Raw genomic sequence first — 113,695 nt, forward strand, 5'->3', positions numbered from 1 at the left:
GCTGACCACCGTGCTGGCCATCGACGTGCAGGTCGGTCGTACGGGCAAGCTCACGCCCGTGGCCAAGCTGGCGCCGGTGTTCGTCGGCAACGTGACTGTGACCAACGCCACCCTCCACAACGAAAACGAGGCCCGCCGCAAGGACGTGCGCGTGGGCGACACGGTGATCGTGCGCCGTGCGGGCGACGTGATCCCCGAGGTGGTGGCCGTGCTGCCCGAAAAACGCCCCGAGGGTGCGCTGGTGTTCACCATGCCGCAGGTCTGCCCGGTCTGCGGGAGCGCCGCCGTGCGGGAAGAGGGCGAGGTCGACCACCGCTGCACCGGCGGCCTGTTCTGCGGTGCCCAGCGCAAGCAGGCCATCCTGCACTACGCGCAGCGTCGCGCGGTGGACATCGAGGGCCTGGGCGACAAACTGGTGGAGCAGCTGGTGGACGCCGATGTGGTCAAGACCCTGCCGGACCTCTACCGCATGGGCCTGATGGCGCTGGCCAACCTGGACCGCATGGCCGAAAAGTCGGCGCAGAACGTGCTGGACGCGCTGGAAAAGTCCAAGCACACCACGCTGCCGCGCTTCCTGTTCGGCCTGGGCATTCGCCACGTGGGCGAGGCGACGGCCAAGGACCTGGCGCGCCACTTCGGCAGCCTGGACGCGATCATGGACGCCTCTCTTGAGCAGCTGCTGGAAGTCAACGACGTCGGACCCACCGTGGCGCAGAGCCTGCGGACCTTTTTCGACCAGCCGCACAACCGCGAGGTGGTGGAGCAGCTGCGCGCCTGCGGCGTCCACTGGGATGAGGGCGCCCCGGCCGAGCGCGCGGCCCAGCCGTTGGCGGGCAAAACCTTCGTGCTGACCGGGACCTTCCCCACGCTCAAGCGCGAAGAGGCCAAGGAAATGCTCGAAGCGGCGGGCGCCAAGGTGGCCGGCTCGGTGAGCAAGAAGACCGACTACGTGGTGGCCGGCGAAGAGGCGGGCAGCAAGCTGGACAAGGCGCGTGAGCTGGGTGTGGCTGTGCTTGATGAGGCCGGCATGCTTGCACTGCTTTCAGCAGCCTGAGAGCGAGGGTGCTTGGATGTGGGTCGCACTGGGTTTTGTGACTCTGGTTGCCAGCGTGGGGTACCAGTGGTGGATGCGGTGGCACTACAGTTGGGCAGGCGTTGAGGACAACCTCGCAGGCATCCTATGCAAAACCAAGGTGCGTTCGCGCCAAGGCTTGGACTATGGCCTTTTGGTCGGCATAGACGCGCCAGAGACCTTTCGATTCCAACTCAAGCGAGAAGGGGGCTGGGACCGGTTCTTCAAGTGGGCTGGGCTGACTCATGAGCACCAGTTCGGTTATTCGGGCTTTGATTCGCTTGTCTACGTTGAGTCCGACGATCAGCATCTGTTCAACAGCTTGGCGGGAAACAGTCAGTTTCTCCATGCCGCCCAACATATGTTTGCCGCACAGTGCGAGGATCGGTGGCTCAAGAGGATCGTGTGTGCCAGAGGGCGTCTGTGGATGGTGATCGGTTGTGGCGATGGGTACACAAAGACTTCTCGGGAACGCAATCGAGACTTCGCTGCGAACCTGCTTCCCCATTTGCAGCACATGCAGAAAGAGCTTGATGCTTGCATGCCCGACGCCAGTGCTGTTGAGCGGGATCGGTATTTGGTACCGGCCGTTGTCGTGTTGGCTTTGAGCTCTGGGCTTGCGCTCGCCGGAGTGATTTCATGGGCCCGATCCCTGCTTTCACCAGAGTTCATTCTGGACATTGAGGCTCTGAAATACAGTGCTTGGGTGGTCACCGCGTGTGTTGTAGGTTCGCTTGCGCTTGCCGCCTTGCTCTCCTTGAAGGGCAGTTCCCGTTTGCACCTAGTGTTGACAGAGCTCGCGCTGGTGGGGACATTCGGCGCTTGGTCCACGTCCTCAAGTGTGTTGCGAGACATCAATGTCGAATTCGACCTGTCCCCTGCGTCCCATGTGCAGCGAACGCTGGTTGGAAAGTCCGTCCACAAGAGCAAGCGGTTCTTCAGGCCGACCAGCACCACCTACCTGTTGCAGCATCAAGGGTGGCCTGGGGATACCAGAAAACGCTCGGTGGCTGTTTCTGCTGCCACCTACGAAAAAGCGTCCATAGGCGATACGCTTGAATTCGAGGAACACCAAGGGTACTTTGGTTGGCGCTGGGCCAAATTCAAAGCCTGGAAACCAGCTGCAGCAGTCGAGCCTGCTACTTGAACTTGTAGTGGTCGCGGTTGAGCACCGCCGCCACCGCCGTCACTTCTTCGGGAAACAGGCCCAGGTTCATCTGGGTGTTGCACATTTCGACCATGCCCCGCAGCAGGCCGGCATTGTTGAACTTGCCCTGCGGCTTGTAGATCGCGCTGCCATCGCCGCCCACCTTGCTGGCGTGACACTGCGCGCACTTGTGTTCGGCGATCAGCTTCTCGCCCAGCGCGAGGTCGGCGCCTTTGAAAATTTCGGCGCCCTGGGCGAAGACGGCGCCTGAGAACGCCAGCGTGGCCAAAGCGGTGCCAATCGGCGCAAATTGCATGGGTCCTCCTGACAGCGTGGTGGCAGCAATTACGGGGGCGGGTATCTCCACCCACTCTAGCTGCGCCACAATCGCGCGCCATCCGGGCAAAACCCCTATACCGCCGCTTTCTCATGGCCATTTACACGATCCTCAAGATGGGCGACCCCAGGCTGCTGCGGATCGCGCAGCCCGTGCAGACGTTCGACACGCCCGAGCTGTACCAGCTGGTTGCCGACATGGAGGAGACCATGGCCGCGGCGAACGGTGCCGGCCTGGCGGCGCCGCAGATCGGTGTGGACCTGCAGGTGGTGATTTTTGGCACCGGTGCGCCCAATCCGCGCTATCCGGATGCGCCTGTCGTGCCGCGCACCGTGCTGATCAACCCGGTCATCACTCCGCTGGGCGGTGAAGAAGAGGAGGGCTGGGAGGGCTGCCTCTCGGTGCCTGGGCTGCGGGCCGTGGTGCCGCGCTGGCGGCGCATCCGCTACCAGGGCTTTGCCGCCGACGGCAGCCGGCTGGATCGTGAGGTGGAAGGCTTTCACGCCCGGGTGGTGCAGCACGAATGTGATCACCTGATGGGCACGCTGTATCCGATGCGCGTGCGCGACTTCACCCGCTTCGGTTTCACCGAAGTGGTGGCACCGGGTGTGGCGGAAAACGAAAAAAACTGAAACAAAAAGTCTTCGGAAACGGGCTGCGGCTTCGCTATGCTCGATTCCTTTGTTGCGCTGCAACGCGGCGCGTCGTCTGAATGCAAATGAAACCACTTCTTATTCTGTTGAGCGCGCTGGGCCTGAGCGCCTGTGCGGGCATGGGGCCGCCGCCCGAGCGCGGTGTGCAGATGGTGGAGTCCAGCCTGCCCAAGGCCTGGTTCGCACCCGCCGTGCCTCACCAGGGCCAGACCACCTCGCTGGTCGACTGGTGGTCGCGCCTCGGCGATCCCCGGCTGCCAGAGCTGATCGGGCAGGCCCAGCAGGGCAGCGCCAGCATCATGGCGGCCCGGGCCCAGGTGTTTGCAGCGCGCGCGGCACTGGCCGGCGCCGACAGCGCCACGCTGCCCCAGGTGGGTCTGACCGCCGGCGCCTACCGCGGCGTGGACGCCAGCGCCCCGCTCGGCACGGGCATGAACGTGGGCCTGCAGGCCTCGTGGGCAATCGACCTGTGGGGTCAGAACGCCTCGTCGGTTCGCCAGGCCTCGGCCGAGGCGAGTGCTGCGCAGGCCGGCTGGCACGAGGCGCGCGTGCTGATGGCGGCCGAAACGGCGCGCCTGTACCTGGGCTGGCGCTCCTGCCTGGCACAGAAAGCCGTGATCGACAGCGACCGCGCCTCGCGCACCATCACGGCTCAGAGCGCCGCGGACACCGAGCGTGCCGGCTTGCTGGCGCCGGCCACTGCGGCCCTGGCGCGCGCCGGACAGGCCGACGCCGAAGCGCGCCTGGCGCAACAGCAGCGCCAGTGCGAGCAGCAGTTCAAGGCCATCGTGGCGCTGGTGGGTGCTGATGAGCCCGCCCTGCGCGAACGCCTGGGGCCCAGCGGCGCCTTGCCCGACCCGACCGCTGCGGGTTCGGCGCTGGCGGTGTCGGCCGTGCCGCTGGAGGTGATCCGCCAGCGGCCCGACGTGGCCCGCGCGCAGCAGGAGCTGGTGGCCGCCGCCGAGGGTGTGGGCGTGGCCCGCGCGGCGCTCTGGCCCAGCCTGAGCCTGAGCAGCAGCGTGCTGCGCAACCGATTCACCACCGGCGGTGAGAGCACGACGTTCAACACCTGGTCGGTTGGCCCCTTGGTGCTGAACCTGCCGTTGATCGGCCGCGGCGGCTTGAACGCCTCGGCCGAGGCCGCTGCCGCGCGTTACGAATCGGCGGCGATCGGGTACGCCAATGTGCTGCGCCGCGCCATCGCAGAGGTGGAGCAGTCGCTGGTGGCGCTGGACACGCTGCGCACCCAGCTGGTCGCCAGCCAGCAGGCCGTCGCGGGCTACACCCGTTCGTTCGAGGCCACCGAGGCGCGCTACCGCGTCGGCCTGGCCAACCTCAACGAGCTGGAGGAGGCCCGCCGGCTCAAGCTCAATGCCGACAGCGGCGCCGTGGCGCTGCAGCTGGACCACCTGAACACCTGGATCGCCCTGTACGTCGCCCTGGGCGGCGGTTTTGACCCCCAGATCGCGCCGCAACCGGTGCGCCAAGCCTCATGAAGAAGACCATGCGCCATTTGTCCGTTGATTCCTCGGGCCGCCTCGCGGCCGTGCTGCTGCTGTCCTCGGTTCTCGCGGTGGCCTGCGGCGGCAGCGACAAGCCCGCCGAAGGGGCTACGGCCAGTCCGGCGGCGCCCACCGCCGAAGGCGCGGTGCCCGCGGCGCCCAAGCCCGCGATGACGGTGAGCACCGCGAAGCCCGAAACCGCCAGTCTGGCGCTGCAGCTGCAGGCCAACGGCAACATCGCCGCCTGGCAGGAGGCCAGCGTCGGCGCCGAGGTGCCGGGCCTGCGCTTGGCCACGGTGAACGTGAACATTGGCGACGTGGTGAAGAAGGGCCAGGTGCTGGCCACCTTCGCCCGCGAGACCTCCGAGGCCGAGAGTCTGCAGGGCAAGGCGGCGCTGATGCAGGCCGAGGCCGCGGCCGAGAGCGCCAAGGCCGACGCCGACCGGGCGCGCTCGATCGAAAACACCGGGGCGCTGTCCAAATCGCAGATTGCCCAGTACCTGACGCAGGAAAAGGTGACGCGGGCGCAGTTCGAAGCCGCCAAAGCCGCCTACGCCGCCAGCCGGGTGCGCCTGGGCAACACCCAGGTGCGTGCGCCGGACGATGGCGTGATCTCTGCCCGGTCGGCCACGGTCGGTGCGGTCGCTGGTGCCGGACAGGAGCTGTTCCGCCTGGTGCGCCAGAGCCGCATGGAGTGGCGCGCCGAGGTCACGCCGGCCGAGGTCGGCCAGGTCAAGGTGGGTCAGAAGGTCGAGGTCACGGCCGCGAGCGGCCTGAAAGTGGCGGGCACGGTGCGGGCCATCGCGCCCACGGCCGATCCGCAGACCCGCAACGTGCTGGTGTTCGCCGACCTGCCGAAGCACACCGAGCTCAAGGCCGGCACCTTCGCGCGCGGCCAGTTCCAGATCGGCAGCAGCCAGGCGCTGACGGTGCCGGCACAGGCCATCGTGGTGCGCGACGGTCACAACTACGTGTTCGTGATCGGTGCCGACAGCAAGGCCGGGCAGCGCAAGGTGGAGACCGGGCGCCGCTCGGGGGACCGGGTCGAGGTGCTGCAGGGCCTGAAGGCCGACGAGACGGTGGCGGTGCAGGGCGCCGGCTTCCTGAACGAGGGCGACCTCGTGAAGATCGCGCAGTGAAGGGCCGGCCATGAACGTTTCCGCGTGGTCCATCAAAAACCCGATCCCGGCGGCGATGCTGTTCGTCATGCTCACGCTCGCCGGTCTGTTCTCGTTCCAGGCGATGAAGGTGCAGAACTTCCCCGACCTGGACGTGCCCAACATCACCATCGTTGCCAGCCTGCCGGGCGCCGCGCCCAACCAGCTGGAAAACGACGTCGCGCGCAAGATCGAGAACAGCCTGGCCTCGCTGCAGGGTCTCAAGCACATTTACACCAAGGTGCAGGACGGCACGGTCTCGATCACGGCCGAGTTCCGCATTGAAAAGAGTACCCAGGAAGCGCTGGACGACGTGCGCTCGGCCGTGGCCAAGGTGCGCGGCGACCTACCCACCGACCTGCGCGAGCCCATCGTCAACAAGCTGGAGCTGGCCGGTGGTGCGGTGCTGGCCTACACAGTGCGCTCGGACAAGATGGACGACGAGGCCATCTCGTGGTTCGTCGACAACGACGTGGCCAAGCTGCTGCTGTCCGTGCGCGGCGTGGGCGCGATCAACCGCGTGGGCGGCGTCAACCGCGAGGTGCAGATCCTGCTGGACCCGCTCAAGCTGCAGTCGCTGGGTGCGACGGCGGCCGACATCTCGCGCCAGCTGGCCCGTGTTCAGATCGAGAGCGCGGGTGGCCGCGCCGACATCGGCGGCAGCCAGCAACCGCTGCGCACGCTCTCGTCGATGAAGTCGGCCGAAGAGCTGGCGGCACTCGAGTTGTCGCTCTCCGATGGCCGCAGCATCCGGCTGGACCAGATCGCCACCGTCAAGGACACCATCGCCGAGCCGACCGCCGCTGCCTTCCTCGATGGCAAGCCAGTGGTCGGTTTTGAGGTCGCGCGCAGCAAGGGCGCCAGCGAAGTCGAAGTGGGCCATGGGGTGCGCGCCAGGCTCAAGGAGCTGCAGGCGGCCCGTCCGGACCTGCAGATCACAGAATCCTTCGACTTCGTGACGCCGGTGGAGGAGGAGTTCAACGCCTCCATGACCCTGCTGTACGAGGGCGCCATCCTGGCCGTGCTGGTGGTCTGGCTGTTCCTGCGCGACTTCCGTGCGACGGTGGTCTCGGCCGTGGCGCTGCCGCTGTCGGCCATTCCGGCCTTCATCGGCATGCACTACATGGGCTTCACCATCAACGTGGTCACGCTGCTGGCCATGTCGCTGGTGATCGGCATCCTGGTGGACGACGCCATCGTGGAAGTGGAAAACATCGTGCGCCACATGCGCATGGGCAAGACGCCTTATCAGGCGGCCATGGAGGCGGCGGACGAGATCGGCATGGCCGTGATCGCGACCACCTTCACCCTGATCGCGGTGTTCCTGCCCACGGCCTTCATGGCCGGTATTCCGGGCAAGTTCTTCAAGCAGTTCGGCTGGACGGCCGCGCTGGCGGTGTTTGCCTCGCTGGTGGTGGCGCGCGCGCTCACGCCCATGATGGCGGCCTACATCCTCAAGCCCGTGGTGACCGCCAAGGACCAGCCGGCCTGGGCGCGCAGCAACCGTGTGTTCGGTGGCCTCTGGGCCTGGATGACCAATCAGAACGAGCCCGGCTGGCTCAACACCTACCAGCGCTGGGCCGCGGCCTGCATCCGCCACCGCTGGCTGACGCTGATCGGCGCGGTCGCCTTCTTCATTGGCTCGCTGGCGCTGATCCCGCTGCTGCCGCAGGGCTTCATCCCGCCGGACGACAACTCGCAGACCCAGGTCTACCTGGAGCTGCCGCCCGGCGCGACGCTGTCGCAGACCGTGGCCACCGCCGAGCGGGCGCGGGTGCTGGTGAATGGCGTGCAGCATGTCAAGTCGGTCTACACCACCATCGGTTCCGGCTCGGCCGGCAGCGACCCGTTCGCCCCGCAGGGCGCGCAGGAGTCGCGCAAGGCGGCGCTGACGATCCAGCTTGATCCGCGTGGCGAGCGCCCGCGCAAGCAGGTGATCGAGAACCAGATCCGCGAGGTGATGTCCGGCCTGCCGGGCGTGCGCTACAAGGTGGGTCTGGGCGGATCCGGCGAAAAATACATCCTCACGCTCACCGGCAGCGACGCCAACGCGCTGTCGACCGCGGCCCGCGCCATCGAACGCGACCTGCGCACCATCAACGGCGTGGGCAGCATCCAGTCGTCGGCCGCGCTGGTGCGCACGGAGATCATCGTCACGCCCGACCTGCAACGCGCCGCCGATCTGGGCGTGACCAGTTCGGCCATCGCCGAGACGCTGCGCATCGCCACGGTGGGCGACTACGACAGCGCCCTGCCCAAGCTGAACCTGCCGCAGCGCCAGGTGCCGATCGTCGTCAAGCTCGACAGCGCGGCGCGCGAGAACCTGGACGTGCTGGGCCGCCTGTCGGTGCCCGGGGCCAAGGGCCCGGTGATGCTCAGCCAGGTCGCCACGCTCAGCTTCGGCGGCGGCCCGGCCGTGATCGACCGCTACGACCGCTCGCGCAACATCAACTTCGAGGTCGAACTGGCCGGCATCCCGCTGGGCGACATGAAGACCGCGGTGGACGCCCTGCCCAGCATCCAGAACCTGCCGCCGGGCGTGCAGGTGCTGGAGATCGGTGACGCCGAGGTGCAGGGCGAGCTGTTCGCCAGCTTCGGTCTGGCCATGCTGACCGGCGTGCTGTGCATCTACATCGTGCTGGTGCTGCTGTTCAAGGCCTTCCTGATGCCGCTGACCATCCTGCCGGCGCTGCTGATGTCCTTCGGGGGCGCGTTTGTGGCGCTGCTGCTGACCAACAAAAGCTTCTCCATGCCCTCGCTGATCGGCCTGGTGATGCTGATGGGCGTTGCATCTAAGAACTCCATCCTGCTGGTCGAATACGCCATCGAGGCGCGCCGCCAGCGCGGCCTGCCGCGGCTGGAGGCGATTCTGGACGCCTGCCACAAGCGGGCGCGACCCATCGTCATGACCACCATCGCCATGGTGGCGGGCATGCTGCCGGTGGCGGTCGGTTCGGGGGCGGCGGACGGCAGCTTCCGTTCGCCGATGGCGGTGGCGGTGATCGGTGGCCTGGTCACTTCGACCCTGCTGAGCCTGCTGGTCGTGCCGGCGGTGTTCACCATGGTCGACGACCTGAGCATCTTCTTCGCCCGCCTGTTCGGCCGTCAGGTGCGCAACGAGCGGGCCCATGAGCGCGACCCGAACGCGCTGAGCCACCCCGCCTGAAGATCCTGGAGGGCGTTCAGCCCTCCAGCGTTTCCAGCAGCTCGGTCTCGATCTGGATCTGGCGCTTGTTGACCTGCAGCTCGGGGCCACTGATCAGGAAGGTGTCCTCGACCCGCTCGCCCAGGGTGCTGACCTTGGCCAGCTGCACGCTGATCTGGTGCTGGGCGAGCACGCGCGAAATGCAGTAGAGCAGGCCGGCACGGTCGCTGGCCGAGATGCTCAACAGCCAGCGCTGGGCCTTTTCGTCGGGCCGCAGGTCCACCCGCGGTGTGATCGGGAAGCTCTTGACCCGGCGTGAGAGCCGGCCCTTGCTGGGTGGCGGCAGCGGACCGCGCCCGTCAATGGTGCTGGCCAGCTTGTTCTCCACCATGGCGATCAGCTCGCGGTAGTGGTCCGACAGCGTGGGCGCCACCACCTGGAAGGTGTCCAGCGCATGTCCCGTCATGGTGGTGTGGATGCGGGCATCCAGGATCGAGAACCCGGCGTTGTCGAAGTAGCCGCAGATGCGGGCGAAGAGGTCGTTCTGGTCGGGTGCATAGACCAGCACCTGCAGGCCCTCGCCCTCGGGTGAAAGGCGGGCACGCACGATCGCGGCGTCGGGAGCGCTGGCTTCACCGGCCGGTGCGGGTGCCACACCTTTTTCGCCGCGGGCGTTGATGGCGAGCTGGCGTGTCAGCACCCGCGTGTGCCAGGCGATCTCGTCGGCCTGGTGGCGCATAAAGTAGCCCACGTCCAGCGTGTCCCACAGGGTCTTGTGTGCCTGGTGGGGCAGGGCGTGCAGAGCCAGCATCGACAGGGCCTCGCGCTTGCGCGCCTCGACCACGGCGTCGGGATCGGGCGCGCGGCCGCCCAGGGCGCGCAGTGTGTAGCGGTACAGGTCTTCCAGCAGCTTGCCCTTCCAGGCGTTCCACACCTTGGGGCTGGTGCCGCGGATGTCGGCCACCGTGAGCAGGTAGAGCGCGGTGAGGTAGCGCTCGTTGCCCACCCGCTGGGCGAAGGCGCCGATCACGTCCGGGTCGCTCAGGTCTTCCTTCTGGGCGATGCGGCTCATGGTCAGGTGTTCGGACACCAGGAACTCGATCAACTTGGTGTCTTCGCGCGCAATGCCGTGCTGGCGGCAGAAGCTACGCACATCGCGGGCGCCCAGCTCGGAATGGTCGCCGCCACGGCCCTTGGCGATGTCGTGGAACAGCGCCGCCACATAGAAGATCCAGGGCTTGTCCCAGCCGGCGGCCAGCTGCGAGCAGAACGGGTACTCGTGCGAGTGCTCAGCGATGAAGAAGCGGCGCACGTTGCGCAGCACCATCAGGATGTGCTGGTCCACGGTGTAGACGTGGAACAGGTCGTGCTGCATCTGGCCCACGATGTGGCGGAACACCCAGAGGTAGCGCCCCAGCACCGAGGTCTGGTTCATCAGCCGCATGGCGTGCGTGATGCCCTCGGGCTGCTGCAGGATCTGGAGGAAAGTGGCTCGGTTGACCGGGTCGGTGCGGAAGGCGCCGTTCATGATCGGGCGCGCGTTGTAGAGCGCGCGCAGCGTGCGCGCCGACAGGCCCTTGATGCCCACCGTGGTCTGGTACAGCAGGAAGGTTTCGAGGATCGCGTGGGGCTGCTGGATGTAGAGGTGGTCGCTCGCCACCTCCAGCATGCCGGCCTTGTCGAAGAAGCGCTCGTTGATAGGGCGCATCTGGTCGGCACCGTGTTCGTCGCTGTTCAGGCGCTCCTCGATGTTGAGCAGCAGGATCTGGTTGAGCTGGGTCACGGCCTTGGCGGCCCAGTAGTAGCGCCGCATCAGCTCCTCGCTGGCGCGGCGGGCCAGGCGGGCGGTGGGCGCTGGCGGCTGCTCGTCCGGGCCGGCGGGGGCGGGCGCCTGCGCCTTGTAGCCGAACGATTCGGCCACCGCGGTCTGCAGGTCGAACACCAGCCGGTCCTCGCGCCGGTGGGCCAGCAGGTGCAGGCGCGCGCGGATCAGGCTCAGCAGGGACTCGTTGGCCTTGATCTGGCGCACCTCCAGCGGAGTGGCCAGGCCTCTTCTCGCCAGCTCGTCCCAGCTGCGGCCCAGGCCGGCCGCCTTGGCCACCCACAGAATCACCTGCAGATCGCGCAGGCCGCCAGGTGACTCCTTGCAGTTGGGCTCCAGGGAGTACGGTGTGTTCTCGTACTTGGTGTGGCGCTGGCGCATCTCCAGCGTCTTGGCCACAAAGAAGGCCTTGGGGTCCATGACCTCGCCCAGACGCCGCACCAGGCCGGTGAACTGCGCCCGCGAGCCCACGATCAGGCGGCATTCGAGCAGCGAGGTCTGCACCGTCACATCGCGTTCGGCTTCTTCCACGCACTCGGCGGCGGAGCGCACGCTGGAGCCGATCTCCAGGCCCACGTCCCAGCAAGCGCCGATGAAGGACTCCAGACGCGTCTTCAGCGCCTCGTCGCCGTCGGGCGTCGCCCCGTCGGGCAGCAGCACCAGCACGTCCACGTCCGAGTTCGGGAACAACTCGCCGCGGCCATAGCCTCCGACGGCCAGCAGAGAAAACCCGGCACCAAACCCGGCGTTGGTCCAGAGCTGTCGCAGCGTGTCGTCGGTCAGCCGGGCCAGTTGTTGGAGGGTGCGGCGCACGCCGCGGGTTGAGGAGCCTTGTTCGCCCAGCTGGGTGAACAGGGTGGTCTTGTCCTGACGGTAGCGCTGGCGCAGCGCGCCGAGATCGCCTGCGGCTTCAGCCATGGGAGCGCTCCGGAATCAGCAGGCGGTGGTGGTGACGAAGGACGGCAGGGGCGGGCTGCCGGCCGAGAGCGTGAGCACGTCGTAGCCCGTGGGCGTGACCAGCACGGTGTGTTCCCACTGCGCGGACAGCGAGCGGTCGCGCGTGACGATGGTCCAGCCGTCGCCCATTTCCTTGATGTCGCGCTTGCCGGCATTGATCATGGGTTCGATGGTGAAGGTCATGCCGGGCTTGAGCTCTTCGAGCGTGCCGGGGCGGCCGTAGTGCAGCACCTGCGGCTCTTCGTGGAAGCGCTGGCCGATGCCGTGGCCGCAGAACTCGCGCACCACCGAATAGCCGTTGCCTTCGGCATAGGTCTGGATCGCGTGGCCGATGTCGCCCAGGCGCACGCCGGGCTTGACCATCACGATGCCCTTCCACATGGCCTCGAAGGTGACCTGGGTCAGGCGCCGGGCCTGCACGCTGCAGGCGGCCTCGCCACCGATGAGGAACATGCGGCTGTTGTCGCCGTACCAGCCTTCTGGGGTGATCACGGTGACGTCGACGTTGAGGATGTCGCCCTTCTTGAGCGGCTTGTCGTTGGGGATGCCGTGGCAGACGACGTGGTTGATCGAGGTGCAGAGGTGGCCAGGGTAGGGCGGGTAGCCCGGGGGCTGGTAACCGATGGTGGCCGAGCGCGTGCCCTGCTGCTTCATGTACTCGGCCGAGAGGCGGTCGATCTCCAGCGTGGTCACGCCGGGCTGGATGTGCGGGGTCAGGAAGTCCAGGACCTCCGAGGCCAGGCGGCAGGCGGTGCGCATGCCTGCGATGCCAGCCTCGTCTTTGTAGGTGATGCTCATGGGGCGCAATTATCCCGTGGCGGGCAACGGTTTGAAACGAAGGGTGAAATAGCCACCCGGGCGCTGTCGTCACTCCTATACTCGCCCGCTCCCCAACACCCCCATAGAGAGGCGCTTGCATGAAGAAACTTCTGATCACCGGTTTGTCCCTGATGGCCCTGTCTGGCGCCGCAATGGCGCAAGGCGTTGGCGTGTACGGCGTCGTCGGCACGGGTGGCCTGGGCGTGGGCCTGAACCTGCCAGTGGGACCGGCCCTGGGCATTCGCGGCGAACTGGCCAGCCTGACCGAATCGGACACCTACACCGAGGACCAGATCACTTACAAGGGCGACCTCAAGCTCAAGGGCAACGGCGTGTTCGTCGACTTCCGCCCCTTCCTGGGCACGTTCCGCATGGTTGGCGGCGCCACGTTCGGCGGCACCTCGGCCGCACTGAACGCCCAAGCCACGAACGGCTCCGTCACCATCGACGGCCAGCGTTTCGATGCCACGGGCAACTCGCTGCGCGCCGACATCAAGTACCCGAGCACCATGCCCTACATCGGCGTGGGCTGGGGCCATGGCCGGCACAACGAGCCAGGCTGGACCTTTGGTCTGGACCTGGGTGTGTCCATCGGCAAGCCCAAGGTCAAGCTGACCGGCTCGGGTGGCCTGCTGGCCCAGCCTGGCGCCCAGGCAGCCATTGCCGCCGAGGAGCGCAAGGTGCAGGACGACCTGAACAGCGCCAAGGTGCTGCCGGTCGTCAAGGTGAGCGTCGGCTACCAGTTCTAACCCCCCCGCGCCGCTTCGCGTCACCCCCCAGGGGGCGCCAGCTGCGGCCCGGCGGAGCCGGTTCCGCGCTGGCCTCAACGGTAAAATCTTGGGTTTTCACCGACCCCTGCGGTCATCCAGCCCCAAGGCCACCCACCGTGACCCTGCACCTGCGCTTTTTTGACGGCGGCAACGCCATCAGTGACTTCAAAGTCCAGCAACTCCTGCCCCGTCTGCAGGGCATTTCCGACAAGATCACCGGCCTCAGTGCCCGCTTCGTGCACCTGGCGTCCTTCGACGCCGAGCCCGACGCTGCCACGGTCGAGCGCCTGGGCCAGTTGCTGACCTACGGCGAGCCGACCGCCGAAGCCTTTGTCGCTGCTGAAAAGGCCGGCGCCCCCGCTCTCTACGTGCTGCCTCGCCTGGGCACGGTCTCACCCTGGGCCTCCAAGGCCACCGACATCGCGCACAACTGCGGCCTGGCGCTGCACCGCGTTGAGCGTCTGGTGGAATTCCGCATCGGTCTGAAGAGCGGTCTGCTGGGCAAGGCCAGCCTGAGCGAAGACCAGTTGCGCGCCGTGGCCGACATGCTGCACGACCGCATGACCGAGGCCGTGACCACCGAACGCAGCCAGGCCGAGGCCCTGTTCACCGAGCTGCACCCCGCGCCCATGGAGCACGTGGACGTGCTGGGCGGTGGTCGCGCGGCGCTTGAGAAGGCCAACACTGACTGGGGCCTGGCCCTGGCCGACGACGAGATCGACTACCTGGTCAACGCTTTCAAAGGCCTCAAGCGCAACCCGACCGACGTCGAGCTGATGATGTTCGCGCAGGCCAACAGCGAACACTGCCGCCACAAGATCTTCAACGCGCAGTTCACCATCGACGGCGTGGCACAGGACAAGAGCCTGTTCGGCATGATCCGCCACACGCACCAGACCAGCCCGCAACACACCATCGTCGCGTACTCGGACAACGCGTCCATCATGGAAGGCCACCAGCTGGAGCGCTTCGTGGCCCGCGCCGATGTGAACGCATCGCCCGCCTATCAAGCGGAAGCCGCCACCCACCACATCCTGATGAAGGTGGAAACCCACAACCACCCGACCGCGATTTCCCCGTTCCCCGGCGCCTCCACCGGCGCGGGCGGCGAGATCCGCGACGAGGGCGCGACCGGCCGCGGTTCCAAGCCCAAGGCCGGCCTGACCGGCTTCACCGTCTCCAAACTCTGGGGCGGCATGAGCGACCAGCCAGGCGGCAAACCCGAACACATCGCCAGCCCGCTGCAGATCATGACCGAGGGTCCGCTGGGCGGTGCCGCGTTCAACAACGAGTTCGGCCGTCCCAACCTGCTGGGCTACTTCCGCGAATACGAGCAGGACGTGGGCGGCGTGACCCGCGGCTACCACAAGCCCATCATGATCGCGGGCGGCCTGGGCCAGATCGATGCCACGCAAACGAAGAAGATCGATTTCCCTGCCGGCACGCTGCTGATCCAGCTCGGCGGCCCGGGCATGAAGATCGGCATGGGCGGCGGCGCCGCCAGCTCCATGGCGACCGGCACCAACGCCGCCTCGCTGGACTTTGACAGCGTGCAGCGCGGCAACCCGGAGATCGAGCGCCGGGCGCAGGAAGTCATCAACCACTGCTGGGCGCAGGGCGAGAAGAACCCGGTGCTGTTCATTCACGACGTGGGCGCGGGCGGCCTGTCCAATGCCTTCCCCGAACTGGTGAACGACGCCGGCCGCGGCGCCCGCTTCGACCTGCGCGCCGTGCCGCTGGAAGAGAGCGGTCTGGCGCCCAAGGAAATCTGGTGCAACGAGAGCCAGGAACGCTACGTGCTGGCCATCGCGCCCGAGTCACTGGAGCAGTTCAAGGCCTTCTGCGAACGCGAGCGCTGCCCGTTCTCGGTGGTGGGCGTGGCGACCGAAGAGCGACATTTGTCGCTGGTCGATCAAGGCAACGAATCCCCCGTGGATATGCCGATGGATGTTCTCTTGGGCAAGCCGCCCAAGATGCACCGGGACGTGAAGACGGTCCAACGCCAGTTCCAGCCGATGGACCTGACCGGCGTGTCGCTGGAAAAAGCGGTCATCGACGTGCTGAGCCACCCGACCGTGGCGTCCAAGCGCTTCCTGGTCACCATCGGTGACCGCACCGTGGGCGGCCTCAGCCACCGCGACCAGATGGTCGGCCCCTGGCAGGTGCCGGTGGCCGACTGCGCCGTGACCCTGGCCGACTACGCCGGGTTCGCTGGCGAGGCCATGAGCATGGGCGAGCGCACACCGCTGGCGTCCATCAACGCCGCCGCTTCCGGCCGCATGGCGGTGGCCGAGGCCATCACCAACCTGCTGGCCGCGCCCATCGAGCTGCCTCGCGTGAAACTGTCGGCCAACTGGATGGCGGCCTGCGGCGAGCCCGGTGAGGACGCCGACCTGTACGCCACCGTCAAGGCCATCGGCATGGAACTGTGCCCGGCGCTGGACGTGTCGGTGCCGGTGGGCAAGGACAGCCTGTCCATGCGCACGCAGTGGACCGCCGATGGCGAAAAGAAAAAAGTCACCTCGCCGGTCAGCCTGATCGTCAGCGCCTTCGCCACGCTGGCCGACGTGCGCGGCACCCTAACGCCCCAGCTCAACCGCGACCTGGACGACACCACCCTGGTGCTGATCGACCTGGGCAAGGGCCGCAACCGTCTGGGCGGCAGCGTGCTGGGCCTGACGCTGGGTCAGCCGGGCAATGAGGTACCCGATCTGGACAGCCCGCAGGACCTGATCAACCTGGTCAACGCGGTCAACGCGCTGCGCGCGAAGGGCCAGATCCTGGCCTACCACGACCGTTCGGACGGCGGCCTGCTGGCGGCTGCGGCCGAAATGGCCTTCGCGGGCCAGGTGGGCGTGTCGCTGAACGTGGACATGCTGGTCACCGAGGGCGACGGTATTTCCGACAGTCGCATGGATATGGGCGACGCCAAGAACTGGGCGTCGCAGGTCAGCGCCCGCCGCGAGGAACTCACGCTCAAGGCCCTGTTCAGCGAAGAGCTCGGCGTCGTCCTGCAGGTGAAGACCGAAGACCGCAACGCCGTGATGCAGACCCTGCGCGAGCACGGCCTGTCCAAACACAGCCACTTCGTCGGCAAGACCCGCCCGTTGTCTTCGTCCATCGACGTGGGCAAGGGCCAGCTGCAGGTCTGGCGGGACACCAAGGCCGTGTTCAGCGCGAGCCTGTTCGACCTGCACCAGGTCTGGGACAGCGTGAGCTGGAAGATCAACCAGCAGCGCGACAACCCGGCCTGCGCCGACAGCGAACACGCTGCCGCCGGCCAGCCCGCCGACCCGGGCATGCACGTGGCCCTGACGTTCGATCCGCTCGACAACGTGGCCGCGCCGTTCCTGAACCTGAGCCGTCCCAAGGTCGCGATCCTGCGCGAGCAGGGCGTGAATTCGCACGTGGAAATGGCCTACGCCTTCACCCAGGCGGGCTTTGAGGCCTACGACGTGCACATGACGGACCTGCAGAGCGGCCGCGCGAAGCTGGCCGACTTCAAGGGCGTGGTCGCCTGTGGCGGCTTCAGCTACGGCGACACGCTGGGCGCCGGCATCGGCTGGGCGCGCAGCATCACCTTCAACCCGCTGCTGTCCGAACAGTTCCAGGGCTTCTTTGCGCGCAAGGACACCTTTGGCCTCGGCGTGTGCAACGGCTGCCAGATGTTTGCCGAACTGGCCGACATCATCCCCGGCGCCGAGGCCTGGCCGCGCTTCACCACCAATCAGAGCGAGCGCTTCGAGGCGCGCCTGTCGATGGTCGAGGTGCTCGAATCGCCCAGCCTGTTCCTGCAGGGCATGGCCGGCAGCCGCCTGCCGATCGCCGTGGCGCACGGGGAGGGTTTCGCCAACTTCAAGCACCGCGGCAACCCGGCCAAGGCCATCGCCGCCATGCGCTTCGTGGACAACACCGGCGCCGCCACCGAGCAGTACCCGTTCAACCCGAACGGCAGCCCAGGTGGCCTCACCGCCGTGACCACGGCCGACGGTCGCTTCACGGCCATGATGCCGCACCCCGAGCGCGTGTTCCGCAACATCCAGATGAGCTGGACCAGCGGCGACGCCAGCGAACTCAGTCCGTGGATGCGCATCTGGCGCAACGCGCGCAAGTGGGTGGGCTGATCCCGCGATGAGTCGCTCGCACCCGCTGCCCGCCGACACGGTCGAGGCCTACGCCCGCGACGGCGCGGTGGTGCTGCGGGGCGTGTTCAACGCCGACGAACTACGCACACTCGAAGCCGGCATCGAACACAACCTGGCGCACCTGAGCCCGCTGGCGCTGGTGGCGAGCGAGCCCGACGACCCGGGCCGCTTCGTCGAGGACTTCTGCACCTGGCCAACCAACCCGGACTACCAGCGCATCCTCAAGGACTCGGCGCTGCCGCATCTGGCCGCTCAGCTGATGCAGAGCCGCACGGCGCGCCTGTACCACGACCACCTGCTGGTCAAGGAAGCCCGTACCCGCCAGCCCACGCCCTGGCACCAGGACCAGCCGTATTACAACGTCGGCGGCATGCAGAACGTGAGCTTCTGGATCCCGGTGGACCCGGTGCCGCTGGCGAGCACGCTGCGTTTCGTCGCCGGTTCGCACGACGGCACCTGGTACATGCCGCGCACATTCCGCGACCAGCAGGCCAAGTGGTTCCCGGAGGGCTCCCTGGCCGAACTGCCGCCCATCGACGCGGAGCCCGACACCTATCGGCAGCTGGGCTGGGCGCTGGCGCCGGGCGACTGCGTGGCCTTCCACATGCTCAGCCTGCACGCCAGCAGCGGGACCGGTCCTGGCGCGCGGCGGCGCGTGTTTTCTGCCCGTTATCTGGGCGACGACGCGGTCCACGCGCCTCGTCGCTGGCGCACCTCCCCTCCGTTCCCCGGCCTCGAATCGCGCCTGCCCGACGGCGCACCGATGGACGATCCGCTGTTTCCCCTTGTCTGGTCCTGAAAGTTAAAACTCCGCCATGGCCTCCAGCCTCCTTGCACTGCTCGATGACATCGCCACCATCCTCGACGACGTGGCCACCATGACCAAGGTCGCCGCGCGACAGAGTGTCTCGGCCGCCGACGACGTGGCTGCCATGACGCAGATGGCGGCGAAGAAAACCGCCGGCGTGTTGGGTGACGACCTGGCGCTCAACGCGCAGCAGGTCACCGGCGTCAACGCCGACCGGGAGCTGCCGGTGGTCTGGGCGGTGGCCAAGGGCTCGCTGCTGAACAAAGCCATCCTGGTGCCGGCCGCTTTGGCGATCAGTGCCGTAGCGCCCTGGGCCATCACGCCACTGCTCATGCTCGGCGGCCTGTTCCTGTGCTTTGAAGGTGCCGAGAAGCTGATGCACAAGTTCTTCCACGCCAAGGAAGCGGACGACGCCCACCACGCCGAACTCGTGAAGGCCGTGAGCGACGAGAAAGTGGACCTGGTCGCGTTCGAGAAGGAGAAGATCAAGGGCGCCGTGCGCACCGACTTCATCCTCTCGGCCGAGATCATCGTGATCACCCTGGGTGCGGTGGCCACCGCACCGTTCGCCCAGCAACTCGCCGTGTTGGTCGGCATCTCGCTGATCATGACCGTGGGCGTGTACGGCCTGGTTGGTGGCATCGTCAAGCTCGACGACGCGGGTCTGCACCTGAGCCGCAGCGGCTCATCCGCTGCTCAGGCGTTCGGCCGAGGCCTGCTGGCCTTCGCACCCTGGCTGATGAAAGCCCTGTCGGTCCTGGGCACGGCCGCCATGTTCCTGGTGGGTGGGGGCATCCTGCTACACGGCGTGCCGGCGCTGGGACATGCGGTCGAGCACTGGGCACAAGGCCTGGGCGCCATGGGCGGCGTGGTCAACAGCCTGGCGGGTGGTATGGCTGGCCTGATCGCCGGTATCGTGTGCGTGCTGCTGTTCAACGCGTTCAACAAGATGCGCGGTCGGTCCGCACACTGAATGAACAGGGGAGGCCTTGACTTGTGTCAAGGCCCCAAAAACGCCGCGGGCCCAGACTGGCATCCAGATCGTGAGTGTGCTGAAGACCAGCTTCGGCGCACACCCACCGAGAGGAGCTGCCATGAACACCGCCGTCAACACCGACAACCCGATCAGCAACTTCACCAACTGCCACAGCGGCATCGTCAAGCGCCTGAGCGCGCTGGACGAATTGCCTGCGCTGCTGGAGCCGGCCGCCCGCGCCCGCCAGATCGCCGAGCAGTCGCTGGAGTTTTTCCGCGAAGCGATCTTTGAACACCACCTGGAAGAAGAGCGCGAACTGTTTCCGGCCGTGCTCGCCAGCGCTCAGCCCGGTGAAGAGTTCGAGCGCGTCAAGGCCATGACCAAGCGCCTGACCGAAGAGCACCGCATGGTCGAAGCACTGTGGAAGCGCCTTGAAAAAGGCCTCAAGCTGGTCGCCAAAGGCCAGAGCACCGACCTGGACATCGCCGAGGTGCAGCGGCTGGTGACCGAATACACCGCCCATGCCGCCTACGAAGAGGCCGAGTTCCTGCCGCTGGCGGAAGTGATCCTGGGTCGCAACAGCAACCACATGGCCGCGCTGGGCATGAGCCTGCACATGCGCCACGCCAAGCCGGTGGCGGCGTACATCTGACCCAGGTCTATCAGGACGCCGCTGCCATCTGCGGGGCTTCAGTCGGCGTTCTCGGTGGCGGTCGCTGGGCGGAGCGCGTCCAGCAAGGCACTGAACGGGAGTTGTCTTGTTGCCATGGCTGTCGCTCCACAGCGGCGGCTTGACCGAATTCCAGCGGACCGACGATCTTGCCGGCGAACTCGGCGGGCTGGTTGACCGCCAGGCCGGCAGAACCGGTGCTGGCGGCGCAGGCGGTCAGGGCCACCGCCAGGGCGGACACCGACACAGTGAATGCAAAAGGACGGGCGATCAGACGCATCAGCTTCTCCCTGAAGTAGAAAGAAAATCCAGTATAGAAAGCGAATGCAAGGGTTTTGGGAGCGCTGCATATGCTTCCAGACGACCGCATGCCCTACAGTCCGGGCGCATGAAGAACCGGTCCACCCAACCTTCCCAACCCACCCCGGAACACTGGCGCGTCGACGGTGGAGACAACGTGGCGATCCTGAACATTCCCGGTCTCAACGCTCGGGCACGGCTGTTCGATGTAGATGTCGCGCTGCTGGTGAACGTGCCGGCCGACCCGCCGGGAGACGCCTGGCTGGAACTGACGGTGGAGTTCGATGGCCAGCGCCAGTGGTCGCGCCGCATTCCGGCCCACAACCCCGGGCAGACCGACGGGCTGGACTACCACCAGCGCTGGCGGCTCGAAGCGGAGCAGGGCGTGCGGGTGCGGGCGGTGGCCAAGGTCAAGGGAGTGAGCGTGCGGCAGCTGTTGCTCGAAGCGCGGGAATCGGACTGAGAATCGCAGCTCCGGCTTGGACAATGGCCGGAGGAATCGACGAAATGCCCTTGTACGCTTGTCCTCACTGTCACTGCCCATCCATTCGAGGCACCTCAAAGTGGCTGTCGTCGGTGGCTTTTCCCGCTGAGTGCCCTGACTGCCTCGGCCACGGTTTCTCCCCGGGCTCTCGTGGTGGAGTGGTCATGGTGCTCAACACCTTGCTGCTGACGGCAGCCTTTTTCGCGACCATTTCCTGGCGGTCGGGACTTCCGTTGGTCATGGGAGCCGCTATCGCATTGGCTCTCTTGCTGTTACAGCGGCATGTTCAGCCACTGTTGGCGTTGTCGGCAGAACAAACGGCTAGGGCGCGCAAGGCCCACGGGTGGGAGCTACTGCTTACAGTTCTGTTTGTCTTTTGGCAATGACCCATTGCGGCATGGTCAACCTAAGGCGCCTGAGACAGGCCGCGTCTTGTAGAACCTCAACGGGCTCGCCGGCACCGCGTTCAGCACGCTGCGCTTGATCTTGCCGACCACGTGCATCTCGCAGGGTTTGCAGTCGAAGCGAAGGGTCAGCTTTTCTTTCCCGTTGATCAGTTGCATGGGCTCGGCCTTCACCGTGCCCTGCACGCCGGTCACACCCTTGGCCTGTTTGGGGCACAGGCTCAGGCTGAAGCGCACGCAGTGTTTGGTGATCATCAGGCTGACTTCGCCTTCTTCCTCGTGGCTTTCGTACGCGGCGGCGATGACCTTGACACCGTGTTTCGCGTAGAAATCGCGTGCCTTGTGGTTGAACACGTTGGCCAGGTAGGTCAGCGTGTCTTCCGGGTAGGCCACCGGCGGCTCGACCGGCTTCGCACGCGGCAGGCGGTGCCAGGCGGCGGCGCGGGCCACTTCCAGTTGTTCCACCGCCTCGCGGCGCAGGGCGTTGAGCTGGGAGGCGGGCACGAAGCGCGGGCCGTTCAGGTTCAGCGTCACGTCGAGCGGCTGGAACAGGGTGTCGCCCAGGCGCGAGAGGTTCTCGCGCAGCTTGGCCTCGGCCTGGCTTGGGTCCTTGGCGTCCTGCAGCGGGCCGGCCAGGGCGGACGTGCCGCTGTGGCCGTCCTCGTCGGTGATGGTGAGTTTTAGGCGATCTGCGGATTCGTTCAGCGTGAGCCAGGCGCCGATGCGCCGTTCGGCCGACTTCTTCTCCAGCCCGCGCACCCAGTCCATGTCCCGGTTGCGGTTGACCTGCACGCCCTTGCGCAGGTCCTTGAAGCCCTCCATCGGATCCTTGGGGAACACCCGCCAGAGTCCCTTCTTGTTCACCGCCTCGGCTCGGTTGATCTGCAGGCCCACCAGTTCTTTCTGCAGGTCCAGGTAACACAGTCCGTCGCCGTTGTGGATGACGGTGTCCTTGTCGTCGGTCTGCAACTCGACGAAGTTGGGGCCGGTGGCGGTCACGTGTCCGATGGGCCGGCCGGGGTTCTTGGGTGTGTCGAAGGCGCCGATGTCTTCCTTGCGGCCGTTGACGAAGTAGTCGGTGAACTCGCGGTTGAAGTTCTGGTCGGGGTCGGGCTGGAAATGGAAGGTGCACTCGCCGCTGCTGGCGCGGGCCAGCTCGGGGCGTTCTTCCAGGATCTCGTCGAGCAGCACGCGGTAGTGCGCGGTGATGTTCTTCACGTAGGCCATGTCCTTGTAGCGGCCTTCGATCTTGAAGCTGCGCACGCCGGCGTCGATGATCTGGCGCAGGTTCTCGCTCTGGTTGTTGTCCTTCATCGAGAGCACGTGTTTGTCGTGCGCCACGATGCGGCCCTGGCTGTCCTTGACCTCATACGGCAGGCGGCAGGCCTGCGAGCAGTCGCCGCGGTTGGCGCTGCGACCGGTGTGGGCGTGGCTGATGAAGCACTGGCCGCTGTAGGCCACGCACAGCGCGCCGTGCACGAAAAATTCGAGGATGGCGCGGCCAGGCGCGTCCTTCGGGCCGAGCGCAGCGTCGATGGCGGCGATCTGCGGCAGCGTCAGCTCGCGCGCCAGCACGATTTGCGAGAGCCCGACATCCTGCAGGAAGCGCGCCTTTTCGGGTGTGCGGATGTCCGTCTGGGTGCTGGCGTGCAGCTGGATGGGCGGCAGGTCGATCTCCAGCAGGCCCATGTCCTGAATGATGAGCGTGTCCACGCCCGCGTCGTACAGCTGCCAGGCCAGCTTGCGGGCCGATTCCAGCTCGTCGTCGCGCAGGATGGTGTTCATCGTCACGAAGATGCGACTGTTGTAGCGGTGCGCGTATGTCGCCAGCCGGGCGATGTCCTGCACCGAGTTGTCGGCGCTGGTGCGGGCGCCGAAGGACGGGCCGCCGATGTAGACCGCGTCGGCTCCGTGGTTCACGGCCTCGATGCCGATGTCGGCGTCGCGGGCGGGGGCAAGCAGTTCGAGCTGGTGGGGCAACATGGTGACGCGAAAAAAGAGGACGGTGCAGGCAGAATCGGGGCCACCGACGGCCCCGCAAATCAACCCGATATTGTCCCGGAGATCGCCCATGCCTGCTTCCCAAGACCCTTCGAGCACCGCCATCGTCCTCGTCCACGGTTCCTGGCACGGCGCCTGGTGCTGGAAGCGGGTGCTGCCCCTGCTGCGAGGTGCTGGTGTGGACGCCCACGCCGTCACGCTCACCGGCGTCGGAGAGCGGGCGCACCTGCTGAGCCCGACGGTGGGTATCAACACCCACATCCAGGACGTCATCGGGCTGATCGAGGCCGAAGAACTGGAGCGCGTGGTGCTGGTCGGCCACAGCTACGCGGGCAACCTGATCACTTGCGTGGCCGACCGCCTGCAGCGCTCGCACCCTGGCCTGCTGCGTCACCTGGTCTATCTGGATGCGGGTGTTCCCGATCCCGGCAACAGCTGGAGCACCCCGCACGCGCCCGAGACCGTGGCCAGGCGCGCGGCCGAGGCGCAGGAGACCAGCGGCGGACTGAGTTTTCCGCCACCGGATGCCAGCGTGTTCGGCCTTGAAGGCGCCGACCGCGACTGGGTCAACCGCCGCCAGACGCCGCAGCCCTACCGCCTCTACCACGAGACCCTGCTGTTCGACCCGGCGCTGGTCTGGTCCGTCCCCCACAGCTTCATCGACTGCACCAACCCGCCGCTGGCCACCATCGACGCGGCCCGCAAGCGGGTGCGCAGCGAGCCGGGCTGGACGGTCTACGAGCTGGCCACCGGGCACGACCCGATGGTCAGTGCGCCGCGGGAACTGGCGCAACTCCTGCTGAAAGTGCATTCGAGTTGTCGGTGAAGGCGATGCCCCAGCGTCTGGACCGCATCGACATCCTGCGCGCGGTCGCCATGCTGTGGATGACCGCCTTCCATTTCTGCTTCGACCTCAACCACTTCGGCTTCATCAGGCAGGATTTCTACGACGACCCGTTCTGGACCTGGCAGCGCACGATGATCGTGAGCCTGTTCCTGTTCACCGCCGGGCTGTCGCAGGCGGTGGCGATGCAGCAGGGGCAGGGCTGGCCGAGGTTCTGGAAGCGGTGGGCACAGGTGGCCGGCGGGGCGCTGCTGGTATCGGCCGGCTCCTGGCTGATGTTCCCGGACACCTTCATCTACTTCGGCATCCTGCACGGCATCGCGGCCATGCTGATCCTGGTCCGCCTCACCGCCGGCTGGGGCGCCTGGCTCTGGCCGCTGGGCGCGCTGGCGCTCTCGATGAAATGGGCGGCGCCGGTGGTGATCGGCGCGCTGCCGTCGCTGGCCTTCCTGAACCAGCCGGGCTGGAACGCGCTGGGCTTCATCAGCGAGCTGCCGGTGACGGAGGACTACGCGCCGGTGCTGCCCTGGCTGGGCGTGATGTGGTGGGGCGTGGCGGCGGGGCGCTGGTTGCTGGCAAACAGGCCGCAGTGGCTGGGCGCGGGCGATGTGCCGGCGACCGGACTGCGGCGCGGGCTGGTGCTGCTGGGGCGCTGGAGCCTGTCGTACTACCTGCTGCACCAGCCGGTGATGATCGGTTTGCTCGCGGCCCTGGTCTGGTGGCGCGGCTGAGCCGGTTCAGGCGCAGAACGGCCGGAGAAACTGCGCCGCCACAAACAGATCCTTCTCGATCGCGCGCCGTACACCGGCGCTGTCACGCAGGCGCAGCGCCATCACCGCGTCGCCGTGGGCATCGTTGATCACTCGCTGCGAGGCGTCCACCTCGAACAGCTTGTTGGACAGCGGCCCGACCTTGAGCCAGACGGTCTCGATCAGGGAGAGCAGGGTGGGGGAGGCGGCGGCCTGGTACAGGCGGAGGTGGAACAGCTCGTTGGCATCGAGGTAGCCCTTGGCGTCGTTGGCCTTGAGCGCGTCGCGCATCTTCTGTTCGAGGGCCAGCAGTTCAGCGAGCCCGGCCGCGTCCAGCCGGTGCGCGCCGCGCTGGGCGGCCTCGCCTTCGAGCAGCAGCCGGGTCTGCAGCACGTCGTCGAATTCGGCCAGCGAGAGTTTAGGCACCTGCATGCCGGCGTGTGGCACGTTGACCAGCGCCCCCTCGGCCGCCAGCCGCTGCAGCGCGGCGCGCACCGGCATCACGCCCACACCCAGTTTCTCGGCGATGGCGTGGATCTTCAGCCGCTCGCCAGGCAGGAACTGGCCCACGGTGACCCACTGGCGCAACCGCGAGTAGGTTTCGTCCTGCTGCGTCGGGGCGGGAGACTTCATCTCGCCGGGGCCTCGGTGATTTGTGACAGCACCCCGTCGAGCGCGCCGATCAGCTGCGCAACGTGCTCGTCAGTGGTCTGCGGGCAGACCAGCATCATGTTGTGGAAGGGCGTGATCATGACGCCGCGGTTGAGCAGGCCCAGGTGGATCAGGTGCTCCAGCTCGCCGTCGAGGATGCGGTCGGCCTCGGTGCCGTTGCGGGGTGGCGTGGGGCAGAACTGGAACTCGGTGCGCGCGCCGACCTGGGTCACGCACCAGGGCAGTCGGTGCTGGGCGATCACCCGGCGCAGCCCGTCTGCCAGCCGCTCCGCCAGCGCCAGCATGTGCTCGTAGGCGGCCGGGGTCATGACCTCGTTGAGCGCCGCGCGCATCGCGGCCATGGCCAGCATGTTGCCGGTCAGTGTGGTGCCGATGCCGCTGTGGCCGGGCGGGGCTTCTCGCTTGGCCTGTTCGGCGCGCGCGGCCAGCTCGGCGCTCATGCCATAGACCGCGCAGGGCACGCCACCGCCCACGGGTTTGCCGAGCACCAGCGCGTCGGCAGCGATGCCGTGGGCGCGTGCATAGCCGCCGGGGCCGGTGCTGATGGTGTGGGTCTCGTCCATCACCAGCAGCGTGCCGTGGCGGCGGATGATCCGCTGGGCCTCTTCCCAGAAGCCGGGTTCGGGCAGCACCATGCCGATGTTGGTCATCACCGGTTCGGCCAGCACGCAGGCCACGTCACCGGCCTTCAAGGCGGTTTCGAGCGCGGCCAGGTCGTTGAACTCGACCACCACGGTGTGTTCGGTGAGGTCGTGCACCTGCCCCAGCAGGCTGTCGCGCTGCACCGGTCGGCCTTCCACCAGGTCGACGAACACGTCTTCGATGGTGCCGTGGTAGCAGCCGTTGAACACCAGGATCTTCTTGCGGCCGGTGGCGGCGCGGATCCAGCGAACGATGTAGCGGTTGGCGTCGGTTGCGCTCATGGCGAACTGCCAGACCGGCAGACCGAAGCGCTGCGCCAGCTGTTCGCCGACCACCGCGGCGTCCTCGGTGGCGAGCATGGTGGTATAGCCGCGCGAGGCCTGGCGAGCGAGGGCAGCAGCGACCGGCGAGGGGGAGTGGCCGAACATGGCGCCTGTGTCGCCCAGGCAGAAATCGACCAGGGTGTGGCCGTCGACGTCGGTGACTGTGGCACCGCTGGCCTGTTCAACGTGCAGCGCAAACGGCGTGCCCCAATCGTTCATCCAGTGCAGCGGCACACCGAACAGCAGGTGTTCGCGGGCGCGGTCGGCCAGTGCGGCCGAGCGCGGGTGGGCGTCGGTGAAGCGGGCGCGCTCCTGCGCGAGGAAGGCTTGCGCGCGCTGCCAGTCCAGGCCGGTGCGGGTGGGTCGTTGTGCTTGCGTCATGCCCCGTACCTCCTCAGACCAGCAGCAGCAGGTGCTCGCGCTCCCAGGAGCTGATCACGCGGTTGTAGGTGGCGTACTCGAGTTCCTTGACCGCGAGGAAGGCGTCGATGAAGGCCCCGCCGAAGACATCGCGCAAAGCCTCGCACTCGCGCATGCGGCGGATCGAGTCCTCCATGTGGCTCGGCAGGTCTTGGTCGCTGTCCCAGGCGCTGGTTTTCATGGGCTCGCTGGGCTGGCGCTTTTCCGACAGGCCCAGGTAACCGGCGCCCAGGGTCGCGGCCATGGCCAGGTAGGGGTTCACGTCGACGCCCGGCACGCGGTTCTCCACCCGGCGGTTGGCGGCGTCGGACTCGGGCACGCGGATGCCGCAGGTGCGGTTGTCGTAGCCCCACTGCACATTGATCGGCGCCGACATGTAGCGCGAGAGGCGCCGGTAGGAGTTCACATAGGGCGCCAGCATCGGCATCACCTGGGGCACGTAGCGCTGCAGGCCGGCAATGAAATGGCGGAAATGCGGTGTCACAGCGCCATCGTCGTCGCTGAAGATGTTGCGGCCAGTCGCGCGGTCCAGGATGCTCTGGTGGATGTGCATCGCGCTGCCCGGCTCGGCCTCCATCGGTTTGGCCATGAAGGTGGCGAAGATGCCGTGACGCAGCGCCGTTTCCCGCACCGTGCGTTTGAACAGGAACACCCGGTCCGCCAGGTCCATGGCGTCGCCATGGGTGAAGTTGATCTCCATCTGGCCCGCACCAGCTTCGTGGATCAGGGTCTCGACGCCCAGGCGGTGCACCTCGCAGAAGCGCGAGAGCTCCAGAAAGAAGGGGTCGAAGTCGTTGACAGCGTCGATCGAGTACGACTGCCGGCCGGCCTCGGGCTTGCCGGTGCGGCCCAGGGGCGGTTGCAGCGGTTCGTGCGGGTTCTGCTGGCGGGCCACCAGGTAGAACTCCATCTCGGGCGCGACCACCGGCTGCCAGCCCTGCGCGTCGTACAGCGCCAGTACCCGGCGCAGCACGCTGCGGGGCGACAGCGCCACCGGCGCGCCGTCGAACTCTTCGCAGTCGTGGATGATCACCGCGACCTGTTCGGCCGCCCAGGGCACCATGCGTGCGGTCGAAAGGTCGGGCACGCAGACCATGTCGGGGTCGGTGTCACCGACGAACTCGGCGTTGTCGGGCTGCTGGCCGTTGACGGTGTTGAGCAGCACGCTCTTGGGCAGGCGCATGTGCCCGGAGCTGAGGAACAGGTCCTTGGGCAGGATCTTGCCGCGGGCGATCCCGGTCATGTCGGGGATGACGCACTCCACCTCGTGGATGCGGTGCTCGGTCAGGAAGTTGTGGATGTCGGTAGGTGGAGCATTCATAACTGAATTTGATCAAAAATTCAGCCGAATTATGGCCACACAACCATCAAATTCCAATATTTGATCAAATCCAATCCGGCGCCAGCAGGTAGATCCACTGTCCTCAGGATGAAAAAAAAGCGCGGACAAGCCGCGCCTTGATGTGGGGTGTACCAGCCCTTACTGGATCTTGGCCTTCTCGCGCAGCGTGCGCTGGAAGTCGCCCAGTTTCTGCTGCTGCATCTGCTGCGCGATCTGCGGCTTGAGTTCTTCGAAGGTCGGCAGCTTGGCCTGGCGCACGTCGTCGACACGGATGATGTGGTAACCGAACTGGCTCTTGACCGGCTCCTGGGTCATCTGGCCCTTGTCGAGCTTGATCATGGCCTCAGAGAACTCGGTCACGTAGCTGGCGGCGTTGGCCCAGTCCAGGTCGCCACCGTTGGCGCCGGAGCCCGGGTCCTTGGACTTGGCCTTGGCCTGGTCCTCGAACTTGGCGCCACCCTTGATGGCAGCGATGATGGCCTTGGCCTCGTCTTCCTTCTCGACCAGGATGTGGCGTGCGCGGTATTCCTTGCCGCCGTTGGCCGCTGCGAACTTGTCGTACTCGGCCTTGAGGTCGGCGTCGGACACCGGGTTCTTCTTCTGGTAGTCGGCGAACAGCGCGCGGATCATGATGGTCTGGCGGGCCAGCTCCATCTGTTCCTTGTATTCCGGGGTGGCGGCGATGCCGCGCTTCTGGGCTTCCTGCATGAACACTTCGCGCAGGATGACTTCTTCCTTGATCTGGGCGCGGGTGGCCTCATCGATCGGGCGGCCGGAAGCCGCGATCTGTTGCTCCAGCGCGGTGACGCGGCTGCTGGGCACGGCCTTGCCGTTGACGATGGCGACGTTCTGGGCCATGGCCAGGGGAGCGGCAACGATCAGGGCCGCGGCGGTCAGGGCCGACAGGGAGAATTTCATGGTGTGGATCAGGTGAGGATTTCGATGGCCAGCGCATGCAGGCCGGCGTCGGTGAAATTGCGCAGCGCATCATACACAAGGCGATGCTGTGCCACGCGGCTCTTGCCGGTGAAGGCGGGAGAGGCGATGCGCACCCTGAAGTGGGTGCCGTAGCCCAGGCCGTTGGCCCCCGCGTGCCCGGCGTGGGCCGCGCTTTCGTCGATGACTTCCAGCCGGGTCGGGCTGAGGGCGGTCACCAAAGCGGCCTGCAGCGCGGCCGCGGTAGGGACGAACAGCTGGTCGGGGATCATGAGCCGGTCCCCGCTTCGGTGTCGCTTTTGAGGTAGCGGGCGATGTACAGGCCCTGTCCGATGATGAACACCACCGGGAAAACATACCCCCAGAGCTTGAAGTTGACCCAGTCCTCGGTGGAATAGTAGGCCGCCACGTAGCCGTTGATGGCGGCCATGAACAGGAAGTAGGCGATCCAGATCACGGTCAGGCGCGACCACACCGGCGCCGGCAGGTTGAGCTGGCTGCCCAGCAGGATCTGCAGGAAGTTCTTCTTCCAGACCCACAACGCCGCGGCCAGCACGATGGCCATGCTCGCGTACAGCACCGTGGGCTTCCACTTGATGAAGCGTTCGTCGTGCAGCAGGAGCGTGAGGGCGCCAAACACCAGCACCAGCAGCAGCGTGACCTTTTGCAAGGTCTGGAGCCGTTTGTCGATGCCGTAGATGATGCCGGTTTGCACCACGGTGGCGGCCATGAGCACGCCGGTGGCGGTGTAGATGTCGCCAAACTTGTAGGCAGCCACAAACAGCGCAATGGGGAAAAAGTCGATCAGAAAACGCATGCAAAGAATTATCGGTGTTGTCGCGCCGATGGTCTGAGACCGGCTGGCGGTCAAGGTTCCCTGGCCATCTGCCGATAAGCCTTACACCCCTCAAGCACCAAAAAGGCATGCGGCCAGCCGGGGCTTTTTCTGTACTTCCTTAACAGGTGAACCCATGAGCGACGACGAACAGTTCGAAAGTTTCAAAGTGTCTCTGGCCGATTTCATGGAACAAACGAGTGCCCTGGTGGACCGGGTGCTGTCCGACGAAACCAACAAGTCTCATCTGGCTCCTCTGGTGCCCTGGGTCAGCGAGGTGATGTCGGCGTCCATGGAGCGCGAGCTGATCGAACAGGTGGGCCTGGCGTACTGGTCGCGCATGGGCATGACTTCCACGTCCACCCCCGCGCGCCTGAAAATCCTGGAACTCAACGGCCTGGCGGACGCGATTCGGAACAGCTTGCAGCCCGGCAAGGACAGCGGTACCGAAGCCAGCTTCGCCCAGACGCACCTGCTCGGTGTGTGCAGCCTGACGGTTGGGAGCTTGCTGGACGCCATTGGCGACATGTTTCCGCTGGTGCGCGGCATTCTGCGCTCCACCCAGGACGCCATCGACGTGGCCAGCAGTTGAATCGCCTCGGTGGCCGGAACTTGGCCCACACTCCGTTGCTCTAGAGTGCTTCTTCTGCAACTCAGGGCATCGGAACCATGCACATCCAGGAACAACAAGCCATCCTCACCATCGCTCTGCTGGCGGCATTTGCCGACGGCGACAAGGCCGACAGCGAGCGCGAGGCCGTGCGACGCCTGGCGGAGTCGCTGGGCCGTGACGCCGGGGGAGCGGCGCTGGCGGGGTTGTACCAGGATGTGCTGCTCAAGCGTGTGTCGCTGGCCGACGCCACGGCCGCCCTGACCGACCCGGCCCAGCGCCAGCTGGCCTACGAAATGGCGGTGTGCGTCTGCGACGCCGACGGACGCCAGAACGCGGCCGAAACGGCCTTCCTCACGGACCTGAAGTTGCGCCTGGCCCTGGACGCAGGCCGCGCCCAGGCCTTCGAGCGGGAGGCCGACGCGGTGCTGGACGCCGCGGCGGCTGCGGCGCCGGTGAGCGTGCCTGTGGCAGTGGCCGCACAGGCGCCAGCGGGCACGCCGGCCACTGATCCCGCGCAGGAAGCCGCCTTGGACAAGACCATCCTGAACGCGGCCCTGCTCAACGGTGCGCTGGAGCTGCTGCCGCAGTCCTGGGCCTCAATGGCCATCATCCCGCTGCAGGTGCGCATGGTCTACAACATCGGCCGCTCTTACGGCATCGAGCTCGACCAGGGCCATATCAAGGAATTCATCACCACTGTCGGTGTGGGCCTGACGTCACAGTACGTGGAACAGTTCGGCCGCAAGCTGCTGGGGGGCCTGCTGGGCAAGGTGGCAGGCCGCACCATCGGCGGGATCGGTGGTGTCGCCACCGGCATGGCAATATCGTTCGCCACCACCTATGCGCTCGGCCAGGTGGCCAGGCGCTACTACGCGGGCGGACGGGTCATGAGCACCGCCCTGCTGCAGCAGACCTTCCAGCAACTGCTGGCCCCCGCCAAGCAGATGCAGACCCAGTACCTGCCCCAGATGAAGGACCTCTCGCGCACGCTGGACATGGGCAAGGTGCTTGGGATGGTGCGTGGCCAACCCTGACGTCTCACCGCGCCCGGCGCGCTGGCCGCGGCGGCTCGCCGTGGCGGCGCTGCTGGTCGGCCTGCTGCTGATGAGCGTGTTCGCCTGGCGCGCCTGGCGCCAGCACGATTACCAGACCCGCCTGGCCACGGGCGAGATCCAGGTCGACACCCTGCGCGGCTGGATGACCCTCTCTTATATAGAGCGCGTGCACGGCGTGCCCGAGACCCAGCTTCGGCAGGCGCTGGGCCTGCCGGCCAGCGGCGGCGGCGACCTCAGCCTTCACGACTGGTTCGACGCTCAAGGCATCGACCCACTGGAAGGGCGCAAGAAGGTCGAGGCGTTGATTCTGCAGCGCCGGTTGGCTGCACAGGAGCCCGGCCGGTGAGCGATCTCAGCGGTGTGCTGCTGACGGCCTTGATCAACCAGGGCCAGTGGCTGCTCGCCTCCGTGCTGTTCCTGGCGGCGCTGGGTGTGCCGCTGCCGGCCACCATGCTGCTGCTGGCCGCCGGGGCCTTTGCCCGCCAGGGCGTGCTCGAACCCGTCACCTCGGCCGCGACCGGTGTGGGCGCCGCGGTGGCGGGGGACTTGGGCTGCTACCTCGCGGGGCGACTGATGGGGCCGCGCCTGCCCTTGTCCTGGCGTTCGGGATCTGTCTGGACGCGGGCGGCCCACACCTTTGCCCGCCAGGGCGCCTGGGCGGTGCTGATGACCCGCTTCCTGCTGACCCCGCTGGCGCTGCCGGTGAACCTGCTGGCGGGCAGCACCCGGTTTCCCTGGCACCGGTTCCTGCTGCCGGTGATGGTGGGGGAGGTCATCTGGGTGGCGCTGTTTGGTGGGCTCGGTTACGTGTTTGCTGATCGTTGGGAATGGGTGAGCGCCTGGGCCGAGGACTCCGTGGGCCTCGTGCTGGGTGGGCTTCTGGCCGCCGCCGGTTTGTGGGGGCTCTGGCGCCTGCGTTGAGGTCTTGCACCGCTTGATCGGGCAGAATCTGTCCGCCTGAAGATGCTTTCGGCGCCCCATCACCCAAGAGAAGGATTCCTCCGATGACCAAGCCCCTGCGTTTCCCGCTGATCGCCGCGACCCTGGCCGCCACCGCTCTGCTTGCCGCCTGTGGTGGTGGTGACGACGACCCATCGGTGGAGGGAGACAGCTCCGGCGACGTGGTGGCCAAGTACATCGGCACCTGGGAGTCGGACTGTTACGCCGACAGCGGCGCATCCGCCAAGATCCGCGCCGACTTCACCAAGACCTCGGCCACCAGCTTCAGCGGCAATGTGGTGGCCTACGGTTATGTCGGTAGCTCCTGCTCGGGCCCCAGCGTCAAGGACGAGAACGTGCTGACCAACCTGTCGATGAACCACGCCGGCACCAAGGCGATTGCCGGCGTCACCGCCGACAAGTTCAATGGCGCCGCCGACCAGGGCAACGGCAAGCTGGTGATGTACACCGACGGCACCACCTTGCAGCTGGGCGACGAAGACGGTGCGAAGGATGCCGAGGGCTATGCCAACAGCTTCTACGACAGCCGCTACACCCTCAAGCGTCGCAACTGATGCGGCGGGCGGGCCTCACATCGAGGCCCGCAGCATCTCCCGATAATCTTCCGCGCTGGCCAGCCGCGGGTTGGTCTTGTGGCAGTGGTCTGCCAGCGCGCCCTGGATCACCCGATCGAACAGGTCCTCGGTCACGCCCAGCGCGGCCAGCCCAGCCGGCAGACCCAGACGGGCGTTCATCGCCCGGATCGCCTCACCCAGCCGCTGTGCCACCGCAGCCGCATCGCCGTCGTCCGGCAGGCCCATGGCGTGGGCCATGCGCTGCAGGCGACGCTCCTTTTGAACACTCTCGGCCCCCGCGTTGAATGCGATCACGGCGGGCAGGAAGAGGGCGTTGAGCGTGCCGTGGTGCAGCCTCGGGTTCACGCTGCCCAGGCTGTGGCTGAGGCTGTGCACGCAGCCAAGCCCCTTCTGGAACGCCATGGCGCCTTGCATGGAAGCGCTCATCATGTTCAGGCGCGCCTCTCGGTCCTGGCCGTTCGTGGTGGCGCGTTCGATGTGCGCCCAGCCGCGCTGCAGGCCGTCGAGGGCGATGCCGTCGGCCGGCGGGTTGAAGGCGGGCGCCATGAAGGTTTCCATGCAGTGCGCGATCGCGTCCATGCCGGTGGCGGCGGTCAGCAGGGGCGGCAGGCCCAGGGTGAGCGCCGGGTCGAGGATGGCGGTCTTGGGCACCAGGTGCCAGCTGTGAAAGCCCAGCTTGCGGCCGTCGTCGACGATCACGATGGCGCCACGCGCCACCTCGCTGCCGGTGCCCGCCGTAGTCGGCACCGCGATCAGCGGCAGCACGGCCGGCGTGATCTTCGGCGAGCCGCCTTCGATGGTGGCGTAGGTCTTGAGCGGGCCTTCGTGGGTGGCGGCGATGGCCACGCCCTTGGCGCAGTCGATCGAGCTGCCGCCGCCCAGTGCGATCAGTCCGTCGCAGCCGCCGGCCTTGCAGGCTTCGACCGCAGCGAGCACCGCCGCCTCGTTTGGGTTGCCCGGCGTCTGGTCGAACACCGCCACCGGCCAGCCGGGCAGGGCGGCCAGCGCCCGATCCAGCAGACCCGCGGCCTTCACACCGGCGTCGGTCACGATCAGCGGCCGGGTGATGTTGGCCCGGGTGCACTCGGAAGCCAGCTGCGCCAGCGCGCCGTCTTCGATCAGGATGTTCGTCACGTACAGGATCTGGGCCATGGCTGCTTGTCTCGCTCGTTGTGTGGAATGGCGAAAACTATACGGGCTGAGTTGCCCGGTCCGGGTCGCGCAGTGGGCAGCGGGTCGCGCGAAAGACAGCCACAATGCCGGCCCATGTCGCATCACCATCCCAACCCCCGGTCGTTGCTGACCCCCGTCATGCGCGGACTGATCGACCGCATCGCCCGCGCCGGGCACCCGCCGCTGCACGCCCTGAACCCGGACCAGGCCAAGGCCGCCTACACCGCCGGTGCGGGGGTGGTGGACATCCCATCCCACAAGCTCGCGCGGGTCGAGGACCTCTTGATCCCTGCGCGCGACGGCTTTGAGCTGCCGGCACGTCTCTACGCCCCAGCCAGCGAGCAGGCCCTGCCGGTGCTGCTCTACCTGCACGGCGGCGGGTTCACCGTCGGCAACATCGCCACCCACGAGCCACTGTGCCGGCATCTCGCCCATCTGGCGCACTGCGCCGTGGTGTCGCTGGACTACCGGTTGGCGCCCGAATGGAAGTTCCCCACGGCGGTGCACGACGCCTGGGACGCGCTGGGCTGGTTGCGTGCCCATGCAGGCTCGCTGCAGTTGGACGGCTCGCGCATCGCCATCGGCGGCGATAGCGCGGGCGGCACGCTGGCGGCCGTCACCGCCATCGCCGCGCGCGACGCCGGCTGGCCGCTGGCGCTGCAGCTGTTGTTCTATCCCGGCACCGCCGGCCACCAGAACACTCCCAGCCACAAGACCTTCGCCCATGGATTCATCCTGGAGGAGCCGCACATCACGTATTTCTTCAACAACTACCTGCGCGGCCCTATGGACCGCGACGACTGGCGCTTCGCGCCGCTGGACGGTGTGGACGAGACCGGCCAGGTGCGCGACCTCGACGGCGTGGCGCCCGCCTGGATCGGCCTGGCCGAATGCGACTGCCTGACCGACGAGGGCGTGATGTACGCCGACCGGCTGCGCATGGCCGGTGTGCCGGTGGACCTGGAGATCTACTCGGGCGTGGTGCACGGCTTCATCCAGTTCGGCCGCGCCATCCCGACCGCCCTGACTGCCCACAACGACGCGGCGCGCGCGCTGCGCCACGCCTTTGGAGACCAATGACATGCCCGCAATGTCCCGCGCCGACTTCCGCTTCTTCCACCGACTGCGCGTGCGCTGGGCCGAGGTGGACATGCAGAAGATCGTCTTCAACGCCCACTACCTGATGTACTTCGACACCGCCATCACCGACTACTGGCGGGCGGTGGCACTTCCGTATGAAGAAGCGATGCACAGCCTGTCGGGCGATCTCTATGTCGTCAAGGCGACGGTGGAATTCCATGCCTCGGCGCGCATGGACGACCAGATCGACGTAGCCATGAAATGCAGCCGCATCGGCACCTCATCGCTCACGTTCACCGGCGCGATCTTCCGCGGCGACCAGCACCTGATCTCGGGCGAACTGGTCTACGTGTTCGCCGACCCCGCCACCCAGACATCAAGACCGGTGCCGCAGGCGCTGCGCGACACCCTGATGGGCTACGAGGCGGGCGAAGCGGTGACAACGGTGCGCATCGGTGACTGGGCCAAGCTCGGCGCCGATGCGCGGGCGGTCCGAACCGAGGTGTTTGTCGATGAGCAGCAGATTCCCAAGGATCTGGAGCAGGACGCGGCCGACGCGACCGCGGTGCACGCCGTGGTCCACAACCGCCTGGGGCAGGCGGTGGCCACCGGGCGTCTGATCCCCACCGGCACACCGGGCGTCTCTCAGGTCGGTCGGCTGGCGGTCAAGCGCGTGCTGCGCGGCGGCTCGCTGGGCCGGCAGGTGCTGCAGGCGCTGACCGATGCAGCCCGGGCGCGCGGCGATCGCGAGGTGCTGCTGCACGCCCAGAGCAGCGCCATCGGCTTCTACGACCGTATGGGTTGGCAGCGGCGCGGCGCGGCCTTCGAGGAGGCGGGCATCCCGCACCAGGAGATGTTCCAGCCGCTGTGAGCGGCGCGTCGGTTCAGGACAGCTGCAGCCGGTGCGGCTCGGCGTCGGTCCAGCGGTGCGGACCAGCCGCCGGCGGCTTGTGGGTCCACTCGGTGAAGTCGGCGCTCCAGTCGCCGCCATGGCGCACCACGTTGAGCAACAGGCTGCTGCGCGTGCCGTAGCCGCGATCAGCCATGTCGACGAAAGGACTGGACAGCGCCCGCTCCAGTTCGGCTGGCACACCGGTGTCGGGCAGTTCGGACTCGGGCCGGGTGTCGCGGTCGGCCAGCGCGGCCACCAGCGGTGCCGGATCGTTCAGCCCGGCCGCGAGGGCTTGATCCAGCGACCGCTTCAGCCGCAGGGTCTTGGGCCAAGGGGTGTCGAGCGCCGCGTTGGACAGGCCGTAGACCCCCGCCGTCAGCCGCCGGTGGTGCAGACCATCGGCTTGCTCTGCGTGTGGTCGGGCCGGGTTGCGGTTGCTGACCCAGGCCCAGAAGCCGGTGGCCAGATCGCCCACCACGAGATTGAATCCGCCGTAGTCGGTCGCGGCCACGCCCGACAGCAGAGCGTCCCAGGAGCTGCCGGACTGCAGCCAGCGCGTGGTCAGCTCGCCTCGGCTGCGGCGGCCCGGGCCGGGGTTTGCGCTGCGCACGTTGGTGAGCATGGCGACCCGTCCGCCCTCACTCACCCCCAGCCAAGTGCCGCCGTCGCGCAGGTCGCGGCCCGCGACGACACCGGTGCCGTCGGGCAGGGCCCAACGGTGCAACGGCTCGGTAGGACGGTCAAAGAACTCGTCGCGGTTGGCTGCCAGCAGCAGGGGCCGGGCCGGGTCGGCCTCGATGGCGAAGGCGATCAGGCACATGGCGCCCGAGTCCGACAAGGTTTCACCGCCGGGCCGCCCCACGGTGAAACGCACCGCCTCGTTGGGCGGCGACCCGCGCAGCGGCGGAGCGTGGGGGCTCAAACATCTGCCAGCAGCGGGTAGGGCAGCGGCAGCAGGGTCAAGCGCGGACCGCCTGCCGCACCCAGGTGCAGCGCACCGCCTTCGGCCGCGCTGGTCTGCATCGACACCATCGCTCGCCAGCCGCCCGCAGGTGATGCCGCCGCGGCGACCACGGTGCCGCAGGGCTGCGACGGGTCGCTGTCGTGAAACACCTCCTGGCCCGCGGCCATCGGCGCATCGCCCTGCACCGGGTAGGCCCGGCGCTTGAGCGTGCCGCGGAACTGGCTGCGCGCCACCACCTCCTGGCCTGGGTAGCAGCCTTTCTTGAAGTTCACGCCGCCCACCGATTCCATGTTCACCATCTGCGGCACAAAGGCCTCGACCACCGGCTGGCTCAGCAGCGGCACGCCGGCCACCACGTCCAGCCAGTCCCAGGCCGCGCTGTCCAGCGCCGGGCCGGGCGGCGGTTCCACACCGACCGGCGCCACCCAGAGCGCGCGAGCGGTGTCGCCAGCGTGGTACAGGCGCACGAGCTGCGCTCCGTCGGCGTCCAGCTTGCTCCAGGGTGCGGGGGGCAGGGCTGCGGGCACCGTGTCGCCGGCCAGACCGCGCAGCTGGAATTCGGCGCTGGCGTCGCTCAACTTGACCTTGGCGCGCAACATGAACATCGACAGGCGCTTGAGCGTTGCGGGCAGCACGTCGGCGTTGCAGACCAGCAGGATCTCATCATGGCTGCGCTTGAAGCCGATGAAGCTGGCCAGCAGCCGGCCTTTGGCGGTGCAGAAACCGGCCAGCCGCGCCTCGGACAGACCCAGCAGGGAAAAGTCGTTGGTCAGCTGGCTGTGAAGGAACTTGGCGGCTTCTTCACCCTGGGCGCAGATGACGCCGAGCCGGGGCAACAAGGCCACGCCGTGCAGGGCGTTGGCAGGTGGGATTTCGAGGGCTTGGGACATGATCGGTCGATTATCATGCGCCGTTCCGCGACGCGCCCCAACGTCCGCCAAGCCCCACTTTCCTGCTGTGATACGACTGCTCTCCCGGCTTCTGCTGCTGACGATTCTGATGGCCGCGATGCTCGCGGGCGGTGCCTGGTGGTGGCTGGGCCAGCCGCTGGTGCTGCCTGCCGGCACCACCGCCGAACAACCGCTGGCCGTGGAAATACCGCCCGGCGCCTCGGCACGGGGCGTGGCCAGTGCGCTGACCAACGCGGGCGTTCAGGCGCCACCGCTGCTGCTGCAGGCCTGGTTCCGCCTGTCGGGCCAGTCGCGCGCCATCAAGGCTGGCGTTTATGAAATCCAACCCGGTGCCACGCCTCGCAGCCTGCTGGGGCAGCTGGTGCGGGGTGAGCAGGCGCTGCGCAGCCTGACGCTGCTCGAAGGCTGGAACTTCCGAGAACTGATGGCCGCGGTGCGCGCCTCGCCCGACCTGACCCAGGACCTGGAAGGGCTGGATGCCGCAGGCATCATGGCCAAGATCGGCTATCCAGGACGGCACCCCGAAGGACGCTTCTTTCCGGACACCTACCGCATGGTCCGCCAGGCCCCTGCGTCCAGCGTGCTGAAACAGGCGGCCCAGGCCATGGAGCAGCGGCTGGCCCAGGCCTGGGAACAGCGCGACCCGTCGACCCTGCTGCGCTCGCCCGATGAAGCACTGATTCTGGCCAGCATCATCGAAAAGGAAACCGGCGCCGAGGCCGACCGCGCCCTGGTCGGTGGCGTATTCAACAACCGCCTGCGCATCGGCATGCGCCTGCAGACCGACCCGACGGTGATTTATGGCCTGGGCGAACGCTTCGACGGCAATCTCCGCAAGATCGACCTGCAGACCGACACCCCCTACAACAGCTACACCCGCGCTGGCCTGCCGCCGACGCCGATTTCCATGCCCGGTTGGGCCTCGCTGCTGGCGGCGGTGAAACCGGCCGACACACGGGCCCTGTATTTCGTGGCGCGTGGCGACGGCAGCAGCCAGTTCAGCGCCACCCTCGACGAGCACAACGCAGCGGTGCGCAAGTTCCAGCTGCAGAAGTGAGCCACCATGAGTCCTGAAGCGACCACCTCGCGCGGCCTGTTCATCAGCTTCGAAGGCATCGATGGCGCCGGCAAGTCGACCCACATCGACGGTCTGGCCAAGGCATTCCGGGACCAGGGCCGCACGGTCACGCTCACGCGCGAGCCGGGCGGCACGCCGCTGGCCGAAAAGCTGAGGACCATGGTGCTGGGCGATCCGATGGATCCGTTGACCGAGTCGCTGCTGGTGTTCGCGGCGCGGCGCGACCACCTGGTGACCGTGATCGAACCGGCGCTGGCACGCGGCGAGGTGGTGCTGTGCGACCGCTTCACCGACGCCACCTTCGCCTACCAGGGCGGAGGCCGTGGCTTCGACCTGCAGGTGTTGGGCACGCTGGAGCGCTGGGTGCAGACCACCCCCGCCGCCGAGACCAGCCTGCGCCAGCCGGACCTGACAGTCTGGTTCGACCTGCCGCCCGAAACCGCCGCAGCCCGCCTGGCCGACGCCCGCACACCCGATCGCTTCGAAGCCCAGCCGCTCGAATTCTTCCGCCGTGTGGCCGCCGGGTATGCGGCCCGCGCCGAGGCGCAGCCGGCGCGCTTCGCCCGCATCCAGGCCGACCAGACCCGCCACCAGGTCTGGCAGCAACTGACGGCGACCTTCGTGCGCCGCGGCTGGCTGTCCATCATGGTGGCCGCCAACAGCGGACCGACATGACCACTGCCCTGGATGCTCCCTGGCTGCTGAAACAGCGCGAACGCCTGCTGGCGCAGCGTGGCCATGCCTGGTTGCTGCAGGGGCCTAGCGGCCTGGGCCAGTACGCGCTCGGTCTGTCGCTGGCCCAGGCCTGGCTGTGTGAGCAGCCAACGGCTCAAGGCGCTTGCGGGGTCTGCGAGAGCTGCCACCTGATCGGCAGCCGCTCGCACCCCGACCTGGTGGTGCTGATGTCAGAAACCGAGATGCTGGCACGCGGCTGGCCGCTGTCCGAATCGGCACAGAAAGAGGTCGATGACAAGAAGCGCAAGCCCAGCAAGGAAATTCGCGTCGAGGCCATGCGCGACATGGTGGCCTTCGCACAGCGCACCAGCGCGCGTGGGCGCGGCACAGCGGTGCTGGTCTACCCGGCGGAACGCATGAACACGGTCACCGCCAACGCCTTGCTCAAGACGCTGGAGGAGCCGGCCGGCGACACGCGGTTCGTGCTGGCCAGCGAATCGGCGCACCAGTTGTTGCCCACCATCCGCAGCCGCTGCCAGGCGCACGCCATGGCTTGGCCTTCGGACGACGAGGCCATCGCCTGGCTCCAGACGAGGGCCAGAGAGGCCGGAATGAAAGAGGTGGGTGAGCCCGAAGCCCGAGCCTGGCTGCAGGCCGCCGGAGGCCGGCCGGAGGATGCCCTCGCCTGGGCGCAGTCCGGACTGACCGCGGCCCGCTGGTCACAGTTGCCCCAGGCGCTCGCGCGTGGCGACTGGGCACTGGTGGCGGACTGGTCCGCCCCGCAGCAGCTGGCCATGCTGCAGAAGCTGTGCCACGACCTGATGTCGGTCGTAGCCGGTGCGGCGCCGCGGTTTTTTCCGGCCGACAGCCTGCCGCCGGCACCCCGGTGGGCCGTGCTGGCTCGCTGGTCCAAGGCGTTGACCGATGCCGCGCGCACGGTCGAACACCCCTACAACGCCGGCCTCATGCAGGAAGCCTGGGTGGCGGCCACGCGACAGGTGCTCTCGCCCCGCGCTGCGCGCGCCTGATGAGCCGATTGCCCAAAGCCGTTTGCCGCTAAACTTGCCCGCCATGAGCACCAGCCCGAGCCAGCCCGCGTCTTCACGCCCCAGCGTGATCCAGCTCTCCATCAAGGAGAAAGCGGCGCTCTACGCGGCGTACATCCCGCTGTTCACCGACGGGGGCATCTTCATTCCCTCGTCTCGTGACTACCGGATCGGTGACGACGTTTACGTGCTCCTGAGTCTGCCCGACGATCCGCAGCGCTATCCCGTTGCCGGCAAGGTGGCCTGGGTGACACCAGCCAAGGCGCAAGGTGGCCGCACCCAAGGCGTGGGCATCCGCTTTCCAGCGGACGAAAAGTCCCGGCAGCTGAAGATCAAGATCGAGGAAATCCTCGGTTCGGCGCTGGCCTCCGAGAAGCCGACACAGACGATGTGACCGTCGCACGCGTCGGTCTTTCCCTCTGCTTTCCGCCTTGTCCCGGGCACCGCCCGCGGCCACCGCCATGTTCACCGACTCCCACTGCCACCTCAGCTTTCCCGAACTGACCGAGCAACTGCCGGCCATCCTGCAGGCCATGGAGGAGGCTCGGGTGAACCGCGCGCTGTGCATCTGCACCACGCTGGAAGAGTTCGACGCCGTGCAGGCCCTTGCCCGTGACCATGAGCAGCTGTGGGCCACGGTCGGCGTGCACCCTGACAACGAAGGCATTCAGGAACCCTCGCTGGACGATCTGCTGGCGGGCGCGGCGCGCGAGAAGGTGGTGGGGATTGGCGAAACAGGGCTGGATTACTACCGGCTCAACGGTCGCAGCGTGGCCGAGATGGAGTGGCAGCGCGAACGGTTCCGGGTGCATATCCGTGCCGGGCGGCAGACAGGGCTTCCTCTGGTGATCCACACTCGCAGCGCGTCGGACGACACCCTGGCCATCTTGCGCGAGGAGGGCGGCTTCGCAGGCAGCGCGTCCAGTCCGGTGTCGCGCGGGGTGTTCCACTGCTTCACCGAGACGGCGGAAGTGGCGCGGGCCGCCCTGGACCTGGGTTTCTACATTTCCTTCTCCGGCATCCTGACCTTCCGCAATGCGGCCGATTTGCGGGAGGTCGCACGCTTCGTGCCGATCGACCGCATCCTCATCGAGACCGACAGCCCCTACCTGGCGCCGGTGCCGCACCGCGGAAAGACCAACAACCCGTCCTACGTGCCCCACGTGGCTCGTCAGATCGCCGAGATCAAGGGGCTGAAGGTCGAAGACGTGGCCGACGCGACGAGCCAGAACTTCGAGCAGCTGTTTGACCGAGTGATCTAAATGCTGAGGCAGAACGTGAGAAATATTAAAAAGTACATTGTTTTCAATGCACTTTTCATGCTCTGCAGTTTTGGATTCGCAGGCTCGTTCGAAGACTTCTTCAAGGCGGCGGAGCTGGACAACGAGTCGACGATGGTGGCGCTGGCGTTGCGTGGATTCGATCTCAACAGCCAGAACGAAAAGGGCGATTCGGGCCTTCATGTGGCGCTGCGTGAAGGCTCGCTGAAGGTGGTGAATTTCCTGCTGACCCAGCGCGCGGTGCGCGTGGAGCTGCACAACCGTCAGGGAGAAAGCCCCTTGATGATCGCGGCCATCAAAGGGCACCAGGACATTGCCCGCCAGCTGATCCGGCGCGGCGCCGAAGTCAACAAGCCCGGATGGACGCCATTGCACTACGCCGCGTCGCGGGCCGAGCCTGACAGCGTCGACATGGTCCGGCTGCTGCTGGAACACCACGCCTACATCGATGCGGAGTCGCCCAACCGGTCCACGCCGCTGATGCTGGCTGCCATGTACGGGAACCGCGATCTCGTGCCATTGTTGCTGGAAGAGGGCGCCGACCCGTCGCTGCGCAATGACCAGGGACTCACCGCTGTCGACTTCGCCAGGCGTGCCGACCGCGACGACATGGCCGAGTTGATCGCCCAGAGATTGCGGCAGCGCCGCGCGCCTGGCCGCTGAACAAACAGCGGTCGCATCAGCGACTGCCGCCTGTTTCTGTAGGTGTAACCCACATGGGGATCGGGGCGAATGCCACCGAGAATCGCGCTGTTCTTATTCCGAGGAGACAGCCGTGGCGATAGCCAGTCAGAAAGACTTTGTTTCGGGACTCATGTTCATGACCGTGGGCGGCTCGTTCGCCTGGGGTGCGGTGGACTACGAGATCGGAGAAGCCGCACGCATGGGGCCGGGTTACTTCCCCTTCATGCTCGGCCTCCTTCTGGTGTTGCTGGGTGCACTGGTCACCTTCAACTCCTTCAAGTCCGGCCCACCGGGCGGCGACAAGATCGGTGCCATTGCCTGGAGACCCCTGGTCTTCATTCTGGGTGCCAACCTGCTGTTCGGCGCCTTGCTGGTGGGGCTTCCTTCACTGGGCATTCCGGCTTTCGGCCTGATCGTTGCCATCTATGGTCTGGTGGTCATGGCCGGCTACGCCCGTGAAGGCGCGAAGCTCAAGGAGTCGCTGATCCTGGCCACCATCCTGGCCATCGGCAGCTACCTGGCCTTCGTGAAGATGCTGAACCTGCAGTTCCCCGTGCTGCCCTGGTTCCTGGCGAACTGAACCCGAGGAGAACAACAAGATGGATCTGATCAACAACCTCGCCCTGGGTTTTGGCGTTGCCTTCACCTTCCAGAACCTGATCTACGCCTTCATCGGCTGCTTGCTGGGCACGCTGATCGGCGTGCTGCCCGGCATTGGTCCGCTGGCCACCATCGCCATGCTGCTGCCGGCCACCTACGGTCTGCCGCCGGTGGCCGCACTCATCATGCTGGCAGGCATCTATTACGGTGCGCAATACGGTGGCTCCACAACAGCCATCCTGGTGAACCTGCCAGGTGAGTCGTCCTCCGTGGTGACCGTGATCGACGGCTACCAGATGGCCCGCAAGGGCCGGGCAGGCCCCGCTTTGGCCGCGGCCGGTCTGGGCTCGTTTTTCGCAGGCTGTGTCGGCACGCTGATCCTGGCCGGTTTTGCAGGCCCACTGACCGAACTCGCCCTGGAATTCGGTCCCGCCGAATACTTCTCGCTGATGATCGTGGGCCTGATCGGTGCCGTGGTGCTGGCCTCCGGCTCTCTGGTCAAGGCCTTGGCCATGATCGTGCTGGGCCTGCTGCTGGGCCTTGTTGGTACCGACGTGAACTCGGGCGTGGCGCGATACAGCTTCGACATTCCCGAACTGACCGATGGCATCAGCTTCCTGGCAATTGCCATGGGCGTGTTCGGCTACGGCGAAATCATCCAGAACCTGTCGCACCCGGACGAAAAGCGCGAGGTGTTCACTGGCAAGGTGCAGGGCATCATGCCCACGGCCGAAGACTTCAAGAACATGTTCCCGGCTGTGCTGCGCGGAACCGCGCTCGGCTCGGCCCTGGGCATCCTGCCCGGTGGTGGTGCGCTGCTGTCGGCATTCACCGCCTACACCATCGAAAAGAAGACCAAGCTCAAGCCCGGTGAAGTGCCGTTCGGGCAGGGCAACATCCGCGGCGTGGCCGCGCCGGAGTCGGCCAACAACGCCGGTTCGCAGACCTCGTTCATCCCGCTGCTGACGCTGGGCATTCCGCCCAACGCCGTGATGGCGCTGATGGTCGGTGCCATGACCATCCACAACATTCAGCCGGGCCCGCAGGTGATGACCAGCAACCCGGAGCTGTTCTGGGGCCTGATCGCCTCGATGTGGATCGGCAACGCCATGCTGGTGATCCTGAACCTGCCGCTGATCGGTATCTGGATCAAGCTGCTGACCGTGCCTTACAAGTGGCTGTTCCCGGCCATCGTGCTGTTCTGTGCGATCGGGGTGTATTCGACCAACAACAACAGCTTCGACATCTGGATGGTGGCGCTGTTCGGCCTGATCGGCTACGGCTTCATCAAGTTGGGCTGTGAGCCGGCGCCGTTGCTGCTGGGTCTGATCCTGGGCCCGATGATGGAGGAATATCTGCGCCGCGCACTGCTGATCTCGCGTGGTGACTGGTCGGTGTTCGTGACCCGCCCGCTGTCGGCCAGCCTGCTGGTGGTGGCTGCGATCCTGCTGATCGTGGTGCTGATGCCGTCTGTGAAGAAGAAGCGCGAAGAGGCGTTTGTCGAAGACTGATTTGGCCCAGGCGTTGGCCACAGAAACCCCGGTCAGGAGCCTCTGGCCGGGGTTTTTTCTTGTGAGCCGGGATCAGCCCGGCAACTGGCGACCAGCCCATGCCAACACCTGCCAGAACGCCAGGACCGGCGAGAGCACACAGGCCCAGAACACCAGGAATTCGAGGGCCATGGCAAGGTAGTGCTCAAACGTGGACAGCATGATGTTTCCTTCCGGGGCGTTGGATTCAAGTGAACCGGTGTTCCTGCCGAGATGTGAGATTGGTCACAAATCTGCCGATGACTCCAGTTCGGTTGTTCTCGGGCAGACTTGAGGCAGATCGCGTGGCTCGGCGTAATAAGTGTTTCTGGATGAAACATTTCTATAATGTTCTACGATGTATATTATGTTAAGTAAAAGAATAAGAGGAACACCGATTCCAGGTTCGGCCTGAATGTTGCTCATGCCCTCGTGCGCAGACACCTGCATCCGGGGAAACACCAGCTTGGTGCATCCGTCAATTGGACTGCCCACACCTACAATGTTGCCCACCGGCAGGAGTCCAATCTGCCAGTTCCATTCAACCTTCTCAAGGAAGTTCATGAAGCATCTGTTTCTGACCCTCAGCATGATCGGCGCCGCCACCCTGGTGGGCTGTGGCAAGACCGAAGCACCCGCGCCGGCCGCCCCGGCGCCTGCACCCGCCGCAGAAGCAGCGGCACCTGCACCCACCAGCCAGTGGCCAGAACTCCGTGTGGCCATCGACCCCACCTACAAGCCTTTCACTTACAAGACCGATGCGGGCGAGCCTGCCGGTTTCGACGTGGACGTGGCCAAGGCGCTGTGCGACGAACTCAAAAGCAAGTGCGTCTTCGTCGAGCAGGCCTGGGACGGCATGATTCCTGGCCTGCTGGCTAAGAAGTACGACGCCATCATTTCCTCGATGTCGATCACCGAAGAGCGCAAGCAGTCGGTCGATTTCACGGGCAAGTACTACAACACGCCTTCTTGTGTGGTCGTCAAGACCGCCCTGAACCTGGGCGCCGACGCCGCGGGCTTCAAGGGCAAGAAATTGGGCGTGCTGAAGGCCTCCACCCAGGAAAAGTACGCCATGGGTGAGCTCAAGCCCGCAGGCGCGACCGTCGTGCCTTACGACGCCCAGGACCAGGTCTATCTGGATATCAAGTCAGGCCGTCTGGACGGTACCGTGGCCGACGTGGTTGAAGTCCAGGGTGGATTCCTCTCCACGCCGGACGGCAAGGACTACAGCTGCGCCGGTGGCCGCATTCCGGTCGAGTTCGATGCCAAGTACTTCGGCGCTGGCGCCGGTGTGGCCATCCGCAAGGAAGACACCGCCCTGCGCGACGCTCTGGACGCCGGCATCAAGGCCATTCGCGACAACGGCAAGTGGAAAGAACTGTCCGAGAAGCACGTCCCTGGTGTGGACATCTGGGGTTCCTGATCCACTGAGCTGAACCGCGAGCGCCGATGACGACCTATTTCATCCAGATCCTCCAGGGCCTGCTGGTCACCCTCGGCGTCTCGCTGGGCGCGCTCGTGGTCGCTGCCGTGCTCGGCCTGGCCGGCGCGGCTGCCAAACTCTCGCCCTACCGCTGGCTCAACTGGGTCGGCGACATCTATTCCACCGTGATCCGGGGTGTCCCGGATCTGGTGTGGATGCTGCTCCTCTACTTTGGCGGGCAGATCCTGATCAACGACATCTTCGAGGCCATGGGCTACCGCAGCGGCCCGCAGATCAACCCCTTCGTGGCGGGTGTGCTGACCATCGGCTTCGTCTACGGCGCCTACATGACCGAGACCTTCCGCGGCGCGATCATGAGCGTGCCCAAGGGGCAGTCAGAGGCCGGCTGGGCCTACGGCATGAGCCGCTTCTATACCTTTCGCCGCATGGTGCTGCCCCAGATGGTGCGATTCGCGCTGCCGAGTTTCACCAACAACTGGCTGGTGCTGCTCAAGGCCACCGCCCTCGTTTCGGTGATCGGCCTGGCCGACATCACCAACCTCGCCAAGCAGGCCGGCGCAGCCGCGCGCGGCGAGATTCCTGGCGCTGCCATCATCTTCATGGCCTTCGCCGGCTTTCTCTACCTCCTGATCTCAACCGTCAGCCTGATCCTCCTGCGCAAAGCCGAAGCCCGTTACTCCGTGGGCGTGAAGCGGGGTGAGTTCTGATGGACAAGTTCGCCATCATCTTCCAGCCGCAGAACCTCGCGCTGTACTGGACCGGTTTCCTGGCGACCATGGAGTTGCTGGCCATCAGCCTGCTGGCCGGCGGCCTGCTGACACTGCCGCTTACCTTGATGCGGGTCTCGCGCAACCGCTGGGTGTCGACGCCGGTCTGGCTGTTCACCTATGTGGTGCGCGGCACGCCGCTGCTGATCCAGGTCTATTTCATCTACTACGGCATCGCCCAGCTGGAGTGGGTGCAGGCACTGTGGGACACGGTCTGGCCCTGGACGCTGTTCAAGGACCCGTTCTTCTGTGCGGTGGCCGCGTTCTCGCTCAACACCTGCGCTTACACGGTCGAGATGCTGGCGGGCGCCATCAAGGAAACGCCGGCTGGCGAGATCGAGGCCGCGCAGGCCGCCGGCTTCAGCAAATGGAACATGATGTTCCGCCTGGTGCTGCCCAGCGCCCTACGCCGCACCCTGCCCGGCTACTCCAACGAAGTCGTGATGATGCTGCACGCCACCTCGCTGGCCAGCGTGGTGCCGGCGCTGTATGACCTGACCAACGCCGCGTATGCGATCTACAAGACCTACTACCTGGCTTTCCAGCCATTCATCGTGGTCGCGGTGCTGTATTTCATACTGACTTTTGCCTTGGTCTACGTGTTCCGGCTGCTGGAAAAGCGCTTCCTGGCCTACCTGCGCCCGCGCACTCACTGATCCCCCGTTTTCTCTTCTTCCGGATGCGACAGCTCCAACATCCCCTGCTTTCTCCGTCGCTGGGCACCCAGCGCCTGGTCACCAGCCTGCACTTCGGTCAGGCCACCAACGGTCGCAAGGCCTACATCCAGTCCAGCCTGCACGCCGACGAGCTGCCCGGCATGCTCACCGCCCACAAGCTGAGAGAGCTGCTGGCCGCAGCCGAGGTTGCCGGCGAGATGCCCGGCGAGGTCGTGCTGGTGCCGGTGTGCAACCCGATTGGTCTTGACCAGAGCCTGATGCACCACCAGATGGGCCGCTTCGAGCTGCTGACCATGGAGAACTTCAACCGGAACTACCCGGACTTCTTCAACCTGGTGAAGGACCGGATCGCTCCGAAGCTCACGCAGGATGCCGAGACCAACAAGGGCATCGTGCGTGCCACCATGCACGAGGTGCTGCGCGAACAGGAGGTGACCACCGAGCTGGAGAGCCTCCGCCAGGTGCTGATGACCCTTGCCTGCGACGCCGACGTGGTGCTGGACCTGCACTGCGACTTCGAGGCCACTCTGCATATGTACGTCGAGCAGCCGATGCTCGACCTGATGGCGCCACTGGCGCGCCTGCTCGGTTCCCAGGCGCTGCTGTGGGCGCGGGGCTCGGGTCCTTCGATCTCCTTCGACGAAGCGCTGTCCGGCCCGTGGTGGCGTCTGCGCGATCACTTCGCCGACCAGGCACCGATACCCCTGGGCTGTGCCAGCACCACCGTCGAGCTGCGCGGCCAGACCGATGTGTCGGACGCCCTCGCCACACAGGATGCCCTGGCCATCGTCGGCTACCTGCGCCACGTCGGCGTGATGAACGGCCCTGCCCCTGCCCTGCCCGAACCGCAGTGCGAACCGACACCTTTGGCGGGCACGGAAGCCTCCCACGCACCCCACCCGGGTGTGATCGACTTCGTTGCCCAGGTCGGTGAACGCGTGGCCGCCGGCCAGTTGCTGGCGCGGGTGATCGACCCTCTGGCGCCGCGCGAAACCGAGATCCGCAGCAGCATCGAGGGCATCGTCTACGCCCGCCACAACCTGCGCTGGGCCACAGCCGGCATGGAAATCTGCCGGGTCGCCGGCCGCAACCCGATCCGCGCCGGCAACCTGCTGAGCCCCTGAACCCCAAGAACGCACCATGACCACCAAACTCGAAGCGATCGACATCCGCAAGAGCTACGGCTCGCACGAGGTGCTCAAGGGCATTTCCCTGACGGCCAAGGCCGGCGACGTGATCAGCATCATCGGATCGTCCGGCTCGGGCAAGTCCACCTTCCTGCGTTGCATGAACCTGCTCGAACGCCCTCAACAGGGCCGCATCGTTGTGGCCGGTGAAGAGCTCAAGCTGGTCACCGCCAAGGACGGCATGCTCAAGGCTGCCGAAGAGAAACAGCTGCAGCGCCTGCGCGCCAAGCTGGCGATGGTGTTCCAGCACTTCAACCTCTGGTCCCATCTCACGGTGCTGGAAAACGTGATTGAAGCTCCGATGCATGTGCTCGGCAAGGGCAAAGACGAAGCCGTTGCCACCGCCCGCAAGTACCTGGACAAGGTCGGCCTGCGCGAAGTCGAGGGCAAGTACCCGGCCCACATGTCGGGCGGCCAGCAGCAGCGCGTGGCGATTGCCCGGGCACTGGCGATGGAGCCCGAGGTGATGCTGTTCGACGAACCGACCAGTGCGCTCGACCCCGAGCTCGTCACCGAGGTGCTGCGGGTGATGCGCACGCTGGCCGAAGAAGGCCGCACCATGGTGGTGGTGACCCATGAAATGGGTTTTGCGCGCGAGGTCAGCAACCACGTTCTGTTCCTGCACCAGGGACGCATCGAGGAACAGGGCAACCCGCGCGAGGTGCTGGTCAACCCCAAGTCCGAACGGCTGTCCCAGTTCCTTTCGGGCAAGCTCAAGTAGGTCGCGGCGAGGTTCGCCAATCGGGCGAACAGCGGGGTTTCCGTCCCTCTGTTGGTGGGTTTCTGTGAGGTCCGGATGCGAGAGCATTGCTCCATCCCGGAACCCCCGCCAGAAAGGAACCTCTCCATGAGCACTGTCGACACCAGCAACTCCAGCGCCTGGTCCCAGACCCTGTCGTCCCTGAGTGGCGCCATGTCCAGCTACCTGCAGGACAAGATGCACAAGAAGATGGACGCCGATGGCGATGGCGGCGTCAGCCAGAGCGAGTTCCAGGCGGCGCTTGAAAAGGTGGCCGGCAAGCTGGGCGTGGAGGTGGGCCAGGGTGCGTCCGAGCTGTACGCCTCGCTCGATGCCAACAAGGACGGTGCGCTCAATGGCAGCGAGGTCGGAACCCTGCTGCAGAACCTCTTCTCGTCTGCGTCGAACACGCAGGCATTTGTCCAGTCGCGCGGCGACGAAGCCCGGTTCGCCGAGCTCGACGCCGACAACGATGGCCAGATCTCGATGGCCGAATTCGGCATCACGCCCGCCACCGAAACCACGGTCGTGCAGACCACTACCACGGTGATCACGACCACGCAAAGCCCGTCGGTGGACGGTGTGGTCAATGGAACCACCACGCCAGTGCACAGCACGCCGGTAGCCACGGCCCCGGCGACGAGCGATCCTGTGCTTGCTGCCACGACCCCGGAAGAAGACGCCGTGGTTGCCAGTACCGAAGAGGCGGGAGCCGAGACCGAGGACGCGTCCCTGCAGGCCCTCATGCAGACCGTCGACACCGATGGCAGCGGCGACATTTCAAGTACCGAGCTGAACGCCTACGTGGCCAAGCTCAGCGCCCAGGCCGAGGCAGCCAGCAAGCGCTACAACAACACTGCCCTGGCCTCACTGAGCGGCGGCAGCCTCCACGAATCCGCGTGACGCCTGTCGGCGATCAGGGCTTGAGTTCCAGGCTGCTGCGCCACTGTGCAGGCGCCATTTGCAGCGGCCGGTATTCCACGGCGGCCCAGGCGTCGCTCATGTCGCGGTAGCGGCTGGAGAGCACGTTGCCGCTCTGCCCCGTCTGGTAGATGAACAGAGAGTTCTCCGGCTCCGCCAGGTCATAGATGGCGCGCAGGCTGGCCGCGTGCCGGTTGGCAAACGGTGCATCGGCCTTGTCCAGGTGGTACTGGCCCACGTTCACGGTGAATGGGTCGCCCCCCGTCTCCTTGCGAACCTCGAACATGGGCGCCAGCGCTCCGACATTGCTGAATGGGCGGTGCACGGAAATCGCCGGGTGGGCGGCGCCCCAGCGCCAGCGCGACACATCCTGGCCTTGCTGCGCACTGATGCGGTTCAGGGCGCGGTCCAGCGCCGCCGTGCTGGCAGCAGCACAGCCCTGTTGGCCGCACCAGCCGCGGTCGTCGCGTTCCAGAATGCCTTCAACCGCGTTGCGGAACAGCCGCTTGCCATAGAGCTTCTCGAACCGCTCAACCCCCAGGCGCTGGCCCACCACACCACGCGTGAACTCGTCGACCCAGACGCTGTAGAGCAGCGGTGCGGCAGCGTCGGCGGACATGCCGCCCTTGAAGTCCTTGAGCGAAGCCAGCGCGGCAGCGGCGAGCGGGTGGCTGGATGGAGTCTTGCTCAGATGAGGCAGAAGGCGCAGCGTCGCCTCTGAATGCAGATCGCCGTGCATGGCCCGGAAGCTGGCCGTGTCGTGTTTCTCCGTCTGAGCCAACAGGGCCTCGATGCGCTCCTGACGGTACGGCGCCGCCCAGTCCTGGGTCAGGAAATGCGGGTAGTCGACCGCATGGATGCGCTGGTTGGCGGTGGCGATCCAGCCCTTGGCACCATCGTCCTGCGGGGTATCTTCGTAAGGCAGGTATCCCGTCCAGTCGTAGCGGGCGTCCCAGCCTGGCGACGGTGCTACACCGCGGATGCGGTTGTCCGGTGACCGCAGCGGCACCTTGCCCACCGCCTTGAACGCGATGCGGCCGCTGCGGTCGGCCATCACAGCGTTCTGCATCGGTGCGTGGAAGTAGCGGTACGCCTCCACGAGATCGTCGACAGAGCGTGCGCGGTTGGAAGCCAGGGTGGCGTCCACGTTGCGGTTGTCCGCCTCCAGCGCGGTCCAGCGCAGCGACAGCGCGAAGCGCCCGGTGTCGATGAGGTCGCGCGCACGACCCGGCGCATCGCTGAGCACAGGACCATGCCGGCTGCTGCGCACCGTGTGCACCAAGTCCGGCTCACCCTTGACGCGGATGGTTTCGACACGTTCGTCGAACCGTGCCCAAGCCTCCTGCCCCGCTGGCGCCGGCACGCGATAGCGGGTCGGGTCGCTGGGGTCCAGCTGCTCCAGGTAGAGGTCCTGCACATCAGGGCCGGTGTTGGTGAAGCCCCAGGCCACGTCGGGCGTCCGTCCCAGCACCACGAACGGGGTACCCGGCAAGGTGGCCCCGATCACGTCCATGCCCCTGAGGCCCGGCACGTCCGGCGCCTGCAGGCGGGCGAAGTACCAGATCGCCGGCGCGCTCAGGCCCAGGTGCGGGTCGTTGGCCAGCAGCGGCTTGCCACTGGCGCTGCGCGCACCCGACACCACCCAGTTATTGGAGCCTTTGCCCTCCACCTCCCCGAGGGAACGGGTCCACTCGATCACACCTTGCGCCAGCGTGTCCGCAGCAGGCGGGGCCTCGGGAGCACGCGACTGTTTGCTGTCAGCAGCCGGAAACACACGCATGGCGCGGTACAGCTCTGCCAGATCGGCCGAGGCCGCAGGTGCCTCACCCGGATACGGCGGAAACAGCTGCCACAAAGCCGGCGTGTCCAGCACCTGCAGCGCGGACAACCGGGCCAGCTCGTTGCCCCAGTTGCCGCCAAGGTCCAGCGCCATCATCAGGGCCCAGCCTGCGCTGTCCTCGGGTTCCCAGTAGCGACCAGCCGCAGCCTCTTCCCGCGGATCGATGTGCAGGATCTGGAACTCGGGCGACAGCGCTTGCTGGCGTCCTGCAAAAAACGCGTTCACGCCATCGCTGTAGGCCTTCAGCGCCACACGCCCCTCTTCGCTCATACCGGCAAGTTGCGCTTGGGCGGCCTGCCGGATGCCCAGCGTGCGCATGAGCAGATCGGTCTCCAGCGTGGAGCGACCAAACACCTCGGACAACTGACCCCGCATCAGGCGTCGGTTGAACTCCAGCTGCCATCCGCGTTCCTGCGCGTGCACATAACCCATGGCCATCCAGGCGTCCCGCGGATCGGTGGCCAGAATGTGCGCTACATCGCTGCCGTCGCGTTGCACCTGCACGGCACCTCGCAATCCCGGCAGCTGGATTTCACCGTCCATCCGCGGCTGGCTTCGCCACGCATAGATCGACAATCCCACCGCCCCGAGCAGGATCAGCAGCAGCAACAGAAAAAACAAACGGGTCAACCAGCGCATCAGGACCTCCAAGGCTTGAGCGATGGTAGCGGCGCCGGGCCGCAGGTGCACCCGGGCTTGCCAGTGGCTCAGACGCGCGTGCGACCGTGCCCGAGCACCATCTGGCCATCCACCAGACGGAAGCTCACTGTGGGTGCGCTGATGTCCGTGAAGGGGGCGCCCATCGAGAACTCGCCATCGCTGTGCAGCAGGCACTCCTGCCGCCTCAGCGCAATGGCGTTGTCAGTGCCGGCAAAGCGAACCCAGGTGCCGTAGCTGCTGGTGTCTTCCAGCAGGTAGTTGCCCGAGCGGATGTCGATGGAAGCGTGCATCCGGGAGACACGCGGATCGTTCACTACAAAATCGGCCTCCGGCACCCGACCAATCTTCAACGGCAAATCGGTGAGATTGAACGACTGGCTGGCGTCGAGCCAGCCCAGCTCGATGCCTCCGAACACGGACTCCGTGCTTTTTCTCAGAGCATGCAGGTCGGCCGGGAGCGTCAGGAACTCCGAGAGCATTTCGGTCTGCCACTCGATTCGGAAGACCTCTGCCGGCTCCACCCGCCCCTTGATCCGGATAGGCCCCAGGCTGCGACTGCGCACGTTCTGACCCTTGCCCAGCTTGCGGATCACCATGTCATTGGCCAGGATCTGCTCAGGCCCAGCCAGATCGCTCAGACGCGACGCGACGTTGACCGCGTCGCCAAAGCAGTCACCGTCGACCTGCACTACCTGCCCGCGCGCCATGCCGATCTGCATCATCAGCTTGAGCCGGTTGGGCCACTGGGCCACCCGCTGCGAGTGTTCTTGCTGAATGGTGCTCATGCACTCGACGGCAAGCCGGTTGTTGGTGAACGAGAGCAGAACACCGTCGCCCAGCATCTTGACGACCTTGCCGTTGTGTTCAAGTCCCATGGCCCCGATCCACTGGGTCAGCTTGGTCACTGCCTTGGCGGCACGGTCGTTGCCCAGTGTTTCAAACACGGAGACGCTGCCGGTCAGGTCCACAAAGGCAATCGTCAGTTCGGCCATGAAGATGAATAGAAATCGGCCTGGGCGAGGCGGGGTGCTGGTGGTGTCCACCGAAGCGTGGGGCGGCTGGCCGATGGTAACAAGGTGTGTGGTTTATCACACTTCCGGCCATTTAAGCACTGGAATTGACGTGACCTAGTACCGCTGTTGGGCGTTTCCACGTGGTTGAGTCCAAAGGACCTAAACGAACCGGCCGTCATTGAACACTTTCCGGAGCAATTGCTGGCGTCGTCACCAGACCTGTACACGCAATATCTTAAACAGTCTTTCTAAGCGCTTGATTTGGCTGTTGTTTTCTTGACTTTCCTCAAGTTGGAGACCTTGCCCGTGGGTCGCCACGGACGTATCCTGCACCCCATAACTTCCTATCGTTGGGATTGCAAATGCGCTGGATCAAACCCACCATTCGCCACAGCATCTCTGCCTTGCTGGGCACCGAGGTACGCAAGCATGCGCCGGAGTCGCTGGAGCCGGTGCGCCAAGCCATGCTGTCTGTTCTGGGTGAGGCAGGCGCACAAGCCAATCCCAGACTCAAACACCGCCTCATGTATGTGCACGATGTACAGGCGCTCTGGTATGCCCGAGCCGAGATGGTGGCCGTGCTCAGCGGTCTTCACGGCGAGGCACGGGCGGTCGATCTGGTTCGCAGCGTGACACCGGTGTTCAATGGCCTCCTGCCCAAAGGCCTCATGGAATCAACCCGCTCGGCCCGCTGAGGCGTTTGCCAGCGCCACGCTCATCCCCAGAACATCAGGGCCTCGCGCCCCTGCACCATCACCTCCACTTCCCGGCCCACCGGAAGCAACACCTTGGTGGAAACATGCCCGAACGGCAGGCCCGTCAACACCGGCGTCCGGGTCTGACTTCGAAGCCAGTCGACCACCGTTTGCAGCTTGAACCCACGGTCGTGCGGAACCGTCTTGAAGCGGTTGAAACTGCCCAGCACGATCAGCTTCTGTCGTCCCAGGATGCCGGCATGCAACAGCTGCGTCAGCTGCCTTTCGATGCGGTATGGATGCTCATTGACATCCTCCAGAAACAGCACGCCGCCCTTGATTTCGGGCACCCAGGGCGTGCCGACCAATGAACACAGCACCGACAGGTTGCCGCCCCAGAGCACAGCCTTGTGCAGGTGCAGCGATGAACCTTCTTCTTTGGAGGACGTGGGCAGACAAGGCAGGTCCTTTTTGGGCAGCACCCAGCCTGCGCCCTCGCCGTGCCCATCAAGCAAGTCGTCAAAACACGCTTCCATGATGTCGTCGGGCTCTTCGGCGCCAAAGTCCTCACCCAGGGCCGGGCCCGCCCAGGTCACGGCACCCGTCTTGGCCAGCAGCGCGCATTGCAGGGCGGTGAAGTCGCTCAGGCCGACGAACTGGGTGCCCTTGCCGATGGCTTTCGCGAGCTGCTTGTAGGGCAGTGCCGGCAGGATGCGCGTGAGGCCGTAACCCCCGCGAGAAATCAGCGCGACGTCGGCACCGCTGGCGGCAGCACGGCCCACAGCCGCCACGCGTGCCGCGTCGTCACCCGCAAAGCGCATGTGGCTGCTCAGTGCTGCCTCGTCGATCTCGACCTCGTGTCCGAGCTGTTGTAGCCGCTTCACCCCACGGCGGAAGGCGCCCTTGTCGCGCACGGCACTGGAGGGGGAGTAGATGTAGATATGGCTCATGGCTCGTTGTGTGAATCGCGGGGGATGGAAAAGTGCCGGCAGGCGGCGCGGGCAATCTGCTCGCCGTGCTCCGGTACAAAATGACCCGCCTCGGGCAGAGTCCACGGCGGCGGGCACCCCCGGATGTTACGGGCCAAGTCCTGCATGACCGGCTCACCCAGCACCGGATCGCGTGCGCCAATCACCATCAGTGTCCGGCCCTGCCAGCGTTCTCGCCAGAACCGCCGTGCGTCGCGCGAGATCGCGGCTCCTGCATCGTCGGTGTGCTCGGGCACCATGGTGGGAAAAGCGCGCAGCGCAGCGCGATGGCCAGCGTCGGGAAAGGGCGCGTTGTAGGCTTCGCACTCGCCGGCATCGAGGTGCGGATTGCCACGCCCAAACAACCGTCCAACGTCGAACAACGGCTTGTCTGCGCACATCTTGCGCCAGGCCAGGAAACCCGGAGACAGGGCTTCGTCGCCAGTGGCCAGCAGAGTGTTCATGACGAGCAGTCCGGCATAGCGTTCTGGTGAGGCCATCGGCAGGGTCAAACCAAGCAGACCACCCCAATCCTGGACCACCAGCACGACATGGCGCAGATCCAGCCGTTCGATGAACTCCAGCAGCACCTGACGGTGCCAGTCGAAGCGGTGGAACACGTCCTTCTTGGGCTTGTCGCTCTTGCCAAAGCCGATCAGGTCGGGAGCGAGCACGCGATCCCCCGCCGCGACGAAGACGGGAATCATCTTGCGGTACAGATAGCTCCATGCCGGGTTGCCGTGCAGACACAGCCAGGTGCGTGAGGCGTCCCGCGGCCCCTCGTCGAGGTAGTGGAGGCGAAGACCATCCAGTGACGACAGATCAGTCAAATAGTGTGGAGGCCAGGGGTACCCCGGCAACCCGTCGAAGCGGCGTTCGGGTGTGCGCAGCGCATCGTCCCGCAAGGGATGGGCTTCGCGGCGCTGCTGGTTGCGGCGGGCCTTGAAGAAGTCGCTGAGCAGACCGCCGCACTCCCCTGCCCTCACGCCACCCTGCACCACGGTCTGGTGGTTCAGCTGCGCATTCCCGAACAGGTCGACCACCGAACCGGCTGCGCCGGTCTTCGGATCACGCGCGCCGTACACCACACGCCTGAGCCGCGCATGCAGCAGGGCACCGCTGCACATGGCGCAGGGCTCAAGCGTCACGAACAGTTCGCAATCATCCAGTCGGTAATTGCCCAACGCCTGAGCCGCCGCGCGCAGGGCCACGATCTCCGCATGAGCGGTAGGGTCGTGCATGGCAATGGGAGCGTTGCGCCCGACACCCACCACCTTGCCCTGATGCACGACCACCGCGCCGACCGGCACCTCGCCCGCGGCGAGCGCGGCCTGGGCTTCTTTCAGGGCCAGGCCCATGCAATCGGCGTCGTTCATGCCACCATTGTCCCGCACCCTTTGGGTGGCTTTGTCAATCGAACAGCGACGGCTGCCGATCTTCCAGCGGCCAACTGGCCAGCACTTCGTGGCGACCTTGCCCGTAGTGGCTGTCCACGAGCCCGACTTCGGTCACATCCCAAGTCAATGGTTCGATCCGCCGGGCACCAACTGGTGTGTGCTGGTAGTCCACCGTGATGTGCGGATAGAAGGTGGACCGTATCCTGGCCTCGGGCCATCCGACCGCGAGCAGCGCCTCGACCACCTGTCGCCGCAAAAGGGACAAGGGCCGCACGCCGACACCGCGCCCTGCCAGCTCGACTGTCCCGATTTCGCTTTGGAGGCCACGCGACTGCAAGGTGTCAAAACAGACGCGAAAGGGCGCAGCCTCCAGCAATGCCCCCGCACGCAGGGCCAAGGTCAAGATCTCTAACGGAATGCGGTGCTTATACCTGCCCAGGGGCACCAGCGTGGCGTGCAGCCGCTCCGGGGCCATGGGTCTCGAAGGTCCGCGGTACGAGCGGTTCAAATGCTGTTGCAGGCGCCCGATGTCTCGAGCAACCGTCTGCGGCAGGTGCAGCATCACATACAGATCATGGAAGACAACCATGCAAGCCTCCTGGGAAGCGTTTGCGAGGTCTCATTCTCACACAAACACTGTTCATTCGTACAGTATTCGTGTAAACACCTACGGCGTATCAGCCGCAGGGCATGGTCACTCCCACTCGATGGTGGCTGGCGGCTTGGAGCTCACGTCGTAGGTCACGCGGTTGATGCCGCGCACCTCATTGATGATGCGGCTGCTGACCTTCTTGAGCAGTGCATACGGCAGCTCCGCCCAGTCGGCGGTCATGAAGTCGCTGGTCTGCACAGCGCGAAGCGCTACCACGTAGTCGTAGGTGCGGCCGTCGCCCATCACGCCCACGCTCTTGACAGGCAGGAACACCGTGAAGGCCTGGCTGGTGAGGTCATACCAGCTCTTGCCACTGTTGTGGTCGATGGTGGAGCGCAGTTCTTCGATGAAGATGGCGTCGGCACGGCGCAGCAGGTCGGCGTATTCCTTCTTCACCTCGCCCAGGATGCGCACGCCCAGACCCGGGCCCGGGAAGGGGTGGCGGTAGACCATGTCGTGCGGCAGGCCCAGGGCCACACCGAGTTCGCGCACCTCGTCCTTGAACAGGTCGCGCAGTGGTTCCAGCAGCTTGAGTCCCAGTTGCTCCGGCAGACCGCCCACGTTGTGGTGACTCTTGATGGTCACGGCCTTCTTGCTCTTGGCTCCCCCAGACTCGATCACGTCTGGGTAAATAGTGCCCTGTGCCAACCACTTGGCGCCTTTTGTTGAAGCACCACTTGCAATGAGTTTGGCTGCCTCCGCCTTGAACACCTCGACGAACTCGCGGCCAATGATCTTGCGTTTGGCTTCCGGATCGCTCACCCCGGCGAGGTGACCGAGGAACTGGTCGGCCGCATCGACGCGGATCACCTTGGCGTGCAGCTTGCCGACAAACATATCCATCACCATGTCGCCTTCGTGCAGGCGCAGCAGGCCATGGTCCACGAACACGCAGGTCAGCTGGTCACCGATGGCCCGGTGGATCAGGGCCGCGGCCACGGACGAGTCCACGCCGCCCGACAGACCCAGGATGACCTCCTCGTCACCCACCTGCTCGCGGATCTTCTGCACCGCTTCCTCGATGTGGTCGCGCATGATCCAGTCGGGCCGCGTGCCGCAGATTTCCAGCACGAAGCGCTCCAACAGCGCCCTGCCCTGCACCGTGTGCGTGACCTCGGGGTGGAACTGCACGGCGTAGTAGCCGCGCGATTCATCGGCCATGCCAGCGATGGGGCAGGCATCAGTGCTGGCCATGAGCTTGAAGCCCGGCGGCATTTCGGTGACCTTGTCGCCGTGGCTCATCCAGACCTTGAGCATGCCATGGCCTTCGGGTGTGGTGAAGTCCGCAATGTCCTTAAGAAGGGCCGTGTGGCCGCGGGCGCGGACCTCGGCGTAGCCGAACTCGCGCGTCTTGCCCGCCTCGACCTTGCCGCCCAGCTGCTGGGCCATGGTCTGCATGCCGTAGCAGATACCGAGCACCGGCACACCCAGATCGAACACCGCATCGGGTGCCTTGTCGTCCACCTCGTACACGCTGGCGTGGCTACCCGAGAGGATCACACCCTTGAGCTGCCCGTCAGCGGCGTACTCCCGCACCCAGTCGCTGCTCACATCGCAGGGGTGCACCTCGCAATACACGTGCGCCTCTCGCACGCGGCGCGCAATCAGTTGCGTGACCTGGGAGCCGAAATCGAGAATGAGGATTTTCTGGTGCTGCATGGGTCGATGAATGTGAAACTCGGGCTTAGCGCCGCGCCATCCAGCGGCCACCCCACAGGCAGACCACGGACAACATCAGGAGCAGGGACAGTGCCTGCCAATACTGGCGTGGCTCCTCAGTGCGGCTGTAGGGGAACCGACCGGGAGTTTCCCCGGTCAGCAGGCCGTAGATGAGCATCCCGGCGAACAAGGCTGACAGCACATACAGCGCCCTCACCTGCCACCGAAGAAGTTCCGGCCCCACGCGCTTCAGTCCGCGCGATAGTTGGGCGCTTCCTTGGTGATCTGCACATCGTGCACATGGCTCTCGCGGATGCCGGCCGAGGTGATCTCGACGAACTCCGCCTTGGCGCGCATGTGTTCGATGGTCGGGCAGCCACAGTAGCCCATGGAGGCACGCAAGCCACCGGCCATCTGGAAGATGATCGAGACCACAGAGCCTTTGTAGGGCACACGGCCTTCGATGCCTTCGGGCACCAGCTTGTCGGCGTTCGGGTTGCCCGTACTGCTTTCCTGGAAGTAGCGGTCGGCGCTGCCCTGCTGCATGGCGCCGATGGAGCCCATGCCGCGGTAGCTCTTGTAGCTGCGGCCCTGGTACAGCACGATCTCGCCCGGCGCCTCTTCGGTGCCGGCGAACATGCCACCCATCATCACGGTGTTGGCACCGGCCGCAATGGCTTTGGCGATGTCGCCGCTGTAGCGGATGCCGCCATCGGCGATCATGGGCACGCCGGTGGTCTGCAGCGCGGTGGCCACGTTGTCGATGGCCATGATCTGGGGCACGCCCACACCGGCCACGATGCGGGTGGTGCAGATGGAGCCGGGGCCAATACCGACCTTGACGCCGTCGGCACCGGCTTCCACCAGCGCCAGCGCGGCGCTACCGGTGGCGATGTTGCCGCCGATCACGTCGACCTGTGGATAGTTCTGCTTGACCCAGCGCACGCGGTCGATCACGCCCTTGCTGTGACCGTGGGCCGTGTCCACCACGATGGCGTCCACCCCTGCCTTGACCAGCGCCTCGACGCGCTCTTCGGTGCCTTCACCCACACCCACCGCCGCCCCCACGCGCAGGCGGCCAGCGGCGTCACGCGCGGCGTTAGGGAAGTTCAGCTGCTTGGTGATGTCCTTGACGGTGATCAGGCCCTTGAGTTCGAAGGCGTCGTTGACCAGCAGCAAACGCTCCAGCTTGTGCTTGTTCAGCAACGCCTTGGCCTGTTCAGGCGTGGTGCCTTCGGGAACCGTGATCAGGCGCTCGCGCGGCGTCATGATCTCGCTGACCGGCAGGTCGTAGCGGCTCTCAAATCGCAGGTCGCGGCCAGTCACGATGCCCACCACCTTGCCTGCATCTACCACCGGGAAGCCAGACACCCCCAGCTCGTCGGACAGCTCCATGACCTGACGCACGGTGGTCGAGGGGCTGATGACCACCGGGTCCCGCAACACGCCGGACTCGTAGCGCTTGACCTTGGCCACATGGGCGGCCTGTTCCTGCGCCGAGAGGTTCTTGTGGATGATACCGATGCCACCTTCCTGGGCAATGGCAATCGCCAGCCGGGCCTCCGTCACGGTGTCCATGGCAGCAGAGACCAGGGGCAGGTTCAGACGGATGTTGCGGGTGAACTGGGTGGCGAGGGAGGTGTCCTTGGGCAGGACTTGGGAGTACGCGGGGACGAGCAGAACGTCGTCAAAAGTGAGCGCTTTGCCGAGGAGGCGCATGGGGTGAAGCTCCAAAAACACGATTGTACCCGGCGTCCACCCGAGGGAGCCGCTGTCTGCAGAACGCCACCACATCGGGCCACAAGCTCCGTCAAGCTGACAAAAGCGCTACTTCGTCACCTGACGCGCGCCTTGTGGTGGGCAGCTGAGAGGCCCCGGGTTAAACTGGATCGCATGCTGAGCCGTCACACACCCTCCTCTTTTTCGCGAGTCCTCGCATTCGCAGCGCTTGCCACTCTATTCAGTGGATCCACCTGGGCGCAATGGGTCTGGGTGGACTCTTCCGGCAACAAGGTTTTCAGCGACACGGCGCCGCCGCCTGGCACGCCCGAGAAGAGCATTCTTCGCACCCCCGGGGCCGTGCGTCAAACGGGGCCAGCTAGCCCAGCACCGACCGGAACCGACCCCACGGCAGCCGGCCAGCCCCCTGCACAGGTGGCCGATGCGCCGAAGGTGACCGGTCGCGACGAACAGCTCGAAGCGAAGAAGAAACAGGCGGAAAAACAGGCCCAAGAAGCGGCTCAGGCCAAGAAGAAGGCCGAAGACGACCGGATTGCGGCGGCCCGCGCCAGCAACTGCGAGCGCGCCAAACGCGCCAAGGCCACGCTGGATTCGGGTGTTCGCATCGCCACCACCAATGCCAAAGGCGAGCGTGAAATCATGGATGACAAGGCGCGGGCGGCTGAGCAGCAGCGCATCGACGGCGTCATCCGTTCAGACTGTGGCCCTGCATCGGCCACCGCGCAGAACGTCAACTGAGGCCCTTGGCCAGAACCTGACTAGTAGCCGGCCTTCGAATTGGGCCGCCGCTGGGCAAACAGCCCGGCATTGCGTGAGCCTTGACCGACGAATCGCTCTCTGCGGGCCACCTTGGGGTCCACCCTCAGGTCCCGGTACAGTTCGACGCGGTCGCCATCTCTGAGTAATGTGCTTGGCGCTGCCTTTCGGCCCCACACCCCACAAGTCCATGTGGAGTCCTTTGAACCGTCCGTTCCCAGCGACCAACCGACCATGGCCAGAGCTTCAGCGATGGTCGCACCGTCGGAAAGCTGCAGAGGCAACTCTTCCACCGCCCGGGGTTTGGGAGAACGCACCAGCACCACGGAAATCATGCGCCGTACACCTGGTCTGCGCGCTTGACGAAAGCGTCCACCAGACTGCCCGCTATCCGATCGAACACCGGCCCCACCAAAGTGGCAAGGGCCTGGCTTGAAAAGCCATAGGTCAGCGTGAACTCCACCTTGCAGGCCCGCTGGCTGCCATCGCCCAGCGGCGTGAAGTTCCAGACCCCCTCCAGGTGAGAGAACGGGCCATCCACCAGCTCCATCAGCACCTGTCGGTCATCGATGTGCCGGTTCCGAGTGGTGAAGCTCTGCTTCAGACCGCTGATGGCCATGCCCACGCGGGCTACCATGCCGTGCTCATTGCGCTCCATCACCTCGCTGTGGTCGCACCATGGAAGGAACTGCGGGTAGTGCTGCACATCGGTGACCAGCGCAAACATCTCGTGGGCGCTGTGCCAGAGCAGGACGGACTTCTGAATCGTTTTCATACAATCGGCGCCCATTGTATGGGTCGCCCGCGGCCCCATTTACCGTTCCATGTCCACCAAACCCAGCAAATCCGCCGCCAAGACCGCTGACAGCCGCATCGCGGACAACAAGAAGGCCTTGTTCAACTACGCCATCGAAGAACGTTTCGAGGCGGGCATGGTGCTGCAAGGCTGGGAGGTGAAGGCGCTGCGCGAGGGCAAGGTGCAACTCACCGACGGCTACGTGGTGATCCGGGAAGGCGAACTGTTCCTGATCGGCTGCCAGATCAATCCGCTCAGAACCGCCTCGACCCATGTGAGCCCGGACTCGGTGCGCACCAAGAAGCTGTTGCTGCACAAGGACCAGATACGGCGCCTGATAGGCAAGGTGGAACAGAAGGGCCACACCCTGGTGCCACTGAACCTGCACTGGAAAAGCGGCAAAGTGAAATGCGAGATTGCGCTCGCCAAAGGCAAGGCAGAGCACGACAAGCGCGACACCATCAAGGACCGCGAAGGCAAGCGCGAGGTCGAGCGAGCGATGAAGCAGCGCCAGCGCTGAACCCGCAGGACCCGGCGCTCTGCAGCGATTCAGCCCAGATGGCGCAACGGATGGGCGCTGGCAGGCCAGGGGCTGACGAAAAATGCCCCGACATCGGTGGCTGCCACATCTTCAATGTGGGAGGGGTTCCAGCGCGGCGCGTGGTCCTTGTCCACCGCCAGTGCGCGGATGCCTTCAACGGTCTCGCTCGCGGCACCCGGTCGCAGGTGGAAGCAGCGTCGGACCAGGTCACGCTCCATGCGCAGCTCTTCGGCCAGCCCCATGCCCCGGGCCCGGCGAACCTGCTCCAGCACCACATGCAGCATCAGAGGTGAACGCTTGCGCAGCAACTGTACGGTTTCGCTGGCCCACTCGCCTTGGGCCTGCTCCAGCGCTTGAACCACCGCCTTCACGTTGTCCAATGCAAATACGCGGTCGATGTCCGCCTGCGGAAAATGCGCCTTCGGTGGCACCTTCTGGACGTGATTGAGGCACCAGCGCTCCACCGCCACGCCGCTCTCGTAGGGCGTCTGACCCAGGCTGTCCCACAGGCCCGCAAGGCGGCCGCTGTCCATCACCGCGTCCGCCAGGCCGGCCGCCAGCGCATGAGCGCCGTCGAGCACCAGACCGGTCATGGCCAGGTACTCACCCAGCCGGCCCGGGCAGCGGCTCAGGAAGTAGCCCCCTCCTACATCCGGGAACAGACCGATGCCGGTTTCCGGCATGGCGATCTTGCTGCGTTCGGTGACGATGCGCAGGCTCGCTCCCTGGCTGATGCCCATGCCTCCGCCCATGCAGATGCCGTCCATGAACGCGATGTAGGGCTTGGGGTAGGTGTGGATCAGGTGGTTGAGCGCGTACTCCTCGGTGAAGAAGTCCTCAAGTTCTGGGTTGCCCGCGAGCGCCGCCTGGTGAAAGAAGCGGATGTCACCGCCCGCGCAGAAGCTGCCGAACGCGCCCTCCTTGCCCGTGCCACGGATCGCCACTGCCAGCACCTGCGAATCTTCACGCCAGGCCAGCAAGGCGGCACTGATGTCGCGGATCATGCCCAGCGACAGCGCGTTCAGCGCCTTGGGCCGGTTGAGCGTGATGCAACCGACGCGACCACGGACTTCGGTGATGATGAACTGTTCGGACCCATTCATGGCGTTTCTCCAACGGATGTCTCGGTATTCCTGGCGCTGAGGGTCTGAATGCGTAGTGCACCCTGGCGGTCACGCCAGCCGGCCAGTTCGTTGAGCAGCAGTGCACCGATTACCACGCTGCCGCCCAGCATCACCTCTTGTCCAGGGGTCTCGTTGGCCCACAGCCAAGCCCACACGATGCCGAAAATCACCTCCAGCAGCGCCAGCAAGGACACCTCTGGCGCTTTCAGCGAACGGGCACAGACCACCGCCAGCGTGCAAGGAATCGCCAGCTGCACCAGACCCAGCATGGCCAGCCAGACGATGTCGCTGCCGGTGGCCTGAAACGGAAACGCCAGCGGCAGGGTGGCCACGGTTGATACCAGTGCCCCCACCAGCACCGACGGAACAAGGTCGATGGACTCCCCTTGTTGCTGGCTGCGCTGCACCACTGTCCAGTTGATCGCACCTGCCACCGGAACGCAAAGCGATGCCAGAGACCCCAGGACCAGGCCGGATGCGTTTGCCGCCGGGTCGGTCAATGCGACCCACATCTGGCTGCCGTACATGTAAACAATCCCGGCGCCGGCCGTCACGATGGCGGCCCAGGTGCGCACGGGAAGTCGCTGACCGATGAACACGCGTGCCAGCACGGCGGTGAACAAGGGCCCGACTGCCATGATCACCAGTACGTTGGCGACGCTGGTGAAGGTGAGCGCCAGCATGAAGGCGGTGAACATCACACTCCAGCAGACGCCCGACACCCAGAAGGCACGCGATCCGGCAAGGATGCCCCAATGCCGCTGCAACGCACCCTGCCCCGCCTGGGCATCGGCCAGACCGGTGGACGCTCGGTCCGCCTCCCGCCACAGGGGAAGGATGAGCAGCAGCGACACAAAGGTGAATGCGCTGCGCCAGAAGGTGACTTCGAAGCGTGCGGCCGACTCCAGCTGGCGCGAGACCACGCCGGCTATCGACCACATCAGGGTCACAGCGACCATGAGGAACACCGCCTGGGTGTGGGTCAGACGGTTGAGCAACTTGAATGGCATGGCTGTGGAGTTCGCCTTCGCGGGCAGCCAGCGGCCGCCCGGCTGGTCAGGCCTCGCGCTGGGCGCGCTTGCGATCGTGTTCCTTGAGGTGGCGCTTGCGCAGGCGCACGCTCTTGGGCGTGATCTCAACCAGCTCGTCCTCTTCGATGAACTCCACGCCGTACTCCAGCGTGAGGTCGATCGGAGGCGTGATCTTGATCGCGTCTTCCTTGCCACTGACACGGAAGTTGGTCAGCTGCTTGGTGCGGGTGGCGTTGACCACCAGGTCGTTGTCGCGGCTGTGGATGCCGACGATCATGCCCTCGTACACCGGGTCGTTGGGCTTGACGAACATGCGGCCGCGGTCGTCGAGCTTGCCCAGCGCGTAGGTGAAGATTTCGCCGTCGTCCATGGAGATCAGCACGCCGTTCTTGCGGCTGGCGATCTCGCCCTTGTGGGGTTCGTAGCCATCGAAGATGTTGCTGATCAGGCCGGAACCGCGGGTCAGGTTGAGGAACTCGTTGGAGAAGCCGATCAGGCCACGGGCTGGAATGCGGTATTCCAGGCGCACGCGTCCCTTGCCGTCCGGCACCATGTTCACCAACTCGCCCTTGCGCTCCCCCAGGGCCTGCATCACGCCGCCCTGGTGGCCTTCTTCGATGTCGGCCGTGACCAACTCGATCGGCTCGCACTTCTCGCCGTTGATCTCGCGGAACACCACACGCGGCTTGGACACAGCCATCTCGTAGCCTTCGCGGCGCATGTTTTCCAGCAGGATGGTCAGGTGCAGTTCGCCGCGGCCAGACACCTCGAAGATGCCGTCCTCGTCGGTTTCTTTCACACGCAGGGCCACGTTGTGCTGCAGTTCCTTCTGCAGGCGGTCCCAGATCTGGCGGCTGGTCACGAACTTGCCTTCGCGGCCGGCCAACGGACTGGTGTTGACGCAGAAGTTCATGGTCAGGGTCGGTTCATCCACCTTGAGCATGGGCAGCGGCGTAGGCTTCAGCGGATCGGTGACGGTCACACCGATGCCGATGTCGGCGATGCCATTGATCAGCACGATGTCACCGGGCCCGGCCTCGGTCACCTGCACGCGGTCCAGCCCCTGAAAGGTCAGGACCTGGTTGATCCGACCCTTGATGCTCTTGCCGTCCTCACCTTCCATCACCAGCACATCCATGCCGGGGCGGATCTTGCCGGCGCTGATGCGGCCGACGCCAATGCGACCGACGAAGGTGGAAAAGTCCAGTGCGGAGATCTGCAACTGCAGCGGCGCATCCGGGTCGCCCTGGTGGGCCGGCACATGCTTGAGCACCGTGTCGAACAATGCCGACATGTTCGGACCCCATTGCTCGCCGGGAGCGCCCTCTTCCAGCGAAGTCCAGCCATTGATGCCCGAGGCATAGACCACCGGGAACTCCAGCTGCTCGTCCGTAGCGCCCAGGTTGGCAAACAGGTCGAAGGCCTCGTTGATCACCTTGGTCGGGTTGGCACCGGGCTTGTCGACCTTGTTGACCACCACGATGGGTTTCAGGCCGAGGGCCAGTGCCTTCTTGGTCACGAAACGGGTCTGCGGCATCGGGCCTTCTTGGGCATCGATCAGCAATACCACGCCGTCCACCATGGACAGCGCGCGCTCCACCTCGCCGCCGAAGTCCGCGTGGCCCGGGGTGTCGACGATGTTGATGTGGGTCCCTTGCCAGCTCACGGCGCAGTTCTTGGCCAGGATGGTGATACCGCGCTCGCGTTCGATGGCGTTGTTGTCCATCACCGTGTCCACGACCTTTTCGTGCTCGGCGAAGGTGCCCGACTGGCGGAGCAGCTGGTCGACCATGGTGGTCTTACCGTGGTCGACGTGGGCGATGATGGCGATGTTGCGGATCTGTTTGCTCATGTTGCAGGTTCCAGGATTTGCTGTATTTCGATGGGGCTCAGCAGCCGCCCCGGGATGAGTTCGCCGGCCTGTGTGTGGCCGCTGCCCAGCAGGACCGGCGTGCGGGAGGTGCCCGGTGGCGGGCCGTAGATTGCCACGCGGGACAGGTCGGACCAGACCCCGCGGCGGCGCACACCGCTGAGGAAACGCGCGGCATTGTCGCTGTCGAGCGTGACAGCCGTGTGGTCGGGCAGCAGGGCTTGCACCGGCAGCAGCCGCTGCATGCGCTGCTCTTCGGGCAACGCCTCAAGGGCTTCGACCGTGATGCACTGGCTGGCGTCGAAAGGACCGGTCTGCACCCGGCGCAGCAGGCTCAGGTGCCCGCCGCAGCCCAGGGCCGCTGCAATGTCTTCGCCCAGCGTGCGGATGTAGGTGCCCTTGGAGCAGCGCACGCGCAATCGCAGGAAAGGCTCATCGCCCTCCAGCCCCAATTCCAGCAACTCCAAGTCGTGGATGGTGACCGCGCGCGGCGCACGCTCCACCGTGACGCCTTCACGGGCATATTCGTACAGCGCCTTGCCATCCTTCTTGAGGGCGCTGTGCATGGGCGGAATCTGGGTGATGGGCCCAGTGAAGCGATCCAGCACCTCTACCACTTGCCCGACGCTGCAGGTCACCGGACGGCTCTCCAGCACATCGCCCTCGGCGTCGCCGGTGGTCGTGGTCACACCCAGGCGGACCACGGTCTCGTAGCTCTTGTCGGCGTCCAGGTGCAGCTGGCTGAACTTGGTGGCGGCGCCGAAGCAGATCGGCAGCACACCTGTGGCCAGCGGGTCCAGTGTCCCGGTGTGCCCGGCCTTCTCGGCGCGCAGCAGCCATTTGGCTTTCTGCAAGGCCTGGTTGCTGGAGAAACCCAGCGGCTTGTCGAGCAACAGCACCCCATGCACAGGGCGCCGTGGCACCCTGGTGCTGTGGCGCTGCATGGTCATTCCTCGTTCTTGGAACGCGACGCAACGGCCTTGGAGATCAGCGCGTTCATGTCCGCCGCCCGTTCGGTGGTGCGGTCGAACACGAAGTGCAGCGTCGGCACGGTGTGGATGTGCAGGCGCTTGAACAGGCCGTTGCGCAGGAACCCCGCTGCGGCATTCAGGCCCTGAGTGGTCTCATCGGGATTGCCGGTGAGCAGGCTGAAGAACACCTTGGCGTGGGCGTAGTCGGGCGTGACCTCGACCGCATTGATCGTGACCATGCCCACCCGAGGATCCTTGAGCTCGCGCGCGATCAACTCTGCCAGATCGCGCTGGATCTGGTCGGCGACGCGGAAGCCGCGGTTGGGTACGGAGGAAGCCTTGCGGGGCATGGTGGTGCTCGATCCTTACAGCGTACGAGCCACTTCCTTGACCTCGAAGAACTCCAGCTGATCACCTTCCTTGATGTCGCTGTAGTTCTTGAGCTTGATACCGCACTCGAAGCCTTCCTTGACTTCTCGCACGTCGTCCTTGAGGCGTTTGAGGGTGTCGATCTCGCCGGTGTAGACCACCACGTTGTCGCGCAGCAAGCGGAAGTGCGCGTTGCGGGTGACCATGCCCGAGGTGACCATACAGCCGGCGACGGTGCCGATCTTGGACGCCACGAACACGGTGCGGATCTCGGCCGAGCCGATGACCTCTTCCCGCTTCTCGGGCGCCAGCAGGCCGGACATGGCCGCTTTCAGATCGTCCACGGCGTCGTAGATGATGTTGTAGTAGCGTAGGTCGACGTCGTTGCCCTCGGCGAGCTTGCGCGCGCCGACATCGGCACGCACGTTGAAGCCGATGATGACCGCCTTGGAGGCGATCGCCAGGTTGACATCGGACTCGCTGATGCCGCCCACGCCGGAGAACACCAGCTGCACCTTGACCTCGTCGGTCGAGAGCTTGAGCAGCGAGGCGCCCAGCGCTTCCTGCGAGCCCTGCACATCGGCCTTGACGATGATGGGCAGGACCTTGACCTCGCCGGCCGACATGTCAGTAAACATGTTTTCCAGCTTGGCGGCCTGTTGCTTGGCCAGCTTGGTGTTGCGGAACTTGCCCGCACGGTACGTGGCGATTTCACGCGCGCGGCGCTCATCGGACATCACCATGAAGTCGTCGCCGGCCTGCGGCACTTCGGAAAGGCCCTGGATTTCCACCGGAATGGAAGGACCGGCTTCCTTGATAGGCTTGCCGTTTTCGTCCAACATGGCGCGCACCCGGCCAGATGTCTGGCCGACCAGCACCACGTCGCCGGTTTTGAGGGTACCGCTCTGGACCAGAACGGTCGCGACCGAACCACGGCCCTTGTCCAGACGTGCTTCGATCACCAGACCCTTGGCCATGGCATCGACCGGGGCCTTGAGTTCGAGAACCTCGGCCTGCAGCAACACCTGCTCCAGCAAGGCATCGATGCCTTCGCCGGTCTTGGCGGACACACCCACGAAAGGCACATCGCCACCGAACTCTTCGGGCACCACTTCTTCGGCCACCAGTTCCGAGCGCACGCGCTCGAGGTTGATGCCAGGCTTGTCGATCTTGGTCAAGGCCACGACCATGGGGACCCCTGCGGCCTTCGCATGCTTGATCGCTTCCTTGGTCTGCGGCATCACGCCGTCGTCGGCCGCACACACCAGAATGACGATGTCGGTGGCCTGGGCACCACGGGCTCGCATGGCGGTGAAAGCCTCGTGACCCGGGGTGTCGAGGAAGGACACCATGCCGCGCGGTGTTTCCACGTGGTAGGCACCGATGTGCTGCGTGATGCCGCCTGCCTCGCCCGCCGCCACTTTGGAGCGGCGGATGTAATCGAGCAGCGAGGTCTTGCCGTGGTCCACGTGGCCCATGACAGTGACCACCGGGGCGCGCGGCTTGAGCTCGGCCTGGTGCTGGCCCGCTTCCTCGTCGGTGAAGGCTTCCGGATCGTCCAGCGCGGCCACCACCGCGGTGTGACCCAGTTCTTCCACCACGATCATGGCGGTGTCCTGGTCCAGCGGCTGGTTGATGGTGACCATCTGGCCCAGCTTCATGAGCTGCTTGATGACCTCGGACGACTTCAGGCTCATCTTGTGTGCGAGTTCGGCCACCGTGATGGTTTCCGGCACGTGCACTTCGATGACCTTGGCTTCCGTCGGGGCCACAAAGCTGCTCTGCGCGTTGTCACGGCTGTCGCGATCACCACGGCGACCGCCACCCTTGGGGCCGCTGCGCCAGTTGGAGCGACCGGCGCTGGTGTCGCCACGGGTCTTGATCTCTTTCTTCTTCGCTGCGTCGTCCTTCCAGGTCGACGACAGGTTCTCGGACTTCACTTCTTTCTTGCCGCCCAAGCCAGGCGCAGCTGGCGCACCCGCAGCAGTCTTGGCTGCCGGCGTGCCAGCAGGCTTGTGCAGCGTGCCCTTGATGGCCTTGGGATCCGGCGTGGGCTCAGGCTTCTTGGCCACCAGGGTCTTGGCTGGAGCGGCCATCATCGCGCGAATGTTGGCGGCCTCGGCCTCGGCCTTGCGCCGGCGCTCCAGCAAATCCTGGGCGCGCGACTCTTCGGCCTTGCGGGCTTCGGCCTGCTTGTCGGCCTCCGCCTTGGCAGCGGCTTCACGCTCGGCCGCGGCAGCGGCCCGGCGCTGGTCTTCCTTGGCGGCCTCTTCCTTGGCAGAGTCGACAGAGGCGGCGGATTTCGCTGCCGCCAGTTGCCGCGCCTGGGCCGCGGCCTCCTCGGCCTCTGCAGCCTTGCGCGCGAGCTCCGCCTGGCGAGCCTCTTCGGCTTCGCGCTGCTGGCGCTTGATCAGCAGTTCTTCTTCCTGGCGCCGCAGCAGCTCGGCCTGACGGCGCGCCTCTTCCTCGCGTCGGGCCAGCTCGGCCGGGTCCACCGCCGGTGTGGCCGGCTCAACGGACTCCACCGGTGCATCCGGGACCACCACCTCGTCGTCGCGCTTGACGAACGTACGCTTCTTGCGTACTTCGACCTGGATGGTGCGGGCACGCCCAGTCGCGTCGGCCTGCTTGATCTCCGTGGTGGACTTCTTCACCAGCGTGATCTTCTTGCGCTCGGCGCCGGCGGTCCCGTGACTGGCCTTGAGGTGGCCCAGCAGCTTCTGCTTGTCGGTCTCGGTGACCACATCGGTCCCAGCGGTTTTAGGCACCCCGGCAGCAGAAAGCTGCTCCAGCAGGGTGGTGGTGGGCTTGTTCAGCTCGGCGGCCAATTCGGCAACGGTGGTACTGGTCATAGGTGTTTCTTCTCCGCTCGTGCCTGCACGGGTCAGTTGGACGCAGGCGTCTCCTCACCGGAGAACCAGTGAGCGCGGGCGCGCATGATCAGATTAGTCGCCTCTTCAGGCGTCTGCCCCGTCATGTCGGTCAGTTCATCGGTAGCCAAGTCGGCCAGCTCGTCGCGGGTGTGCACGCCGCCATCAGCCAGCTTGGCCACCAGCTCCGGCGTCATGCCTTCGAGGTCGCGCAGATCCTGCGACACCTCTTCCACGCTTTCTTCACGAGCGATCTCCATCGTCAGCAGCGCGTCTTTGGCGCGAGCACGCAGTTCGTTGACGGTGTCCTCGTCGAAGGACTCGATCTCCAGCATCTCCTGCAGCGGCACATAGGCCACCTCTTCCAGGCTGGTGAAGCCTTCTTCAATCAGGATGTCGGCGATCTCCTGGTCCACGTCCAGCTTGGACATGAACAGCTTGCGGATGCCGTCGGCCTCTTCGGCCTGCTTCTGGGCAGACTCGTCGGCGGTCATGATGTTGATGCGCCAGCCAGTCAGTTCGGATGCAAGACGGACGTTCTGGCCACCGCGGCCGATGGCGATCGCGAGGTTTTCCTCGTCCACCACCACGTCCATGGCGTGCCGCTCTTCGTCGACCACGATGGACACGACGTTGGCCGGCGCCAGGGCGCCGATCACGAACTGCGCGGGGTCTTCGGACCAGAGCACGATGTCCACGCGCTCGCCCGCCAGCTCGTTGGTGACCGCATTGACGCGCGATCCGCGCACACCGACACAGGTGCCAATGGGGTCGATGCGCTTGTCGTGAGACAGCACGGCGATCTTGGCGCGCGAGCCGGGGTCGCGGGCACAGGTCTTGATCTCCAGCAGGCCCTGCTCGATCTCCGGCACCTCCTGGCGGAACAGCTCGATCATGAACGAGGGAGCGGAACGCGACAGCAGGATGGGTGCGCCACGCAGCGTCAGGTCGACCTCCATGATCATGGCGCGCACGCGGTCGCCGGTGCGGAAGTTCTCCTTGGGGATCATCTCGCCGCGCTTGAGGCGTCCTTCCACGCGTCCGCTCTCGACGATCAGGTCGCCCTTGTCCATGCGCTTGACGGTGCCGACAAAAATCTTGTCGCCGCGGCTCATGAAATCGTTGAGCAGCATTTCGCGCTCGGCGTCGCGGATTTTCTGCAGGATCACCTGCTTGGCAGCCATGGCGCCGATGCGACCAATGGGCACGCTTTCCACCGGCTTCTCGATGTAGTCGCCCTCTTCGATGTCCGGAATGTCGTCCCGGGCATCGCTCAGCAGCTCCTCGGCGTCGGGGTTCTGCAGTCCTGCCGAGTCGGGCACCACCAGCCAGCGGCGGAAGGTTTCGTAGGCGCCCGTGTCCGGATCCATCGCGACACGGATGTCGACCTCACCCTTGTAGAGCTTTTTGGTCGCCGAGGCCAGCGCCTGCTCGACCGCACCCAGCACGACGTCGCGCTCGACGTTCTTCTCGCGCGAGATGGCATCGATCAGCATCAACATTTCGCGATTCATATCAGTCGCCTACCTTTCCGTATCTCTTATCTCAAATCACAAAAACTCAGGAGCCGGCACGCCGCCCCTTGAAATTCACGATGGGCGCCAAACGAGCCTGCTGGACGTCGTCCAGTGCAAACGTCAGCGCCTGCAAGGGCGCAGGCTCGCGCTTCTTGCTCACGCGCTGCCCTGGCTTGACGGGCGGCTCATCACTCCATACCACCTGCCACATCACCCCGTCGGCGGCCCGCTCCAGCGTGCCGCGAAACTTTTTTCTGTTGGCGGCCACCGCGCCGCCGGTAGCGCCGATGGGCGCCTTCAGCGTGAGGTCTATGACCTGCCCCTGGAACCGCTGGTAGTCGGCCTCGTGCCGCAGCGGCCGATCGATGCCGGGCGAGCCCACTTCGAGGCGCCGGTAATCCAGACCCTCGACCTCCAGCAGGTACTGCAACTGCCGGGTGACCGTCTCGCAGTCCTCCACGGTCACGAACTGCTCGGGGCCTGCGGCTTCACCGGGCTGCGGGGCCTGCCATGGCAGGTCGATCGTCACCCGGAGCAAACCACCAGCCGAACGCTCCAGATCCACCAGGTCAAAACCCAGTCCGGTCACGGTTTGCGCAATGGTTTCTTGCCAGCTCATCGGGTGTGTTGCGGCCTTGTGGTGAAGGGAATCGGAATTCCGGAAAGCGTTTGGACAAAAAAAATGGGCCGGTAGTAACCCGCCCATTTGGTCGTGAAGCCAGCATTGTACTCCGTGCGGCACCTTTCTTGCAATAGCGCCGACCAGGAATGCGTCAGATGCCGAGCACCCACTGGATGACGTTTTTGGCCATGAAACCCATCATGCCCAGAGAGAGCACCAGAAAGATGATGAAGGTGCCGAATTTGCCGGCCTTGGACTCCAGGGCCAGATTCAACACGATGAACAGCATGTAGAGAATGAAGGCCCCCACCCCGAAGGTCAGGCCGAACTGAGCGATCTGACCCTCGGTCAGACCAAATATCGTGTTTTCCATGACTGGGAAATGGGCCCGACTCAGTGAAACGAGACCGGCGATGGGGTGACGGTGAGATCGCGGTAGGCGTGCCAGCTGGCGTGGGCGATCAGTGGGATGACCACCACCAGCCCCACCAGTGCAGTGACCATGCCCAGTCCGACCAGCATCGTGATCAGCACAGCCCACCAGACCAGCGGCCCCGGGTAGTCGGCCACCGCGCGCCAGCTGGCGGTGACCGCCATGCTCACGGGCACGCTCTTGTCGATCAGCATGGGTATGGCGACCACACTGGATGCAAACACAGGCGCCGCCAGCAGGGAGCCCATCACCAGCCATGCTTCGAAGAGGCCGACCTCTTTGACAAGCACCACATGGCGGAAAAAGTCCACAGGCTTGAGGATGGGGGTCGGCGACCAGAGTGTGATCAGGCCGGCCGATGCCATCACCCAGCCCGTTCCGGCCAAGCCCAGCAACACGCCGAAACGCACCAGTCGGCCATCAAAAGAGCGCCAAAGCGCGATCACATCGCGCAGCCCGGCTTTGCGGCCCGCCGCACGCTCACGGCTGATGTGATAGAGGCCTGTGGCCAGCACCGGCGCCACGATCAGGAAGCCCGAAAACGCACCGGCCAGCAGCCAGAAGCGGTCCCGCGCCAGCCAGAGCAGCAGCCAGCCGAACAGGGCCAGCGCCAGCCCGTGAACCAGACCTGGCAGCGGGTTGGCCCGCAGGTCTTCCCAGCCGCGCTCGATCCAGCGGGTCGGCGAAATCATGTCCACGGGCATGGTCCGTGTCGTCGCGGGCTTGAGGGCTTGGGTCATGGACAGCAGCGTGTGGACGTGGTCGGATGCATTCGACAAGGCGCCAGTGCGCCGGGGCCGATCCTAATGGAAGCTCAGGACGCGGCGCTGACAAGTGCCTGCGTGTAGGCGTTGCGCGGCGCACGGAGAACCTGCTCAACAGGGCCATGCTCCATCACGACACCGTCTTTGAGCACCAGCACCTCGTGGGCCATGGCCCTGATCACCGCGATGTCGTGGGTGATCAGCAGGTAGCTCAGTCCTCGCTCTCGCTGCAGGCGCTGCAGAAGGGCCAGCACCTGTTGCTGGACCGTCACGTCCAGCGCACTCGTCGGCTCGTCCAGCACCAGCAGTTGCGGCTCGACGATCAGCGCACGCGCAATGGCGAGGCGCTGGCGCTGACCGCCGGAGAACTCGTGCGGGTAGCGCTGAAGCCAGTCGTCGGCCTGACTGGCTTCGGGCACCAGCCCGACGTCGGCCAGCGCCGACCTCACCCGTTCTCGACGCTGTATCGCATCCAGCCCTGGCTCGTGAACGCTGAGCCCTTCACCCACGATCTGTTCCACGGTCATGCGTGGGGAGAGCGAGGAAAACGGATCCTGAAACACCACCTGCACCTGCCGGCGCAGCGCCTTTTCGGCTCCCGACTGGCGCGCTTGCGCCCAACCGGTGTCGCCCAGTTGCAGTTCACCGCCGTGCGGCAAAAGGCCCAGTGCGGCCAGCGCCAGGGTGGACTTGCCCGACCCGGACTCGCCGACCACCCCCAGCGTGGTGCCCGCCGGGATCGAGAAGTCGGCCCCCTGCAGCGCGACGAAACTGCCGCGCCGGAACCACCCCCGGACGCCCGGCAGCGGCACCGGGTAGCTCACCCGAAGACCCTTGGCCTGCAGCACCGCCGGTGCACCTGCGGACGGTTCCACCACATCGCGCCGGGCCTCGCTGGCGAGCAGGCGGCGGGTGTAGGCATGCTGCGGATCGGCGTACACCAACTGCACGCTGCCCTGCTCCACAAGATGCCCCTTCTCCATCACGGCCACCCTGTCGGCAAAGTGCCGCACCAGGTTCAGGTCGTGGGTGATGAGCAGCACCGCCATGCCGTGCTGGCGCTGCAGGTCCGACAGCAGGGCCAGGATCTGGGCCCGCACCGTGACGTCCAGGGCGGTGGTCGGCTCGTCGGCGATCAGCAACTTCGGTTGGGCCGCCAGCGCCATGGCGATCATGGCGCGCTGGCGCTGACCGCCGCTGAGCTGGTGCGGAAATGCCCCGGCGCGCCGGGCGGGCTCGGGGATGCCGGTGGAAGCCAGCAACTCGATGGCGCCGGACCGGGCCTGCGCGGGGGTGAGACCTTTCTTGAGCTGGAGCACCTCGACGATCTGCTCGCCCACGCTGTAGAGCGGGTTGAGCGCCGTCATCGGCTCCTGGAAGATCACCGCGATGCGATCGCCCCGGATGCCGCGCAGCGCGTGTTCGCTCAAGGCCTGCAGATTCGTGCCGCCAAAGTTGGCCGTTCCGCGCACCTCGGCGTTCTGGATCAGCCGCAGCAGCGACAGCGCCGACACCGTCTTGCCAGAGCCCGACTCGCCGACCAGCGCCAGCTTCTCACCGGCCGCCAGCGAAAAGTCGATGCCGTGCACCACCTCGTGGCCACCAAACGAGACGCTCAGGCCCTTGACTTCCAGCAGCGGCGTCATCGGTCGGCCTTTCGCGGATCGAGCGCGTCCCGCAGCGCGTCGCCCATGAAGGTCAGCAACAGCAGCGTGATGACCAACACGCCGAAGGTCGAGAGCGAGATCCACCAGGCGTCGATGTTGTTCTTGCCCTGGCTGAGCAGTTCACCCAGCGAGGGCGTACCCGGCGGCACCCCCAGGCCCAGGAAGTCCAGCGAGGTCAGCGCCAGGATGGCCGCGCTCATGCGGAACGGCAGGAAGGTGACCACCGGCGTCAGGCTGTTGGGCAGCACGTGGCGCCAGATGATCTGGCCGTTGGACAGCCCCATGGCCCGCGCCGCGCGCACATAGTCCATCTGCCGGTTGCGCAGGAACTCGGCGCGAACGTAGTCGGACAGGCCCATCCAGCCGAACAGGCTCAGCAACACCAGCAGCAAGCCGATGCTGGGCGACAACACAGCGGAGAAGATGATCAGCAAGTAAAGCTCGGGCATCGAGGACCAGATCTCGATGAAGCGCTGGAAAGCCAGATCGGTCTTGCCACCGAAGAAGCCCTGTATGGCACCGGTGAGGATGCCCAGCAGGGTGCCGATGAAGGTCAATGCCAGGGCAAACAGCACGCTGACTCGGAAGCCGTAGATCAGCTGTGCCAGCAGATCGCGCCCGCGGTCGTCGGTGCCCAGCCAGTTCTCCGCTGTCGGGCGCGAGGGATTGGGCTCCTTCGCGAAGTAGTTCAAGGTCTTGGGGCCGTAGGGGTTGGGCGCGTAGAACGCCCAGTTGTCCCCCCGGGTGATGCGCTCGCGGATGAAGGGGTCGAGGTAGTCGGTGTCGGATTCGAAGTCGCCACCGAAGGTGGTTTCCGGCAGGTTCTGGACCATCGGGAAATAGGTCTTGCCCTCGTAGCGCACCACCAGCGGCCGGTCGTTGGAGATCAGCTCGGCGAACAGGCTGAGCACCACCAGTGCGCAGAACAGCACCAGGCTCCAGTAACCCAGCCGATTGCGCCTGAAACGCTGCCAAGCACGGCGGGAGGGGGACAGGGACGCTGCGGCCATCAGTCGAACTTCACGCGCGGGTCCACCCACACGTAGCAGAGATCGGATACCAGCTTGGTGACCAGGCCGATCAGGGTGAACAGGAACAGCGTGCCCATGACCACGGGGTAGTCGCGCCGGATCACGCTCTCGTAGCCCAGCAGGCCCAGACCGTCAAGCGAGAACTGGGTCTCGATCAGCAGCGCGCCGGTGAAGAAGGCGCCAATGAAAGCTGCTGGAAAACCTGTGACGATGGGAATCAGCGCGTTGCGGAACACGTGCTTCCATAGCACCTGCCGCTCGCTCAGGCCCTTGGCGCGGGCCGTCATCACATACTGCTTGCGAATCTCTTCGAGGAACGAGTTCTTCGTCAGCATGGCCGTCACCGCGAAGCTGCCGAGCACCATGGCCGTCACCGGCAGCGTGATGTGCCAGAGGTAGTCGACTATGCGCGCGCCCCAGCTCAGTTCCTCCCAGTTCGAGGAGGTCAGGCCGCGCAGCGGAAACCACTGCAGCTGCCCGCCAAAGATCACCAGCAGTGCCACCCCGAGCACGAAGCCCGGAATCGCATACCCCACCAGCACCATCAATGTGGTCACGAGGTCGAAGCGCGACCCCGCGCGCACCGCCTTGGCCACGCCCAGCGGCACGGCGACCAGGTAGCTGATGAGGAAGGTCCAGAGCCCGAGGCTGACCGAGACAGGAAGCTTCTCGATGATCAGCTGCGACACCGCCTTGTTCTGGAAGAAGCTGGTGCCCAGGTCGAAACGCGCGAACTGGCCGAGCATCTGGAAAAAGCGTTCGTGGGCCGGTTTGTCGAAACCGTACAGCGCCTTGATCTGTTCCAGCCGCTTCGGGTCGACGCCTTGCGCGCCGCGATACACCGAGCCGCCCTCCGCGCCTGTGCCGGCCCCGGCACGCGCCTCAGCGAGGTACTGCTCCACCGGCCCGCCCGGCACGAACTGGATCACCACGAAAGTCAGCAGCAGCACCCCGAACAGCGTCGGGATCATCAGCAGCAGGCGTTTGAAGATGTAGGACCACATGTCAGGGCTTCTTCCACCATGTGTCGATCGCCCAGTCCTCGCCGGTGGCGTACGGCGGCATGGTCTCGGGTCGAGACAGGCGCCAGGCGTTGTAGACCATGCGATGCGTGCTGGACGACCACTGCGGCACCAGGTAGTGGCTGTGCGTGATGACACGCTCCAGCGAACGGCAGGCGGCCAGGAACTCGGGACGGGTGTCGGCGCCGACCATTCGGCCGATCAGGTCGTCGACTGCCGGGCTTTTCACGCCGGCCATGTTGCCCGAGTCTTCTGTGTCTGCAGCTTTGCTGCCAAACAGGTCGGCGTATTCCGGGCCTGGGTTGTGCGTGCCACCGTAGGCGATCGAGGTGATGTCGAAGTTGAAAGTGCGCAGGCGCTGCTGATACAGCGCGAAGTCGACCGGGCGGAAATTCAGCTGGACACCCAGCTTGGCGAGGTTGCGCGACCAGGGCGTCACCACACGCGCACCGGTTTCCTGGCTGTCCAGGTACTCCAGCACCATGGCCTCGCCCTTCACATTGCGCAGCGCGCCGTCTCTCACCGTCCACCCCGCCTCGCGCAGCAGCCCCTGCGCCTTTCGCAGATTTCCGCGCAACGAGTCATCGCCATCGGTGCGCGGCGAGCGGTAGGCCGGTCCGAAGACGGCCGGTGGCAGCTGGGCACGCCACGGCGACAAAAGGGCCAGCTCGGCCGGAGACGGCACTCCCTCGGCCGCGCAGTCGGTGTTGCCGAACAGGCCCTGCACCCGCTGGTAGGCGCCGTAGAACATCTGCCGGTTCATCCACTCGTAGTCCAGCGCAAGACCCAGCGCCTGCCGCACGCGGATGTCGTCGAGTGGCGGGCGGCGGGTGTTGAGCACGTAGCTCTGGAAACCGGTGGGCTGTTTGTGGACAAACTCGGCCTTGACCAGTTCGCCGCTGTCGAAGCGCTTGCCGTTGACGCGCCGCGCCCAGTCGCCGGCCGAGAAAAACCGCATCAGGTCGAACTCACCGGCCTTGAGCGCCTCCAGCCGCGCTGTGTTGTCCTTGTAAATCTTGACGGTGATCCGGTCGAAGTTGGCGGTGCCACGGCGCACCGGCAGATCCCTGGCCCAGTAGGCCGGGTCGCGCACATAGGTGATGTCCTTGCCGAAGCGCACCGGCCCGATCCTGTAAGGCCCGCTGCCGATCGGGATGTCCATCACCACCTGGTCAAAGCTCTTGCGCTGCCCGGTCTTCGGGTCTTTCTCGTCGCCCCAGGCGCGGCTGAACACCGGCAGGCCGCCCACGGTCAACGGCAGTTCGCGGTTGAACTTCTTGAAGCGATAGCGGACCGTGCGCTCGTCGATCACATCGACGCCGGCCACATCCTCAAGAATCGTCTTGTAGGCCGGCGAGGTGTGGGGACCGACCAGCGTCTCGTAGCTGTGCTTCACGTCGGCGGCCAGCACTGGCTGTCCAGTGTGGAACTTCGCCTCCGGCCGGATGCGAAAAGTCACCGACAACCGGTCGTTCGCCAGCTCCACGTCCGAGGCGAGCAGGCCATAGGCCGAACCGGTTTCGTCCAGCGCGCCCGCCAGCAGGCTGTCGAACATCAGCGACGACAGGTAGGCCGGCGCGTTGCCGCGCAGGGTGAACGGGTTGTACTTGTCAAAGGTGGAGACCCGCAAATTGCTGACCAGGCGCAACTCGCCACCCTTGGGCGCATCTGGATTGACATAGGCAAAGTGCGTGAAGCCCGGCGGGTACCGCAGCTCACCCCAGAGCGCATAGCCGTGCGCGGCCCAGGCCGGCAGCGAGCCCACCACAACGCCGATAGACGCCAGAAGGCGCCACAGGCGGAACGAAAAGGCACGGTGGGCTTGCATGCGACAATTCTGCGGGAAATTTTTCTGGAGTTTGAACAATGGGTTTTCTCGCTGGCAAGAAACTGCTGATCACGGGCGTGCTGTCCAACCGGTCCATCGCCTACGGCATTGCCAAGGCCTGTCATGCGCAAGGGGCCGAGCTGGCCTTCAGCTACGTGGGCGAACGCTTCAAGGACCGCATCACCGAGTTCGCGGCCGATTTCAACTCGAAGCTGATCTTCGACTGCGACGTCGGCGACGATGCCCAGATCGACAAGTTGTTTGCCGATCTGTCGCAGACCTGGCCCAAATTCGACGGCTTCGTGCACAGCATCGGCTTCGCACCGCGCGAAGCGATTGCCGGTGACTTCCTCGACGGCCTGACCCGCGAGAACTTCCGCATCGCTCACGACATCAGTGCCTACAGCTTCCCGGCCATGGCCAAGGCGGCCCTGCCCTACCTCAACACCAATGGCGCGCTGCTGACCCTGAGCTATCTCGGCGCGCTGCGTACCATCCCCAACTACAACACCATGGGCCTAGCCAAAGCCAGCCTGGAGGCCAGCGTGCGCTACCTGGCCGAATCGCTGGGACCGCGCGGCATGCGGGTCAACGGCATAAGCGCCGGCCCGATCAAGACATTGGCCGCCAGCGGTATCAAGGACTTCGGCAAGCTGCTGGGCTATGTGGCCTCAGCCTCGCCGCTGCGCCGCAATGTCACGATCGAAGACGTCGGCAACGTGGCCGCCTTCCTGCTGTCCGACCTGGCCTCGGGCGTCACGTCTGAAATCACCTATGTGGATTGCGGCTTCAGCCAGACCGCCGGCATCAGCAAGGACAGCGAATCGGTCTCCTGACCTGGCTTCTCCTTTTCGATGACCCCAATGGACACCAGTCGGCGCAGCGTCCTCGCTGCCATCACCGGTGTTTTTTTGTGTCCTTTGGCATCGCTGGCCGCCGACGCGCCACCGGCCCTCATGCTGGCCGGCAAGTACCGTCCCGGCCTGGACCTGTCGGCCTACTGGGTGAGCGAAAAGTACGACGGCGTGCGTGGCTACTGGGATGGGCAGCGCCTGTGGACCCGGGGTGGTGAACTGCTATCGCCGCCCGCCTGGTTCACCCGGGGCTGGCCGCAGACACCCATGGACGGCGAACTGTGGGCCGGCCGCGGCCGTTTCGAGGAAGTCAGCGGCACCGTGCGCCAGTTGCAGGCCAGTGACGAGGCCTGGAGGCGCATTCGTTTCATGGTGTTCGATCTGCCAGCCCATCCAGGCCTGTTCGACGAGCGGCTGACTGCCTACCAGGCGCTGGTGCGCCAGCTTGATTTGCCTTGGGTGGTGGCGGTGCCCCAGGAGAAAATCACCGACCACGGCACGCTGCAGCGTCGGCTCAAGGCCGACGTACAGGCAGGCGCCGAGGGGTTGATGCTGCATCGAGGCGATTCGCCTTACCGCGCGGTGCGGGGCGACGACCTGGTCAAGCTCAAGCCGTTTGACGATGCCGAGGCGCGCGTACTGTCGTACGTGCCAGGGAAAGGACGACATGCCGGACGAATGGGCGCGCTGTGGGTCGAGACACCCCACGGCCAGCGCTTCCGGCTGGGCACGGGCTTCTCGGATGCACAGCGCGAACATCCGCCCGCCGTCGGCAGCTGGATCACCTACCGCTACAGGGGACTGCACGACAGCGGGCAGCCCAGGTTCGCCAGCTTTCTGCGCGAGCGCCCGGACTACCGGCCTCAAACCCGCTGACGTAGGGCGTCAGGTGCCGGACACCTGGCGCAGGTGCGCGTAGATTTGGTCTTTGAGGGCGAGCTTCTCTTTCTTAAGCTGCTCAATTTCCAGCTGCGTGCCCGGTTCGATGTGGGCTTCCTTGTTCCTGATCTGCTGGTCGAGCTCGTTGTGCTTGTCGAACAGCCGGGTGAAGTGGTGATCATGGCCCTTGAGGCGTGTGATCAGATCGCGGTATTCGGGAAACATCGGCGCTCCTCTGGTGTCGGGCTGCCAGCTTACCCCGCCTTCACGCAGTCCGCAAAGTAGCTGACCACACCGTCGAGCCCTGTTTCCTGCACCAGGCCGTGAATATCGGTCTCGAAGCCCGGGCATTCGCGGGCAAATTCGCGGTTGAACTTGAGGTAGTCCACGATCTTCTTGTTAAACACCTCGCCCGGGATCAGGAGCGGAATGCCCGGCGGGTACGGTGTCACCAAGCTGGTGGTGATGCGCCCTTCCAGATCGTCGATCGGCACGCGCTGCGTCGTGCGGTGGGCGATGTGCGCGAACGCGTCACTAGGCTTCATGGCTGGCGTGTGATCGCTCAGGTACATATCGGTGGTCAGGCGCGCAATGTCGTACTTGGCATACAGCGCGTGCACGTGCTGGCACAGGTCGCGCAGTCCCATCTGCTCGTAGCGCGGCTGCTTGGCACAGAACTCCGGCATGATCCTCCACATCGGCTGGTTCTTGGCGTAGTCGTCCTTGAACTGCTGCAGCGCCGTGAGCAGCGTGTTCCAGCGGCCCTTTGTGATGCCGATGGTGAACATGATGAAAAACGAGTACAGCCCGGTCTTCTCCACCACCACGCCGTGCTCAGCCAGGAACTTCGTGACGATGGACGCCGGAATGCCGGTGGCTGCAAAGTCGCCCTTGAGGTTCAGACCCGGCGTGACGATGGTGGCCTTGATCGGGTCCAGCATGTTGAAGCCCGGCGCCATGTCACCGAAGCCGTGCCAGGCTTCCTCACCATCAGAGGGCTGAACACCATCGGCATCAGTGCGCTTGAGCACCCAGTCGCTGGCGCGACCAATTCCCTCTTCCACCAGGTTGTCCGGCCCCCAGACCTGGAACCACCAGTCGTCCTGTCCGAACTCGGCCTCCACCTTGCGCATGGCACGCCTGAAGTCCAGTGCCTCGGCGATGCTCTCTTCCACGAGTGCCGTGCCGCCCGGCGGCTCCATCATGGCGGCGGCCACGTCGCAGCTGGCAATGATGCTGTACTGCGGGCTGGTGCTGGTGTGCATCAGGTAGGCCTCGTTGAAGAGGTGGCGGTCGAGCTTGGTGCTCTGGGAGTCCTGCACCAGCACATGGCTGGCCTGGCTGATACCGGCGAGCAGCTTGTGGATGGACTGCGTGGCGTACACGACCGAATGCTGGGGCCGCGCACGTTTCTTGCCCATGGCGTGGAAACTGCCGTAGAAGGGATGGAAAGCCGCGTGCGGCAGCCATGCCTCGTCGAAGTGGAGGTTGTCCACCCAGCCGTCCAGCAGGTTTTTGATGGTCTCGGTGTTGTAGAGCACGCCGTCGTAGGTGGACTGCGTCAGTGTCAGGATGCGCGGCTTGACTTTGTCGGCATCCACACCGGCGAGCAGCGGATTGGCGCGGATCTTGGCCTTGATGGCATCGACCTCGAACTCGGCCTGCGGAATCGGACCGATGATGCCGTAGTGGTTGCGTGTGGGCTTGAGGAAGACGGGAATGGCGCCCGTCATGATGATCGAGTGCAGGATGGACTTGTGGCAGTTGCGGTCCACCACCACCACATCGCCCGGCGCCACCGTGTGGTGCCAGACCATCTTGTTGCTGGTGCTGGTGCCGTTGGTTACGAAGTAGCAGTGGTCGGCGTTGAAAATGCGTGCGGCGTTGCGCTCGCTCGCACCAATGGCGCCGTTGTGGTCCAGCAGTTGGCCGAGCTCCTCCACCGCGTTGCACACGTCGGCGCGCAGCATGTTCTCACCATAGAACTGGTGGTACATCTGGCCCACCGGACTCTTGAGGAACGCCACACCACCCGAGTGGCCAGGGCAGTGCCACGAATAAGAACCATCTTCCGCATAGTCCAGCAGTGCCTTGAAAAAAGGCGGCTGGATGCCTTCGAGGTAGCTCTTGGCCTCGCGGATGATGTGGCGCGCCACGAACTCCGGCGTGTCCTCGAACATGTGGATGAAGCCATGCAGCTCGCGCAGCACGTCGTTGGGCAGGTGGCGGCTGGTCTTGGTCTCGCCATGCACGTAGATCGGCACCTCGGCGTTCTTGCGGCGCACTTCCTCGATGAAGTTGCGAAGGTTCAGCACCGCGGGGTCCAGATCGGGTCCTGGCGTGAACTCCTCGTCGTCGATGGAGAGGATGAAGGCGCTGGCGCGCGACTGCTGCTGCGCAAACTGTGAAAGGTCTCCGTAGCTCGTCACGCCCACCACTTCGAAGCCTTCGCTTTCAATGGCCTGGGCAAGGGCGCGGATGCCCAAGCCAGACGTGTTTTCTGAACGGAAGTCCTCGTCAATGATGACGATGGGAAAGCGGAATTTCATCGCGTATCTCCAGCCGGTGTGAGCCGGGGCGGGTGGGAAGGGCCAGGAAGCGGGCAAGTGTACGGAAATCACATGACGCTGAACTTCTGTCGCAGGCCTTTTGACGCAGAATGTGGCGCTTGCCAGACAAGGTGTGGCGCATACCGAGGAGGAGTTCAATGGACGAGTCGACCATGTGGTGGCTGATGGCTGCGGCGCTGGTGGCACTGGAGCTTTTCACCGGCACGTTCTACCTGCTCATGCTGGCCGTCGGTCTGGCAGCCGGCGCCCTTGCCGCCCATTCGGGGCTTTCCTTCTCCGGCCAGCTGGTGGCTGCCGCACTGGTCGGTGCTGCAGCCGTGATCATCGGACACCTGCAACGCCGCAAACGCAAAGGCGATCCATCGGTCCGGTCCTTGCGCAGCGTGAACCTGGACGTCGGGGAAACGCTGCACGTGGACAACTGGCAGCCCGATGGCACCGCCAGCGTGCGCTACCGGGGCGCACAGTGGACCGCTGTACTTGAACAGGGCCAGGTGGCAGAGACAGGCAACTACCGGGTCACGGAGCTGGTGGGCAACCGGCTCAAGGTGGAGAAGGCCTGACTGCCTAGCACCCTCAAGCATCCATTTTTCAACTGCACAGGGACATCACCATGGAAATCGCACTGTTTCTTTTCATCATCGCGGCGATCTTCATCATCCGGGCGGTCAAGGTCGTGCCTCAGCAGAATGCCTGGGTGGTCGAACGCCTGGGCAAGTACCACGCATCGCTGGCCCCAGGACTCAACTTTCTGGTGCCCTTCATCGACAAGGTGGCCTACAAGCACAGCCTCAAGGAGATCCCGCTGGATGTGCCTAGCCAGGTCTGCATCACCCGCGACAACACCCAGCTGCAGGTCGATGGCATTCTCTATTTCCAGGTGACCGACCCGATGCGCGCCAGCTACGGCTCGTCCAACTACATCGTGGCGGTGACCCAGTTGGCCCAGACCTCATTGCGCTCGGTCATCGGCAAGCTGGAGCTCGACAAAACCTTCGAGGAACGCGACATCATCAACGCGCAGGTGGTGCAGGCCATTGACGAAGCGGCGCTCAACTGGGGCGTGAAGGTGCTGCGCTACGAAATCAAGGACCTGACGCCGCCCAAGGAAATCCTGCACGCCATGCAGGCCCAGATCACGGCCGAGCGCGAAAAGCGCGCCCTGATTGCCGCCTCGGAGGGGCGTCGCCAGGAGCAGATCAACATCGCCACCGGCGAACGCGAGGCCTTCATCGCTCGCTCCGAAGGTGAAAAGCAGGCCGCCATCAACCAGGCCCAGGGCGAGGCCGCTGCGATCACTGCGGTCGCCGATGCCACGGCCCAGGCCATCGAACGCATCGCGGCAGCGATCCGGCAACCCGGCGGCGAGCAGGCCGTGCAGCTGAAGGTGGCCGAGCGGGCCGTGGACGCTTATGGCAAGGTGGCTGCCGACGCAACCACCACTCTCATTGTCCCGGGCAACATGAGCGAGGTCTCGGCTCTCATCGGCTCAGCCATGCAGATGATCGGGACGACCAAAGCCAAGGAGTGAAAAACGCGCTCTGCGGCCTGCTACAATCGCAGGCTTCGCGGAGAGGTGGATGAGCGGTTTAAGTCGCACGCCTGGAAAGCGTGTGTGGGCTAATCCCCACCGCGGGTTCGAATCCCGCCCTCTCCGCCAGAACATGCCCCAAGTGATTCGATCACTTGGGGCTTTTTCTTTTGGGCCTCGAACCATTCGCTCCATGGCCACAGCGGAACCAGGATGCCCTGCCCGAGGCAAACAACTGGCCCCAGCTACTCCTTTGGAGGGTACGGATGAGGTTTGATGAGCTGTGACTTCATCGACTTGGCGTAAGATAAAGTTCGTAATAATTTGAAACCTCGCCATGTCCGAGCATGGAGAATTTCATTCTCTACCTGGTCAACGGGTTCCCCTGCAACAGCTCTGATTCTTGGAGATTGCCATGTCTGTTCTGCCCAGCTTAGTGACGACCGCTGTTTTGCTGACAGCCAGCGGTTCTTTGATGGCTCAGTCTGACGCAGCTTACAAATTGCGGCATGGCGACGCGCTGATGGTCTCGGTCTGGAAGGACGAGGCCTTGCGAATGGGCGTGCGCGTGCTGCCCGACGGCAGCATCACGTTTCCGTTGGCCGGGCGCGTTTCTGTGGTGGGGCTGAGTACTCCGGAAGTCGAGGCCAAGGTGGCCGAGAAGCTCAAGAAGTACATTCCTGAGCCCGTTGTGACTGTGGCGATCACCGCTACGGACGGCAATCAGGTGTTTGTGCTCGGCAAGGTGGTGCGCCCCGGAGCAGTGACCCTGGTGTCGTCGGAGACCACCGTGCTGCAAATGCTCAGTCAAGTCGGTGGGCTGGATCGGTTTGCTGACGGTAATTCGATACGGGTGTTGCGCAGTTCGCCTCAGGGCAACCGGGTGCTGCCGGTTCGCTACGACGACCTGGTCAAGGGGAACCAGCTCGAGACCAACGTGGTTCTGATGCCCGGCGACACCATTCTGGTTCCATGATCATGAACGCACGACTCACCGCCCCTTTGGCGTTTGCCCTCCAGGCCATCGTCTGGTCTCCAGCACTGGCGCAAAATTCGCTCACCGTGCCATTGGAGGCTGTTCGGATCAGCAACCCCGACCTCTCTCCCGAAAGCCGTGGCAGTGTCTCGCTGTTCAGGCTGCACCCCCAATACACGCTGAGGACCACCCAAGGGGCCTCAAGCACTGAGCTGTCGCTGGGTGCGCTGATCGAAAGATCTGGCAACACAGATCTGAGCGCCAATCGCAGCTTGCCCAGTGTCCGCGTGCTCTGGGAAAACTCAAGCCCTGTGGCGGTCTTTGGACTGCGGGCTTCGCTGGAGGAGGCATCCACACGTGAAACCGAATTTGCCGATTTCGGCCGGGTGACACTGGACAGCAAGGAGCGCACGGGATCCGTGGGAGGCACCTGGACCTACAACCTGACGGCAGGAACAGCCCTTGAAGTGGATCTCTCACATGCCCGCGTCACTTACGACACACCGCTGCTGGTGAATCACAGGGAGACGAGTGGATCGGTCGCCTATCGCATCTCGGCGAGTTCCAACGCACGGTACTCGCTGACGGCGGGCGCTTCTCGCCTGACTCCGGACGGAGGTCGTGAGCGGGAATCACGCAGCGAACTCGGCCTCGGGTACGAAAGAGACCTTAGCGAAGGCCTTGTTCTGAATGCTGCGGCCGGAGCCGTCCGCACCAACACCGTGAGAGGCAAGACAGCGCCTGTCGGCGCACTGCGCCTGACCTACACGGGGGAACGCATCGGCTATGCAGTGTCCTGGTCGCGCGAGGTCAGCGCGGACGGTGTGGTGGCTGGGTATACACGCTCGCAGGTTTTTGACGCCTCTGCCACCTACCCTCTTACCATCGACACATCCTTCTCTTTAGGCCTCAGCCATGCCCAGTCTCTGGACGGAGACCGCGACACCGGGTCCATGGTGTACGCACGGATCCAGTCCGAGATCACCAGGTTCTGGGCCGTGTCTATGAGCCTGGAGCAGCGACGCGCCAGACCCGCTGGCGGCCCCACAGCCAAAGGCCACTCGGTGGCCATTGGGTTGGTGTATTCGCACCCCGACTTCTAACTTCACGATCCCTCATGCCGGCCGACTACCAACTGAGCCTGAACGACTACTTGTCCATCATCCGACGCCGTGCTTGGGTGATTGTCCTGACCTTTGTTGTCGTGATCGGCGCCTCGGTGGTGGTGGCGCTGATGTTGCCGCGGGCCTACCAGGCCAGCGGCACTCTGCTGGTGGAGGGGCCGCAGATTGCAGGAGATGTGGTGCAGCCGCCTTCAGGCGGCAACGCTGAACAAAGGGTTCAGGCGCTGCGCCAGCGGATCATGACCCGCGAGAGCCTGCTGCGCATTGCAGCCGAACATCGTGTTTTTGAGCCGCCTCCAGGCGTCGTCCTAAAGGACACCGACATAGCCACCGCGATGCGCGCAAGCATTGGTGTCAATGTGCAGGTTGGAAACATGCCGGCATGGGAGCGGCCCGCCAACAACCTCGCGTTCAACGTGTCTTTCCAGCACGGTGAACCGGAGAAGGCGCTGGAGGTCACCAACGCGCTGATTCAGCTGTTTCTCGAGAGCAGCGTGAGGGAACGGGTCGAGCAGGCTTCAAGAGCCAACGAGTTTCTGAGTCAGGAAGCCGATCGGGTCAAGACGCAGCTGGAAAACCTGGAGCAGCGCATCGCTGCCTACAAGCGTTCGCAAGGCGGCGCCTCGGAAGACGGTCAGGTGGTTGCACTGACGAACATTCAGGCGCTTGAAAGTGATCTGAGAGCCGCGGAGCGCGAGCACCGCATGGCGCTGGACGAGTTGCAGACACTTGAAGTGGAACTGGCGGGCGCGCGCGCAGGCGTACTGGCGCCCGGAACGGTCACGCCATCGGGCCCATCTGCCGTAGAACAGGATCTGGAACGCGCCCGAGCAGAGCTGGCCCGTCTGCGGGGCGCTTACACCGATGACCACCCGGATGTCAGGGCTCAGCGGCAGAAGATTGATCTCCTAGAGCGCGCCGTGCGCACGGAAGCCACCGCCAGCAGCCCGACCCGCGACGCCATCGCGGCACAGGCCAAGCTGGCCGTGTCCCGTCTCGAGGCACAGAGCCGCACCGCCCGGGCGCGTGCAGACCTGCTGGCAGAACAGCAAAGGAGCCTTCGCAGCGCCATTGCCCAGCAACGAGCGCAGGTGTCACGCGCCCCGCAGGTCGAGCGGGACCTAGCCGCCCTCCAACGGGACTACGAGGCCACCCGAGCCAAGTACGAAGACCTTCGGTCCAAGCAACTTTCCGCCCAGATTGTTCAAAACCTGGAAGGCGGACAGCAAGGCGAGCGCTTCACCCTGCTCGAGCCCCCCTTGCTGCCTGAATACCCGATCAAGCCAGATCGCCGCAAGATCGTCGCACTGGGCTTTTTCCTTGCGCTGGCCGCTGCAGCAGCCGTTGTTGTCGTGCTGGAGCTGATCTTCGCGCGTGTGCGCGGCGTCAACTCGCTCACAGCCGTGACGGGTCAACGCCCGATGGTAGTGGTGCCGTACATCACGACGGCCAATGAAATCCAGTCCACTCAACTGTTGCGAAAGCGGCTTGTAAAGCTCGCCGCAGTCCTCGCCGTGGTTGGAGTTGCAGTGATCCATTTCCTGGTGATCCCCCTTCAGACCCTATTGATCTCCTTGTTCTCCCATTTGGGTTGAAGGAAAGCTGTCACATGGAACGCATCAAGCTTGCAATCGAAAAGGCGAAGGCCTCCAGGGCGGACCTGTTGTCGTCGGACCGCCAATCGTCGCACCGCCAATCGTCGCACCAAGGCGATGCAGGAATGTCCGTCGCGTACGACTCGCGCGAAAAAGACGAGGACACGCCCGATGATCTGGGCGCCGTGCAGTATGCGCAGACCGCCGTGGTGTCCTTGGATCCCGCGCATCTGGAACGCCATCGAGTCGTCGCACATCAGAAGGCCCACCCCGCAAGCTGGGCATTCGACGTCTTGCGGACGCAGGTGCTCCAAAGAATGGATGAGTCCGGCTGGCGGACACTGGCGATCACGTCTCCCAGCGTCGAGTCCGGCAAGACGGTGGTTGCGATCAACCTGGCCATCAGCATTGCCCAGCAGACCAACCGCACGGCGCTGCTGGTGGACTTCGACTTGCGCCGTCCCAGCGTTGCCCGCTCCCTGGGACTGAACCGCCCGAAGTCACTCAACGATTTTCTGGATGGGCACACAAACCTCGCAGAGGCGCTGGTCAACCCCGGTCTTGAGCGTTTTGTTGTGCTGCCGACCAACCAACCGGTCAGTGGTGCGTCGGAGTTACTCTCATCTGCAAAGGTAGGCAAGTTGATCAAGGATCTGCGCGAGCGCTACAGCGACCGGATCGTGATCTTCGATCTGCCACCGGTTCTGGCGGCAGATGACGTCATGAGCGTGCTTCCTCGTGTTGACTGCGTTCTGATGGTGGTTGGCAGTGGTGTATCTACACAGACGGAAGTCGAGGAAGCCATGACCCGGCTGTCTAAGGCCAACCTGATGGGGATCGTTCTGAACAAGGACGAGTCGCCCACCCAGAACGCCTACTACTGACGCTCGTCTGACAGAGGCAGCGCCTTGGCCACACGCAGCCGATGCGCCACTCTTTCTTGTGGCCATCCACTGATGAGCGCCTTCGGGCCGTACCGCCGCCCCAACCCCGACGTGAGCCCACGACATCCCTGCTATGGCTGAACATCTGCGTGCGCTGATCGTGTTGATGGCACTCAGCCTGGTGTTCTTCCAGGTGGCACGAGGCGCGATTTGTCAACTGATTCCAGAAGCGACGTTCAGGCGCTGGCGCAATCTCTGGGTGGCTGCCACGCTGGCACTGTTTCTCTCGAACAGTGTGTGGATTTGCATTCTGGTCACCGGCGCTCTGCTCCTTTTCTACCGAAGACGCGAAGAGCACGTCATGGGGCTGTACCTCGTCCTGCTGTTCGTGTCTCCGCCGGTACCGGCGGAGATACCAGGACTGGGCATCATCGACCACCTCTGGGTGCTGGACCACTACAGGCTGCTCGGTGTGACTCTGCTGCTGCCGGTGGCGCTCGCACTCTTGCAACGTGCCAGCACACCGCGCCTCGGCAGCTCGCCGGTGGATTGGTGGGTGCTGGGCTACCTAACGCTCATGTCGTTGCTTGCATTTCGGCCAGGCAACGTCACCAGCGGGCTCCGGACCGTTCTGTCGCTGTGGATTGACATCTTTCTTCCGTACTACGTGGCCAGCAGGAGCATTCGTAACGAGGAGGGGCTCCGTCACGCCATGACGGGGTTCGTCGTTGCATCAATGGTTCTGTCGCTGGTGGCTGTCTTCGAAATTCTTCGAAGCTGGAAGCTGTATTCAGCCGTCCTCGGATCTTTAGGCGTGAACGAATGGATGTTCGGTGGCTACCTGATGCGATCAGGACTCTTGCGGCCCAACGCGTCCGTAGGCAATTCGATCGTCCTTGGCTATGTGCTGGTTGTTGCCCTGGGTTTCATTTTCTATTTGAACAAGGCTATTTCGAAGCCTTCGCAGAGGCTTCTTGGCCTGTCGGTGCTGGCCGGGGGCGTTGTTGCCTCCATATCGCGCGGCCCCTGGGTGGGCGCATTGCTTCTTGTACTTGTCTACCTGGCGTTGGGTCCGAAAGCCCTAAAGCGATTGGGCGGCCTCTGCCTGGGCGTCCTGGTGGCATTCTTGCTTCTGAGCGCGTTGCCCAGTGGCCAACTGTTGATCGACATGCTGCCTGTGATTGGCACAGCCGATCAGGGCAATGTCGAATACCGGGCCAACCTGCTCACCGCTGCACTACCGGTGATTGAACGCCACTTCCTGCTGGGTTCGTTCGATTTTCTTCGCGCACCAGAGCTTCAAGTCATGATGCAGGGTGAAGGCATCATTGATGTGGTCAATTCGTACGTGGGTGTTGCGTTGTACTCCGGAATGCTTGGCTTGGTGCTCTTTCTCGGCATTTTCCTGAGCACACTCAATCAACTTCGCCAGCACACACGAATGGCGCGTCAGATGGCCCCACGGATTGCGGTCATGGGCCGAGCGCTGTTTGCAACGGTAGTAGCCACCATGTTCATCATTTACACGGTAAGCAGCATCATTGCCATTCCAGTGGTGTACTGGTCGCTCATTGGATTGTGCGTGGCGTACACCGGTGTGGTCAGAGATCAGGTTCGTGCACCGTCTGCTCCATCATCGGTCATCGGTCCAGCTCTGAAATAGAGCCAAGCCTGCAAAGATTCAGCCGCCGCGGCATGAAGCTGCAATCATTCAAACCAATCGTGACAAATCCCACCGCGTACAATTCAGGCGTCTGCAACGTTGGGGGGGGTATATGCGTGCCACTTTCCTGAAGCAACTGCTCAAAACGTCCACCCAGATAAGCAACCCGCCTTCCTCTTCGTTGAAGCGAATGAGCAGATGCAGCTCAACCTAGGCGACTACCTTCCCCACCATCCCTGCTGCCGGCCCAAAGCCAGCACACGCCCTTCGCTCCAATAATAGACCCGAGCAAACACAATACCTGCAACTACCGCAGCAAACAGGGCTACCCAAGGCATTGGCCCATGAAACAGTCGGGTCACCACAGATTTGACCTGGTAGTGACTGAGGTACATGAACATGGAAGCCCCGGCAATTTCACCAACCACCCGTTTGACGGGGGCTGGAACTGAAATTTCAGGCCAAAACAGCAACAACGAACAGCCTGCGCATATGTAATAAGTTGCTGACGTGAATCCATGGTGCATCACCACCGCGATCGACACGATGACCATCACAATCAAGCGTGTCAGCACATCACGCGCTCCCGCACTGGCAATCAACATGCCGCAAGCCACAGTCCACAGGTACCAGGTGGGGGTACGGTGGTAGATGTAGTTTGTGTCCCAGACAAGCTCGGTGAAGTAGCTCAACACCATCGCAAAAACAAGCAGTACCGTGCCACTGACCAAGGGACTCTTGATGAATGCATCCCTTGCTGCCTTGGAAGAAAACAAAAGGGCAATCAGAAGCAACAGCTGCATGTATATTTCAGCAAAATAGAAATATGCAACGTGGTATTCACGCGGATCAAACAAATTCGATATCAGCAGCAGTGGCTTCAACTCTGTCTCGTGTGCCCACAGTTGCAGTGCAGCAACCACCATCACTGTCGGAACAGCAATTCTGACCACCGTTCCCAATATCGTGCCCACCTTCCCCGTTCGGCTGATGTCTGGCCATTGAAAGCGCATCACGCTATAACCAGCAAGTAAAAACAGGAAATAGGCTGCGCCCCAGTTGTTGCTGTAGACAAACGTATCCAAATGCAAAGCTACGATGCAGATCATGAAGAACGCCCGCGTGAGGGTGGCGGCCTCCAAGCGAACGAAGCCACTTTTGGGCGCCGACTGAACGCTGCTTTGCAATTGCGCTACCGTCAGCGACTCCCATCCACTGGGCAACGGACCAAACCGGTCTTCGAATCCCATTGAGAACTGGATATAGCCCAGCGAATCGCCGCCCAGCGCTTCGAAGCTCGCACCTGCATCGATCTTTCGTCCTGGAAAGAACTGCTGGAAGAAACCCATGACATCCGAGGCCTTTGACTGCTCGGGAGGGCTTCGAGTGTCAGGTTTGCTGCGAGCGTCCTTGTTCTCGGCGACGAAAGCCTCTGTCAACACACGGCGCAACGGCTTTCCAGTCGCGGTTTGCGGAATGGAGGCCATGACCTTGACGTGCAAGGCATCCCCAACTTCCAGACCGAGCATCTTCAACGCTTCGTTCGAGGCTGTCTGCAATTGAGCGGGGTCCATGCCCGCCGATTCCGCCACCACCAGGACGCCCTCACCGCGCATGGCGTCGGGCACCTTGGCCACGACCAGACGCCCGCTTTGCGGCAGCAACTTGCCGATCTTTTCTTCCAGAAGGTCCGGATTGATCTTCACACCGCCGCTGTTGATCAGGTCGTCGGCTCTTCCGTCAAAGAACAGGTAGCCGTCCTTCAAATGACCCAGATCGCCGGTGATAAGCCAGCCGTCTGCTCCTGGCAAAGCCTGCATGTGGTCGCCTTCAAGACGCCATTGGGCCACGTGAGGGCCGCGGATCCGGATGCGCCCCTCAGGAGAAATGCCCACCTCGGTTTTTCCAACCGCGCGGCCTACCGATTCGAGCAAGTCGTCGGAAACTTCTGAAATCAGCAAGAACGTGCTGCGCGAAGCTTCTGTCAATCCATAGTGCTGGATGATCCGGGCATTGGGAAAGAGATCACGGACACCCCGCTTTTCCGCAGCGGTCATGTACTGCGAACCGATCTCCATCCAGCGAAGCTTCTTGCCCGCCTCACCAATGACCTGCGGCTTATGAAGCAGGATCCTAAGCAGGGTTGGCACCGCCGAAAGCGAATTCACTTCGCCAGCCTCCAGCATGCGTGCCAGCTCCAGAGGATCGAAGCCGCGTGAGGGGATGAAGGACTGCCCACCCACCGCACTGATGACGCGAATACGCGCCATGCCAAAGCTGTGAGTGACGGGAACACCGACGTACTCGCGAACTTCTGCCGTGAGCTGCATCTGGTCGATGATCCTGTCGGCAGCGTCTGCCAAATTGGCATAGCTGAGAACAATGCCCTTGGGCTTTCCCTCGGTGCCCGATGTGAAGGTCACCTGCGCAGGTAGATCATCACGGATCAAGGCATGCTGTTGCCGAAACCAGCCTCCCCCCGCATCAGGAACGATGCAGTGATCGATGGCTATTCCCAGAGACTCTTTGGCCGAGGCCTCATCCTGAAAGCTGACGAGCGGCTGGCGCTTCTCATTCAGCGCAAACACATGCTCTATGAAGGAGAGGGAATTTCGCCGAATCAGACCGGTTGCACGCAACGTTGATATCTGCATTCTCAGTACCTGTGGTTCATTGACACGCAACTCGGAGGAAGCTCGGCGGCAGCATAGCACCGGCACTACAAAACGCTTACAGGCTCCGCTGCGAAGCCATGAGGCGTTGCGCGCCTGCATCAGTTGCCATGTTCTGCATGCCACATAGGTGGGCATGGCCCGCGAACAGCGCGCCCAAGAGAGCCATTGCAGATGCTCCGGATGAGCTCGCGATCAATGCTAGGATCGAACGGAAGTTCTAATACTTCTGAACTCCGGCAAATGCGGAAGGCGTTGTATGTCGCCCTCCCGGTCATCGGGAAGTCAATTCACATGCAAGAACACAAGCTGGGCGTGGTTGCCATCGGGCGCAATGAGGGGGAGCGACTGCGCAGGTGCCTGTTGTCACTGCTGCCAGCGGTGCCCGCCACGGTCTACGTCGACTCGGGATCCACCGATGGCTCCAGCCAGATGGCCGCCAAGATGGGGGCTGTGGTCGTTGATCTCGACATGTCGCAACCATTCACCGCTGCGCGCGCACGAAATACCGGCTTCCGGCAGTTGCTTCAGCAGTTCCCCGACGTCACACTCGTCCAGTTCGTGGATGGAGACTGCGAAGTGCTACCCGGCTGGCTGGAGGCGGCACACGGTTTCCTCGCGGGGCATCCAACGTATGCGGTGGTGTGCGGCAGACGCCGCGAGCGCTACCCTGAACGCTCGATGTACAACGCAATGTGCGACCGGGAGTGGGACACCCCCATCGGCGACACCCAGACTTGTGGTGGTGACGCCATGATGCGGGTCGACGCGCTGAAGGCCGCCTCAGGTTACCGAGACAGCATGATCGCCGGGGAAGAGCCGGAGTTGTGCTTTCGTCTTCGTCAGGCAGGCTGGCACATCCACCGTCTCGATCGAGACATGACGCTGCACGATGCGAACATCACGCGCCTGCGGCAATGGTGGGTGCGCACAGTGCGGTCAGGTCATGCTTACGCCGAGGGGGCCTGGTTGCACGGATCGTCACCGGAACGATTCTGGGTGCGGGAGGCCCGCCGCTCCTGGCTCTGGGGGGTGTTGTTCCCGGCGTCGACCGTCCTGGCCGTGCTCCTGGCTGGTCCCCCTGCAGCGCTGCTCGCTGCCCTTTACCCTCTACAGTGGGTGCGTTTGCTGATTCGAACCGGCTCGGCTCGCGAAAGCACCTTCATGATTCTGGGCAAATTCGCTGAGGCCAGGGGGGCCATGAAATTCCACCTTTCGCGTCTTGGGGGTGGCTCCCGCCACATCATCGAATACAAGTAAGTGGACAATACGCTACGGACGCTGCTCCGACGGTTGGAGGGCGCGGACCCTTTGCAGACGGGATGTTGGCCGACAGGCTGAAGTCGCCCGAATCAACCCCTTCGACCCGGCCCGACCGGAATACCACCCATGAGTGAACATTGCGTCCTGTGCGGGTTGCCTGTCTCGCGAGCAAACATGCAGCAAACGCTGGGAGACATTCTTGCGCGCATCGGTCAGAAGAAAACCACCTGGGTTCTCACACTCAACACCGAAATGCTCGCGCGCTTCGCACGCGAACCCAGCTACCACGATCTCCTGTCCCAGGCGGACATCATCACTGCAGACGGCATGCCACTGGTGTGGGCGTCCCGGTTCAAGGGGCCGGATCGGGCGATCCCGGAGCGTACGACGGGCGTGGACCTGGTGGACGCTTATCTCAGACTTCCCAACATTCCTACCTACGCGGTGATTGGTGGCGTCGATCCGGCAGCCACCCTGGCGAAGTATGGAGAGTCTGCCGTTCGAGCCTGCCAGTATCTGTTTGATGGACGTGTGGATCTGAGCGCCGGGCAGGTCCAACAATTTGCGGATGCACTGCTTGAGAAGCAGGTGAGAATGGCTTTCCTGGCCTTGGGCGGAAAAAAGCAGGACCAGTTGGCGTTCTTGCTGAAAAAGGCGGTGCCTGGACTGGTCGTTGCAGGGATCGGCGGCACCTTTGAAATTCTGGGCCCGAAGGGCAGCCGCGCACCCCAATGGATGCAGAAGGCTGGACTGGAGTGGCTGTTCCGGCTGACGCGAGAACCTGGTCGATTGTGGAGGCGCTACCTGGTGTACTACCCGGCGGGCTTGGGTTTGCTGCTACGGGATTGCGTCAAGCCCCGAGCCCAGGCCTCTCGCCACTGACCCAGCTCGAGAATCCCCAGAGGAATTCTTCTTCCTTTGAATCCACCTTTCTGAGGCCAATGCAATCACATCGCAACGACATGGGGAACAAGATCATCAGAGTAGACATTGGTGTGTTCGCGCACAACGAAGCCGATGGAATCGTGCGGACGCTCCAGGGACTGATGCGGCAAGAAGTGGCCGGCCTGGACGTCCGTGTGTTGGTGCTCGCCAATGGATGCAAGGATGACACGGCCGAGCTGGCTCGCACGTTCGCCCGGTCAGAAACCAACTCCCCGCTGGGCGTAAGCGTCGACGTAGCCGAATTGGAACAAGGTGGAAAGTCCAGAACCTGGAACCGCTACGTCCACGAACTGAGTCGGCCAGACGCCGACGTTTTGGTCTTCATGGATGCCGATATCGACATACCCGAATCGGACAGCCTGTTGAGACTGGTGAAGGGGCTGACATCCAACCCCGCGCTGCATGCGTTCAACTCGCACCCCATCAAGGACATCGTTTTCCGACCTGAGAATCTGGGCTTGCTGGACAAGGCCATTGCCATGGGAAGCGAAACGCTGAACGACTGGAAGACAGCCATCTGCGGGTCCTTGTATGCGATGCCCTCCGCCAGAGCACGCCTCTTGCACATGCCCGTCGGTCTGGCCGTCGAGGATGGTTTTCTTCGTGCAATGATCCTGACCGATGCAATGACTGCTGATGAGGACTTTTCAAAAATCGACGGGGGAGATGTCTTTCATGTTTTCGCCTCTGAACGATCAATTCTTGCGTTGATCAAGCACCAGACGCGCATCGTCATAGGGTCTGCCATCAACCACGCGGCCTTCACAGCTCTGCGCGCCGTTCCGCTGCCCCAGCGGCGCGCCGCTCTGGCAGCGGCAGCCGGTCAGGACAACTGGCTCGCTGAAGTCATTCGCTCCCAGCTCCCGAAATGGCCATATGGGTGGATTCCATTGCACTATCTGACCAAGCGCATCGGATTCATCGCCCAGCAACCCAGAAAACTGCTGCACCCGCGGCAGATGTTCGTCCTCGTCCTGGGCTTCGGTTTTGATCTCGTCGTGTACATCAATGCCCAAATCAAGATGGCAAAGGGTGTAGGAGCAGGACACTGGTAGACAGCGCAATTTTCAAGGCTTCAGCGTGTACGAAAACTTCTATGGGCTTCGGGAGAAGCCGTTCTCCATCCAGCCCGACCCGGATTTCCTCTACATGGGCAAGCGACATTCGCTCGCCTATACGATGCTGCAGTACGCGATATACAACCGCGCCGGTTTCACGGTCATCTGCGGAGACATCGGCTGCGGCAAAACGACCCTCATCCGCCGCCTTCTCCGGGAGTTGGGAGATGAGGTGTCTGTTGGGCTGGTCACCAACACACACCCCGACCTGGCCGACCTGACCGAGTGGATCATGCTGGCCTTCGGCCTGCCCTACGACGGGCTGTCACCGGTGGCTCGCTACGACGCATTCCAGCGCTACCTCATCGGCGAGTACGGGAAGAACCGCAGGGTGGTTCTGATCGTGGACGAGGCACAGAACCTGAACCCTGCTGCGATGGAGTCTTTGCGCATGCTCTCCAACATCAACGCAGACAAAGACCAGTTGCTGCAGGTGGTGCTGGTGGGGCAACCCCAGTTGCGTGATTTGCTCAGGCGCCCCGAACTGCAACAGTTCGCCCAGAGAGTGGCGGCCGATTTTTTCATTTCGCCATTGAACACGGTCGAGGTCGGGGACTACATCGAGCACCGGCTGAAAGTGGCCGGCCGCGACAGGCAGTTGTTCACTCCGTACGCGGCAGCCAAGATTGCCAAAGCGACCCACGGCATCCCCCGAAGCATCAACATTCTCTGCGACATGGCCTTGGTGTACGGGTTTGCGTCCGAAGCCAGGCTGATCGACGTACAGGTGATCGACGAGGTACTGCGGGACCGCAGCGACTACGGCGTGCTGGGCGACACCAATTTCAACGTCGGACAGCCAGGCAATAGCCAATGGGGGGACAGCAACTTTCCCCCGGCATCCGATCCCCCAAAAGTGTGAGTTGCCTCACATTGGGTAACAAATTGTTGAGTCATAATGGTTTACCCGATGGGAGTAGGACCGGGTGCCATACCTGAGAGATCTGTGTGACCACGCCTTCAGAAGATTCGAACGACATCGCCATTGTCGGCATGGCCGCCCATCTACCAGGCGCCGCCAACCTGACGGCTTACTGGTCCAACTTGCGGGAGGGCGTCGAGTCCATCCGGCGACTGAGCGAAAGCGAGTTGCTGGCCGCAGGTGAAAGCCCTGAACGCATGCGGCATCGCAACTATGTGGCAGCCGCAGCACCGCTGGAAGGGTTCGAACAGTTCGATGCGGACTTCTTCGGCTTCAGCCCCAAGGAAGCCGCGATCATGGATCCCCAGCACCGCCAGTTTCTGGAGGTGGCCTGGGAGGCTCTGGAAAACGCCGGGCACCCGCCCGAGACCTTCTCCGGACCCATCGCCGTGTACGCCGGCTGCGGCATGGGGAGCTACTTCTACTTCAACATCTGCTCCAACCCCGACCTGGTGGCCAGTACGGGCATGTTTCTGCTGCGCCACACCGGCAATGACAAGGATTTCCTGTCCACCCGGGTGAGCCACATCTTTGACCTCAAGGGCCCGAGCGTCAACATCCAGACCGCCTGCTCGACCTCGCTGGTGGCGGTGCACCAGGCCTGCCAATCCCTGTTGCTGGGCGAATGCGACATGGCACTGGCCGGTGGTGTCACCATCGAACTGCCCCATGCGCGGGGCTATATCTTTCAGGAAGGCGAGATTCTTTCGCCAGACGGCCACTGCCACGCTTTCGATCACCGGGCCCAGGGCACCGTGTTCGGATCGGGCGCTGGCGTGGTGGTGTTGCGCCGCCTGGCCGACGCCCTCAAGGACGGCGACCACATCTGGGCCGTCGTCAAGGGAACGGCCATCAACAACGATGGTGCAGCCAAAGCCGGCTACCTGGCCCCGAGCGTGGACGGCCAGGCCAAGGCGATCGCCGAAGCGCAGGCCGTGGCCGGCGTCAGCGCCGAGACCATCGACTACGTCGAGTGCCACGGCACCGGCACTTATCTGGGCGACCCCATCGAGGTGGCCGCCCTGACCCAGGCGTTCCGAGAGACGACACAGGACAGTGGCTTCTGCCGGATCGGTTCGGTCAAGACCAACATCGGCCACACCGACACGGCGGCCGGGGTCGCAAGCCTGATCAAGGTGGCGCTGTCGCTCAAACACCAGGAAATTCCGCCGAGCCTGGGCTATGAGAAGCCCAACCCCTCCATCGACTTCGAATCCAGCCCATTCCAGGTCAACCATGCCCTGAGTCCGTGGCACTCGCACAAGGGTCCGCGGCGTGCCGGGGTCAACTCGCTGGGCGTCGGAGGCACCAATGCCCATGCGGTGGTGGAAGAAGCGCCCGCGCGCGAGCCCTCTCCCCCTTCGGATTGGCCCTTCCAACTGCTGGTCTTGTCGGGCCGGACCCGGGCTGCGCTCGATGCCAACGCCAAGGCCCTTGCGGCCCACCTCAGGGCCCACCCGGAGCAGGCCCTTGCGGACGTGGCGTTCACCCTGAAGGAAGGTCGGCGCGCGTTCGAACACCGGCGCGTGCTCGTGGCCGAGAGCCACGAAGAAGCCGCCGCCCTGCTGGAAGGCAGCGACACCCGGCGGGTGTTCACCCACACCCATCTGGAAGACGATCCGGAGGTGGTGTTCATGTTCCCGGGCGGCGGCGCGCAGTACGCCGGCATGGCCCGCGAGCTGTATGCGACCGAACCGGTCTTCCAGGACTGGATGGACCGCGGGCTGGAGATTCTGCAGCGGCAACTGGACTACGACGTGCGCGCCGTCTGGCTGCCCGAGGCAGAGAACCATGCCGCCGCGGTCGAGAAGCTCAAGCAGCCCTCGGTGCAGCTGCCGCTGATCATGATCGTCGAATACGCGCTGGCGCAGCTCTGGATGTCCTGGGGCGTCAATCCGGCGGCATTGGTCGGGCACAGCATGGGCGAGAACACGGCAGCGTGTCTGGCGGGGGTGATGTCGTTCGAAGACTGCATCGGCCTGGTGCTTCTGCGCGGCCGGCTCTTCGACACCGTGCCGCCCGGCGGCATGCTCAGCGTGCCGCTGGCAGCGGACGAGGTGCGCGGCCTGCTGGGTCCGGAGCTGGACATGGCCAGCGTGAACGCACCGGAGCTGTGCGTCGTCTCAGGCCCACAGGCGGCGCTGGACGAGCTGGAAGCCCGGCTCCGCGCGCGCGAGGTCGAGCCGCAGCGCATACAGATCGACATTGCGGCGCACTCGCGCATGCTGGAACCGATCCTGTGCCGCTTCGAGGCCTACCTGCGCAGCATCCGCCTCAACCCACCCAAGATTCCCATCATCTCCAACCGCGACGGCCAGCCGCTGAGTGCGGCAGACGCCACCGACCCGCTGTACTGGGTGCGCCACCTGCGCAATACCGTGCAGTTCGCCGACTGCCTTGCCACGCTGAAGAAAGTCGGTCACCGGGTGTATCTGGAGGTCGGACCCGGCAAGGCGCTGGGTTCGCTGGCGCAGGCCAACGGGGTACCCTCTTCCCAGGTCATCAACTCGCTGCGCCATGCGGACCACACAGTGGCGGACGACGTGTGGTTCCTGGGCACATTGGGCCGTCTGTGGGCCAACGGGGTCCGGGTGGACTGGGAGCCGATCTGGGGTGAGGCCCGCAGGCAGCGCGTGCCCCTGCCTACTTACGCGTTTCAGCGAAAGCCCTATTTCATCGAGCCCGGCAAGGCCCGGGCCGCAGCAGAAGAAGCGCCGCAACTGCAGCGCACCGACGACATCGGCGCATGGGGCTACCAGCCCCGCTGGCGCCCGCGACAGGCCAACGTCGACATCGACGTCGCGCTCGACCTGGGCCACACGCCTCCTCAGAACTGGCTGGTATTTGCCGACGAAACCGGACTGAGCGACCGGCTCGTGGCCCGCTTGCGGGACGCGTCCCACCGCGTCACCGTGGTGCGGGCGGGTGATCTCTTTGCGAAGCTGAGCGACACCGAGTACCTGCTGGCCCCCGAGCGCGGCCGCGAGGGGTACGACCAACTGCTGCGCGACCTGGTGGCCTCTGGCAATACCCCCCAGCACATCGTGCACGCCTGGCTGGTCACCCAGGAAGAGCGGTTCCGTCCCGGCAGCAGCTTTTTCCATCGGAACATCGAACAGGGTTTCTTCAGCCTGTTGTTCCTGGTGCAGGCGATGGCCGAAGAAAACCTGCCCCGCCCCCAGCACCTGACGGTGCTGAGCTCTGACGCGGTGCGCGTGCGCGACGAAACACTGCGTTACCCGGAAAAATCGACCCTCATGGGCCCGGCCAGGGTCGCGCCGCGCGAGTTGCCGGGCCTGACCTGTTCGGTGCTCGACCTGGTGTTGCCCATCGCCGACAAGGGCTGGCGCGCCAAACCCAATGCGCAGGATTGGGCGGCGCTGACCGACCGCGTGCTGGAGGAGCTGTTCGCCACCCCTGACAACTGCGTGGCGGCGATCCGGTCCGACAAGCGCTTCGAGCTGACCCACGTCCCCCTGCCCCTGCCCCCCTCCGAAGAGCTGGCCAGCTTCCCCAAGGGTTGTGTCTGCCTGCTCACCGGCGGCCTGGGTGGCATTGCGCTGACGCTGGCCGAGCGACTGGCGCGCGAAAAGCAGGCGCGCCTGGTGCTGCTTGCGCGCCAACCTCTGCCGCCGGCCGACACATGGGACGCCTGCCTGCGCAACAACGATCCGCTGGACCCGGTGGTTCAGCGGATCACGGCCGTGCGCCGTCTGCAGGGCCTGGGTGCGGAAGTGCTGGTGCTGGCGGCCGACGTGTGCAACGTCAAGGACATGCGCGAGGCCGCCGAACAGGCCCGGCAGCGCTTCGGACGCATCGAGGTGGTGATCCACGCCGCCGGCGTCGTGGACGATGGCCCGCTGTTGACCAAGACCTCGGGCGGAGTGGAAGAAGTGTTCGCACCCAAGGTGCACGGGGTTCAGATTCTTGACGACCTCTTCCCGGACGGCAGCATCGACTGGCTGGTGTTGTTCTCGTCGACCAGCACGGTGACGGCACCTGCCGGTCAGGTCGACTATGTGGCGGCCAACGAATACCTCAATGCCTACGCGGCCAGCCGTGTGGGGCAACGCACCAAGGTGCTGGCCATCGACTGGGGCATCTGGAACGAGGTGGGCATGGCCGCGAAGGCCATGGCCAGCCGCCTGGGTGACGCTGCACCTCCCCCCCGCCACCCCGCCGGCAGTCCCTTGCTGGACGAGGCGACCTTCGACGCTGCTGGTCACCGGCTGTTCACCGCGAGCTGGCAAACCAGCAACCGCTGGATCCTGGACGGCCACCGCACCAAGGCAGGCCAAGCCCTGCTGCCTGGAACGGGTTACCTGGAGCTGGCGGCCCAAGCTCTCCGGGGCAACGGCGAGACCGGCTCGTTCACCATCAAAGACCTGTACTTCTTCCGACCGCTGGAGGTCAACGACGACCAGACGCGCGACGTGCGCGTCAAGCTGGCGCGCAGCGACGAGGGTTATGCCCTGGAAGTGCGCAGCGACGTCCAATACGAAGGTCGCAAGGGCTTCCAGCTCAATGCGCAGGCCACGCTGGTTCCGGGCGCGCTGCCGGCCGCCGCGCGGGTGGACACCACCGCGCTGCAAGCCCGCTGCACCGTCCGGCGCGACGAAGACGCCAACGGCCTGAGATCTCCCCAGGAAGAACACCTGAACTTCGGGCCACGCTGGCGGGTGCTGCGCTCCGTCGCCTATGGCAACAACGAAGGCATCGCCCTGCTGCAGTTGCCATCTGCGTACGAAGAAGACCTCGGTACCGGCTACCTGCTCCACCCGGCCTTGCTCGACCTGGCCACTGGCTGGGCCATGCACCTGATCGAGGGCTACCGGGCCGATCACCTGTGGGTGCCGGTGTCGTACCAGTCGGTCAAGGTGCACCGCCCGCTGCCCGGCACGGTCTGGAGCTGGGTGCGCAACGCTCAAGCCAACCACGCCGACGCGCCCTTTGCCTTGTTCGATGTGACGCTGTGCGACGCCCAGGGCGAGGTCTGTGTCGAGGTGCGCGGCTTCTCGATCAAGCGGCTGCAGGAAGGCGGCTTCTCCGCCTCGAACAGCCGGCTCGATGCACGCGAAGTGGTGTTCGAGAAGAGTGCTGGTGACAACGCCCAGACCCGCCTTTCACCCGCGGAAGAGCAACTCCAGCACGCGATGTCGCAAGGCATCCTGCCGCACGAGGGCGCCGATGCCTTTGGCCGTGCGCTGGCCACGGGCCTACCGCAGGTCATCATCTCGTCCATGAACCTGGACGCGCTGGTGCGCAAGGCCAGCGAGGTGGCGCAGGCCGATGTGGCGTCCGGCCAGAAATTCCAGCGACCCGACCTCGACAGCGACTACGTGGCGCCTGGCAACGATGTGGAACGCACGCTGGTCGGCTTCTGGGAAGAGCTCCTGGGTGTCGATCAGGTGGGTGTTCAGGACAGCTTCTTCGACCTGGGCGGGCATTCGCTGATAGCGGTGCGCCTGTTCGCCATGATCAAGAAGGCCTACCGGGTCGAGTTTCCGATCTCCGTGCTGTTCGAGGCCCCCACCATCGCCCTGTGCGCTGCCCTGATCCGCGAGCGCATCGGCGACACCGGTGGTGCGGCGGACGCCCCCGCCGGGGAAACCGGCGCGGCCGCGCCTGCCCGGCGTCGCTTCGTCCACCTGGTGCCGATGCACGACGGCGAAGGTGGTGAACAGACTCCGTTCTTCCTGGTGGCGGGCATGTTTGGCAATGTGCTGAACCTGCGGCATCTGGCGCGCCTGCTCGGCACCGAGAGGCCGTTCTACGGCCTGCAGGCGCGGGGCCTCTATGGCGACCAGGCACCGCACGAAACCTTTGAAGAAGCGGCCGCCGACTACATCGCAGAAATGCGCCAGGTCCAGCCGCACGGCCCCTACCTTCTGGGCGGGTTCTCGGGCGGAGGCATTACCGCTTACGAGATCGCCCGCCAACTGGAAGCCGCTGGCGAGCAGGTCCGCTTGCTTGTGCTGCTGGACACGCCGCTGCCGGTCCGGCCGCAGATCAACCGGATGGACAAGGTCATCATCAAGCTGGCGGAACTGCGCAAAAAGGGCCTGGGCTACCTCTGGACCTGGGCGCGCGGGCGGCTGGACTGGGAACTGAACCGATTGCGCAACAGGAACGCCGCGCCGATCCAGCCCCGCACGAACCAGCTGAACAACGAGGCCATCCAGGCAGCGTTCCTGGGTGCCCTGCCGCGCTACCGCCTACAGGTCTGGAATGGCAATGCCGTGCTCTTCCGCCCTCCGCTGGACCTGCGCTGGAAAGTGACGGGCGGGCGCTGGGTCTCGGCCGAGCGCGAGTATGTGTACGCCGACAACGAGTGGACACGTTATCTGCCGTCGCTGCGCGTGCTGGAAGTGCCCGGTGATCACGACTCCATGGTGCTGGAACCCAACGTGCGCGTGCTGGCGGGCCTGATGCGGGAATGTATCGAGGCCACCCGACAACCGGAGGCGCGACCATGAGCCAGTCCACGAAGTCTCGCGTGCTGACGATCGTGCTGAACTACCGCACGCCCGAGCTGACACTGCGCTCGGTGGAGGCCGCGTTGCGCGAGATGGAAGGACTGGAGGGCGCCATCACCGTGGTGGACAACGATTCGGGTGATGGGTCGTTCGAGCAACTCACACAGGCGGTCCGGGAGCGCGGCTGGAACCGCGTGCGGGTGCTTCAGTCCGGTCGCAATGGCGGCTACGGCGCAGGCAACAACTTCGGCGTTCGCCAAGGCCTACCCGACGGCTCATCGCCCGACTACGTCTACATCCTCAATTCCGACGCCTTTCCCGAGACCGGCGCCATCCGCGTGCTCGCCGAGTATCTGGACGCCCATACCCGGGTGGGTTTTGCCGGCAGCCGCCTGCACGGCGAAGACGGCTCCTCCCACCAGACGGCATTCCGCTTCCCGACCGTGTTCAGCGAGTTCGAACATGCGGCGGCCACCGGCCCCATCTCGCGCCTGCTGCGCCGCTACATCGTCGCGCTGCCCGAGTCCAACGAGGTGCAGGAGGTGGACTGGCTGGCCGGGGCCAGCCTCATGGTGCGCCACCGCGTCTTTGAGGAAACCGGGGGGTTCGACGAGCGCTTCTTCCTGTACTTCGAAGAGACCGACCTGAGCCTGCGTGCGCGCCGCGCCGGCTGGCGATCCGTGTACCTTCCAGAGAGCCGCGTGATGCACATCGGTTCGGTGTCCACGGGCATGAAGTCCTGGAAGCGCATTCCCCGGTTCTGGTTCGATTCGCGGCTGTGGTACTTCACCAAGAACCATGGCGTGGCCTACGCGGCCCTGGCCACGCTGGCCCATGTGGCGGGTGCGCTGATTCTCAGAGCCCGCCGACTTTTTCAGAAGAAGCGCTCCGACCAGCCCGAGCGCTTCCTCAGCGACCTGGTGTCGCACGCCCTGTGCTGCGCGTGGCACCGGCGGCTGGTCGGCCGCCCCGAAGCCGCCTCCCCCTGATCCTTCCGAACTGACCAATCCCGGAGTCCCCCATGAGCAGTTTTTCCTGTGTGGTGATGGGCAATGAGTCCCTGCTGATCGAATGTGCCGAACAACTTCTGCGCGCAGGTGACCGCATCGGCGCGGTGATCACCCGCAACCCCGACATCCGCTCGTGGGCGGCGAACCACAGGCTGCGGGTGGAGGCGCCCGGCGAAGGGCTTGCCGACCGTCTGTCCGACGTGGGCTTCGACTGGTTCTTCAGCATCGCCAACCTGTCGGTCATTCCCCAGCCGGTGCTGGCCAAGGCCACACGCGGCGCCATCAATTTCCACGACGGCCCCTTGCCCCGACACGCTGGCCTGAACGCACCGGTCTGGGCGATCCTGGCCCGGGAAAAGCAGCACGGCGTGACCTGGCACATGATCGAAGGCGGCATCGACGAAGGTGACATCCTCAAGCAGCGCCTGTTCGACATGGCGCCCAATGAAACGGCGCTCACGCTGAACACCCGCTGCTACGAAGCAGCGATCGAAAGCTTCTCCGAACTGCTGGCTGATCTGCACGGCCCTGGCCCACAACGCCGGCCCCAGGACCTGAGCCAGCGCTCCTACCACGCCCGCCTGGACCGTCCTGCTGCAGCGGCCCGCATCGACCTGTCCCGGCCGGCCGAGGAGGTGCTGGCCCTGGTGGCGGCGTTGGACCATGGCAGCTACTGGAACCCGATCAGCTGCCCCAAGCTGGTGGTCGGCGACCGGGTGCTGCTGGTGGCCACGGCGGCGGTCGAGGCCGGCGCTGCAGCGGCCCCGGGTGAAGTGCTGGAAGCGACCATGGGCGGGCTGGTGGTGGGCACCGCGTCGCTCCCGGTGCGCCTGGCCGGCCTGCGCGACACCCTGGGTGCCGCGGTGTGTCCGACGACCGTGGCCCGGGCAGGTGATCGGCTGCCACTGCCCGAGGCCGCCAGCACGGCGGCCCTCACCGACGCCATGGCCCGCGTCGTCGCGGGTGAAGCCGCCTGGCGCAAATGCCTGCAGGCGCCAGAGGGGGTCGATCTGCCGCTGGTGTCCGCACCGACCGGCTCCAGCCTCTGGCGCTCGCTGCCGCTGAACGCACCCGCCAGCCTTGGCGGCGACCGCCTGCTCGCCGCCGTGGCGGCCTGGGTTGCACGCGTCAGTGGCAAGAGCCGTTTCGATCTGGCCTACCGGGACGCAGACATCCCGCTGGCACCGGGCTTCCTGTCGACCTGGGTCCCACTGCGCCTCGACGCCGCCGGGGACACCCCGTTCTCGGCGTTCTCGGCCCAGTGTGCCGACTCCTTGGCAGCCGCCCGGAAGGCGCCCGCCTTTGCCCTTGACCTGGTGGCCCGCGACCCGGCGATCAAGGCCCTCACTGTGCCCCAGGTCGGTCTGGCCAGGGGTCACGGCGCGACCGGCATCGACGGCACGGCCCTCACGATACAGGTCGGCGCGCAGGGCGGCCTCACCTTGTGGTACGACGAAGCCCGCCTGAGTGCCGAGACCGCGGCAACCCTGTGCCAGCGACTGCAGCGCGTGCTCGACGCCCTGAGCAACGACACCGCGCAGGACACGCCGCTGGGCCAGCTCCCCGTCATGAGCGAGGCCGAGCGCGAACAGGTGCTCTACGGCTGGAACGACACCCGATGCGACTACCAGCGCCAGACGTGCGTGCACCAGTTCTTCGAGCAGCAGGTCCATCGGACTCCAGATGCCACAGCGGTGGTGTTCGAAGGTCAGTCGCTGAGCTACGCACAGCTCAACCGGCGCGCCAACCAGGTCGCCCACCGCCTCATCGCCATGGGCGTCCTACCCGGCACCCTGGTCGGGCTGTACACGCCGCGCTCACTGGACCTGCTGGTCGGCGCCCTGGCCATCCAGAAGGCCGGTGGCGGCTATGTGCCGCTGGACCCGGCCTATCCACCCGACCGCATTGCCCTGTACATCGAGGACAGCGGCGCGCCGGTGATCGTCGCCCAGTCCACGCTGATCGACAGCCTGCCCGCGCACCAGGCCCAGGTGCTGGTGATCGACGAGGACGCCACCATCGCCAGTCAGCCCGACACGGACCCGGCCAGTGGCGTGGGTCCGTCCGACATCGCTTACATGATCTACACCTCGGGCTCCACTGGCCGTCCCAAGGGCGTGATGGTCGAGCACCGCAACGTGGCCAACTTCTTCCGCGGCATGGACGACCGCATCCAGCACGACCCGCCGGGGGTGTGGCTGGCCGTCACCAGCCTGTCCTTCGACATCTCGGTGCTTGAACTGTTCTACACCCTGGCCCGCGGGTTCAAGCTGGTGCTCAGCAGCGACGAGAACCGGGCGCTGGTGTCCTCCGGGCGCATCGCCAGCGGCCAGAAGATGGATTTCTCCATCTATTACTGGGGCAACGACGACGGTGCCGGTCCCAAGAAGTACGAGTTGCTGCTTGAAGGCGCCAAGTTCGCCGACACCCACGGCTTCTGCGCGGTATGGACACCGGAGCGGCATTTCCACGCCTTCGGCGGCCCCTACCCCAACCCGTCGGTGACCGGCGCCGCCGTGGCGGCCGTCACGAAGAACATCGGTGTGCGCGCCGGCAGCTGTGTGGTGCCGCTGCACCATCCCGCGCGCATCGCCGAAGAATGGGCCGTGATCGACAACCTGACCAACGGTCGCGCTGCGCTCGCGGTGGCGTCTGGCTGGCACCCTGACGACTTCGTGCTGCGTCCCGAGAACACCCCCCCCGCCAACCGCCAGGCGCTGTTCGATGCCACCGAGCAGATCCGGCGGCTATGGCGCGGCGAGGCTGTGGACTTCCCCACCAAAGACGGCACCTTTGCGGTGAAGACGCAACCGCGTCCTGTGTCGAAGGAACTGCCGATCTGGGTGACCACAGCAGGCAATCCCGAGACCTGGCGCGACGCCGGTCGGGTCGGTGCCAACGTGCTGACCCACCTGCTGGGCCAGTCGGTCGAAGAGGTGGCGGAGAAAATTGGCATCTACCACGAGGCGTTGAGAGAAGCCGGGCACGAGCCGTCCAACTTCACGGTAACGCTGATGCTGCACACCTATGTGGCGCGCGACCGCGAGCAGGCGCGCGAAACCGCGCGCGGCCCGATGAAGGACTACCTGCGCAGCGCCGCCGGCCTGATCAAGCAGTACGCCTGGGCATTCCCCGCCTTCAAGAAACCCAAGGGTATCAACAACCCCGCCGAAATCGACATCCGCACCCTCGACGCCGAGGAGCTCGAAGGCATTCTGGAGTTCGCCTTCCAGCGCTACTTCGAGGACTCGGGCCTGTTCGGCACGGTGGAAGACTGCCTCGACCGGGTGGAGCAGCTCAAGCGCATCGGCGTCGATGAGGTTGCCTGCCTGATCGACTACGGCATCCCGTCCGAAAAGGTCATGGAAGGCCTCTACCCGCTGGCAGAGGTGCTGCGCCGATCCAACGAGGGAGCCGGACCAGCACCGGACGATTTCTCCATTGCCGCGCAGATCGTCCGGCACGGCGTCACGCACCTCCAATGCACGCCCAGCATGGCGCGCATGATCGCCATGAACGACGAGGCTCGTCTGGCTCTGGGCAAGGTCCAGCACCTGATGATCGGCGGCGAGGCCTTGCCCGGCACCCTGGTGGCCGAACTGTCCCAGCTCGGTACCGCCACCATCGAAAACATGTACGGCCCCACCGAGACCACCATCTGGTCGTCCACGGAAACCGCGGGCACCAGCGAAAGCATCGTCAACATCGGCCGCCCGATCGCGAACACCCAGATGTACGTGCTGGACGAGCACCAGCAGCCGGTGCCAGTGGGCGTGCCCGGCGAGCTGTACATCGGCGGCGACGGGGTCACGCGCGGCTATTGGCAACGCCCCGACCTCACCGCCGAACGCTTCCCCGCGGACCCGTTCGTGCGTCCGGAATGCGCGGCCCCCGGCGGTGCGCGCATGTACCGCACAGGCGACCTGGCGCGCTGGCGTCCTGACGGACGCATCGATTTCCTGGGCCGGGCCGACTTCCAGGTCAAGATCCGCGGCTACCGCATCGAGCTCGGTGAAATCGAGGCGGTGCTCGAATCGTCCGCTGGCGTCCAGCAGGCGGTGGTCGTGGCCCGCGAAGACCAGCCGGGCGACGTGCGCCTGGTGGCCTACCTGCGTGCCGATGCCGGGGTCTCGACCGAACGCCTGCACGAGTGGGTCGCCACCCGGCTGCCCGAGCACATGGTGCCCGCGCACTTCGTGATGATCGACGAGTTCCCACTCACGCCCAACCGAAAGGTCGACCGCAAGGCCCTGCCCGCGCCGTCCCAGACCACCCAGCGCGAGCGCACCGAGGCCTTTGTCGCCCCCGAGAACGAGATCGAACAAAAGATCGCAGCGATCTGGTCCCGCATCCTGGGTGTTCCGCAGATTGGGTCCAAGGACAGCTTCTTTGCCCTGGGCGGCCATTCGCTGTTGGCGGTTCAGGCCCACCGCGAGATCAAGCAGGCGCTCAACACCACCCGGTTGAGCATCACCGACATCTTCCGCTTTCCGACCCTCTCGGCCCTGGCACAGCACCTGGACGACAAGCCCCGCGAGACCGCCGAGACCGCGGCGGAATCCACGGAACGCGCGCAGATGCGGGCCGACGCGATGTCGCGCCGGCGCGCGATGCGCTCGGGCAAGCTGCCTCAGGACTGATGCAAGCGGTCGAATGCCATCAACCGACCACAGAGCTCCCGCTGCTGCAGTCCTTGCGCCTGCAGCTGGCGCAGGCTCTTGGCGCGGGCGTTGGCGTGGCCTGCACCGGCGTTGACGGCGAGCCGGACCTGCTCTGGCCCGCTGAACGCACGGCCATCCTGAAAGCAGTGCCGGCCCGACAGCGCGAATACGCCGCTGGGCGCCAGGCGGCACGTGCCGCGATGCAGCAGATCGGGTGTGTTCCCGCAGCCATTCCGACCGCCCCCGACCGCTCGCCAGTCTGGCCCGAAGGGCTGACGGGGTCCATCGCACACGGTGGGCGGGTGTGCCTGGCCGTGGTCGGCCGGCGGCACCAGGTACACGCGGTAGGCATCGACATCGAAGAAGACCGTGCCATGGCACCCGACCTCTGGCCGAGCATCTGCACCGCTGAAGAACTGACCCGTTTCGATCAGCTGCCGCCAGACGAGCGGGGACGGCGGGTGTCCCGGCTGTTCTGCGCCAAGGAAGCCTTCTACAAGTGGCAGTACCCCCAGACCGGGCGCCTGCTGGACTTCCTTGATGTGCAAGTGACGTTCTCGGCGGATGCGACCGGTTTTGTGGTGCGCGCCAGCTCTGGCGGCACCCCGCTTCCCCGCTGCACCAGGGAAGGCACCCTGCTCGCGCGCGACGGCCTGGTGCTGGCCTGGCTGCTCGGGCCTGCCTCATGAACGAACGATGCGCGCCGACGAGCCATGCAACACCGTGAAAGCACCCACATGAAGACCTCCGGCAGCCACCTGCTGTTGTATGCACCCGTGCCGCTGTACGCCGGGAAGGACGGCTACCTGCTGGAGGACCAGGCCTGCAACGGACTGCGCCTATGGGCCGAAAACTTCGAGCAGGTCACGGTGATGCACCCGCTGGAGCTCGGCACCCCACCTCCGAGCTGGATTCCGGTGCGTTCGTCGGCCATTGACCTGGAACGTGTGCACCTCGTCGCACTGCCGTCGGCCTACCGCCCCGACCGATTTTTCCGCTTCCTCCCATCGGTGCGGCGCCAGATCGCCCAGCTGATCGACGAAGCGGACTATCTGTCGTTTTCCATTGGTGGGCTCTTCGGTGACTGGGGCTCGGTGGCCGCTCTGGAGGCTCACCGCAAGGGTCGGCGCTTTGCTGTCTGGACCGACCGGGTGGAGTCCGAAGTGGTGCGGCACGAGGCCCGTGCGGCCCGCACCCGCCGGGCGCGGCTGAAAGCATCCCTGTACCACCGGCCGATGGCCGCACTGGAGCGGGCCATCATCCGGCGCTCGGCCCTCGGGCTGTTCCATGGCGCCGAAACCTTCGCCACCTACGCGCCCTACGCCACCAAGGCGGAAATCGTCCACGACATCCACCTCCGCGAGGAAGACCGCATCCCGCCCGACACCCTCCGCAGCAAGCTGCAGGGCGTCATAGACGGCCCGCTGCACATCGGCTATCTCGGCCGCGCCGACGTGATGAAGGGTGCCGACGACTGGATCCAGGTGATGGCGTCGCTGAAGGAAGCCGGTGTCGATTTCCGCGCGACCTGGTGGGGAGACGGCGAACGGCTGCCCGAGATGAAGGCTCAGGTGGAGCGTCTGGGCCTGACCGGGCAGGTCGCGCTGCCCGGCTTCATCCGGGACCGTGCGGCCATCCTGAATGTCCTGCGCGAGACCCAGGTGTTCGTGTTCTGCCACAAGACGCCGGAGTCGCCGAGAAACCTGATCGAAGCGCTGGTCTCGGGGACTCCCCTGATCGGCTACGACAGCCCATTCCCGAAAGACCTGATCGCTGCCCACGGCGGCGGCCTGCTGACCCCCAAGGACGACATCGGCGCCCTGGTTTCCAGTCTGACCGGTCTGGCGCGGGACCGCCAGCGGCTGGCGGATCTGATTGGGCGTGCGGCGCAAGATGGTCAGCCCTTCAACGATGTCGCCGTCTTCAGGCACCGC

The 113,695-nt window shown here is 65.1% G+C and carries 99 protein-coding genes and 1 tRNA gene (2 of these 100 running past the window's edge); 58 read left to right on the forward strand and 42 right to left on the reverse strand.

Annotated elements, in window-relative coordinates:
- A protein-coding gene (gene ligA, locus ACFOPI_RS21190; protein ID WP_382178422.1) for an NAD-dependent DNA ligase LigA crosses the window boundary here: on the forward strand, positions 1-1,054 show its 3' portion. Its footprint begins 995 nt before the window's first position; the window shows 1,054 of its 2,049 coding nt (coding positions 996-2,049); the start codon falls outside the window, past its left edge; it ends in the stop codon at positions 1,052-1,054.
- Positions 1,055-1,070: 16 nt separating this feature from the next.
- Positions 1,071-2,219, forward strand: a complete 1,149-nt coding sequence (locus ACFOPI_RS21195; RefSeq protein WP_382178424.1) for a hypothetical protein — start codon at positions 1,071-1,073, stop codon at positions 2,217-2,219.
- On the opposite strand, the gene ACFOPI_RS21200 is transcribed toward ACFOPI_RS21195, so the two are convergent.
- Complete coding sequence (locus ACFOPI_RS21200) at positions 2,212-2,535, reverse strand: hypothetical protein (protein ID WP_382178427.1); 324 nt, start codon at positions 2,533-2,535, stop codon at positions 2,212-2,214. The genes ACFOPI_RS21195 and ACFOPI_RS21200 overlap by 8 nt on opposite strands.
- Before the next feature lie 113 nt (positions 2,536-2,648).
- Between ACFOPI_RS21200 and def the strand changes: the two genes are divergently transcribed.
- The 4 genes from def (at position 2,649) to ACFOPI_RS21220 (ending at position 9,034) form a co-directional block, all read left to right on the forward strand.
- Positions 2,649-3,188, forward strand: a complete 540-nt coding sequence (def, locus tag ACFOPI_RS21205; RefSeq protein WP_382178430.1) for a peptide deformylase — start codon at positions 2,649-2,651, stop codon at positions 3,186-3,188.
- Between the two features lie 86 nt (positions 3,189-3,274).
- Positions 3,275-4,705: an efflux transporter outer membrane subunit gene (locus ACFOPI_RS21210; protein WP_382178433.1), complete on the forward strand. Its 1,431-nt coding sequence runs from the start codon at positions 3,275-3,277 to the stop codon at positions 4,703-4,705.
- Entirely contained in the window at positions 4,702-5,850 is a 1,149-nt protein-coding gene (locus tag ACFOPI_RS21215) for an efflux RND transporter periplasmic adaptor subunit (protein ID WP_382178436.1), read from the forward strand. Before ACFOPI_RS21210 ends, ACFOPI_RS21215 begins: the two co-directional genes overlap by 4 nt.
- A 10-nt stretch (positions 5,851-5,860) precedes the next feature.
- A complete protein-coding gene (locus tag ACFOPI_RS21220) occupies positions 5,861-9,034 on the forward strand; it encodes an efflux RND transporter permease subunit (protein ID WP_382178438.1) in 3,174 nt (1,057 codons plus the stop codon).
- Between the two features lie 16 nt (positions 9,035-9,050).
- Here the strand turns inward: ACFOPI_RS21220 and ACFOPI_RS21225 are convergent, their stop codons facing one another.
- Together ACFOPI_RS21225 and map are read right to left on the reverse strand one after the other, a co-directional pair.
- On the reverse strand, positions 9,051-11,753 hold the full coding sequence (locus ACFOPI_RS21225; RefSeq protein ID WP_382178441.1) for a [protein-PII] uridylyltransferase: 2,703 nt from the start codon (positions 11,751-11,753) through the stop codon (positions 9,051-9,053).
- 15 nt (positions 11,754-11,768) lie between these two features.
- Positions 11,769-12,590, reverse strand: a complete 822-nt coding sequence (map, locus tag ACFOPI_RS21230) for a type I methionyl aminopeptidase (RefSeq protein ID WP_382178443.1) — start codon at positions 12,588-12,590, stop codon at positions 11,769-11,771.
- 119 nt (positions 12,591-12,709) lie between these two features.
- Here map and ACFOPI_RS21235 point away from each other — a divergent pair, with 119 nt between their 5' ends.
- From ACFOPI_RS21235 to ACFOPI_RS21255, 5 genes are all read left to right on the forward strand, one after another.
- On the forward strand, positions 12,710-13,360 hold the full coding sequence (locus ACFOPI_RS21235; RefSeq protein WP_382178446.1) for a hypothetical protein: 651 nt from the start codon (positions 12,710-12,712) through the stop codon (positions 13,358-13,360).
- 137 nt (positions 13,361-13,497) lie between these two features.
- Positions 13,498-17,505, forward strand: a complete 4,008-nt coding sequence (gene purL, locus ACFOPI_RS21240) for a phosphoribosylformylglycinamidine synthase (protein WP_382178449.1) — start codon at positions 13,498-13,500, stop codon at positions 17,503-17,505.
- A 7-nt stretch (positions 17,506-17,512) separates the two neighbouring features.
- Positions 17,513-18,325, forward strand: coding sequence for a phytanoyl-CoA dioxygenase family protein (locus ACFOPI_RS21245; RefSeq protein WP_382178452.1), 813 nt, complete (start codon positions 17,513-17,515; stop codon positions 18,323-18,325).
- A gap of 16 nt (positions 18,326-18,341) precedes the next feature.
- Complete coding sequence (locus tag ACFOPI_RS21250; protein ID WP_382178454.1) at positions 18,342-19,307, forward strand: DUF808 domain-containing protein; 966 nt, start codon at positions 18,342-18,344, stop codon at positions 19,305-19,307.
- 121 nt (positions 19,308-19,428) lie between these two features.
- Positions 19,429-19,962: a hemerythrin domain-containing protein gene (locus tag ACFOPI_RS21255; RefSeq protein ID WP_382178457.1), complete on the forward strand. Its 534-nt coding sequence runs from the start codon at positions 19,429-19,431 to the stop codon at positions 19,960-19,962.
- Positions 19,963-19,972: 10 nt separating this feature from the next.
- Here ACFOPI_RS21255 and ACFOPI_RS21260 read toward each other — a convergent pair whose 3' ends face one another.
- The gene (locus tag ACFOPI_RS21260) at positions 19,973-20,260 is read right to left on the reverse strand and encodes a hypothetical protein (RefSeq protein ID WP_382178459.1); all 288 of its coding nucleotides are present in this window, start codon (positions 20,258-20,260) and stop codon (positions 19,973-19,975) included.
- 108 nt (positions 20,261-20,368) lie between these two features.
- Between ACFOPI_RS21260 and ACFOPI_RS21265 the strand changes: the two genes are divergently transcribed.
- Positions 20,369-20,743 carry a hypothetical protein gene (locus ACFOPI_RS21265; RefSeq protein ID WP_382178462.1) on the forward strand — a complete coding sequence of 125 codons (375 nt, stop codon included), beginning with the start codon at positions 20,369-20,371 and terminating at the stop codon, positions 20,741-20,743.
- Positions 20,744-20,928: 185 nt separating this feature from the next.
- Positions 20,929-21,150: a hypothetical protein gene (locus ACFOPI_RS21270; protein WP_382178465.1), complete on the forward strand. Its 222-nt coding sequence runs from the start codon at positions 20,929-20,931 to the stop codon at positions 21,148-21,150.
- Positions 21,151-21,165: 15 nt separating this feature from the next.
- Here ACFOPI_RS21270 and ACFOPI_RS21275 read toward each other — a convergent pair whose 3' ends face one another.
- The gene (locus ACFOPI_RS21275; protein ID WP_382178467.1) at positions 21,166-23,151 is read right to left on the reverse strand and encodes a peptidase U32 family protein; all 1,986 of its coding nucleotides are present in this window, start codon (positions 23,149-23,151) and stop codon (positions 21,166-21,168) included.
- A gap of 88 nt (positions 23,152-23,239) precedes the next feature.
- Here ACFOPI_RS21275 and ACFOPI_RS21280 point away from each other — a divergent pair, with 88 nt between their 5' ends.
- Together ACFOPI_RS21280 and ACFOPI_RS21285 are read left to right on the forward strand one after the other, a co-directional pair.
- Complete coding sequence (locus ACFOPI_RS21280) at positions 23,240-23,995, forward strand: alpha/beta fold hydrolase (RefSeq protein WP_382178469.1); 756 nt, start codon at positions 23,240-23,242, stop codon at positions 23,993-23,995.
- A 5-nt stretch (positions 23,996-24,000) separates the two neighbouring features.
- A complete protein-coding gene (locus ACFOPI_RS21285; RefSeq protein ID WP_382178472.1) occupies positions 24,001-24,744 on the forward strand; it encodes a heparan-alpha-glucosaminide N-acetyltransferase in 744 nt (247 codons plus the stop codon).
- Positions 24,745-24,750: 6 nt separating this feature from the next.
- On the opposite strand, the gene ACFOPI_RS21290 is transcribed toward ACFOPI_RS21285, so the two are convergent.
- The 6 genes from ACFOPI_RS21290 to ACFOPI_RS21315 form a co-directional block, all read right to left on the reverse strand.
- A complete protein-coding gene (locus tag ACFOPI_RS21290; protein WP_382178474.1) occupies positions 24,751-25,395 on the reverse strand; it encodes a GntR family transcriptional regulator in 645 nt (214 codons plus the stop codon).
- Positions 25,392-26,780 carry an aspartate aminotransferase family protein gene (locus ACFOPI_RS21295; protein ID WP_382178477.1) on the reverse strand — a complete coding sequence of 463 codons (1,389 nt, stop codon included), beginning with the start codon at positions 26,778-26,780 and terminating at the stop codon, positions 25,392-25,394. Before ACFOPI_RS21295 ends, ACFOPI_RS21290 begins: the two co-directional genes overlap by 4 nt.
- A gap of 13 nt (positions 26,781-26,793) precedes the next feature.
- Positions 26,794-28,140: a glutamine synthetase family protein gene (locus ACFOPI_RS21300; protein WP_382178480.1), complete on the reverse strand. Its 1,347-nt coding sequence runs from the start codon at positions 28,138-28,140 to the stop codon at positions 26,794-26,796.
- A gap of 159 nt (positions 28,141-28,299) precedes the next feature.
- Positions 28,300-29,079, reverse strand: a complete 780-nt coding sequence (locus tag ACFOPI_RS21305; protein WP_382178482.1) for a foldase protein PrsA — start codon at positions 29,077-29,079, stop codon at positions 28,300-28,302.
- An 8-nt stretch (positions 29,080-29,087) separates the two neighbouring features.
- Positions 29,088-29,369: a BolA family protein gene (locus ACFOPI_RS21310; protein ID WP_382178484.1), complete on the reverse strand. Its 282-nt coding sequence runs from the start codon at positions 29,367-29,369 to the stop codon at positions 29,088-29,090.
- Positions 29,366-29,914 (reverse strand): septation protein A, encoded by a 549-nt coding sequence (locus tag ACFOPI_RS21315; protein ID WP_382178487.1) that lies wholly within the window; start codon positions 29,912-29,914, stop codon positions 29,366-29,368. Before ACFOPI_RS21315 ends, ACFOPI_RS21310 begins: the two co-directional genes overlap by 4 nt.
- A gap of 154 nt (positions 29,915-30,068) precedes the next feature.
- Between ACFOPI_RS21315 and ACFOPI_RS21320 the strand changes: the two genes are divergently transcribed.
- From ACFOPI_RS21320 to ACFOPI_RS21340, 5 genes are all read left to right on the forward strand, one after another.
- Positions 30,069-30,524, forward strand: coding sequence for a hypothetical protein (locus tag ACFOPI_RS21320; RefSeq protein ID WP_382178489.1), 456 nt, complete (start codon positions 30,069-30,071; stop codon positions 30,522-30,524).
- Between the two features lie 77 nt (positions 30,525-30,601).
- Entirely contained in the window at positions 30,602-31,579 is a 978-nt protein-coding gene (locus ACFOPI_RS21325) for a YcjF family protein (RefSeq protein WP_382178490.1), read from the forward strand.
- Positions 31,566-31,946 (forward strand): hypothetical protein, encoded by a 381-nt coding sequence (locus tag ACFOPI_RS21330; RefSeq protein ID WP_382178493.1) that lies wholly within the window; start codon positions 31,566-31,568, stop codon positions 31,944-31,946. The genes ACFOPI_RS21325 and ACFOPI_RS21330 overlap by 14 nt, the downstream gene beginning before the upstream one ends.
- Entirely contained in the window at positions 31,943-32,521 is a 579-nt protein-coding gene (locus ACFOPI_RS21335) for a DedA family protein (protein WP_382178496.1), read from the forward strand. Before ACFOPI_RS21330 ends, ACFOPI_RS21335 begins: the two co-directional genes overlap by 4 nt.
- Positions 32,522-32,604: 83 nt before the next feature.
- Positions 32,605-33,114: a hypothetical protein gene (locus tag ACFOPI_RS21340; RefSeq protein WP_382178499.1), complete on the forward strand. Its 510-nt coding sequence runs from the start codon at positions 32,605-32,607 to the stop codon at positions 33,112-33,114.
- A 15-nt stretch (positions 33,115-33,129) separates the two neighbouring features.
- Here ACFOPI_RS21340 and ACFOPI_RS21345 read toward each other — a convergent pair whose 3' ends face one another.
- Positions 33,130-34,287 carry an iron-containing alcohol dehydrogenase gene (locus ACFOPI_RS21345; RefSeq protein WP_382178501.1) on the reverse strand — a complete coding sequence of 386 codons (1,158 nt, stop codon included), beginning with the start codon at positions 34,285-34,287 and terminating at the stop codon, positions 33,130-33,132.
- A gap of 114 nt (positions 34,288-34,401) precedes the next feature.
- Here ACFOPI_RS21345 and ACFOPI_RS21350 point away from each other — a divergent pair, with 114 nt between their 5' ends.
- Both ACFOPI_RS21350 and ACFOPI_RS21355 read left to right on the forward strand, forming a co-directional pair.
- Positions 34,402-35,388, forward strand: coding sequence for an alpha/beta hydrolase (locus ACFOPI_RS21350; protein WP_382178504.1), 987 nt, complete (start codon positions 34,402-34,404; stop codon positions 35,386-35,388).
- Position 35,389: 1 nt separating this feature from the next.
- Entirely contained in the window at positions 35,390-36,259 is an 870-nt protein-coding gene (locus ACFOPI_RS21355; protein WP_382178507.1) for a YbgC/FadM family acyl-CoA thioesterase, read from the forward strand.
- Between the two features lie 13 nt (positions 36,260-36,272).
- Here the strand turns inward: ACFOPI_RS21355 and ACFOPI_RS21360 are convergent, their stop codons facing one another.
- On the reverse strand, positions 36,273-37,202 hold the full coding sequence (locus tag ACFOPI_RS21360; protein WP_382178509.1) for an NRDE family protein: 930 nt from the start codon (positions 37,200-37,202) through the stop codon (positions 36,273-36,275).
- Positions 37,199-38,134, reverse strand: a complete 936-nt coding sequence (ygfZ, locus tag ACFOPI_RS21365) for a CAF17-like 4Fe-4S cluster assembly/insertion protein YgfZ (protein ID WP_382178511.1) — start codon at positions 38,132-38,134, stop codon at positions 37,199-37,201. The genes ACFOPI_RS21360 and ygfZ overlap by 4 nt, the downstream gene beginning before the upstream one ends.
- 109 nt (positions 38,135-38,243) lie before the next feature.
- On the opposite strand from ygfZ, the gene mltG reads away from it, so the two are divergent.
- From mltG to ACFOPI_RS21405, 8 genes are all read left to right on the forward strand, one after another.
- Complete coding sequence (gene mltG, locus ACFOPI_RS21370; protein ID WP_382178513.1) at positions 38,244-39,212, forward strand: endolytic transglycosylase MltG; 969 nt, start codon at positions 38,244-38,246, stop codon at positions 39,210-39,212.
- Positions 39,213-39,218: 6 nt separating this feature from the next.
- Entirely contained in the window at positions 39,219-39,908 is a 690-nt protein-coding gene (tmk, locus tag ACFOPI_RS21375) for a dTMP kinase (protein WP_382178516.1), read from the forward strand.
- A complete protein-coding gene (locus ACFOPI_RS21380; protein ID WP_382178519.1) occupies positions 39,905-40,936 on the forward strand; it encodes a DNA polymerase III subunit delta' in 1,032 nt (343 codons plus the stop codon). Before tmk ends, ACFOPI_RS21380 begins: the two co-directional genes overlap by 4 nt.
- A gap of 43 nt (positions 40,937-40,979) precedes the next feature.
- Complete coding sequence (locus ACFOPI_RS21385; RefSeq protein ID WP_382178521.1) at positions 40,980-41,348, forward strand: PilZ domain-containing protein; 369 nt, start codon at positions 40,980-40,982, stop codon at positions 41,346-41,348.
- 67 nt (positions 41,349-41,415) lie between these two features.
- Entirely contained in the window at positions 41,416-42,216 is an 801-nt protein-coding gene (locus tag ACFOPI_RS21390; protein WP_382178524.1) for a TatD family hydrolase, read from the forward strand.
- Positions 42,217-42,897: an ankyrin repeat domain-containing protein gene (locus ACFOPI_RS21395; RefSeq protein WP_382178527.1), complete on the forward strand. Its 681-nt coding sequence runs from the start codon at positions 42,217-42,219 to the stop codon at positions 42,895-42,897.
- A gap of 112 nt (positions 42,898-43,009) precedes the next feature.
- A complete protein-coding gene (locus tag ACFOPI_RS21400) occupies positions 43,010-43,498 on the forward strand; it encodes a tripartite tricarboxylate transporter TctB family protein (RefSeq protein ID WP_382178529.1) in 489 nt (162 codons plus the stop codon).
- A 19-nt stretch (positions 43,499-43,517) separates the two neighbouring features.
- Positions 43,518-45,029 carry a tripartite tricarboxylate transporter permease gene (locus ACFOPI_RS21405; protein ID WP_382178531.1) on the forward strand — a complete coding sequence of 504 codons (1,512 nt, stop codon included), beginning with the start codon at positions 43,518-43,520 and terminating at the stop codon, positions 45,027-45,029.
- Positions 45,030-45,101: 72 nt separating this feature from the next.
- Here the strand turns inward: ACFOPI_RS21405 and ACFOPI_RS21410 are convergent, their stop codons facing one another.
- Entirely contained in the window at positions 45,102-45,230 is a 129-nt protein-coding gene (locus ACFOPI_RS21410; RefSeq protein WP_382178533.1) for a hypothetical protein, read from the reverse strand.
- Between the two features lie 63 nt (positions 45,231-45,293).
- Entirely contained in the window at positions 45,294-45,611 is a 318-nt protein-coding gene (locus tag ACFOPI_RS21415; RefSeq protein WP_382178535.1) for a hypothetical protein, read from the reverse strand.
- Between ACFOPI_RS21415 and ACFOPI_RS21420 the strand changes: the two genes are divergently transcribed.
- From ACFOPI_RS21420 to ACFOPI_RS21445, 6 genes are all read left to right on the forward strand, one after another.
- Positions 45,610-46,470 carry a transporter substrate-binding domain-containing protein gene (locus tag ACFOPI_RS21420; RefSeq protein ID WP_382178538.1) on the forward strand — a complete coding sequence of 287 codons (861 nt, stop codon included), beginning with the start codon at positions 45,610-45,612 and terminating at the stop codon, positions 46,468-46,470. The two genes, ACFOPI_RS21415 and ACFOPI_RS21420, sit on opposite strands and share 2 nt — an antisense overlap.
- A 26-nt stretch (positions 46,471-46,496) precedes the next feature.
- Positions 46,497-47,198: an ABC transporter permease gene (locus tag ACFOPI_RS21425; RefSeq protein ID WP_382178540.1), complete on the forward strand. Its 702-nt coding sequence runs from the start codon at positions 46,497-46,499 to the stop codon at positions 47,196-47,198.
- On the forward strand, positions 47,198-47,914 hold the full coding sequence (locus tag ACFOPI_RS21430) for an ABC transporter permease (protein WP_382178543.1): 717 nt from the start codon (positions 47,198-47,200) through the stop codon (positions 47,912-47,914). The genes ACFOPI_RS21425 and ACFOPI_RS21430 overlap by 1 nt, the downstream gene beginning before the upstream one ends.
- Positions 47,915-47,937: 23 nt before the next feature.
- Entirely contained in the window at positions 47,938-49,059 is a 1,122-nt protein-coding gene (locus ACFOPI_RS21435) for a M14 family metallopeptidase (RefSeq protein ID WP_382178546.1), read from the forward strand.
- Positions 49,060-49,075: 16 nt separating this feature from the next.
- Entirely contained in the window at positions 49,076-49,843 is a 768-nt protein-coding gene (locus ACFOPI_RS21440; protein ID WP_382178549.1) for an ABC transporter ATP-binding protein, read from the forward strand.
- A 126-nt stretch (positions 49,844-49,969) separates the two neighbouring features.
- Complete coding sequence (locus ACFOPI_RS21445; protein WP_382178552.1) at positions 49,970-50,764, forward strand: hypothetical protein; 795 nt, start codon at positions 49,970-49,972, stop codon at positions 50,762-50,764.
- Between the two features lie 13 nt (positions 50,765-50,777).
- On the opposite strand, the gene ACFOPI_RS21450 is transcribed toward ACFOPI_RS21445, so the two are convergent.
- Both ACFOPI_RS21450 and ACFOPI_RS21455 read right to left on the reverse strand, forming a co-directional pair.
- Positions 50,778-53,261: a penicillin acylase family protein gene (locus tag ACFOPI_RS21450; RefSeq protein ID WP_382178555.1), complete on the reverse strand. Its 2,484-nt coding sequence runs from the start codon at positions 53,259-53,261 to the stop codon at positions 50,778-50,780.
- A 68-nt stretch (positions 53,262-53,329) separates the two neighbouring features.
- Positions 53,330-54,274, reverse strand: coding sequence for an FHA domain-containing protein (locus ACFOPI_RS21455; RefSeq protein WP_382178558.1), 945 nt, complete (start codon positions 54,272-54,274; stop codon positions 53,330-53,332).
- A gap of 383 nt (positions 54,275-54,657) precedes the next feature.
- Here ACFOPI_RS21455 and ACFOPI_RS21460 point away from each other — a divergent pair, with 383 nt between their 5' ends.
- Complete coding sequence (locus ACFOPI_RS21460; RefSeq protein WP_382178561.1) at positions 54,658-54,990, forward strand: hypothetical protein; 333 nt, start codon at positions 54,658-54,660, stop codon at positions 54,988-54,990.
- 20 nt (positions 54,991-55,010) lie between these two features.
- Here the strand turns inward: ACFOPI_RS21460 and ACFOPI_RS21465 are convergent, their stop codons facing one another.
- From ACFOPI_RS21465 to guaB, 5 genes are all read right to left on the reverse strand, one after another.
- On the reverse strand, positions 55,011-55,940 hold the full coding sequence (locus tag ACFOPI_RS21465) for an LD-carboxypeptidase (RefSeq protein WP_382178564.1): 930 nt from the start codon (positions 55,938-55,940) through the stop codon (positions 55,011-55,013).
- Positions 55,937-57,334: a tRNA adenosine(34) deaminase TadA gene (gene tadA, locus ACFOPI_RS21470; RefSeq protein WP_382178567.1), complete on the reverse strand. Its 1,398-nt coding sequence runs from the start codon at positions 57,332-57,334 to the stop codon at positions 55,937-55,939. The genes ACFOPI_RS21465 and tadA overlap by 4 nt, the downstream gene beginning before the upstream one ends.
- Before the next feature lie 34 nt (positions 57,335-57,368).
- The gene (locus tag ACFOPI_RS21475) at positions 57,369-57,944 is read right to left on the reverse strand and encodes a 2'-5' RNA ligase family protein (RefSeq protein ID WP_382178570.1); all 576 of its coding nucleotides are present in this window, start codon (positions 57,942-57,944) and stop codon (positions 57,369-57,371) included.
- Positions 57,945-58,049: 105 nt separating this feature from the next.
- Complete coding sequence (guaA, locus tag ACFOPI_RS21480; protein WP_382178573.1) at positions 58,050-59,666, reverse strand: glutamine-hydrolyzing GMP synthase; 1,617 nt, start codon at positions 59,664-59,666, stop codon at positions 58,050-58,052.
- Positions 59,667-59,915: 249 nt separating this feature from the next.
- A complete protein-coding gene (gene guaB / locus ACFOPI_RS21485) occupies positions 59,916-61,385 on the reverse strand; it encodes an IMP dehydrogenase (protein ID WP_382178576.1) in 1,470 nt (489 codons plus the stop codon).
- Between the two features lie 174 nt (positions 61,386-61,559).
- On the opposite strand from guaB, the gene ACFOPI_RS21490 reads away from it, so the two are divergent.
- A complete protein-coding gene (locus ACFOPI_RS21490; protein ID WP_382178579.1) occupies positions 61,560-62,144 on the forward strand; it encodes a DUF4124 domain-containing protein in 585 nt (194 codons plus the stop codon).
- A gap of 20 nt (positions 62,145-62,164) precedes the next feature.
- Here the strand turns inward: ACFOPI_RS21490 and ACFOPI_RS21495 are convergent, their stop codons facing one another.
- Together ACFOPI_RS21495 and ACFOPI_RS21500 are read right to left on the reverse strand one after the other, a co-directional pair.
- A complete protein-coding gene (locus ACFOPI_RS21495; RefSeq protein WP_382178581.1) occupies positions 62,165-62,497 on the reverse strand; it encodes an RnfH family protein in 333 nt (110 codons plus the stop codon).
- A complete protein-coding gene (locus tag ACFOPI_RS21500) occupies positions 62,494-62,937 on the reverse strand; it encodes a type II toxin-antitoxin system RatA family toxin (protein WP_382178584.1) in 444 nt (147 codons plus the stop codon). The genes ACFOPI_RS21495 and ACFOPI_RS21500 overlap by 4 nt, the downstream gene beginning before the upstream one ends.
- 49 nt (positions 62,938-62,986) lie before the next feature.
- Between ACFOPI_RS21500 and smpB the strand changes: the two genes are divergently transcribed.
- Positions 62,987-63,478, forward strand: a complete 492-nt coding sequence (smpB, locus tag ACFOPI_RS21505; RefSeq protein WP_066260880.1) for an SsrA-binding protein SmpB — start codon at positions 62,987-62,989, stop codon at positions 63,476-63,478.
- A gap of 29 nt (positions 63,479-63,507) precedes the next feature.
- Here smpB and ACFOPI_RS21510 read toward each other — a convergent pair whose 3' ends face one another.
- From ACFOPI_RS21510 to ACFOPI_RS21575, 14 genes are all read right to left on the reverse strand, one after another.
- Positions 63,508-64,602 carry an enoyl-CoA hydratase/isomerase family protein gene (locus ACFOPI_RS21510; RefSeq protein WP_382178588.1) on the reverse strand — a complete coding sequence of 365 codons (1,095 nt, stop codon included), beginning with the start codon at positions 64,600-64,602 and terminating at the stop codon, positions 63,508-63,510.
- On the reverse strand, positions 64,599-65,633 hold the full coding sequence (locus ACFOPI_RS21515; protein WP_382178591.1) for a DMT family transporter: 1,035 nt from the start codon (positions 65,631-65,633) through the stop codon (positions 64,599-64,601). Before ACFOPI_RS21515 ends, ACFOPI_RS21510 begins: the two co-directional genes overlap by 4 nt.
- A gap of 46 nt (positions 65,634-65,679) precedes the next feature.
- Positions 65,680-67,506, reverse strand: coding sequence for a translational GTPase TypA (gene typA / locus ACFOPI_RS21520; protein ID WP_382178594.1), 1,827 nt, complete (start codon positions 67,504-67,506; stop codon positions 65,680-65,682).
- Complete coding sequence (gene truB / locus ACFOPI_RS21525) at positions 67,503-68,468, reverse strand: tRNA pseudouridine(55) synthase TruB (RefSeq protein WP_382178597.1); 966 nt, start codon at positions 68,466-68,468, stop codon at positions 67,503-67,505. The genes typA and truB overlap by 4 nt, the downstream gene beginning before the upstream one ends.
- A gap of 2 nt (positions 68,469-68,470) precedes the next feature.
- On the reverse strand, positions 68,471-68,845 hold the full coding sequence (gene rbfA / locus ACFOPI_RS21530) for a 30S ribosome-binding factor RbfA (protein WP_066159687.1): 375 nt from the start codon (positions 68,843-68,845) through the stop codon (positions 68,471-68,473).
- Positions 68,846-68,860: 15 nt separating this feature from the next.
- Positions 68,861-71,716, reverse strand: a complete 2,856-nt coding sequence (gene infB, locus ACFOPI_RS21535; protein ID WP_382178600.1) for a translation initiation factor IF-2 — start codon at positions 71,714-71,716, stop codon at positions 68,861-68,863.
- Positions 71,717-71,748: 32 nt separating this feature from the next.
- On the reverse strand, positions 71,749-73,248 hold the full coding sequence (nusA, locus tag ACFOPI_RS21540; protein ID WP_382178603.1) for a transcription termination factor NusA: 1,500 nt from the start codon (positions 73,246-73,248) through the stop codon (positions 71,749-71,751).
- A 46-nt stretch (positions 73,249-73,294) separates the two neighbouring features.
- Positions 73,295-73,870 (reverse strand): ribosome maturation factor RimP, encoded by a 576-nt coding sequence (gene rimP / locus ACFOPI_RS21545; protein ID WP_382178606.1) that lies wholly within the window; start codon positions 73,868-73,870, stop codon positions 73,295-73,297.
- A gap of 154 nt (positions 73,871-74,024) precedes the next feature.
- On the reverse strand, positions 74,025-74,246 hold the full coding sequence (locus tag ACFOPI_RS21550; protein ID WP_066159673.1) for a DUF2788 domain-containing protein: 222 nt from the start codon (positions 74,244-74,246) through the stop codon (positions 74,025-74,027).
- Between the two features lie 20 nt (positions 74,247-74,266).
- A complete protein-coding gene (locus tag ACFOPI_RS21555; protein WP_382178609.1) occupies positions 74,267-75,046 on the reverse strand; it encodes a DUF2189 domain-containing protein in 780 nt (259 codons plus the stop codon).
- Between the two features lie 74 nt (positions 75,047-75,120).
- Positions 75,121-76,716 carry an ABC transporter ATP-binding protein gene (locus ACFOPI_RS21560; protein ID WP_382178612.1) on the reverse strand — a complete coding sequence of 532 codons (1,596 nt, stop codon included), beginning with the start codon at positions 76,714-76,716 and terminating at the stop codon, positions 75,121-75,123.
- Entirely contained in the window at positions 76,713-77,747 is a 1,035-nt protein-coding gene (locus ACFOPI_RS21565; RefSeq protein WP_382178614.1) for an ABC transporter permease, read from the reverse strand. The genes ACFOPI_RS21560 and ACFOPI_RS21565 overlap by 4 nt, the downstream gene beginning before the upstream one ends.
- Positions 77,747-78,772, reverse strand: coding sequence for a microcin C ABC transporter permease YejB (locus tag ACFOPI_RS21570; protein ID WP_382178617.1), 1,026 nt, complete (start codon positions 78,770-78,772; stop codon positions 77,747-77,749). Before ACFOPI_RS21570 ends, ACFOPI_RS21565 begins: the two co-directional genes overlap by 1 nt.
- A 1-nt stretch (position 78,773) precedes the next feature.
- On the reverse strand, positions 78,774-80,618 hold the full coding sequence (locus tag ACFOPI_RS21575) for an extracellular solute-binding protein (protein ID WP_382178620.1): 1,845 nt from the start codon (positions 80,616-80,618) through the stop codon (positions 78,774-78,776).
- A 38-nt stretch (positions 80,619-80,656) separates the two neighbouring features.
- On the opposite strand from ACFOPI_RS21575, the gene fabI reads away from it, so the two are divergent.
- A complete protein-coding gene (fabI, locus tag ACFOPI_RS21580) occupies positions 80,657-81,454 on the forward strand; it encodes an enoyl-ACP reductase FabI (RefSeq protein WP_382178623.1) in 798 nt (265 codons plus the stop codon).
- 27 nt (positions 81,455-81,481) lie between these two features.
- On the forward strand, positions 81,482-82,348 hold the full coding sequence (locus ACFOPI_RS21585) for a DNA ligase (protein ID WP_382178626.1): 867 nt from the start codon (positions 81,482-81,484) through the stop codon (positions 82,346-82,348).
- 9 nt (positions 82,349-82,357) lie between these two features.
- On the opposite strand, the gene ACFOPI_RS21590 is transcribed toward ACFOPI_RS21585, so the two are convergent.
- Both ACFOPI_RS21590 and ACFOPI_RS21595 read right to left on the reverse strand, forming a co-directional pair.
- Positions 82,358-82,576, reverse strand: a complete 219-nt coding sequence (locus ACFOPI_RS21590; protein WP_382178629.1) for a YdcH family protein — start codon at positions 82,574-82,576, stop codon at positions 82,358-82,360.
- 29 nt (positions 82,577-82,605) lie between these two features.
- The gene (locus ACFOPI_RS21595) at positions 82,606-84,900 is read right to left on the reverse strand and encodes an Orn/Lys/Arg family decarboxylase (protein WP_382178631.1); all 2,295 of its coding nucleotides are present in this window, start codon (positions 84,898-84,900) and stop codon (positions 82,606-82,608) included.
- 158 nt (positions 84,901-85,058) lie between these two features.
- On the opposite strand from ACFOPI_RS21595, the gene ACFOPI_RS21600 reads away from it, so the two are divergent.
- The 8 genes from ACFOPI_RS21600 (at position 85,059) to ACFOPI_RS21635 (ending at position 92,694) form a co-directional block, all read left to right on the forward strand.
- Complete coding sequence (locus ACFOPI_RS21600) at positions 85,059-85,484, forward strand: NfeD family protein (RefSeq protein WP_382178633.1); 426 nt, start codon at positions 85,059-85,061, stop codon at positions 85,482-85,484.
- 50 nt (positions 85,485-85,534) lie between these two features.
- On the forward strand, positions 85,535-86,452 hold the full coding sequence (locus ACFOPI_RS21605; protein ID WP_382178636.1) for an SPFH domain-containing protein: 918 nt from the start codon (positions 85,535-85,537) through the stop codon (positions 86,450-86,452).
- A gap of 39 nt (positions 86,453-86,491) precedes the next feature.
- Positions 86,492-86,581, forward strand: a tRNA-Ser gene (locus ACFOPI_RS21610).
- A 286-nt stretch (positions 86,582-86,867) separates the two neighbouring features.
- Positions 86,868-87,428: a polysaccharide biosynthesis/export family protein gene (locus tag ACFOPI_RS21615; protein WP_382178639.1), complete on the forward strand. Its 561-nt coding sequence runs from the start codon at positions 86,868-86,870 to the stop codon at positions 87,426-87,428.
- Positions 87,425-88,531 (forward strand): hypothetical protein, encoded by a 1,107-nt coding sequence (locus tag ACFOPI_RS21620; protein ID WP_382178641.1) that lies wholly within the window; start codon positions 87,425-87,427, stop codon positions 88,529-88,531. Before ACFOPI_RS21615 ends, ACFOPI_RS21620 begins: the two co-directional genes overlap by 4 nt.
- Before the next feature lie 14 nt (positions 88,532-88,545).
- Positions 88,546-90,147, forward strand: coding sequence for a GumC family protein (locus ACFOPI_RS21625; protein ID WP_382178643.1), 1,602 nt, complete (start codon positions 88,546-88,548; stop codon positions 90,145-90,147).
- Positions 90,148-90,161: 14 nt separating this feature from the next.
- The gene (locus tag ACFOPI_RS21630) at positions 90,162-91,031 is read left to right on the forward strand and encodes a CpsD/CapB family tyrosine-protein kinase (protein ID WP_382178646.1); all 870 of its coding nucleotides are present in this window, start codon (positions 90,162-90,164) and stop codon (positions 91,029-91,031) included.
- Positions 91,032-91,164: 133 nt separating this feature from the next.
- Entirely contained in the window at positions 91,165-92,694 is a 1,530-nt protein-coding gene (locus ACFOPI_RS21635) for an O-antigen ligase family protein (protein WP_382178648.1), read from the forward strand.
- Between the two features lie 218 nt (positions 92,695-92,912).
- Here the strand turns inward: ACFOPI_RS21635 and ACFOPI_RS21640 are convergent, their stop codons facing one another.
- Positions 92,913-95,504 carry an AMP-binding protein gene (locus ACFOPI_RS21640; RefSeq protein ID WP_382178651.1) on the reverse strand — a complete coding sequence of 864 codons (2,592 nt, stop codon included), beginning with the start codon at positions 95,502-95,504 and terminating at the stop codon, positions 92,913-92,915.
- Between the two features lie 156 nt (positions 95,505-95,660).
- On the opposite strand from ACFOPI_RS21640, the gene ACFOPI_RS21645 reads away from it, so the two are divergent.
- The 9 genes from ACFOPI_RS21645 to ACFOPI_RS21685 all read left to right on the forward strand — a co-directional run.
- Complete coding sequence (locus tag ACFOPI_RS21645; RefSeq protein WP_382178653.1) at positions 95,661-96,626, forward strand: glycosyltransferase family 2 protein; 966 nt, start codon at positions 95,661-95,663, stop codon at positions 96,624-96,626.
- Between the two features lie 177 nt (positions 96,627-96,803).
- Positions 96,804-97,511 carry a WecB/TagA/CpsF family glycosyltransferase gene (locus ACFOPI_RS21650; protein WP_382178655.1) on the forward strand — a complete coding sequence of 236 codons (708 nt, stop codon included), beginning with the start codon at positions 96,804-96,806 and terminating at the stop codon, positions 97,509-97,511.
- A gap of 80 nt (positions 97,512-97,591) precedes the next feature.
- Positions 97,592-98,629: a glycosyltransferase gene (locus ACFOPI_RS21655; RefSeq protein WP_382178658.1), complete on the forward strand. Its 1,038-nt coding sequence runs from the start codon at positions 97,592-97,594 to the stop codon at positions 98,627-98,629.
- A gap of 25 nt (positions 98,630-98,654) precedes the next feature.
- Positions 98,655-99,554, forward strand: coding sequence for an ExeA family protein (locus tag ACFOPI_RS21660; protein WP_382178660.1), 900 nt, complete (start codon positions 98,655-98,657; stop codon positions 99,552-99,554).
- Between the two features lie 86 nt (positions 99,555-99,640).
- Positions 99,641-106,090, forward strand: coding sequence for a type I polyketide synthase (locus tag ACFOPI_RS21665; RefSeq protein WP_382178663.1), 6,450 nt, complete (start codon positions 99,641-99,643; stop codon positions 106,088-106,090).
- Positions 106,087-107,079 (forward strand): glycosyltransferase family 2 protein, encoded by a 993-nt coding sequence (locus ACFOPI_RS21670; protein WP_382178666.1) that lies wholly within the window; start codon positions 106,087-106,089, stop codon positions 107,077-107,079. The genes ACFOPI_RS21665 and ACFOPI_RS21670 overlap by 4 nt, the downstream gene beginning before the upstream one ends.
- Positions 107,080-107,111: 32 nt before the next feature.
- On the forward strand, positions 107,112-111,740 hold the full coding sequence (locus ACFOPI_RS21675) for a MupA/Atu3671 family FMN-dependent luciferase-like monooxygenase (RefSeq protein ID WP_382178668.1): 4,629 nt from the start codon (positions 107,112-107,114) through the stop codon (positions 111,738-111,740).
- Positions 111,740-112,450: a 4'-phosphopantetheinyl transferase family protein gene (locus ACFOPI_RS21680; RefSeq protein WP_382178671.1), complete on the forward strand. Its 711-nt coding sequence runs from the start codon at positions 111,740-111,742 to the stop codon at positions 112,448-112,450. Before ACFOPI_RS21675 ends, ACFOPI_RS21680 begins: the two co-directional genes overlap by 1 nt.
- A 48-nt stretch (positions 112,451-112,498) precedes the next feature.
- Positions 112,499-113,695, forward strand: partial view of a glycosyltransferase gene (locus tag ACFOPI_RS21685; protein ID WP_382178673.1) — the 5' portion only. It continues 27 nt past the right edge of the window; 1,197 of the gene's 1,224 nt are visible here — the first part of the coding sequence; the start codon lies at positions 112,499-112,501; its stop codon lies off the right edge, out of view.

This window comes from Hydrogenophaga luteola, from assembly GCF_042648585.1.
Classification (GTDB): Bacteria; Pseudomonadota; Gammaproteobacteria; order Burkholderiales; family Burkholderiaceae_C; genus Hydrogenophaga; species Hydrogenophaga luteola.

Excerpts from the sequence above, each read along its gene's own strand:
- ACFOPI_RS21195 (WP_382178424.1), top strand. The coding sequence starts at position 1,071 with ATGTGGGTCGCACTGGGTTTTGTGACTCTGGTTGCCAGCGTGGGGTAC.
- ACFOPI_RS21200 (WP_382178427.1), bottom strand. The coding sequence starts at position 2,535 with ATGCAATTTGCGCCGATTGGCACCGCTTTGGCCACGCTGGCGTTCTCA.
- def (WP_382178430.1), top strand. The coding sequence starts at position 2,649 with ATGGCCATTTACACGATCCTCAAGATGGGCGACCCCAGGCTGCTGCGG.
- ACFOPI_RS21210 (WP_382178433.1), top strand. The coding sequence starts at position 3,275 with ATGAAACCACTTCTTATTCTGTTGAGCGCGCTGGGCCTGAGCGCCTGT.
- ACFOPI_RS21215 (WP_382178436.1), top strand. The coding sequence starts at position 4,702 with ATGAAGAAGACCATGCGCCATTTGTCCGTTGATTCCTCGGGCCGCCTC.
- ACFOPI_RS21220 (WP_382178438.1), top strand. The coding sequence starts at position 5,861 with ATGAACGTTTCCGCGTGGTCCATCAAAAACCCGATCCCGGCGGCGATG.
- ACFOPI_RS21225 (WP_382178441.1), bottom strand. The coding sequence starts at position 11,753 with ATGGCTGAAGCCGCAGGCGATCTCGGCGCGCTGCGCCAGCGCTACCGT.
- map (WP_382178443.1), bottom strand. The coding sequence starts at position 12,590 with ATGAGCATCACCTACAAAGACGAGGCTGGCATCGCAGGCATGCGCACC.
- ACFOPI_RS21235 (WP_382178446.1), top strand. The coding sequence starts at position 12,710 with ATGAAGAAACTTCTGATCACCGGTTTGTCCCTGATGGCCCTGTCTGGC.
- ACFOPI_RS21245 (WP_382178452.1), top strand. The coding sequence starts at position 17,513 with ATGAGTCGCTCGCACCCGCTGCCCGCCGACACGGTCGAGGCCTACGCC.
- ACFOPI_RS21250 (WP_382178454.1), top strand. The coding sequence starts at position 18,342 with ATGGCCTCCAGCCTCCTTGCACTGCTCGATGACATCGCCACCATCCTC.
- ACFOPI_RS21255 (WP_382178457.1), top strand. The coding sequence starts at position 19,429 with ATGAACACCGCCGTCAACACCGACAACCCGATCAGCAACTTCACCAAC.
- ACFOPI_RS21260 (WP_382178459.1), bottom strand. The coding sequence starts at position 20,260 with ATGCGTCTGATCGCCCGTCCTTTTGCATTCACTGTGTCGGTGTCCGCC.
- ACFOPI_RS21265 (WP_382178462.1), top strand. The coding sequence starts at position 20,369 with ATGAAGAACCGGTCCACCCAACCTTCCCAACCCACCCCGGAACACTGG.
- ACFOPI_RS21270 (WP_382178465.1), top strand. The coding sequence starts at position 20,929 with ATGGTGCTCAACACCTTGCTGCTGACGGCAGCCTTTTTCGCGACCATT.
- ACFOPI_RS21275 (WP_382178467.1), bottom strand. The coding sequence starts at position 23,151 with ATGTTGCCCCACCAGCTCGAACTGCTTGCCCCCGCCCGCGACGCCGAC.
- ACFOPI_RS21280 (WP_382178469.1), top strand. The coding sequence starts at position 23,240 with ATGCCTGCTTCCCAAGACCCTTCGAGCACCGCCATCGTCCTCGTCCAC.
- ACFOPI_RS21285 (WP_382178472.1), top strand. The coding sequence starts at position 24,001 with ATGCCCCAGCGTCTGGACCGCATCGACATCCTGCGCGCGGTCGCCATG.
- ACFOPI_RS21290 (WP_382178474.1), bottom strand. The coding sequence starts at position 25,395 with ATGAAGTCTCCCGCCCCGACGCAGCAGGACGAAACCTACTCGCGGTTG.
- ACFOPI_RS21295 (WP_382178477.1), bottom strand. The coding sequence starts at position 26,780 with ATGACGCAAGCACAACGACCCACCCGCACCGGCCTGGACTGGCAGCGC.
- ACFOPI_RS21300 (WP_382178480.1), bottom strand. The coding sequence starts at position 28,140 with ATGAATGCTCCACCTACCGACATCCACAACTTCCTGACCGAGCACCGC.
- ACFOPI_RS21305 (WP_382178482.1), bottom strand. The coding sequence starts at position 29,079 with ATGAAATTCTCCCTGTCGGCCCTGACCGCCGCGGCCCTGATCGTTGCC.
- ACFOPI_RS21310 (WP_382178484.1), bottom strand. The coding sequence starts at position 29,369 with ATGATCCCCGACCAGCTGTTCGTCCCTACCGCGGCCGCGCTGCAGGCC.
- ACFOPI_RS21315 (WP_382178487.1), bottom strand. The coding sequence starts at position 29,914 with ATGCGTTTTCTGATCGACTTTTTCCCCATTGCGCTGTTTGTGGCTGCC.
- ACFOPI_RS21320 (WP_382178489.1), top strand. The coding sequence starts at position 30,069 with ATGAGCGACGACGAACAGTTCGAAAGTTTCAAAGTGTCTCTGGCCGAT.
- ACFOPI_RS21325 (WP_382178490.1), top strand. The coding sequence starts at position 30,602 with ATGCACATCCAGGAACAACAAGCCATCCTCACCATCGCTCTGCTGGCG.
- ACFOPI_RS21340 (WP_382178499.1), top strand. The coding sequence starts at position 32,605 with ATGACCAAGCCCCTGCGTTTCCCGCTGATCGCCGCGACCCTGGCCGCC.
- ACFOPI_RS21345 (WP_382178501.1), bottom strand. The coding sequence starts at position 34,287 with ATGGCCCAGATCCTGTACGTGACGAACATCCTGATCGAAGACGGCGCG.
- ACFOPI_RS21350 (WP_382178504.1), top strand. The coding sequence starts at position 34,402 with ATGTCGCATCACCATCCCAACCCCCGGTCGTTGCTGACCCCCGTCATG.
- ACFOPI_RS21355 (WP_382178507.1), top strand. The coding sequence starts at position 35,390 with ATGCCCGCAATGTCCCGCGCCGACTTCCGCTTCTTCCACCGACTGCGC.
- ygfZ (WP_382178511.1), bottom strand. The coding sequence starts at position 38,134 with ATGTCCCAAGCCCTCGAAATCCCACCTGCCAACGCCCTGCACGGCGTG.
- mltG (WP_382178513.1), top strand. The coding sequence starts at position 38,244 with ATGGCCGCGATGCTCGCGGGCGGTGCCTGGTGGTGGCTGGGCCAGCCG.
- tmk (WP_382178516.1), top strand. The coding sequence starts at position 39,219 with ATGAGTCCTGAAGCGACCACCTCGCGCGGCCTGTTCATCAGCTTCGAA.
- ACFOPI_RS21380 (WP_382178519.1), top strand. The coding sequence starts at position 39,905 with ATGACCACTGCCCTGGATGCTCCCTGGCTGCTGAAACAGCGCGAACGC.
- ACFOPI_RS21385 (WP_382178521.1), top strand. The coding sequence starts at position 40,980 with ATGAGCACCAGCCCGAGCCAGCCCGCGTCTTCACGCCCCAGCGTGATC.
- ACFOPI_RS21390 (WP_382178524.1), top strand. The coding sequence starts at position 41,416 with ATGTTCACCGACTCCCACTGCCACCTCAGCTTTCCCGAACTGACCGAG.
- ACFOPI_RS21395 (WP_382178527.1), top strand. The coding sequence starts at position 42,217 with ATGCTGAGGCAGAACGTGAGAAATATTAAAAAGTACATTGTTTTCAAT.
- ACFOPI_RS21405 (WP_382178531.1), top strand. The coding sequence starts at position 43,518 with ATGGATCTGATCAACAACCTCGCCCTGGGTTTTGGCGTTGCCTTCACC.
- ACFOPI_RS21410 (WP_382178533.1), bottom strand. The coding sequence starts at position 45,230 with ATGCTGTCCACGTTTGAGCACTACCTTGCCATGGCCCTCGAATTCCTG.
- ACFOPI_RS21420 (WP_382178538.1), top strand. The coding sequence starts at position 45,610 with ATGAAGCATCTGTTTCTGACCCTCAGCATGATCGGCGCCGCCACCCTG.
- ACFOPI_RS21415 (WP_382178535.1), bottom strand. The coding sequence starts at position 45,611 with ATGAACTTCCTTGAGAAGGTTGAATGGAACTGGCAGATTGGACTCCTG.
- ACFOPI_RS21425 (WP_382178540.1), top strand. The coding sequence starts at position 46,497 with ATGACGACCTATTTCATCCAGATCCTCCAGGGCCTGCTGGTCACCCTC.
- ACFOPI_RS21430 (WP_382178543.1), top strand. The coding sequence starts at position 47,198 with ATGGACAAGTTCGCCATCATCTTCCAGCCGCAGAACCTCGCGCTGTAC.
- ACFOPI_RS21435 (WP_382178546.1), top strand. The coding sequence starts at position 47,938 with ATGCGACAGCTCCAACATCCCCTGCTTTCTCCGTCGCTGGGCACCCAG.
- ACFOPI_RS21440 (WP_382178549.1), top strand. The coding sequence starts at position 49,076 with ATGACCACCAAACTCGAAGCGATCGACATCCGCAAGAGCTACGGCTCG.
- ACFOPI_RS21445 (WP_382178552.1), top strand. The coding sequence starts at position 49,970 with ATGAGCACTGTCGACACCAGCAACTCCAGCGCCTGGTCCCAGACCCTG.
- ACFOPI_RS21450 (WP_382178555.1), bottom strand. The coding sequence starts at position 53,261 with ATGCGCTGGTTGACCCGTTTGTTTTTTCTGTTGCTGCTGCTGATCCTG.
- ACFOPI_RS21455 (WP_382178558.1), bottom strand. The coding sequence starts at position 54,274 with ATGGCCGAACTGACGATTGCCTTTGTGGACCTGACCGGCAGCGTCTCC.
- ACFOPI_RS21460 (WP_382178561.1), top strand. The coding sequence starts at position 54,658 with ATGCGCTGGATCAAACCCACCATTCGCCACAGCATCTCTGCCTTGCTG.
- ACFOPI_RS21465 (WP_382178564.1), bottom strand. The coding sequence starts at position 55,940 with ATGAGCCATATCTACATCTACTCCCCCTCCAGTGCCGTGCGCGACAAG.
- tadA (WP_382178567.1), bottom strand. The coding sequence starts at position 57,334 with ATGAACGACGCCGATTGCATGGGCCTGGCCCTGAAAGAAGCCCAGGCC.
- ACFOPI_RS21475 (WP_382178570.1), bottom strand. The coding sequence starts at position 57,944 with ATGGTTGTCTTCCATGATCTGTATGTGATGCTGCACCTGCCGCAGACG.
- guaA (WP_382178573.1), bottom strand. The coding sequence starts at position 59,666 with ATGCAGCACCAGAAAATCCTCATTCTCGATTTCGGCTCCCAGGTCACG.
- guaB (WP_382178576.1), bottom strand. The coding sequence starts at position 61,385 with ATGCGCCTCCTCGGCAAAGCGCTCACTTTTGACGACGTTCTGCTCGTC.
- ACFOPI_RS21490 (WP_382178579.1), top strand. The coding sequence starts at position 61,560 with ATGCTGAGCCGTCACACACCCTCCTCTTTTTCGCGAGTCCTCGCATTC.
- ACFOPI_RS21495 (WP_382178581.1), bottom strand. The coding sequence starts at position 62,497 with ATGATTTCCGTGGTGCTGGTGCGTTCTCCCAAACCCCGGGCGGTGGAA.
- ACFOPI_RS21500 (WP_382178584.1), bottom strand. The coding sequence starts at position 62,937 with ATGAAAACGATTCAGAAGTCCGTCCTGCTCTGGCACAGCGCCCACGAG.
- smpB (WP_066260880.1), top strand. The coding sequence starts at position 62,987 with ATGTCCACCAAACCCAGCAAATCCGCCGCCAAGACCGCTGACAGCCGC.
- ACFOPI_RS21510 (WP_382178588.1), bottom strand. The coding sequence starts at position 64,602 with ATGAATGGGTCCGAACAGTTCATCATCACCGAAGTCCGTGGTCGCGTC.
- ACFOPI_RS21515 (WP_382178591.1), bottom strand. The coding sequence starts at position 65,633 with ATGCCATTCAAGTTGCTCAACCGTCTGACCCACACCCAGGCGGTGTTC.
- typA (WP_382178594.1), bottom strand. The coding sequence starts at position 67,506 with ATGAGCAAACAGATCCGCAACATCGCCATCATCGCCCACGTCGACCAC.
- truB (WP_382178597.1), bottom strand. The coding sequence starts at position 68,468 with ATGCAGCGCCACAGCACCAGGGTGCCACGGCGCCCTGTGCATGGGGTG.
- rbfA (WP_066159687.1), bottom strand. The coding sequence starts at position 68,845 with ATGCCCCGCAAGGCTTCCTCCGTACCCAACCGCGGCTTCCGCGTCGCC.
- infB (WP_382178600.1), bottom strand. The coding sequence starts at position 71,716 with ATGACCAGTACCACCGTTGCCGAATTGGCCGCCGAGCTGAACAAGCCC.
- nusA (WP_382178603.1), bottom strand. The coding sequence starts at position 73,248 with ATGAATCGCGAAATGTTGATGCTGATCGATGCCATCTCGCGCGAGAAG.
- rimP (WP_382178606.1), bottom strand. The coding sequence starts at position 73,870 with ATGAGCTGGCAAGAAACCATTGCGCAAACCGTGACCGGACTGGGTTTT.
- ACFOPI_RS21550 (WP_066159673.1), bottom strand. The coding sequence starts at position 74,246 with ATGGAAAACACGATATTTGGTCTGACCGAGGGTCAGATCGCTCAGTTC.
- ACFOPI_RS21555 (WP_382178609.1), bottom strand. The coding sequence starts at position 75,046 with ATGACCCAAGCCCTCAAGCCCGCGACGACACGGACCATGCCCGTGGAC.
- ACFOPI_RS21560 (WP_382178612.1), bottom strand. The coding sequence starts at position 76,716 with ATGACGCCGCTGCTGGAAGTCAAGGGCCTGAGCGTCTCGTTTGGTGGC.
- ACFOPI_RS21565 (WP_382178614.1), bottom strand. The coding sequence starts at position 77,747 with ATGGCCGCAGCGTCCCTGTCCCCCTCCCGCCGTGCTTGGCAGCGTTTC.
- ACFOPI_RS21570 (WP_382178617.1), bottom strand. The coding sequence starts at position 78,772 with ATGTGGTCCTACATCTTCAAACGCCTGCTGCTGATGATCCCGACGCTG.
- ACFOPI_RS21575 (WP_382178620.1), bottom strand. The coding sequence starts at position 80,618 with ATGCAAGCCCACCGTGCCTTTTCGTTCCGCCTGTGGCGCCTTCTGGCG.
- fabI (WP_382178623.1), top strand. The coding sequence starts at position 80,657 with ATGGGTTTTCTCGCTGGCAAGAAACTGCTGATCACGGGCGTGCTGTCC.
- ACFOPI_RS21585 (WP_382178626.1), top strand. The coding sequence starts at position 81,482 with ATGGACACCAGTCGGCGCAGCGTCCTCGCTGCCATCACCGGTGTTTTT.
- ACFOPI_RS21590 (WP_382178629.1), bottom strand. The coding sequence starts at position 82,576 with ATGTTTCCCGAATACCGCGATCTGATCACACGCCTCAAGGGCCATGAT.
- ACFOPI_RS21595 (WP_382178631.1), bottom strand. The coding sequence starts at position 84,900 with ATGAAATTCCGCTTTCCCATCGTCATCATTGACGAGGACTTCCGTTCA.
- ACFOPI_RS21600 (WP_382178633.1), top strand. The coding sequence starts at position 85,059 with ATGGACGAGTCGACCATGTGGTGGCTGATGGCTGCGGCGCTGGTGGCA.
- ACFOPI_RS21605 (WP_382178636.1), top strand. The coding sequence starts at position 85,535 with ATGGAAATCGCACTGTTTCTTTTCATCATCGCGGCGATCTTCATCATC.
- ACFOPI_RS21615 (WP_382178639.1), top strand. The coding sequence starts at position 86,868 with ATGTCTGTTCTGCCCAGCTTAGTGACGACCGCTGTTTTGCTGACAGCC.
- ACFOPI_RS21620 (WP_382178641.1), top strand. The coding sequence starts at position 87,425 with ATGATCATGAACGCACGACTCACCGCCCCTTTGGCGTTTGCCCTCCAG.
- ACFOPI_RS21625 (WP_382178643.1), top strand. The coding sequence starts at position 88,546 with ATGCCGGCCGACTACCAACTGAGCCTGAACGACTACTTGTCCATCATC.
- ACFOPI_RS21630 (WP_382178646.1), top strand. The coding sequence starts at position 90,162 with ATGGAACGCATCAAGCTTGCAATCGAAAAGGCGAAGGCCTCCAGGGCG.
- ACFOPI_RS21635 (WP_382178648.1), top strand. The coding sequence starts at position 91,165 with ATGGCTGAACATCTGCGTGCGCTGATCGTGTTGATGGCACTCAGCCTG.
- ACFOPI_RS21640 (WP_382178651.1), bottom strand. The coding sequence starts at position 95,504 with ATGCCCACCTATGTGGCATGCAGAACATGGCAACTGATGCAGGCGCGC.
- ACFOPI_RS21645 (WP_382178653.1), top strand. The coding sequence starts at position 95,661 with ATGCAAGAACACAAGCTGGGCGTGGTTGCCATCGGGCGCAATGAGGGG.
- ACFOPI_RS21650 (WP_382178655.1), top strand. The coding sequence starts at position 96,804 with ATGCAGCAAACGCTGGGAGACATTCTTGCGCGCATCGGTCAGAAGAAA.
- ACFOPI_RS21655 (WP_382178658.1), top strand. The coding sequence starts at position 97,592 with ATGGGGAACAAGATCATCAGAGTAGACATTGGTGTGTTCGCGCACAAC.
- ACFOPI_RS21670 (WP_382178666.1), top strand. The coding sequence starts at position 106,087 with ATGAGCCAGTCCACGAAGTCTCGCGTGCTGACGATCGTGCTGAACTAC.
- ACFOPI_RS21675 (WP_382178668.1), top strand. The coding sequence starts at position 107,112 with ATGAGCAGTTTTTCCTGTGTGGTGATGGGCAATGAGTCCCTGCTGATC.
- ACFOPI_RS21680 (WP_382178671.1), top strand. The coding sequence starts at position 111,740 with ATGCAAGCGGTCGAATGCCATCAACCGACCACAGAGCTCCCGCTGCTG.